This window comes from Vibrio cidicii (genome assembly GCF_009665415.1).
GTDB lineage: Bacteria > Pseudomonadota > Gammaproteobacteria > Enterobacterales > Vibrionaceae > Vibrio > Vibrio cidicii.
Genome location: NZ_CP035921.1, coordinates 977,577 through 1,092,919 on the forward strand (window position 1 = coordinate 977,577; position 115,343 = coordinate 1,092,919).

General features: G+C 49.2%; 94 protein-coding genes, 2 tRNA genes and 1 pseudogene (1 of these 97 only partly in view). 40 read left to right on the plus strand and 57 right to left on the minus strand.

Annotated elements, in window-relative coordinates; genetic code table 11:
* Window positions 1–111: 111 nt before the first annotated feature.
* From truB to rlmE, 12 genes are all read right to left on the minus strand, one after another.
* Window positions 112–1,056: a tRNA pseudouridine(55) synthase TruB gene (gene truB / locus EWA64_RS05440; RefSeq protein ID WP_061895007.1), complete on the minus strand. Its 945-nt coding sequence runs from the start codon at window positions 1,054–1,056 to the stop codon at window positions 112–114.
* A complete protein-coding gene (gene rbfA, locus EWA64_RS05445; protein ID WP_061895008.1) occupies window positions 1,056–1,451 on the minus strand; it encodes a 30S ribosome-binding factor RbfA in 396 nt (131 codons plus the stop codon). Before rbfA ends, truB begins: the two co-directional genes overlap by 1 nt.
* Window positions 1,452–1,551: 100 nt before the next feature.
* Window positions 1,552–4,269 carry a translation initiation factor IF-2 gene (infB, locus tag EWA64_RS05450; RefSeq protein ID WP_061895009.1) on the minus strand — a complete coding sequence of 906 codons (2,718 nt, stop codon included), beginning with the start codon at window positions 4,267–4,269 and terminating at the stop codon, window positions 1,552–1,554.
* A gap of 23 nt (window positions 4,270–4,292) precedes the next feature.
* Window positions 4,293–5,780 (minus strand): transcription termination factor NusA, encoded by a 1,488-nt coding sequence (gene nusA, locus EWA64_RS05455; protein ID WP_061895010.1) that lies wholly within the window; start codon window positions 5,778–5,780, stop codon window positions 4,293–4,295.
* A gap of 36 nt (window positions 5,781–5,816) precedes the next feature.
* Window positions 5,817–6,272: a ribosome maturation factor RimP gene (rimP, locus tag EWA64_RS05460; protein ID WP_061895011.1), complete on the minus strand. Its 456-nt coding sequence runs from the start codon at window positions 6,270–6,272 to the stop codon at window positions 5,817–5,819.
* A 213-nt stretch (window positions 6,273–6,485) separates the two neighbouring features.
* Window positions 6,486–6,562 (minus strand) — tRNA-Met (locus EWA64_RS05465).
* Between the two features lie 56 nt (window positions 6,563–6,618).
* Window positions 6,619–6,702 (minus strand) — tRNA-Leu (locus EWA64_RS05470).
* A 12-nt stretch (window positions 6,703–6,714) separates the two neighbouring features.
* Complete coding sequence (secG, locus tag EWA64_RS05475) at window positions 6,715–7,047, minus strand: preprotein translocase subunit SecG (RefSeq protein WP_061895239.1); 333 nt, start codon at window positions 7,045–7,047, stop codon at window positions 6,715–6,717.
* A 247-nt stretch (window positions 7,048–7,294) separates the two neighbouring features.
* Window positions 7,295–8,635 carry a phosphoglucosamine mutase gene (gene glmM / locus EWA64_RS05480; RefSeq protein WP_061895238.1) on the minus strand — a complete coding sequence of 447 codons (1,341 nt, stop codon included), beginning with the start codon at window positions 8,633–8,635 and terminating at the stop codon, window positions 7,295–7,297.
* 27 nt (window positions 8,636–8,662) lie between these two features.
* Window positions 8,663–9,493, minus strand: coding sequence for a dihydropteroate synthase (gene folP, locus EWA64_RS05485; protein WP_061895237.1), 831 nt, complete (start codon window positions 9,491–9,493; stop codon window positions 8,663–8,665).
* 55 nt (window positions 9,494–9,548) lie between these two features.
* Complete coding sequence (ftsH, locus tag EWA64_RS05490) at window positions 9,549–11,495, minus strand: ATP-dependent zinc metalloprotease FtsH (protein ID WP_061895236.1); 1,947 nt, start codon at window positions 11,493–11,495, stop codon at window positions 9,549–9,551.
* Window positions 11,496–11,603: 108 nt separating this feature from the next.
* Window positions 11,604–12,233 carry a 23S rRNA (uridine(2552)-2'-O)-methyltransferase RlmE gene (gene rlmE / locus EWA64_RS05495; protein WP_061895235.1) on the minus strand — a complete coding sequence of 210 codons (630 nt, stop codon included), beginning with the start codon at window positions 12,231–12,233 and terminating at the stop codon, window positions 11,604–11,606.
* A 138-nt stretch (window positions 12,234–12,371) separates the two neighbouring features.
* Here rlmE and yhbY point away from each other — a divergent pair, with 138 nt between their 5' ends.
* Window positions 12,372–12,668 carry a ribosome assembly RNA-binding protein YhbY gene (gene yhbY, locus EWA64_RS05500; RefSeq protein ID WP_039439596.1) on the plus strand — a complete coding sequence of 99 codons (297 nt, stop codon included), beginning with the start codon at window positions 12,372–12,374 and terminating at the stop codon, window positions 12,666–12,668.
* 78 nt (window positions 12,669–12,746) lie between these two features.
* Here yhbY and greA read toward each other — a convergent pair whose 3' ends face one another.
* Window positions 12,747–13,220: a transcription elongation factor GreA gene (gene greA / locus EWA64_RS05505; protein WP_061895234.1), complete on the minus strand. Its 474-nt coding sequence runs from the start codon at window positions 13,218–13,220 to the stop codon at window positions 12,747–12,749.
* Window positions 13,221–13,765: 545 nt separating this feature from the next.
* On the opposite strand from greA, the gene EWA64_RS05510 reads away from it, so the two are divergent.
* Window positions 13,766–14,773, plus strand: coding sequence for a porin (locus tag EWA64_RS05510; RefSeq protein ID WP_061895233.1), 1,008 nt, complete (start codon window positions 13,766–13,768; stop codon window positions 14,771–14,773).
* Window positions 14,774–14,874: 101 nt separating this feature from the next.
* The gene (dacB, locus tag EWA64_RS05515) at window positions 14,875–16,308 is read left to right on the plus strand and encodes a serine-type D-Ala-D-Ala carboxypeptidase (protein WP_061895232.1); all 1,434 of its coding nucleotides are present in this window, start codon (window positions 14,875–14,877) and stop codon (window positions 16,306–16,308) included.
* A gap of 68 nt (window positions 16,309–16,376) precedes the next feature.
* Here dacB and tyrS read toward each other — a convergent pair whose 3' ends face one another.
* Window positions 16,377–17,564 (minus strand): tyrosine--tRNA ligase, encoded by a 1,188-nt coding sequence (gene tyrS / locus EWA64_RS05520; RefSeq protein ID WP_061895231.1) that lies wholly within the window; start codon window positions 17,562–17,564, stop codon window positions 16,377–16,379.
* A 129-nt stretch (window positions 17,565–17,693) separates the two neighbouring features.
* Here tyrS and shyC point away from each other — a divergent pair, with 129 nt between their 5' ends.
* The gene (gene shyC / locus EWA64_RS05525) at window positions 17,694–18,986 is read left to right on the plus strand and encodes a peptidoglycan DD-endopeptidase ShyC (RefSeq protein ID WP_039465168.1); all 1,293 of its coding nucleotides are present in this window, start codon (window positions 17,694–17,696) and stop codon (window positions 18,984–18,986) included.
* 68 nt (window positions 18,987–19,054) lie between these two features.
* Here the strand turns inward: shyC and EWA64_RS05530 are convergent, their stop codons facing one another.
* The 3 genes from EWA64_RS05530 to erpA form a co-directional block, all read right to left on the minus strand.
* Window positions 19,055–22,204, minus strand: a complete 3,150-nt coding sequence (locus tag EWA64_RS05530; protein ID WP_061895230.1) for an efflux RND transporter permease subunit — start codon at window positions 22,202–22,204, stop codon at window positions 19,055–19,057.
* Between the two features lie 9 nt (window positions 22,205–22,213).
* Entirely contained in the window at window positions 22,214–23,308 is a 1,095-nt protein-coding gene (locus EWA64_RS05535; RefSeq protein ID WP_039465163.1) for an efflux RND transporter periplasmic adaptor subunit, read from the minus strand.
* A 117-nt stretch (window positions 23,309–23,425) separates the two neighbouring features.
* Complete coding sequence (gene erpA, locus EWA64_RS05540) at window positions 23,426–23,767, minus strand: iron-sulfur cluster insertion protein ErpA (protein ID WP_039430398.1); 342 nt, start codon at window positions 23,765–23,767, stop codon at window positions 23,426–23,428.
* A 281-nt stretch (window positions 23,768–24,048) separates the two neighbouring features.
* On the opposite strand from erpA, the gene hemL reads away from it, so the two are divergent.
* The 14 genes from hemL (at window position 24,049) to EWA64_RS05610 (ending at window position 46,644) form a co-directional block, all read left to right on the plus strand.
* A complete protein-coding gene (gene hemL, locus EWA64_RS05545; protein ID WP_061895229.1) occupies window positions 24,049–25,344 on the plus strand; it encodes a glutamate-1-semialdehyde 2,1-aminomutase in 1,296 nt (431 codons plus the stop codon).
* 242 nt (window positions 25,345–25,586) lie between these two features.
* Window positions 25,587–26,672 carry an AI-2E family transporter gene (locus tag EWA64_RS05550; RefSeq protein ID WP_061895244.1) on the plus strand — a complete coding sequence of 362 codons (1,086 nt, stop codon included), beginning with the start codon at window positions 25,587–25,589 and terminating at the stop codon, window positions 26,670–26,672.
* A gap of 71 nt (window positions 26,673–26,743) precedes the next feature.
* Window positions 26,744–27,766 (plus strand): 16S rRNA (guanine(1207)-N(2))-methyltransferase RsmC, encoded by a 1,023-nt coding sequence (gene rsmC / locus EWA64_RS05555; RefSeq protein WP_061895228.1) that lies wholly within the window; start codon window positions 26,744–26,746, stop codon window positions 27,764–27,766.
* A gap of 245 nt (window positions 27,767–28,011) precedes the next feature.
* Window positions 28,012–31,401 carry a response regulator gene (locus EWA64_RS05560; protein ID WP_061895227.1) on the plus strand — a complete coding sequence of 1,130 codons (3,390 nt, stop codon included), beginning with the start codon at window positions 28,012–28,014 and terminating at the stop codon, window positions 31,399–31,401.
* A gap of 771 nt (window positions 31,402–32,172) precedes the next feature.
* Window positions 32,173–33,846 carry an ABC transporter substrate-binding protein gene (locus tag EWA64_RS05565; protein ID WP_061895226.1) on the plus strand — a complete coding sequence of 558 codons (1,674 nt, stop codon included), beginning with the start codon at window positions 32,173–32,175 and terminating at the stop codon, window positions 33,844–33,846.
* 166 nt (window positions 33,847–34,012) lie between these two features.
* Entirely contained in the window at window positions 34,013–34,999 is a 987-nt protein-coding gene (locus EWA64_RS05570; RefSeq protein ID WP_061895225.1) for an ABC transporter permease, read from the plus strand.
* Between the two features lie 2 nt (window positions 35,000–35,001).
* On the plus strand, window positions 35,002–36,027 hold the full coding sequence (locus EWA64_RS05575) for an ABC transporter permease (protein ID WP_039435873.1): 1,026 nt from the start codon (window positions 35,002–35,004) through the stop codon (window positions 36,025–36,027).
* 2 nt (window positions 36,028–36,029) lie between these two features.
* Window positions 36,030–37,013: an ABC transporter ATP-binding protein gene (locus EWA64_RS05580; RefSeq protein ID WP_039430405.1), complete on the plus strand. Its 984-nt coding sequence runs from the start codon at window positions 36,030–36,032 to the stop codon at window positions 37,011–37,013.
* A 39-nt stretch (window positions 37,014–37,052) separates the two neighbouring features.
* The gene (locus tag EWA64_RS05585) at window positions 37,053–38,048 is read left to right on the plus strand and encodes an ABC transporter ATP-binding protein (RefSeq protein WP_039430406.1); all 996 of its coding nucleotides are present in this window, start codon (window positions 37,053–37,055) and stop codon (window positions 38,046–38,048) included.
* Window positions 38,049–38,118: 70 nt separating this feature from the next.
* Window positions 38,119–39,840: a glycoside hydrolase family 9 protein gene (locus EWA64_RS05590; RefSeq protein WP_061895224.1), complete on the plus strand. Its 1,722-nt coding sequence runs from the start codon at window positions 38,119–38,121 to the stop codon at window positions 39,838–39,840.
* A gap of 4 nt (window positions 39,841–39,844) precedes the next feature.
* Entirely contained in the window at window positions 39,845–40,735 is an 891-nt protein-coding gene (locus EWA64_RS05595) for a glucosamine kinase nucleotide-binding domain-containing protein (protein ID WP_061895223.1), read from the plus strand.
* A 9-nt stretch (window positions 40,736–40,744) separates the two neighbouring features.
* Window positions 40,745–42,664 (plus strand): beta-N-acetylhexosaminidase, encoded by a 1,920-nt coding sequence (locus EWA64_RS05600; protein ID WP_061895222.1) that lies wholly within the window; start codon window positions 40,745–40,747, stop codon window positions 42,662–42,664.
* Between the two features lie 89 nt (window positions 42,665–42,753).
* On the plus strand, window positions 42,754–45,159 hold the full coding sequence (locus EWA64_RS05605; protein WP_061895221.1) for a glycoside hydrolase family 94 protein: 2,406 nt from the start codon (window positions 42,754–42,756) through the stop codon (window positions 45,157–45,159).
* A 69-nt stretch (window positions 45,160–45,228) separates the two neighbouring features.
* Window positions 45,229–46,644 (plus strand): phosphoglucomutase/phosphomannomutase family protein, encoded by a 1,416-nt coding sequence (locus EWA64_RS05610; protein ID WP_061895243.1) that lies wholly within the window; start codon window positions 45,229–45,231, stop codon window positions 46,642–46,644.
* A gap of 62 nt (window positions 46,645–46,706) precedes the next feature.
* Here the strand turns inward: EWA64_RS05610 and EWA64_RS05615 are convergent, their stop codons facing one another.
* The 18 genes from EWA64_RS05615 to EWA64_RS05700 form a co-directional block, all read right to left on the minus strand.
* Entirely contained in the window at window positions 46,707–47,735 is a 1,029-nt protein-coding gene (locus tag EWA64_RS05615; RefSeq protein ID WP_039439565.1) for an ABC transporter ATP-binding protein, read from the minus strand.
* A complete protein-coding gene (locus tag EWA64_RS05620) occupies window positions 47,735–49,360 on the minus strand; it encodes an ABC transporter permease (RefSeq protein WP_061895220.1) in 1,626 nt (541 codons plus the stop codon). Before EWA64_RS05620 ends, EWA64_RS05615 begins: the two co-directional genes overlap by 1 nt.
* A 100-nt stretch (window positions 49,361–49,460) precedes the next feature.
* On the minus strand, window positions 49,461–50,474 hold the full coding sequence (locus EWA64_RS05625; protein WP_045571170.1) for a Fe(3+) ABC transporter substrate-binding protein: 1,014 nt from the start codon (window positions 50,472–50,474) through the stop codon (window positions 49,461–49,463).
* Between the two features lie 154 nt (window positions 50,475–50,628).
* On the minus strand, window positions 50,629–51,858 hold the full coding sequence (locus tag EWA64_RS05630) for an ammonium transporter (protein WP_039465152.1): 1,230 nt from the start codon (window positions 51,856–51,858) through the stop codon (window positions 50,629–50,631).
* 26 nt (window positions 51,859–51,884) lie between these two features.
* On the minus strand, window positions 51,885–52,223 hold the full coding sequence (gene glnK, locus EWA64_RS05635; RefSeq protein WP_039430416.1) for a P-II family nitrogen regulator: 339 nt from the start codon (window positions 52,221–52,223) through the stop codon (window positions 51,885–51,887).
* Between the two features lie 329 nt (window positions 52,224–52,552).
* Window positions 52,553–54,817 carry a TonB-dependent receptor domain-containing protein gene (locus EWA64_RS05640; RefSeq protein ID WP_061895219.1) on the minus strand — a complete coding sequence of 755 codons (2,265 nt, stop codon included), beginning with the start codon at window positions 54,815–54,817 and terminating at the stop codon, window positions 52,553–52,555.
* 129 nt (window positions 54,818–54,946) lie between these two features.
* A complete protein-coding gene (locus tag EWA64_RS05645; protein WP_061895218.1) occupies window positions 54,947–56,320 on the minus strand; it encodes a HAMP domain-containing sensor histidine kinase in 1,374 nt (457 codons plus the stop codon).
* The gene (locus EWA64_RS05650; protein ID WP_061895217.1) at window positions 56,313–56,993 is read right to left on the minus strand and encodes a response regulator transcription factor; all 681 of its coding nucleotides are present in this window, start codon (window positions 56,991–56,993) and stop codon (window positions 56,313–56,315) included. The genes EWA64_RS05645 and EWA64_RS05650 overlap by 8 nt, the downstream gene beginning before the upstream one ends.
* Window positions 56,994–57,083: 90 nt before the next feature.
* Window positions 57,084–57,998, minus strand: a complete 915-nt coding sequence (locus tag EWA64_RS05655) for a metal ABC transporter solute-binding protein, Zn/Mn family (RefSeq protein WP_065860339.1) — start codon at window positions 57,996–57,998, stop codon at window positions 57,084–57,086.
* A 4-nt stretch (window positions 57,999–58,002) separates the two neighbouring features.
* On the minus strand, window positions 58,003–58,881 hold the full coding sequence (locus EWA64_RS05660; protein ID WP_061895216.1) for a metal ABC transporter permease: 879 nt from the start codon (window positions 58,879–58,881) through the stop codon (window positions 58,003–58,005).
* Window positions 58,878–59,642, minus strand: a complete 765-nt coding sequence (locus EWA64_RS05665) for a metal ABC transporter ATP-binding protein (protein ID WP_061895215.1) — start codon at window positions 59,640–59,642, stop codon at window positions 58,878–58,880. The genes EWA64_RS05660 and EWA64_RS05665 overlap by 4 nt, the downstream gene beginning before the upstream one ends.
* The gene (locus tag EWA64_RS05670) at window positions 59,639–60,565 is read right to left on the minus strand and encodes a metal ABC transporter solute-binding protein, Zn/Mn family (protein ID WP_061895214.1); all 927 of its coding nucleotides are present in this window, start codon (window positions 60,563–60,565) and stop codon (window positions 59,639–59,641) included. Before EWA64_RS05670 ends, EWA64_RS05665 begins: the two co-directional genes overlap by 4 nt.
* Before the next feature lie 14 nt (window positions 60,566–60,579).
* On the minus strand, window positions 60,580–61,167 hold the full coding sequence (locus EWA64_RS05675; RefSeq protein ID WP_061895213.1) for a DUF6162 family protein: 588 nt from the start codon (window positions 61,165–61,167) through the stop codon (window positions 60,580–60,582).
* On the minus strand, window positions 61,151–61,441 hold the full coding sequence (locus EWA64_RS05680) for a hypothetical protein (protein ID WP_425315139.1): 291 nt from the start codon (window positions 61,439–61,441) through the stop codon (window positions 61,151–61,153). The genes EWA64_RS05675 and EWA64_RS05680 overlap by 17 nt, the downstream gene beginning before the upstream one ends.
* Window positions 61,442–61,446: 5 nt before the next feature.
* Window positions 61,447–62,268 (minus strand): DUF4198 domain-containing protein, encoded by an 822-nt coding sequence (locus tag EWA64_RS05685; protein ID WP_061895211.1) that lies wholly within the window; start codon window positions 62,266–62,268, stop codon window positions 61,447–61,449.
* A gap of 48 nt (window positions 62,269–62,316) precedes the next feature.
* Complete coding sequence (locus tag EWA64_RS05690; RefSeq protein WP_061895210.1) at window positions 62,317–62,826, minus strand: DUF2271 domain-containing protein; 510 nt, start codon at window positions 62,824–62,826, stop codon at window positions 62,317–62,319.
* A gap of 28 nt (window positions 62,827–62,854) precedes the next feature.
* Window positions 62,855–63,481: a PepSY-associated TM helix domain-containing protein gene (locus tag EWA64_RS05695; protein ID WP_061895209.1), complete on the minus strand. Its 627-nt coding sequence runs from the start codon at window positions 63,479–63,481 to the stop codon at window positions 62,855–62,857.
* A 201-nt stretch (window positions 63,482–63,682) separates the two neighbouring features.
* Entirely contained in the window at window positions 63,683–64,048 is a 366-nt protein-coding gene (locus tag EWA64_RS05700; RefSeq protein WP_061895208.1) for a YacL family protein, read from the minus strand.
* 70 nt (window positions 64,049–64,118) lie between these two features.
* Between EWA64_RS05700 and EWA64_RS05705 the strand changes: the two genes are divergently transcribed.
* From EWA64_RS05705 to EWA64_RS05715, 3 genes are all read left to right on the plus strand, one after another.
* On the plus strand, window positions 64,119–65,315 hold the full coding sequence (locus tag EWA64_RS05705) for a sugar diacid recognition domain-containing protein (protein WP_061895241.1): 1,197 nt from the start codon (window positions 64,119–64,121) through the stop codon (window positions 65,313–65,315).
* 87 nt (window positions 65,316–65,402) lie between these two features.
* Entirely contained in the window at window positions 65,403–66,668 is a 1,266-nt protein-coding gene (locus tag EWA64_RS05710; RefSeq protein ID WP_061895207.1) for a GntP family permease, read from the plus strand.
* A 14-nt stretch (window positions 66,669–66,682) separates the two neighbouring features.
* Entirely contained in the window at window positions 66,683–67,819 is a 1,137-nt protein-coding gene (locus tag EWA64_RS05715) for a glycerate kinase (RefSeq protein ID WP_061895206.1), read from the plus strand.
* A 61-nt stretch (window positions 67,820–67,880) separates the two neighbouring features.
* Here the strand turns inward: EWA64_RS05715 and acnB are convergent, their stop codons facing one another.
* The 4 genes and pseudogenes from acnB to hrpB all read right to left on the minus strand — a co-directional run bounded on the left by acnB (window position 67,881) and on the right by hrpB (window position 77,953).
* Window positions 67,881–70,478 (minus strand): bifunctional aconitate hydratase 2/2-methylisocitrate dehydratase, encoded by a 2,598-nt coding sequence (acnB, locus tag EWA64_RS05720; protein WP_061895205.1) that lies wholly within the window; start codon window positions 70,476–70,478, stop codon window positions 67,881–67,883.
* Window positions 70,479–70,746: 268 nt separating this feature from the next.
* A pseudogene (locus EWA64_RS05725) lies at window positions 70,747–72,992 on the minus strand (patatin-like phospholipase family protein).
* 138 nt (window positions 72,993–73,130) lie between these two features.
* Complete coding sequence (gene mrcB, locus EWA64_RS05730; RefSeq protein ID WP_061895204.1) at window positions 73,131–75,494, minus strand: penicillin-binding protein 1B; 2,364 nt, start codon at window positions 75,492–75,494, stop codon at window positions 73,131–73,133.
* Window positions 75,491–77,953 carry an ATP-dependent helicase HrpB gene (hrpB, locus tag EWA64_RS05735; RefSeq protein ID WP_061895203.1) on the minus strand — a complete coding sequence of 821 codons (2,463 nt, stop codon included), beginning with the start codon at window positions 77,951–77,953 and terminating at the stop codon, window positions 75,491–75,493. The genes mrcB and hrpB overlap by 4 nt, the downstream gene beginning before the upstream one ends.
* A 66-nt stretch (window positions 77,954–78,019) precedes the next feature.
* Here hrpB and sfsA point away from each other — a divergent pair, with 66 nt between their 5' ends.
* From sfsA to panC, 7 genes are all read left to right on the plus strand, one after another.
* Window positions 78,020–78,736 (plus strand): DNA/RNA nuclease SfsA, encoded by a 717-nt coding sequence (gene sfsA, locus EWA64_RS05740; protein ID WP_061895202.1) that lies wholly within the window; start codon window positions 78,020–78,022, stop codon window positions 78,734–78,736.
* 131 nt (window positions 78,737–78,867) lie between these two features.
* Complete coding sequence (dksA, locus tag EWA64_RS05745) at window positions 78,868–79,314, plus strand: RNA polymerase-binding protein DksA (protein WP_039430431.1); 447 nt, start codon at window positions 78,868–78,870, stop codon at window positions 79,312–79,314.
* Between the two features lie 62 nt (window positions 79,315–79,376).
* Window positions 79,377–80,258 carry a tRNA glutamyl-Q(34) synthetase GluQRS gene (gluQRS, locus tag EWA64_RS05750; RefSeq protein ID WP_061895201.1) on the plus strand — a complete coding sequence of 294 codons (882 nt, stop codon included), beginning with the start codon at window positions 79,377–79,379 and terminating at the stop codon, window positions 80,256–80,258.
* Between the two features lie 79 nt (window positions 80,259–80,337).
* A complete protein-coding gene (gene pcnB, locus EWA64_RS05755; RefSeq protein ID WP_061895200.1) occupies window positions 80,338–81,705 on the plus strand; it encodes a polynucleotide adenylyltransferase PcnB in 1,368 nt (455 codons plus the stop codon).
* Window positions 81,702–82,187 (plus strand): 2-amino-4-hydroxy-6-hydroxymethyldihydropteridine diphosphokinase, encoded by a 486-nt coding sequence (gene folK, locus EWA64_RS05760; RefSeq protein WP_061895199.1) that lies wholly within the window; start codon window positions 81,702–81,704, stop codon window positions 82,185–82,187. Before pcnB ends, folK begins: the two co-directional genes overlap by 4 nt.
* 23 nt (window positions 82,188–82,210) lie before the next feature.
* Window positions 82,211–83,005, plus strand: a complete 795-nt coding sequence (panB, locus tag EWA64_RS05765; protein ID WP_039439529.1) for a 3-methyl-2-oxobutanoate hydroxymethyltransferase — start codon at window positions 82,211–82,213, stop codon at window positions 83,003–83,005.
* Window positions 83,006–83,017: 12 nt separating this feature from the next.
* Window positions 83,018–83,929 carry a pantoate--beta-alanine ligase gene (gene panC, locus EWA64_RS05770; protein WP_061895198.1) on the plus strand — a complete coding sequence of 304 codons (912 nt, stop codon included), beginning with the start codon at window positions 83,018–83,020 and terminating at the stop codon, window positions 83,927–83,929.
* Window positions 83,930–84,061: 132 nt separating this feature from the next.
* Here the strand turns inward: panC and EWA64_RS05775 are convergent, their stop codons facing one another.
* The 3 genes from EWA64_RS05775 to EWA64_RS05785 form a co-directional block, all read right to left on the minus strand.
* Window positions 84,062–84,832, minus strand: a complete 771-nt coding sequence (locus EWA64_RS05775; protein WP_061895197.1) for an ABC transporter permease — start codon at window positions 84,830–84,832, stop codon at window positions 84,062–84,064.
* Between the two features lie 2 nt (window positions 84,833–84,834).
* Complete coding sequence (locus tag EWA64_RS05780) at window positions 84,835–85,758, minus strand: ABC transporter ATP-binding protein (RefSeq protein ID WP_061895196.1); 924 nt, start codon at window positions 85,756–85,758, stop codon at window positions 84,835–84,837.
* Between the two features lie 151 nt (window positions 85,759–85,909).
* Complete coding sequence (locus tag EWA64_RS05785) at window positions 85,910–87,568, minus strand: SulP family inorganic anion transporter (RefSeq protein ID WP_061895195.1); 1,659 nt, start codon at window positions 87,566–87,568, stop codon at window positions 85,910–85,912.
* A gap of 235 nt (window positions 87,569–87,803) precedes the next feature.
* On the opposite strand from EWA64_RS05785, the gene can reads away from it, so the two are divergent.
* On the plus strand, window positions 87,804–88,472 hold the full coding sequence (can, locus tag EWA64_RS05790; RefSeq protein WP_039439526.1) for a carbonate dehydratase: 669 nt from the start codon (window positions 87,804–87,806) through the stop codon (window positions 88,470–88,472).
* Window positions 88,473–88,588: 116 nt separating this feature from the next.
* Here the strand turns inward: can and hpt are convergent, their stop codons facing one another.
* Window positions 88,589–89,119 (minus strand): hypoxanthine phosphoribosyltransferase, encoded by a 531-nt coding sequence (gene hpt / locus EWA64_RS05795; RefSeq protein WP_039430440.1) that lies wholly within the window; start codon window positions 89,117–89,119, stop codon window positions 88,589–88,591.
* A 391-nt stretch (window positions 89,120–89,510) separates the two neighbouring features.
* Between hpt and EWA64_RS05800 the strand changes: the two genes are divergently transcribed.
* Window positions 89,511–90,125, plus strand: coding sequence for a LuxR/HapR/OpaR family quorum-sensing transcriptional regulator (locus EWA64_RS05800; protein ID WP_039430441.1), 615 nt, complete (start codon window positions 89,511–89,513; stop codon window positions 90,123–90,125).
* 194 nt (window positions 90,126–90,319) lie between these two features.
* Here the strand turns inward: EWA64_RS05800 and lpdA are convergent, their stop codons facing one another.
* The 5 genes from lpdA to ampD all read right to left on the minus strand — a co-directional run bounded on the left by lpdA (window position 90,320) and on the right by ampD (window position 98,388).
* A complete protein-coding gene (gene lpdA, locus EWA64_RS05805) occupies window positions 90,320–91,747 on the minus strand; it encodes a dihydrolipoyl dehydrogenase (protein WP_061895194.1) in 1,428 nt (475 codons plus the stop codon).
* Between the two features lie 255 nt (window positions 91,748–92,002).
* Complete coding sequence (gene aceF / locus EWA64_RS05810; RefSeq protein WP_061895193.1) at window positions 92,003–93,910, minus strand: pyruvate dehydrogenase complex dihydrolipoyllysine-residue acetyltransferase; 1,908 nt, start codon at window positions 93,908–93,910, stop codon at window positions 92,003–92,005.
* 17 nt (window positions 93,911–93,927) lie between these two features.
* Window positions 93,928–96,588 (minus strand): pyruvate dehydrogenase (acetyl-transferring), homodimeric type, encoded by a 2,661-nt coding sequence (aceE, locus tag EWA64_RS05815; protein ID WP_061895192.1) that lies wholly within the window; start codon window positions 96,586–96,588, stop codon window positions 93,928–93,930.
* Between the two features lie 50 nt (window positions 96,589–96,638).
* Window positions 96,639–97,409, minus strand: a complete 771-nt coding sequence (pdhR, locus tag EWA64_RS05820; RefSeq protein WP_039430445.1) for a pyruvate dehydrogenase complex transcriptional repressor PdhR — start codon at window positions 97,407–97,409, stop codon at window positions 96,639–96,641.
* Window positions 97,410–97,818: 409 nt separating this feature from the next.
* Complete coding sequence (gene ampD / locus EWA64_RS05825) at window positions 97,819–98,388, minus strand: 1,6-anhydro-N-acetylmuramyl-L-alanine amidase AmpD (protein WP_061895191.1); 570 nt, start codon at window positions 98,386–98,388, stop codon at window positions 97,819–97,821.
* 92 nt (window positions 98,389–98,480) lie between these two features.
* Here ampD and nadC point away from each other — a divergent pair, with 92 nt between their 5' ends.
* The 8 genes from nadC to yacG all read left to right on the plus strand — a co-directional run bounded on the left by nadC (window position 98,481) and on the right by yacG (window position 105,656).
* Window positions 98,481–99,368 carry a carboxylating nicotinate-nucleotide diphosphorylase gene (nadC, locus tag EWA64_RS05830; RefSeq protein WP_061895190.1) on the plus strand — a complete coding sequence of 296 codons (888 nt, stop codon included), beginning with the start codon at window positions 98,481–98,483 and terminating at the stop codon, window positions 99,366–99,368.
* 215 nt (window positions 99,369–99,583) lie between these two features.
* Window positions 99,584–100,048: a pilin gene (locus EWA64_RS05835; RefSeq protein WP_061895189.1), complete on the plus strand. Its 465-nt coding sequence runs from the start codon at window positions 99,584–99,586 to the stop codon at window positions 100,046–100,048.
* A complete protein-coding gene (gene pilB, locus EWA64_RS05840) occupies window positions 100,049–101,737 on the plus strand; it encodes a type IV-A pilus assembly ATPase PilB (RefSeq protein WP_061895188.1) in 1,689 nt (562 codons plus the stop codon).
* Window positions 101,738–101,758: 21 nt separating this feature from the next.
* On the plus strand, window positions 101,759–102,985 hold the full coding sequence (locus EWA64_RS05845; protein ID WP_061895187.1) for a type II secretion system F family protein: 1,227 nt from the start codon (window positions 101,759–101,761) through the stop codon (window positions 102,983–102,985).
* 139 nt (window positions 102,986–103,124) lie between these two features.
* A complete protein-coding gene (locus tag EWA64_RS05850; protein WP_061895186.1) occupies window positions 103,125–103,994 on the plus strand; it encodes a prepilin peptidase in 870 nt (289 codons plus the stop codon).
* A gap of 1 nt (window position 103,995) precedes the next feature.
* Window positions 103,996–104,604, plus strand: a complete 609-nt coding sequence (coaE, locus tag EWA64_RS05855; RefSeq protein ID WP_061895185.1) for a dephospho-CoA kinase — start codon at window positions 103,996–103,998, stop codon at window positions 104,602–104,604.
* Window positions 104,605–104,636: 32 nt separating this feature from the next.
* Window positions 104,637–105,377, plus strand: a complete 741-nt coding sequence (gene zapD, locus EWA64_RS05860) for a cell division protein ZapD (RefSeq protein ID WP_039430452.1) — start codon at window positions 104,637–104,639, stop codon at window positions 105,375–105,377.
* Window positions 105,378–105,461: 84 nt separating this feature from the next.
* Entirely contained in the window at window positions 105,462–105,656 is a 195-nt protein-coding gene (gene yacG, locus EWA64_RS05865) for a DNA gyrase inhibitor YacG (RefSeq protein WP_061895184.1), read from the plus strand.
* 434 nt (window positions 105,657–106,090) lie between these two features.
* Here yacG and rplS read toward each other — a convergent pair whose 3' ends face one another.
* The 5 genes from rplS to ffh all read right to left on the minus strand — a co-directional run bounded on the left by rplS (window position 106,091) and on the right by ffh (window position 109,711).
* Window positions 106,091–106,444 carry a 50S ribosomal protein L19 gene (rplS, locus tag EWA64_RS05870; protein ID WP_039430454.1) on the minus strand — a complete coding sequence of 118 codons (354 nt, stop codon included), beginning with the start codon at window positions 106,442–106,444 and terminating at the stop codon, window positions 106,091–106,093.
* Between the two features lie 42 nt (window positions 106,445–106,486).
* Complete coding sequence (gene trmD, locus EWA64_RS05875; protein ID WP_061893453.1) at window positions 106,487–107,236, minus strand: tRNA (guanosine(37)-N1)-methyltransferase TrmD; 750 nt, start codon at window positions 107,234–107,236, stop codon at window positions 106,487–106,489.
* Between the two features lie 27 nt (window positions 107,237–107,263).
* Window positions 107,264–107,812, minus strand: a complete 549-nt coding sequence (gene rimM / locus EWA64_RS05880) for a ribosome maturation factor RimM (RefSeq protein WP_061893452.1) — start codon at window positions 107,810–107,812, stop codon at window positions 107,264–107,266.
* A gap of 14 nt (window positions 107,813–107,826) precedes the next feature.
* On the minus strand, window positions 107,827–108,075 hold the full coding sequence (gene rpsP, locus EWA64_RS05885) for a 30S ribosomal protein S16 (protein WP_011079541.1): 249 nt from the start codon (window positions 108,073–108,075) through the stop codon (window positions 107,827–107,829).
* Window positions 108,076–108,331: 256 nt separating this feature from the next.
* Window positions 108,332–109,711: a signal recognition particle protein gene (ffh, locus tag EWA64_RS05890; protein WP_061893451.1), complete on the minus strand. Its 1,380-nt coding sequence runs from the start codon at window positions 109,709–109,711 to the stop codon at window positions 108,332–108,334.
* A 212-nt stretch (window positions 109,712–109,923) separates the two neighbouring features.
* On the opposite strand from ffh, the gene EWA64_RS05895 reads away from it, so the two are divergent.
* Both EWA64_RS05895 and EWA64_RS05900 read left to right on the plus strand, forming a co-directional pair.
* The gene (locus tag EWA64_RS05895; protein WP_061893450.1) at window positions 109,924–110,718 is read left to right on the plus strand and encodes a cytochrome C assembly family protein; all 795 of its coding nucleotides are present in this window, start codon (window positions 109,924–109,926) and stop codon (window positions 110,716–110,718) included.
* Between the two features lie 109 nt (window positions 110,719–110,827).
* Complete coding sequence (locus EWA64_RS05900; RefSeq protein WP_061893449.1) at window positions 110,828–112,102, plus strand: HlyC/CorC family transporter; 1,275 nt, start codon at window positions 110,828–110,830, stop codon at window positions 112,100–112,102.
* A 90-nt stretch (window positions 112,103–112,192) separates the two neighbouring features.
* Here EWA64_RS05900 and luxS read toward each other — a convergent pair whose 3' ends face one another.
* The 4 genes from luxS to EWA64_RS05920 all read right to left on the minus strand — a co-directional run.
* A complete protein-coding gene (gene luxS, locus EWA64_RS05905; protein ID WP_039430460.1) occupies window positions 112,193–112,711 on the minus strand; it encodes an S-ribosylhomocysteine lyase in 519 nt (172 codons plus the stop codon).
* A gap of 63 nt (window positions 112,712–112,774) precedes the next feature.
* Window positions 112,775–113,419 (minus strand): transglycosylase SLT domain-containing protein, encoded by a 645-nt coding sequence (locus tag EWA64_RS05910; protein WP_369435825.1) that lies wholly within the window; start codon window positions 113,417–113,419, stop codon window positions 112,775–112,777.
* Entirely contained in the window at window positions 113,394–114,959 is a 1,566-nt protein-coding gene (gene gshA, locus EWA64_RS05915; RefSeq protein ID WP_369435817.1) for a glutamate--cysteine ligase, read from the minus strand. The genes EWA64_RS05910 and gshA overlap by 26 nt, the downstream gene beginning before the upstream one ends.
* Before the next feature lie 152 nt (window positions 114,960–115,111).
* Window positions 115,112–115,343: the end of a M16 family metallopeptidase gene (locus tag EWA64_RS05920; RefSeq protein WP_061893447.1), read on the minus strand. 2,627 nt of this gene lie beyond the right edge of the window; 232 of the gene's 2,859 nt are visible here — the last part of the coding sequence; its start codon lies beyond the right edge, outside the window — the gene reads right to left on this strand; the stop codon is at window positions 115,112–115,114.

Here is a 115,343-nt window from a genome sequence, read left to right on the forward strand (position 1 = left end):
CAATCTCTGATTCAGCCGACACGGTAAGCGCGAATTATAGGGAACATTCACTTGCCACGCAATCAAAAAATGCTGGCACCTTGGCCAGCATTGTCGCTATCAGTCCATGCATTACTCTTCGTGACGAAAGACCACTAAACGTTTGGGTGCGATCTTGCCGTCATCGTTCATTTCTCCGACACCGATAAACAACCTTTCCTCACCCATGGTCAAACGCACCGTCCCTTCCGTTGGCGCACCAAACACTTGCACGGCTTGACCATGCTGCACCATATCCGCTAATTCAGGGATAAGATTTACTTCCGGCAAATCTTCAACGGCGGTGTCCATCGGTAGCAACAGGGGATCAAGCAACTCGCGCGGTGCGATTTCTTCGCGCTGGGCTTGCTCAAGTAACTCGTTGAGTTGCTCTAACGTGACCATTTTCTCGTACGGGTAGTTAGCGACCGCTGTGCGACGCAGCATCGTCACGTGAGCACCACAACCCAACATTTCACCAAGATCGTCGACAATGGTACGAATATACGTGCCTTTTGAACAGTGCACTTCCATCTCTACTTCATCGCCAGAAAAACGATGCAGCACGATCTCGTACACCGTGATTTTGCGCGACTCTCGTGGAACTTCGATGCCTTTGCGTGCGTACTCATACAAAGGCTTACCTTGGTACTTCAGCGCCGAAAACATCGAAGGAACTTGATCCGATTCGCCACGAAATTGCGCAATACACGCTTCGAGCTTAGCAAGACTGACGTCAACTGGACGTGTTTCGACCACTTCACCATCGGAATCGGAGGTGTTGGTACGCTCACCAAGTTTGGCGATCACGCGATAACGCTTATCTGAATCGAGTAAAAATTGAGAGAACTTGGTGGCTTCACCGAGACAAATCGGCAACATGCCCGTTGCGAGAGGATCAAGAGCACCAGTATGCCCCGCCTTTTCAGCAAAGTAGATTCGTTTGACTTTTTGCAGCGCATCGTTTGAAGAAATACCTGTCGGTTTATCCAACAAAATGACGCCATCAATCGGACGGCCTTTGCGACGACGAGCCATTACTCTTCTTCCTCGCGACCAGAATCTTTTTGCTTGATCTTGTCTTTATTGACCACTTCAGTCACTAAATTCGACATACGCATACCTTCAACCAAGGTATTGTCGTAGTAGAAACGCACTTCTGGAGTCAAACGCAGGCGAATTCGCTTACCGAGCATCATTCGAATGTGTACTTCATGTTCGCGCAACGCAGCCAAACAAGACTCAGGCGTCTGCTCGCCGATGCACAGGAAGGTAACAAAAACTTTGGCGTAAGCGAGATCACGGGAAACCTCGACATCGGAGATGGTAACCATGCCCAAACGAGAGTCACGAACTTCGCGTTGAAGGATCATCGCAAGCTCTTTTTGCAGCTGCTGGGAAACACGCTGCGTACGGCTAAATTCTTTTGACATATCTTTTCTCTTATATAGAAAGAATGGGGGGATGGATAACCCCAGCCCCCCATGGCGTATTCAACAACCTATCATTGCCAGGGGCAACAACGTTAGTCAATTAGTCGATGGTACGCTTGATCTCGATCGTTTCGAATACTTCGATCTGGTCGCCTACGCGAACATCGTTGTAGTTCTTAACGCCGATACCACACTCGTAGCCATTCTTAACTTCAGCAACGTCATCTTTAAAGCGACGTAGAGATTCAAGCTCACCTTCGTAAATAACTACGTTATCACGTAGTACGCGAATCGGTGCGTTACGCTTGATCAGCCCCTCTGTCACCATACAGCCTGCGATTGCGCCCAGTTTCGGTGATTTGAAGACATCACGAACTTCAGCCAGACCAATGATCTCTTGCTTGAATTCTGGAGCAAGCATACCGCTCATTGCTTGTTTCACTTCGTCAATCAACTGATAGATGATTGAGTAGTAACGTAGATCAACACTTGCTGCTTCGATCGCGCGACGTGCAGAGGCATCGGCACGAACGTTAAAGCCAAGGATGATTGCGTTAGACGCTTCAGCCAAGACTGCATCAGTTTCTGTGATACCGCCAACACCAGAGCCAACAATGTTCACTTTCACTTCTTCGGTTGAAAGTTTCATCAGCGAGTCTGCGATTGCTTCAACAGAGCCTTGTACGTCTGCTTTCAGTACAATGTTCAACTCAGCAACATCACCCGCAGCCATGTTAGAGAACATGTTCTCAAGTTTAGACTTCTGCTGACGAGCCAGTTTCACTTCGCGGAACTTACCTGCACGGTAGTTTGCAACTTCACGCGCTTTACGCTCATCACGAACAACAGTGGCTTCATCACCCGCAGCAGGAACACCAGAAAGACCCAGAATTTCTACAGGAATAGATGGACCAGCTTCGTTAACTTCGTTACCGATTTCGTCACGCATCGCACGTACACGGCCATACTCTTGACCACATAGAACGATATCGCCTTTACGTAGCGTACCAGACTGAACAAGTACAGTTGCAACCGGACCGCGACCTTTATCAAGACGAGACTCAACAACCACACCAGAAGCCATACCTTCTTTCACTGCGGTCAGTTCAAGAACTTCGGCTTGCAGAAGGATTGTCTCAAGTAGCTGATCAATGTTAGTACCTTGTTTCGCAGAGATGTGAACAAACATGTTCTCACCGCCCCACTCTTCAGGCATAACGTCGTATTGAGATAGCTCGTTCTTAACGTTGTCTGGGTTGGCTTCTTCTTTATCGATCTTGTTCACTGCAACAATGAGAGGTACACCTGCCGCTTTCGCGTGCTGGATTGCTTCCACTGTCTGAGGCATCACACCATCATCTGCTGCAACAACAAGTACAACGATATCCGTCGCTTGAGCACCACGAGCACGCATAGCAGTAAACGCTGCGTGTCCAGGAGTATCTAGGAAGGTGATCATGCCGTTTGGCGTTTCTACGTGGTAGGCACCAATGTGCTGCGTAATACCACCCGCTTCACCAGAAGCAACGTGTGTACGACGAATATAGTCCAGCGTTGATGTTTTACCGTGGTCAACGTGACCCATAATGGTTACAACTGGTGCACGAGGTACGGATTCAAACTTATCATCACGATCCGACAGAACAGCCTCTTCGAGTTCGTTCTCTTTACGCAGAACCACTTTGTGGCCCATCTCTTCAGCAACCAGTTGCGCCGTTTCTTGGTCGATCACTTGGTTGATCGTCGCCATTGCGCCCATCTTCATCATAACCTTGATGACTTCAGTCGCTTTTACCGACATCTTGTTCGCCAGCTCAGAAACAATGATAGTCTCGCCGACAATCACGTCAGATTTCGCCACAACCGCAGTTTTATCGAAACCATGTTGCATTGATTTTGGCTTAGACAATTTGCCTTTACGTCCGCCTTTCCCGCCGCGCTGAACACGTGGACCACCACGCTCATCATCTTCACTTGCTTTGGTTGATGACTTAGTTTTTTTCTTCTTGCGACGAGCGGCTTCTTCTTGACGATCTGCTTCATCTTCGGCTTCACGTGCGTATTGTGAAGTCGTTACATGGTAATCTGTATCTTCCATATCACCCTTTTTCTCTTCTGCAGCAGACCAACGCTCTTTGTTCTTTTCAGCCAATTCGCGAGCTTCCTCAAGCTTACGCTGACTTTCCTCTTCAGCCTTACGCTTAGCTTCTTCTTCCTGACGACGTTTTAGCTCTTCGGCCTCTTTTCGCGCTGCTTCTTGCTTAATTTTTTCTTCTGCATCACGTTTTGCTTTTTCTTCAGCAGCACGTTCCGCTTTCTCTTGTGCATCACGGTCAACCGATTTTTCGGCATCACGTTTTGCTTCGTCTGCGGCACGCTTTGCTTCTTCAGCTTCACGTTTTGCCGCTTCTTCCGCTTCACGCTTCGCTGCTTCCTCGGCGGCACGTTTTGCTGCTTCTTCAGCTTCACGTTGCGCCGCTTCTTCAGCTTCGCGTTTTGCTTCGTCTTCGATTGTACTGCGTTTTACGTAGGTACGTTTCTTGCGCACTTCAACCTGAACATTCTTACTCTTACCGCCACCAGCGCTTACACTAAGCGTGCTGCGAGTTTTACGCTGTAAGGTCAAACGAGTTGGAGCCGTGTCACCAGAGGTATCGCCGTGCTCTTTTTTCAGATGAGAGAGAAGCTTCTGCTTCTCTTCATCCGTCACATTATCTGTGCTCGCTTTTTTCATTCCAGCATCAGCAAGTTGCTCTAATAAGCGGTCAACTGGCGTACCAATTTCTTCACTCAGTGCTTTAACTGTAAGTTGTGTCATGCCGCTTTCTCCCCTTGCTGAAATTATGCTTCTTCTCCGAACCAACAGATGTTACGAGCAGCCATGATGAGTTCTCCTGCACGCGCTTCTGTTAGACCTTCGATACCTTCTAAGTCATCAATACCCTGATCAGCCAAATCTTCCAGTGTCGCAACACCTTTCGCCGCCAGTTTGAATGCCATTTCGCGCTCAAGCCCTTCAAGACCAAGCAGATCTTCTGCTGGCTCTAGGCCTTCAAACGCTTCTTCCTGTGCCAAAGCGATCGTGGTCAGAGCATCTTTTGCACGACCACGCAGCTCCTCAATCAGATCTTCATCAAGACCTTCAATATCAAGCAATTCGTTGACAGGAACGTAAGCAATCTCTTCCAGAGTAGAGAAGCCTTCTTCAACCAACAGTTGAGCGAAATCTTCTTCGATATCTAGATATTTCATGAAGTTATTAATAGACGCCTGAGACTCTTCAGCATGTTTCTTCTGTAGATCTTCAACCGTCATAACGTTCAGTTCCCAACCCGTTAGCTGAGAAGCCAAACGAACGTTCTGACCATTTCGACCGATCGCTTGCGCTAGGTTACCCGCTTCGACTGCGATATCCATTGAGTGTGCGTCTTCATCAACAATAATTGATGCTACATCCGCAGGCGCCATCGCGTTAATCACGAATTGCGCTGGGTTGTCATCCCAAAGTACGATGTCAATGCGTTCGCCACCAAGCTCGCCGGACACCGCTTGAACACGAGCACCACGCATACCAACACAAGCTCCGACAGGGTCAATGCGCTTGTCGTTCGTTTTAACGGCGATCTTAGCACGAGAACCTGGGTCACGTGCAGCGCCTTTTAGTTCAATGATGTCTTCGGCAATTTCCGGTACTTCAACACGGAATAGCTCTGCCAGCATTTCTGGCTTAGAACGGGTAATGAACAGTTGGAAGCCACGAGCTTCTGGCGCTACTTTGTACAGCAAACCGCGAACACGGTCGCCTGGGCGGAAATTTTCACGTGGTAGCTGATCATCACGAAGAATAACTGCTTCAGCGTTATTGCCTAGATCCAACACTACCGTTTCGCGGTTTACTTTCTTCACCACACCAGTGATCAAATCACCTTCATTGTCGATGAACTGCTCGACGATCTGGGCACGCTCAGCTTCACGTACTTTTTGCACGATCACTTGCTTTGCTGTTTGCGTAGTAATACGGTCAAACGTCACTGATTCAATCTTATCTTCGATGTAATCACCGATTTCGACCGAATCATCATCAAAGCTCGCTGCTTCAAACGAGATCTCTTTGGTTGGGTTTTCGACATTCTCTACCACTAACCAGCGACGGAAAGTTTCGAATTCACCCGTTTTACGATCGATAGCAACACGAACATCAATTTCAATTTCGTATTTTTTCTTAGTCGATGTCGCCAGAGCAATTTCTAGCGCTTCAAAGATACGCTCACGAGGTACCGCTTTTTCGTTGGATACCGCTTCTGCTACCGCTAAAATTTCTTTACTCATTTAATTAGCCTCTAAGCTGAAAACTTTTTTAGGGAACTAAAATTTAGGGATCAGGTTAGCTTTTGAAATGTTGCTTAGAGCAAATTCTTCCTGCTGTCCATCAACGAGAACCATGATAGTTTCGCCATCCACACCTTGGATAACACCTTTCCATTTACGGCGGTTACTTGCAGCCATTTTTAAAACGATGCTGACCTCGTGGCCAATATAGTGCTCATAATGTGCTGGCTTAAAGAGTGGCCTATCTAAACCAGGTGAAGATACTTCCAAGTTGTAGGCCACAGTGATCGGGTCTTCAACATCCAGAACAGCACTGACTTGACGACTCACTTCAGCACAATCTTCAACCGTAATACCGTTTTCATGATCAATGTAAATACGTAATGTTGAATGCTCACCCGCTCGGATAAACTCTAATCCAACTAATTCATAGCCTGATGCACCAACGGGTACTTCAAGCATTTCAGTAAGTTGTCTCTCTAAACCAGTCATTTAAACCACTCCAGAAACAAAAAAAGGGCTCAGAGCCCAATACTAAAACCAAGCAACTATCTGATTTCCTTGAAAAAGGAAGATTCAGATAACAAAAAACCCCGATTAAGTCGGGGTTTTTTGTTGCTGGACCCTGAAATGTCAAACGTCCAATAACGCTTAACTGTAGTGTGGTTAGCACTACGACAAACTTGTAAAGCATCTCAAGGAGATTGGTTGCGGGGGCCGGATTTGAACCGACGACCTTCGGGTTATGAGCCCGACGAGCTACCAAGCTGCTCCACCCCGCGTCCGACTTGCTGTGCATTATACGCGCAACAGTAGTATTTACAAGTTTGTAAATCAATGGTGCCGAGAGAGGGACTCGAACCCTCACACCATAGGCGCTAGCACCTCATGCTAGTGTGTCTACCAATTTCACCATCTCGGCAATCAAATCTAATTAGTGAGGAATTTCATCTGACTGAACAGGCTTTTCACTCACATTGTCCTGAACTTGCTCTATGATTTGGCCCTGTGTTGGATCAACCCACTGAGACTCAACTTTGTGCGTTGACATACGGCCAAGCAACAAGCTCACAACAAAAAATACGGTCGCTAAAATAGCAGTCGTTCTGGTTAGGAAGTTTCCTGAGCCGCTTGCACCAAACACGGTGTTTGAAGCACCAGCACCGAATGAAGCTCCCATATCTGCGCCTTTACCTTGCTGAATCAACACAAGGCCAATCACACCAAGCGCTGCCAACAGGTAAATCACAAGTAGAACTGTAAACATTTTTCCACCTATGTTCCGATTTACTGAGCTAGCGTCGTTTTTCGCCCTAGAAACAGAGCATTAAAACAAAACCAGCGTCCTCCTAACTGAAGGCCGAGCAATACTATCGAAAGCATGCTGTGCTGACAAGTAAAAATTAAGAAATAATCCTCACCCACGCGCCAAGCGGTCAAAAAAGGGACAAATCGAATATTTTATTACTCAAAGAGCCATCTATTGATGGCTCTAACATAAAGCTCACCAGCAACTAGCAGCTCGCTTTGACTGCTTCAGCGATTTTAAGAGCACTCTGATTAACCAGCTCTGCATCTTCACCTTCCACCATTACGCGCAGCAGCGGTTCAGTTCCAGATTTACGCAACAGTACTCTGCCTTTGCTGCCAAGTACATTTTCCACTTCCGTCACCGCCTGCTTAACGGCATCGGCCTCAAGTGGATTGCTGCTGCCAGAAAAACGTACGTTTTCCAGCACTTGAGGGTAAAGAGTCATCCCTTGTGACAGGTCGTGTAAGGTCATTGAACTACCGACAACCGAAGCCAACACTTGTAAAGCCGCCACAATCGCATCTCCTGTGGTGACTTTATCAAGTAAAATGACATGGCCTGAGTTTTCTGCTCCAATTTTCCAGCCTTTTTCCAAAAGCTTTTCCATCACATAGCGGTCACCCACGGCAGCGCGGACAAAAGGAATTCCTAACTGTTTCAGTCCATTTTCCATACCAAGGTTGGTCATTAATGTCCCAACCACTCCGCCTTTTAGCTCACCACGGCGCAATGCATCACGGGCAATGATGTAAGCAATCTGATCACCATCGATCTTATTGCCAAGATGATCGACCATAATAATCCGATCACCGTCGCCGTCAAACGCCAAACCTAGGTCGGCATTTTCTTCTACTACACGCTTTTGTAATGCTCGCACATCAGTTGCGCCCACTTCGTGGTTGATGTTAATTCCGTTCGGTTCAACACCCATTGCTATGACGTCGGCGCCGAGTTCAGAAAAAACACTCGGAGCAATGTGGTACGTGGCGCCATTGGCACAATCAACCACAATTTTCAACCCTGAAAGATTCAAAGCTGAAGGGAAAGTGCCTTTGCAAAACTCAATGTATCGACCTGCTGCATCATTTAAACGCGTCGCTTTACCGAGAGCTGCAGATTCAACACATTCAATCTCTTTGTCTAACTCGGCTTCAATTGCCAATTCAACGTCATCAGGCAGTTTGGTTCCTTCGGAAGAGAAGAACTTAATGCCATTATCGTAATACGGGTTGTGTGATGCCGAAATCACGATCCCCGCCTCTGCGCGAAAAGTTTGCGTTAAATACGCCACCGCAGGGGTTGGCATCGGCCCAGTGAAAGTGGCTTTTAAACCTGCCGCCGCCAAGCCCGCCTCTAGGGCTGACTCCAGCATATAACCAGAAATGCGCGTATCTTTGCCAATAATCACTTTTTTTGTGCCCTGTTTGGCAAGAACACGCCCCGCCGCCCAGCCAAGTTTTAGTACAAAGTCCGGTGTAATTGGGTACTGCCCAACTTTTCCACGTACACCATCAGTACCAAAGTAACGTCTTTTTTCTGACATAGTTTTCCCTTTATTTTTCTTCTCGGCTCAGTGGTTGTTTTTCATCATTTGAATGACTTTCATCGCTTCAACCGTCTCTTCAACGTCATGAACGCGAATGATCTGAGCCCCTTTCAAAGCAGCAATGGTGGCACATGTTACACTAGCGACCATGCAATCGGCAGGCTTTTTATCCAACAATTTAAAGATCATCGATTTGCGCGACATCCCAGCCAGCAGTGGCAAACCAAACTGGTGGAAGGATTCGAGATGCGCAAGAAGGTGGTAGTTGTGTTCGAGCGTTTTTCCGAAACCAAAGCCAGGATCCAAAATCAACAACTCTTTTGCTATGCCGGCTTGCTCACACACTTTCACTCTTTCTCGGAGGAACTCACCGACTTCTCGCAATACATCTTGATAGTTAGGGCGATGTTGCATACTTCGAGGCTGACCTTGCATGTGCATCAAGCAAATAGGCACTTGTGCTTTAGCGGCAATCTCTAAGGCACCTGGCTCTTGCAACGCGCGAATATCATTAATCAGATCAGCGCCTGCCTCAATAGCTTGGCGCATTACTTCAGCTTTACTGGTATCAACCGATATCCAAACATCAGAACTTGCGCGGATCGCTTTAACGACAGGAATCACTCGATTGATCTCTTCTTCTAATGACACTTCCGGCGCTCCGGGGCGAGTCGATTCACCACCAATATCAATGATGGTTGCCCCCGCTTGGATCAACTTCTCTGCTTGGCGAAGCGCGGCACCCAAATGCGTAAACTGCCCACCATCAGAAAAAGAGTCTGGCGTGACGTTGAGAATTCCCATTATTTGTGGGGTAGAAAGGTCTAATTGTTTTTTATGAGAACGTAAAATCATAGCAATAAATACAAAAACCCCGAGTTTCCTCGGGGCTTTCCTTGATAGTTAAGCGTTATTCTGCATCTTTTTTATCTGCAGCATCAACCGTTGATTCATCAACTTGCTCAGGTTCTTCGACTTTTGCTTCCGCATTCGCTTCTGGTGCAGCAGGTTTCTCAGGCTGTGAATTGACGTGATCCGCCCAGCCTGCCGGCTCTCGAATCACTTCTTTACGCGCCATAAGATCATCAATCTGACCAGCATCGATCGTTTCATACTTCATCAATGCATCTTTCATTGCGTGCATGATGTCCATATTATCGATAAGAATCTGTCTCGCACGCTCGTAGTTACGGTCAATCAACTGACGCACTTCGTCATCGATGAGTTTTGCGGTGTCATCAGACATATGTTTGGTCTGTGTCACACTGCGTCCCAAAAAGACTTCACCCTCATCTTCGGCGTATAGCATCGGCCCTAGCTTTTCAGAGAAGCCCCACTGTGTGACCATTTTGCGAGCGATATCTGTCGCGCGTTCAATGTCATTTGAAGCACCAGTGGAGACCTTATCTACACCATAAATCAGCTCCTCAGCTAAACGACCGCCATACAAGCTTGAGATCATTGACTCAAGGTGTTGACGAGACATGCTGACACGATCTTGCTCTGGCAAATACATGGTCACCCCCAAAGCACGACCACGTGGAATGATCGAAACTTTGTAGACTGGGTCATGTTCAGGCACCAAACGACCAACAATTGCATGGCCCGCTTCGTGGTACGCCGTCGATTCCTTGGTTTCTTCCGACATCACCATAGAACGGCGCTCTGCACCCATCATGATCTTGTCTTTTGCCAGCTCAAACTCAACCATAGAGACATTACGTTTGTTACCTCTGGCCGCAAACAGAGCCGCTTCGTTGACCAAGTTGGCCAAATCGGCGCCTGAGAACCCAGGAGTACCCCGTGCAATCAATGAAGGCTCTACATCACCCGCAAGCGGAACTTTACGCATGTGTACTTTGAGAATTTGCTCACGACCACGAACATCTGGTAAGCCAACCACAACCTGACGATCGAAACGACCAGGACGCAACAAGGCAGGGTCGAGTACATCAGGACGGTTAGTTGCAGCAATGACGATAATACCTTCATTACCTTCAAAACCATCCATCTCCACCAACATTTGGTTCAATGTTTGTTCGCGTTCATCGTGACCACCACCGACACCAGCACCACGTTGGCGACCAACCGCATCGATTTCGTCAATAAAGATGATACATGGCGACGCTTTTTTCGCTTGCTCAAACATATCGCGAACACGAGAAGCACCGACACCGACAAACATCTCAACGAAATCAGAACCAGAGATAGTAAAGAACGGTACTTTCGCTTCACCAGCAATCGCTTTAGCTAACAACGTCTTACCCGTACCTGGAGGACCGACCATCAAAACGCCCGTCGGAATCTTACCACCGAGCTTTTGGAAACGGCTCGGATCGCGCAGATAATCGACAAGCTCTTTGACATCTTCTTTGGCTTCGTCACAGCCCGCCACATCTCCAAACGTCGTTTTGATTTGCTCTTCGCTCATCATGCGTGCTTTGCTCTTGCCGAATGACATAGCGCCTTTACCGCCGCCACCTTGCATCTGACGCATGAAGAAAATCCACACACCAATCAGAAGGATCATTGGGAACCAAGAGATAAAGATGGTGCCAAGTAGACTCTGTTCTTCTGGAGGCGTACCTTGCACTTTCACATTTTGGTTAATCAGGTCATCAAGCAGCTTTTGATCGTACACAGGCATATACGTGACGAACTTCGCACCTCCGCCTCGGCGAACAAAACTAATTTCACCATTATTAAAGGTTGCTTCCTGAATCTGGCCTTGGCCAACTTCCTGTACAAATGTGGTGTAATCAACTGCTCTGCCGTTACTTTCACCAGGGCCAAAGCTCTGAAATACCGACATTAAAACCACAGCGATAACCAGCCACAGAATTAGATTTTTTGCCATGTCACTCAAGGTGTCAGCCTCTCGATAACTAATTGTAATTAAAGGTAGGGTACTACAGTTTGTAAGCTGTATCTATAGTGTTAACTTTGCCCTGCTAGAGCTAAATAGTTAACCTTTGTAACCAGTGGCTACAACAAAGACTTCGCGTGAACGCGCTCGCGATGACTCTGGTTTTCTGATTTTAACGACTTTAAATATGTCGCGGACGTTTTTAACGTATTCATCAAAACCTTCGCCCTGGAAAACCTTGACCACAAAGCTACCATTAGGCGCCAGAACTTGTCGACACATATCTAGAGCCAATTCAACTAAGTACATAGCCCGTGGTTGATCGACCGAGTTGTTGCCTGCAATATTTGGAGCCATGTCTGACATGACCACATCCACCATTGAAGGTTGGATCCGCTCCAAAAGCGCTTCTAGTACAGCATCATCGCGAAAATCACCTTGCAAGAAGCTAACACCCGCAATCGGATCCATAGGCAACAAATCACAAGCAATTACTTGTCCTTGTTCACCGATAATCTTAGCTGCATACTGAGACCATCCACCAGGCGCCGCTCCTAGATCCACCACGGTCATGCCTGGCTTCAACAATTTATCTTTCGTTTGAATCTCTTCAATTTTGAAATAAGCACGAGAACGATAGCCTTTCTTTCTGGCCTCATTGGCATACTTATCATCAAAATGCTCTTTTAACCAACGACCAGAACTGGCCGAATGTTTCTGTTTACTCATTCTAATCTCAACGAAGCTGTTTGCAGACCTATTACTCTGATAGGCAGACTCTATCGCTCAATAAATTATAGTCTTCAGCAATAGATGGCGCTAAAATAGGTTTTTTCAACCCTTAGTTTAAATAAAAATGGCGGCGGAATGAACCTAAGCACCAAACAAAAGCAGCACCTAAAAGGCCTAGCTCACAGTTTAAAACCTGTTGTGCTAATGGGCGCAAATGGACTTACAGAAGCCGTGCTTGCCGAAATCGAAATCGCACTTAACTTCCATGAACTGATCAAAGTGAAAATTGCTTCTGAAGATCGGGAAACTAAGCTGCTGATTGTCGATGCGATTGTTCGAGAGACTGGCGCAGAAAAAGTTCAAGTAATTGGTAAAACCTTAGTACTTTTCCGTCAATCGGAACAACGTAAAATCGAACTTCCACGTAAGTAATGACGATATTTACGTAGGCAACGAACAAAAGAAAGGTCGCGCAGTGCGACCTTTTTCGTCATTTTAGTTATCAAACGGTTAAATGTATTCTACCCGGTCAATTTCAAAATCTTTCGTACCGCCAGGCGTGGTGATTACCACTTCATCACCTTCCATTTTACCGATCAGACCACGTGCAATTGGCGAACTGACAGAAATACGCCCCGCCTTGATGTCAGCTTCATCTTCACCAACAATTTGATAAGTTTTCTCTTCGTCGGTATCGCAATCGATCAATGTCACGGTCGAACCGAAAATAACCTTACCTGTGTTTTCCATTTTGCTCACATCAATCACCTGAGCCACGGACAACTTGTACTCAATATCACGAATTTGCGCTTCGCATATCCCCTGCTCTTCACGAGCAGCATGATACTCGGCGTTCTCTTTCAGATCGCCCAACTCACGGGCTTCAGCAATGGCCTCGGAAATCTGCGGACGCAACTTGAGCAATCTTTCTAATTCTTGGCGCAGCAACTGTTCGCCGCGAGCTGTCATTGGAACTTTTTCCATTTTCTACCTCTATGCCAAAGTGTTCTTTGGACAAAAAAAATCTACCCACTCATTGGAGTAGGTAGTTACGGAACATTGATACAGTTAGTGTAAACAAACTTTAGCACCAAATCATCTTAATTTCCTCTTTCACTTTTTCTCGCTCAAACAAGCGTGCGTCACTTGGCCAAATCGTACTGAACTAAAGTAACAGAGCGTATGCTTAACGATTAAGTTGCAGAAAAACAACAAAAAAAAGATAAAGACAATGTAATCACCCTCAAACCAAAACAAACAAACAAAACAATAAAATCAAAAGCTTAAAGCTAAAAAATAAAAATCGAACAGCGTGCATTACTAGAATTTATATCATTTTACTAACCAAGTTGAGAGGTTTGGCAGTACAACATGGCAGTCAAACGACGTTGCTCGCTCTTATATTCGTTACTCCTCAAATGTTTATCGGTAGCCGCAACGAAGAATCAACCAAAACCAAGCTATCTGTCACGAGAGCGTTAAGCCTCACTCATAGCGATATGGACTGCAAAAACTAGGACTATAAAACGATGAAAAAGACATTAATTGCTCTTTCGGTATCTGCTGCTGCAGTGGCAACGGGTGTAAATGCAACTGAAATTTACAGCCAAGACGGCGCTTCTTTAGATGTAGGTGGCCGTGCAGAGGCGCGTCTTTCAGTAAAAGATGGTAATGCGCAGGATGACTCACGTGTTCGTCTAAACCTTTTGGGTAAAGTAGACATCCAAGACGGTCTATACGGTGTCGGTTTTTACGAGGGCGAATTCGCTACTAATGACAATGGTGAAAACAAAACCAACAATAACTTAGACAACCGTTACGCTTATGCTGGTATCGGCGGTACGTTTGGCGAGATCACCTACGGTAAAAACGATGGTGCGCTTGGCATCATTACTGACTTTACCGACATCATGTCTTACCACGGTAACTCTGCAGCGAAGAAAATTGCGGTTGCCGATCGAGTAGACAATATGGTTGCCTATGCTGGACAGTTTGACGCACTAACGGTGAAAGCAAGTTACCGTTTTGCTGACCGTTATGAGGAAGCTTCAGGTTCAGACAGCAAGTATGTCAACAATGGTCAAGACGGCTACTCACTTTCTGCCATCTACGCTATTGGTAATACTGGCTTGGCACTTGGTGGTGGCTACGCTGATCAAAAAGATCAAAATGAATATATGCTAGCGGCGTCTTACACTATGGGCGATCTGTACTTTGCTGGCGTTTACACCGATGGTGAGTTAGCGAAAACCGGTGGTGATTACACTGGTTACGAATTAGCAGCACGTTATACGATGGGTCAAACTGTCTTCACGACCACTTATAACAACGCAGAAACTAACAAGAACACTTCTGCAGATAACGTAGCACTGGATGCCACTTACTACTTCAAACCGAACTTCCGTGGTTATGTTTCTTACAACTTTAACCTAATTGATGCGGGCGACAAATATGGTGTAGTTAATAGCACCGGAGATAGAGCGACCAAAGCACAAGCAGAAGACGAACTGGCTATCGGTCTACGTTACGACTTCTAATACGCCTCATTCGGCCTACGACTCTCAACGCCTGCTGAACTAGCAGGCGTTTTTTATCCCCGCTATACTGTTGGCACTTTGGTATTCCACAGGCAACACGCATGCGCTTTTTTCTTCAAACCTTGTGTCTTCTCGGCTGCAGCTTTTTTTCTCACGTTGCCGCGGTACAAGCGGACAATTATGCTCCTTTGGCTTATCTACCGGAAGGCAGTAGAAGCAGCTTGTGGGTTGAGAACCTACAAAATCAAACCAGCCTGAGTAGCTTGCCAAGCAATCCACAACTTTTTCCACCAGCGAGTACCTTAAAATTAGCCACTGCGCTGGCAGCCAAACTGGAGTTAGGAGACGATTTTGTTTTTACTACCCAACTTCTGCGCGATAAACAGGACATCATTTTGCGATTTTCTGGCGATCCCACTCTCACGACAGAACAGCTCAAAACCCTTTTTGCTGAGGCAAAAGCACAGGGGATAACGCAGATTTCAGGCGATATTTGGCTGGATAACAGTGTGTTTACAGGCTACGAACGCGCCGTGGGTTGGCCGTGGGATATTTTGGGCGTTTGCTACAGTGCACCATCAAGTGCGATCACATTGGATGAAAACTGTGTCCAAGCTTCGATTTATACCCAAGATGATGGAAACACACGCGTTTACGTACCAGAGCACTTTCCTATTTATGTAAAAACCGACGTCAAAACGGTATCAAAAACCGTGAAAGAAGCGAGCCACTGTGACTTAGAACTTCTTACCTCTAGCAATAATCAGTATCAGCTCCAAGGATGTCTAGTCGAACGCGATAAACCGTTACCGCTTAAGTTTGCTGTGCAGGACTCAACACAATACGCAACACGAATTGTCTATACCCTGCTAAGACAGCTCGATATCAAATTCACTGGGCAGATTCGTATTGGTGTACCAAACTCGACCTCAGCTACGCTGATCGCTACGCATCAATCCGCGCCATTGCCGACTTTACTCGATTCAATGCTCAAGCATTCTGACAACTTGATCGCCGATAACCTGACCAAAGCCTTGGGCGCACACTTCTATCTTCAGCCTGGAAGTTTTAACAATGGCACCGAAGCAATCAAACAAGTCTTATTCGCTAAGGCGGGAATCGATCTCTCCAGAGCACAGCTCGCTGATGGTTCGGGATTATCACGCAATAACCGCATGAGCCCACAAGATATGATGGCGATATTAAAATATCTCTGGCAACACGACGCCCAGCTGCGGATTCTCTCCATGCTACCGAAATCCGGTGTCTCTGGCACATTGAAGTACCGCCAAAGCATGCGCCAAGAACCTGTGAAAGGGCAAATTCTCGCCAAGAGTGGTTCGCTGTATGGCAGCTATAACATGGCCGGATTTGTACTCGATCAAAACGGCCAACCGAGCTCCGCTTTTGTGCAGTTTATCACTGACTACTACCCGTCAGAGGAGAGCACGCCCGTGGCGCCGATTACCCAATTTGAAAACGCCTTCTATCGCGATTTGCTGCAGTTTAGTCAAGTCACTACTCAGCGCCCCTAACGGTTAGGAGTTGCAGCAAAAAAAAGCGCCTCGCAAGGCGCTTTTCTGCTTTAAGACGATCGCCGAGTTTAGGCGATGGTCACACGGGCAAACTTACGTTTGCCGACTTGGAACACATAAGTGCCAGCAAGCGGTTCAAGTTTGGCATCTTCGATCTTTTCGCCATCCAGCTTCGCGGCGCCTTGTTTAACCATACGCATCGCTTCCGAGGTCGATGCGCAAAGCTCGGCGTCTTTCAACAGATTCGCAATCGCGGTACCTGCGGCAAACGTAAACTCTGGCATTTCATCAGGCACTTGGTTTTTAGCAAAACGGTTGACAAACTCTTGCTCAGCCGCGTCTGCATCGGCTTCACTATGGAAACGAGCAATGATCTCTTTCGCCAGCAACACTTTAATATCGCGTGGGTTTTTACCCGCTTGAACGTCTGCTTTGAACTGTTCAATCTCTTCCAAAGGACGGAAAGAGAGCAGTTCGTAGTAACTCCACATCAAAGTGTCTGATATCGACATGATCTTGCCGAACATCTCACTCGGCGCTTCGCTGATACCGATGTAGTTGCCTGACGATTTCGACATTTTCTTCTCGCCATCAAGGCCAACAAGCAGTGGCATCATCAGTACCACTTGCGGCTTCTGGCCGTGAGATTTTTGCAGTTCGCGACCCATCAATAAGTTAAATTTCTGGTCAGTACCGCCAAGCTCAACATCGGTTTCCATCGCAACCGAGTCCCAGCCTTGCAACAGTGGATACATGAACTCGTGAATGGCGATCGGCTGACCACCCGCGTAACGCTTTTTAAAATCGTCACGCTCCAGCATACGTGCCACGGTTTGATTGGCCGCAAGACGAATCATCCCTTCCGCACCCAGCTCAGAAAGCCATTCAGAGTTAAACTGAATTTTGGTTTTGGCTGGATCAAGGATTTTGAACACCTGCTCTTTATATGTTTCAGCGTTACGCAGTACATCTTCACGGCTGAGCGGTGGACGCGTGCTGTTCTTACCCGTTGGGTCACCGACCATAGCGGTAAAATCACCAATCAGGAATGTCACTTCATGACCTAATTCTTGGAACAAGCGAAGCTTATTGAATATCACCGTGTGGCCAAGGTGGATGTCAGGTGCGGTCGGATCCGCCCCTAATTTGATACGTAGAGGACGGCCTTCTTTTAATTTTGCGATTAGCTCTTCTTCTGGAATCAGCTCTTCAACACCGCGTTTAATCTCGGCTAGTGCAGCTTCAATGCTCGCCATGCTTGTTCACTCCCACAAATTTGGCAAAATATAATAGCTGGACATCTTACTTGAATAGCACTGCATTTTGAAACAAGTTAGACTAATCCAAGGCTATTTTTCTCTCTTAGATATCATTAAAAACCAGACATGCTTTCGATCTTTACTCGTCTCCCACTGCTGCACAAAATGTTCATCGGCTTTTTTAGTGCAATCATATTCAGCGCTGCCTTTTTGCTCCCCGATGTAAACGACTTGCGCCCCAAGGAAAATCATTTGCAAGTCGGCTTGCATTATCCGATTGAACTCAATGCGCAAAGTTTTTCTCTCACTACGCCACTTAGTGCCGAATCGGCCATCAGTCGTTGGGAACAGCACCGAGTGAAAGAAGGCGAAAGCGCCGCCTTACTCTTTAGCCGGATTGGCTTGTCGGCCAGTTTGCTTCATCAGTTGATCAGCACCAACAATGATATTCAAGAGCAGTTAACCAAGCTACGTCCTGGCGATCTATTGCAATTTGGCTTTGATGAGCAAAACAATCTGCTGCAACTCAAAAGACAATTAAACGCGTTCGAAACCTTTGCCATACAGAGAGAAGGCGAGCAATTTATTTCTCAATTAGACCGCAAAGAGGTCAACTATCAATACGCCTACGCCGAAGCCACGATTACTTCCAATTTCTGGAACGCAGCAATCAGCGCGAATTTAACCCCTAACCAAATCATGGAGCTGGCGGGCATTTTTGGTTGGGATATTGATTTCGCGTTAGATATTCGTGAAAAAGACAGTTTTCGCGTTCTGTATCAGGAACAAGTCGTTGAAGGAGAAGTGATTGGTCGCGGACGGATCATCGCGGCGATTTTCCACAACCAAGGCGAAACATTCACTGCGATTTATGATGATAGAACCGACAATTACTACGATGAGAATGGCCGTGCGATGAAAAAAGCCTTCCTTCGGGCACCGATCGATTTTCGCCGTGTCAGTTCCAATTTCAATCCACGTCGCCTTCACCCGGTGACTGGCCAAGTTAAAGCACACCGTGGCACGGATTACGTTGCGCCAGTGGGCACTCCTATTTGGGCGGCGGGCGATGGCGTGGTATTGCAATCTGGCTACAACCAGTTCAACGGTAATTACGTGTTTATCAAACACAGCAATACTTACATCACCAAATATCTGCATATGAAAAAACGTCTGGTCAAAACGGGCCAACGGGTAAAGCAAGGGCAGACGGTTGGCACGCTTGGTGGGACAGGGCGCGTTACGGGTCCGCACTTACACTACGAATTTTTGGTCAATGGGGTGCATAAAAACCCCAGAACGGTAAGTTTGCCTCAGGCGCAATCACTGAGCGGAAGTGCAAAACAGACCTTTATCGCCAACTCCACACTGAGTCTGGAAAAATTGGAGCGCTACAGCAAACTGCTAGCAATGCAATAACCTTCGGGCAAACGAAAAGAGGCAATTCAAATTGCCTCTTTTTATTTCACCCAATACCTCTCACAGCGCTATTTTACCGCAGTATCTGCCGCTTCTTCATCCGCAATCAGCTGCTCATATTCATCAGGCACAATGGGTGAAGCTTTCTCGCGGCCCAACATCAACAAACAGGGCGTAAGCACTAACGTTAGAACGGTCGCGAAAGCCAACCCACCCGCAACTGCGGTTGCTAATTGCGACCACCACTGAGTACTCGGTGCACCGAACTCGATTTTCTGATTGATCAAATCGATGTTCATCTCAAGCACCATGGGCAGCAGTCCTAAAATGGTCGTAATGGTGGTTAACATCACCGGGCGTAAACGCTGAACTCCGGTTCTGAGAATCGCTTCTTCCCTCTCCAATCCACGTTTTCTCAGTTGGTTGTAAGTATCAATCAACACAATATTGTTGTTCACCACAATACCAGCCAAGGCAATTACCCCAATTCCAGACATAATAATGCCAAAGGGCTTTTGGAAAATCAGTAGCCCAGCAAACACGCCAACGGTTGAAAACAACACCGCACTTAAGATCAGAAACGCTTGATAGAAACTGTTGAACTGAGTAATAAGAATCAAAGCCATCACAGCCAGCGCCACCATAAACGCCGTTTGCAAGAAGGCAGACGAGTTTTCCTGCTCTTCATTCTGCCCACGAATTTTAAACTCTACTCCAGAAGGAAGGCCGAGCTCACTGAGCGCTTGTTCTATTTTCGGCAGTTCCAACGCCAAATTGTAGCCTTCAGCCATATCAGCCATCACGTTAATCACACGATGCCCGTCGATACGCTTGATGGTATCTTGCTTATGATTCGGTTTAATCTCCGCAAAATTGGTGATGGGTACTAATCCCGCTGCCGTTTTCACCCTTAATTGCTCAAAACGACCAATATCGCGTTTGTCTTCTGGATAACGCACCAGAATATCGACTTCTTCATCCGCATCATCTGGCAAATAATCGCCTATTTTCAAGCCATTGGTGACAAACTGTACGGTATTGCCAACTAAGGTGGCATCAGCAGCAAAGCGAGAAGCGTCATCACGGCGAATATCGATCTGCCAGTCAATTCCATCTTTACTCGACGAGTCACTGAGATTGGTCAAAGCGGGATTGTTATCCGCCCAATGACGCACAAGCTTCGCCGCTTCGTCTAAGTAATCGGGCACACGCGAAGACATTTCGATCACGAGATCATGTTCCACTGGCGGCCCTGCATCCGGGAACTTGTACTCAATTTCCACCCCAGCAAATTTCGATGTCGTTTGCTTTAGCTCTTCGATGATGGTTTTCACTTTGCGACGGTATTGCCAATCGACCGGCGTTATCTGAATCTGCCCTATCTCATCATCGCCCCCCGTTCGAGTGTAGACACTTTCAAACTCATCGTGGCCAAGCATGACTTGCTCGATATCACGCATCACGGCATCTTTCTCATAGATAGAAAGATCGCCATACGAGCGAACCTTGACGGTAAAGAAAGGCGGATCAACCTCAGGGAAGAATTCCGCGCCGAGACCAGCTTTGCTGTAGGTAAAACCGACACCAACCGCCAGCAAGATCGCACTCAACAGAATTTTCAGCGGATGGCGAATCGCAATGGCGAGGGTTTGATAGTAAAGCTTGGTGATCCCAGTTGCTTTATCAAACTCGCCATTGTGCAGTGCCACCATTCGACGTTGATTTTCAGCGGAAACATTTTGCGGTTTACCAATCAAACCACCGAGTACGGGCACAAACAGCAGCGCCATAATCAGAGAAGCAGCTAACGTTGCTATCAAGGTCAACGGCAAATACTTCATGAACTCGCCGGTAATATCTGGCCAGAAAAGCAAAGGAGCAAAAGCGGCGAGCGTGGTCGCGGTAGAAGCGGTAATCGGCCACGCCATACGTTTGGCAGCATCAAGATAGGCTCTGCGCCTGTCCACGCCTTCTTGCATACGTCGATCGGCAAACTCCGTTACTACAATCGCACCGTCAACCAACATGCCAACCGCCATGATAAGAGCAAACAGCACCACAATATTGACGGTTAAGCCAAACACGGCCAACACCAGTAAACCAGTTAAAAATGAGCCCGGAATCGATACGCCAACCAAAAACGCGGTGCGAACACCTAAAATGGCGATGATGACAATCACCACTAGAATAATGGCCGACAAAATGTTGTTCTGCAGATCGTTGAGCATCAACTCAACATCTTTTGACTGATCCCAAGTGTATTTAACCAACAAGTTCGCTGGCCAATCGTCCCTTTTTTGCGCCTCTTCGATAACCAGTTTCACCAACTCAACCGTTTCGATGATGTTCTCACCTGCGCGCTTTTTGACATCCAACACCACGGCAGATTTACCATCGAGGCGGGCAAAGCTCTCCGGATCACGAAAAGAGCGGCGTACCGTTGCGACATCAGCAAAGGTGATCACTTGCTTGCCGTCCACTTTGATCGGCAACTCTAAAACATCTTTAAGTGAGTCGAAAACCGAAGGCACTTTCACCGAGAAACGGCCGTAGCCAGTATCGACGAAACCTGCCGCAACGACTCGGTTATTCAAAGCGATCAAATTATAGATATCACCCTGATCAAGGCCATAGCTCTCCATCAATAGCGGATCGACGACGATTTCCACGATATCTTCTCGGTCACCGGCAATATCCACTTCCAGCACCTGACGGAAGCTTTCTAGTTTGTCACGAAGCTGACGGGCAACCTGAACAATCGCGCGATCCGGCACCGTGCCATATAGCACCACCGACAAAGCAGGCTCTTCCGAGGCGAGCGTCACTTCGTTTACCGTTGGCTCATCACTCTCCGTCGGCAATTTCGGCTTAGCTAAATCGACCGCTTCACGCACATCCGCCATGGCTTTGGCCAAATCACTGCCAACGGTAAACTCCAACACCACAGAAGCATGTCCCTCTGAAGCGGTGGACGTCATCTCTTTAACGCCCTCAATCGAGCGCAGCTCCTGCTCAATCGGCCGAACCAACAACCGCTCAGCATCGGCAGGCGAAATACCTTGGTGACTCACCGAAACATAAATAATCGGAATGGTGATATCCGGGCTCGACTCTTTGGGAATCGTCATGTAGGTGCCCACACCAGCAATCAAAATCAAGATCAGCAAGCTGATCATAGTGCGCGAGCGCGATAAGGCCGCATCTATGACAGAAAACATACCGCCCCCTTAGTTGACCGCGACACTGGCTTGGCGCGTCGCACGGACTTTATCACCATCGCGCACAAAACCTTGACCAAGGACGATAATGTCAACTTTGTCTCCCAACCCAGAGAGCCAAACGCCATCTTGCTCCGCTTTGACCAGTTGAATAGGCACAAAACGCACCACGTTGTCTTGCAAAGTCTTCACGCCTAGATTGCCATTGTTATCCAGTGCCAGCATGGCCGGCGTTACTTTGATGGCTAAGGTTTCATCTAAGGTAAGATGTACTTCAGCGCTCACCCCCGCAGGGATTCGCTGCATGCGATTATCCACTTCGACTTCAATCGGGAAAGTATTAGTGGCGGGAGAAGAGACCTGCCCTACATAGCGAATCTTACCGTCCAAGACCAGACCGTTGAGGAGACGGACTTTCGCCGTTTGCGAGTTAGCCAGCGATTGCACATGGCGCTCACTGACATCGGCCTCTATCAGCAACTTATCCAAGTCAATCACCGTCGCAACTGGGTCGCCGATACCAACAAAGTCGCCGAGTTCGACAAAACGACTATCCACAATGCCATCAAAAGGGGCTTTTACTTCGGTGTTGCGCAGTTCAGTTTCCACCGTCACCAGATTCGCTTTCGCTTCCACTAGGGCCGCTTCGGCCGTGGCAAAGGCCACTTCACCTTGTAGGCCACGGTTATTGAGCGATTGCGCCGCTTTGAACTCTTTCTGCCGAACGTCCAGCATGGCTTTGGCACGCTGCAACTGGGAGTCAAGATCGCGTTTATCTATCACAGCGATCACTTGGCCTTTACGTACCGCTTGGCCCTTCTCGACGTCTAAACGCACAATTTTTCCAGCGATTTCAGCACCTAATTTGGCTTGCCGATTGGGCGCTGTACGGCCATAGAGATCAATGCTCTTGGCGGTATTTTGTGCGTTAAAGGTTTGAAAAACGACACTCGCGAGTGGAATCGCTTGTTCTTTGCTAAGGGGCGCGGGCTCTTCGGCTTGCAGAGAACCAACACTAAGCCACGTGGTTAATGCGAGAATAATAAGTAGAGAAACTAGCCATGGACGCTGCAAAAAAAAGCGGCCTTGTTGTTTGATAGACATAAAAAGTCCTTTTTATTTGCTCCCCGGATTCTGGAGCATGTTTTACGCAATATCCTAGCGGCGTAAAACAAAGGCAGTTGCGCAATACAACTACCTTTGAAGAAAAGTCTAACCGGATTACACGCTAAACGAGGCGCCGCAACCACAGGTGGTTTTGGCATTGGGGTTATCAATGAAGAAACGCGATCCTTCTAACCCTTCCGTGTAATCGACCACACCGCCAATCAAATACTGCAAACTCATAGGGTCAACCACCAGAGTGACGCCACTATTTTCAATGGTCATGTCACCGTCGTTGACGTTTTCATCGAAAGTAAAACCATACTGGAAACCGCTACAGCCACCGCCAGTAATATAGACACGCAATTTCAGCGCAGGATTCTCTTCCTCAGCAATCAACATTCTTACCCGTGCCGCTGCTGCATCCGAAAAGGATATTGGTACATTCATATCGCTCACGACGACCTCTCTCACTCGTGTAATGCCGTCGGTATGATTATTCCAAATAATTCACGCGACGGACGTATCTTTTTTGATATGAGAGCGATTATCTAATACCTGACCAAGACGTTCAAGTATTCACCATCTTATAGTTCGCTCTTAAGCGCTACATTCTAGCCTGAATATTTTCCGTAAACTCGTGAAAGGAGTCATAAAGCTCAGCAAAATATTTCTAACTATCTCTCAGAGAGGTACAATGCCCGCCACTTGGTCCCGAGCAATCAGAAGAGGATAAACCCATGACCAAATCATCCGAGCTGTATCAGAAAGCCCAACAGACCATCCCCGGCGGCGTGAATTCCCCGGTGCGCGCTTTTAATGGCGTTGGCGGTTCACCAATTTTTGTTGAAAGAGCCGATGGTGCGCTGATCTTTGATGCGGACGGTAAAGCTTATATCGACTACGTGGGTTCATGGGGGCCTATGATTCTCGGCCACAACCACGCGGTGATTCGTGAAGCGGTGATTGATGCAGCGCAGCGCGGTTTGAGCTTTGGTGCGCCGACCGAGATGGAAATCAAAATGGCAGAACTGGTTTCACAGCTCGTGCCATCGATGGAACAGTTGCGTATGGTAAGCTCTGGTACTGAAGCGACCATGAGCGCGATTCGTTTGGCACGTGGATTTACTGGTCGCGACAAAATTGTCAAATTTGAAGGCTGCTACCACGGCCACGCAGACAGCTTGCTGGTCAAAGCCGGTTCAGGCGCATTAACCCTTGGTCAACCAAGCTCGCCTGGAGTCCCTGCTGATTTTGCCAAACATACGCTGACCGCTCGCTTCAACGATTTGGATTCAGTGCGTGAACTGTTTGCAGCCAACCCGGGCGAAATCGCCTGTATCATCGTCGAACCTGTCGCTGGGAACATGAACTGCATTCCACCCGTGGAAGGTTTCCATCAAGGGCTGCGTGAAATCTGCGACCAAGAAGGCGCGCTGTTGATTTTTGATGAAGTGATGACGGGGTTCCGTGTGGCACTGGGCGGCGCGCAAGCGTATTACGACATCAAACCCGATCTCACTACGCTGGGTAAAATCATTGGTGGTGGGATGCCGGTTGGAGCGTTTGGTGGACGTAAAGATGTGATGCAATTTATCGCACCAACAGGTCCGGTTTACCAAGCTGGCACGCTATCGGGCAACCCGGTTGCGATGGCAGCGGGTTACGCTTGTCTGAATTTACTAAAAGAAGAAGGCAACGAAAAACGTTTAGCGGCGAAAACCAAACAATTAGCCGACGGTTTCAAATCGTTAGCCGACAAACACGGCATCCCGCTAGTGGTCAACCAAGTCGGCGGCATGTTCGGTTTCTTCTTTACCGAACAAGAGCACATCACGTGCTATGAAGATGTGGCCAAATGCGATGTTGAAAGATTCAAACGCTTCTTCCATCTGATGATTGAGCACGGTGTCTATTTGGCGCCTTCTGCTTTTGAAGCGAGCTTTACTTCTTTAGCGCACGGTTCAAAAGAGATCGATGCGACGCTCGAAGCGGCAGATCGCTGTTTTGCCATCTTGGCGCAAGAACAGCAATAATATCCTTCGCCTACTAAGTTCAATGGGCCAGCGCAACGTGGCCCATTTTTATTGCCAGTTGAAAAGCACCAGTAGTGCCAGCACCACTACGACGAGGGAAAACCAAGGAATGGATCTTTTCCGTTGCTGTTTTTCACAGCCTTTATCTTTATTGCAACAGCCCATCATCCACTCTCCGCATTGATAACGTCATGATTTGGCGTCATTATAACCACAATATCAATCTATCGTGGATGGCAACTGTGTCAGAAAAAGTCAAAATTACTTCCAGTCATCGGGTTTTGATCGTCGCGCTACTGGCCGCTGGCATTGCCTGTTATTTGCTAGTCGAGCCCTACATCAACTCGATCATTATGGCGTTTATCATTTCTCTGCTGATGTTTCCTGTTCACCAATGGTTCGAACTTAAGATGCCACAGAAGAAAAATCTGGCCTCATTACTCTCTTGCGTTGTGCTGACCTTCATTATCGTGGTGCCGCTGCTGTTTGTATTCGCTGCTATCGTACAACAAGGATCTCTGTTTTCTCAGAACACTTACAAATGGGTAACGCACGGTGGCATTCAAACCGTGTTTGCTCATCCTTGGGTGACTAAAGGACTGCAACTGCTCAACGAATATTTGCCTTTTGACAATATTGACGCCAAGTCGATTGCCGAAAAAGTGGGGCAACTGGCCAGTGCACTCGGATCCAATTTAGTCGCCATTAGCGCCAAAATTTTGGGGGATGCTACTAACTTTTTGCTGGATTTTTTCCTCATGCTATTTGTGCTGTTCTTCTTGTTACGCGACCACGATAAGATCATCGCTGCCATCCGACACATTTTGCCTCTATCGCGCAGTCAAGAAGACAAACTGCTGGATGAAATTGAGCAAGTCTCGAAGTCAGCCGTGATGGGCTCTTTTCTCACCGCGATAGCGCAAGGGGTTGCAGGCGGTATCGGTATGTGGCTTGCAGGCTTCCCAGCCCTTTTCTGGGGTACCATGATGGGCTTCGCCTCTTTCATTCCAGTGGTAGGTACGGCGCTGATCTGGATTCCGGCCACACTCTATCTGCTGCTCACAGGAGAGACGGGGTGGGCCATCTTCTTAGCGATTTGGAGCATTGCGGTGGTTGGTTCGATTGATAATCTGCTCAGACCGTTCTTGATGCAAGGCAGCGCGGGAATGAATACCCTGATGATCTTCTTTTCTCTCTTGGGCGGTATTCAACTGTTTGGCCTCATCGGCCTTATTTATGGACCGCTCATTTTTGCCATCACTATGGTGCTGTTCAATATTTACGAGGAAGAGTTTAAGAACTTTCTCGACCAACAAGACAACAGCTAACCTCAGACACACTTCAAGTCATGGGCAGATTGTGCGAAAATCTGCCCAATTTCTATCTATAGCGTACCCACATGTCTGCATACACCGCCCCAAGCCAAATCGCCCAACGTCAACTCGATTATTTCAAAGGTAAACACGTTCTGGTCGCTGGAGAGCTCGAAGACACTTTCCCTATCGAACTGACGCAGCATTGCCAATCAGTGACTGTGTTTACTTCCAATTACGCTTACTTTCGTCAAATTCAGCAAGCGGATCAGGTTAAGAGTTACTTTGGCTCTGAGTTTGACCAAGCGACGCAAGCGGACCTGTTGCTGCTCTACTGGCCTAAGGCCAAAGCAGAAGCGAACTACCTACTTTCGATGCTGATGGCCAAATTAGGCCAAGGTTGCGAGATAGTGGTGGTGGGTGAGAACCGCTCTGGGATAAAAAGTATAGAGAAAATGTTTAGCGACTACGGGCCAATCAACAAGTACGACTCCGCTCGTCGCTGTTCATTTTATTGGGGACAATGCGAACAGACTCCAGTTCCCTTTACTCAACAAGATTGGTTTGCCAGCTATCAACTGACGCTCAACGGTCACACAATCACGGTAAAAAGCCTACCAGGCGTATTTAGCCACGGCGAGTTTGATCTAGGCAGTAAACTGCTACTCGAAACCTTGCCGGCATTAAGCGGTAAAGTGCTGGATTTTGGCTGTGGCGCGGGAGTCCTTGGTGCATTCATGGCCAAAGCCAACCCTGAGATTAGCCTCGAAATGTGCGATATCAATGCTTATGCTTTGGCATCAAGCCAAGCCACCTTGCAAGCCAATGGCTTGCAAGGTCGTGTGTTTGCTTCCGATATCTACTCTGATACCGCCAGTGATTACCGTTTCATCATCTCTAACCCACCATTTCACAGCGGTCTCGAAACAAATTATAACGCAGCCGAAAACTTATTGGGCAAGGCCCCCAAATACCTTAATGCCAACGGTGAACTGCTCATCGTCGCCAACAGCTTCCTGCGCTACCCTCCGATTATAGAGCAATCATTCGGTAATTGTGCGACGCTAAATAAGACCAACAAGTTCGCCATTTATCACGCACACAAGTAAGCAAATTGGTCACAATATCTGCAACTCAAGCATGACATTGTGACCGAGTCAGCCCGTCGGGGCGATTTTTTGCGTTTCCATCCACGCTTTACAGACAACTTACTTGTCAAAGTAAAAAAACTCGTTAATTTCGTTAAATTCAAAATGGTTTATTTGCTGCATAAAAGCTGCTGATTAACCATTTATCCGTTTTCATGACTCGCCAAGCTTGAGTCATTGTCTTTCAAGAGCCTGAACGAAATTGTATGTTTAAGTTTTACCGGAAACAGAAATTCAAACGTCTGCAAAGTACCCTAATGACGGCCTTTTTGGTGTTGAGTCTGACACCATTAACCATCATTGCGATTTTCTTTTTGCAATCTCATAGCAAGGATCTGCAAGAGCAAAGCACTTCCCACCTCCTCTCAGTGCGCGATACTAAGCAACAGCAGGTAATGGATTATTTTCAGGCACAAGAAACTGAAGTGATGGGTTTTGTCCGTTCAGAGTTGGCTTATGCCAGTGGTGGGCGTTTTTATGGCCTAGTCAATGCCTTTAAAAGTCTAGGTCTGGATATCGAGCAAGCGCGAGAAAACGCCCAGCAACGCTATATTCAGGGCTCGGGCGATCAGATCAAAACGTCAATCTTGCCTGAATCCAGCAGCTATGTCGGGAGTGAACGTTACCGACTGCTGCACAAGCGCTATCACTGGGCCTACTTAGAGCTGCTCAAACGCTCCGATTTTGACGACATCCTGCTCATCGATTTGGACGGCAACGTCACCTACTCCATCTATAAATACGATAATTTTGGTACCAACCTGAAAACGGGGCCCTACAAAGACACTTTACTTGGAAAGAGCTTTCGCCAGCTTGCCAAAGACGTTACGGAAAAGCGCAAGGACAACGAAGATTACACCCCAGTGCTCATTTCCGATTTTGCCGAGGAAGACGGCAAGCAGGTCGCTTGGTTAGGTGCACCCATCATTCAACAAGGCTACTTGCACAGTTATGCGATGTTCCGTTTACCGAACAATGGCTTAACTAAACTGGTTGCCGATGTAAATAAAGATGCAGTGATCCATACTTTGCTCGTAGGCAGTGACCATTTACCTCGTACCATGAGCACCAAACAGGACGATATTAGCCGAAGTGCGGACGTGATCAACAAAGCGCTGGCAGGATTGACCTCAGTTGGAACCTACATAAATGGCTTGGGTGAAGCAACCATTGCCGCATATACACCGATTTCGATGAAAGATCAAACTTGGGCGCTCGTAGTTCAATTGCCTGAAAGCGAAGCCTTTGCGCGCATCCAGCAATTGGAGAAACTGTTTGTCATCGCCATGCTGATTGCCATCATTTTGGTGTTTATCTGCTCACATTATTTGTCCAATTTCATTACCTCTCCACTGCTTAAACTAACGTGGGCAGCCGAGCGAGTCTCCGCTGGCGATCTTGACGAAAACATGATCAATACGGATCGCAAGGATGAAATAGGCCGCTTGGCGGTCAGTTTTGAACGTATGCAGCGCTCTATTCGCGACAAAATTCAGTTAATCAAAACACAAAACCGAGAGTTGGAAAAAAGTCTGCTGTTGATACAAAAACAAAATGATGAACTGCAATTAGCCGACAAACTCAAAGATGAGTTCCTCGCGACCACCTCACACGAGTTGCGCACGCCATTGCATGGCATGATTGGCATTGCCGAAACCTTAGTCTCCGGTGCCAATGGTCCGATTCCTAGCAACCAAAAATATCAGCTCGATATCATCATTAAAAGTGGCCAAAGGCTTGCAAACCTCGTTGACGACCTACTTGATTATCACAAAATGCGCTACGGCAGCTTGGACATTCATAAGTCGGCGGTCAGTTTGGCCAGTGCCACCCGCTTAGTGCTTGAGCTTTCTAGCCATCTGCTTGGTAATAAAACATTAAGGATTATCAACCAAGTTCCGAACGATCTCGCCCCTGTTTCCGCCGATCCACAGCGCTTAGAGCAGGTGTTGTACAACTTGATTGGCAATGCGATTAAGTACACCAGTGAAGGTAAAATCGTCATCTCCGCCAACGTGGTCGACGACAAAGTAAGAATCCAAGTCGTGGACACAGGACAAGGCATTCCGGCAGAACAGTTGGAGCACATTTTTGAACCATTGATTCAAGCGGGTCAGGATGCTGGCCGTTATCGGCAAGGGGCTGGCCTTGGCCTCTCAATTAGCCGTCAGTTAATTGAACTCATGGGCGGCTCTCTGTATGTCAGCAGCCAGCCAATGGTGGGCACAACCTTTAGCTTTACCCTGCCTTTGGCCAGTGATGACGAGATCAATACCACAGCGAAAATGGCGCAATACCATCACTTTCAAGCACCTGACAGCAATGAATTACTTTCTCTTGATCAATCATCCCTTCCAGAAAATCCGCAGGGTGCATTGTTAGTGGTCGCTGACGATGAGCCTGTGAATCTACGTGTACTGGAAAGTTTCCTGCGTATTGAAGGCTATCGTGTCAGAACTGCTTCCGATGGCCCGGAAACACTCGCGCTGATCAAGCAAGAGAAGCCCGCGCTATTGCTACTCGATATCATGATGCCGGGCATGAGCGGTTATCAGGTTTGCCACCAACTGCGTCAAGAGTTCGATCTGGCTGAACTGCCCGTTATCATGCTGACCGCACTCAATCAAAGCGAAGATCGTGTGCGCGGCTTTGAGGCAGGTGCCAACGACTACTTGTCAAAACCGTTCAATAAACAAGAGCTTGCTGCGCGAATCAAAGCGCATCTGATGGCGAGTAAAGCCGAGGAGCGACGCTTAGAAAACAGCCGCTTAGAAGCCGAGTTAAAACAGAGAGCGATGGTCGAGGCGAGTTTACTTGAGACGCAAGGACGGCTACTGGAGCAGCTGGAATCCGCTCCTGAAGCCATCATCTGTATCCGTGAAGACAAACGCATTCGTTTTGCCAACGAAGCGGCTTGCAAGCTGTTTAAACGCAATTTGGAACAGATCAGACGTTCAAACGCAGAAGAGCTAATCGCACCCAAGTACCTAACCGTCAAACAACCCCACTATTGCGGCCACATTGATATTTACGTCGAAGACGTAAGACAACACATTGAAACCGACATCCTCAAGTTGCCTGAAGGATCAGGTTTAGATGCGATGTATATCTTCAACGTCGGTGGCGGCGCAACCGCGTCTCGCATTCACAACTTAGAAACCGCCGTTGAGGTGCTCTCAAGCTATGCCTTTGATGGCGATAAGGAAAAACTTCAGAGCTTGAAAGAGCTCGGTGGCGAGTTTACTCGGTTGGCTGACAAAGCCTTGGGGAGCAGCCAAAACAAACAAGAGATAATGCGTGAGATCTTGGTTGATGTAATGACTCATGCACTCGACTACTGGGAATCGGTTACAGGTGAGAATAAGTTTGCTTTTGCTGAGAAAAGCGGTTTGTGGCGTGTCTATCTCGACCGAAGTACGCTGCAAACCCGCACCCTCGACAAATACATGCGCATTGAGACGCTACCAAGAACGCCTCGCTGGCGCACTGTACTCAGTTCGATTGAGTTTATTCTCGCACATTGTAAAGAGCAAAGCCCAGAGCGTAGCCATATAGAGATGCAGCGCGATAAGCTGCAACGTCTACTCACCAGCTAGTGACAAAGACAGCGCCCAAAAAGCCCAAAATGCATTTTGGGCTTTTTTTATATCGATTGAGATTAAGCGCAATCGCCCTGTAATTTGCCTTTTGTTATCACCACACAATCAACGTCAATCATCTAGCAGCTTCTCATCAGCTAAACCACCCCGCTCACTTGGTACTACGCTGACCTAAGGTGCGTTTTTACTATCATCCAAACGGGTTAAATTCTCTCGAAAGCTGGCAGCAAAACGCTTAATTTACGTAAAGAATTAATAGCATCGTCATCGCTGAGTCGCCGCAATTATCAACGTAAAAACACCTTTCCCACTGGCTTATCATGGACTTTTAAAACAGTTTGCGAGTTCAATCACAACAGAACGGCAGATTAAATTTTGTCTGGTTAATTAACTCATTTTCCAGATGTGAGCAAGATCTACAATATTAACAATAAACTTAAACAGCAATAAAAACGGAGCTATCAAGGTTTGTAACCACTAACACTTAATCATCACTCCCCCTGAGGATGCGACGCATATCAATGAGCAGAATTTCAGCAAAAATAACTCAACCCAGATAAAAATGACGTTTATAACGGAGTTGCTCTTCATTTTAACGTTTTTAACGGGAAACGAGTTTGATTATTTACTTGGTAAGGTGTTTTCTTACTCCTGCCTAAGGCCTACAGGCCACTTTGATCAAACCGTCAGAGGTAGGTCTTAGAGAGTGTTTATCAATTGATGACATTCCAAACAATGTGAAATGAAAGCGAATAGTAAGGAACAGCTATGCTTGCCAATATAAAAAAAACGGCTCTAGCGACTGCAGTTATCGCCGCAGCAGCGACCAGCATTTCCGCACCAGCGGCAGCTCGTAGTGAGCTAACTATCGTACCTGACTTCTACCCTACCATGGTACGTAACTTTAACCCGTATCTAGCGACTAACCTTCGCACGACAACGGATTTTATCTATGAACCACTTGTTATCTTTAATGAAATGCATGGCAATACCCCTGTGATGCGTCTCGCTGAAGATTTCCGCATGTCTGACGACCTGATGAGCGTGACTTTTGACATCCGTAAAGGTGTAAAATGGTCTGATGGTCAGAAGTTTACTGCAGATGACGTCGTGTTCTCGTACGGCCTACTGAAAGCAAAACCTGAGCTTGACCAACGCGGCATCAACAAATGGGTGACCAGTGTTGAGAAACTGAACGAATACCAAGTTCGTTTCCGCCTAAGCGAAGCAAACTCAAACGTCCCTTACGAAATTTCATTGGTTCCTATTGTTGCTGAGCACGTGTGGAAAGACGTAAAAGATCCAACCACGTTCACCAACGAGAACCCTGTTGGTACTGGTCCATTTACTGAAATCGACACCTTCACCCCACAGCTTTACATTCAGTGCCGTAACCCAAATTACTGGGACAACTCGCACCTGAATGTTGACTGTCTGCGTGTACCTCAAATCGCCAACAACGACCAATTGCTAGGTAAGATTGTTAACTCTGAACTAGATTGGACTTCTTCGTTCATTCCAGACATTGACCGTACTTACGCAGCAGCGAGCCCTAACCACCAGTACTGGTATCCACCATCAGGTACTCAAGCGTTTGTGGTGAACTTCAAAAGCCCAGATCCAGTGAAAAAAGAAGCACTGACCAATGTTGATTTCCGTCGTGCATTCTCGATGGCACTTGACCGTCAAACTATCATTGACATCGCGTTCTACGGCGGCGGTACAGTGAATGACTTCGCATCTGGCCTTGGCTACGCTTTCGAAGCTTGGTCTGATGAAAAAGTGCACAACAAGTACAAAGGCTACAACACCTACAACGTAGAAGGCGCGAAGAAGTTACTGGCGAAAGCAGGCTTTAAAGATGTCAATGGCGACGGCTTCGTCGACACGCCATCAGGCAAATCTTTCGAACTGCTAATCCAATCGCCAAATGGCTGGACTGACTTCAACAACACCGTACAACTTGCGGTTGAACAGCTCGCTGAAGTCGGCATCAAAGCGAAAGCTCGTACCCCTGAGTTCGCGGTATACAACCAAGCAATGCTAGAAGGCACTTACGACGTTGCATACACCAACTACTTCCACGGTGCGGATCCACACCTATACTGGAACAGCGCGTATAACTCAGCACTACAGAAAGGTGAAGGCATGCCTCGCTTCGCGATGCACTTCTACAAAAATGACAAACTGGACAACCTACTCGACAGCTTCTACAAAACGGCTGACAAGAAAGAGCAAATCGCTATCGCTCATGGTATCCAGCAAATCATCGCAGCAGATCAGGTTACCATTCCTGTAATGTCTGGTGCTTACATGTACCAATACAACACCAAGCGCTTTACTGGCTGGTGGAACGAAGAAAATCCTAAGGGCCGTCCAAACATTTGGGCTGGCATCCCTGAGCGTCTACTGCACGTACTGGACCTAAAACCAGTTAACTAAGTAGAAGTTCATCTCCCGCGGCGCACATCCCGTGCGCCGCTATAAATCCCTTTCAAAGCGAGTTTGTTTATGGCGCCAGTCGTCAGGGGATTTTTCGCTCTGAATTCGGTCATGAGCGACCTGAAACCAGAAACAGGGAAAACGCTGGGTGAGTAAGGTGTAAGTTATGGGTTATTTTTTAAGACGTTTGTCATTTTATTTAGTCGCTCTCTTAGTTGCGGCAACATTAAACTTTATTATTCCGAGGGCGATGCCGGGCGATCCGGTCACCATGATGTTTGCGAATGCAACCACACAGGTTACCCCAGAGCGCATCGAAGCGATGAAAAAGCTGCTCGGTTTCGTCGACGGTCCTTTGTATGTCCAGTATTTGACCTACCTCAAGAGTATTGTGAGCTGGGAGCTGGGCACGTCAATCAAGTTCTATCCACTCAGTGTCAATGAACTACTAGGCAGCGCTTTCGGCTGGTCACTGTTCTTAGCGGGTAGTGCGGTCATTCTCTCTTTCTCGATTGGTTCTATCTTAGGGATCTTCGCTGCTTGGCGTCGTGGAAGTAAATACGATGCGTTCATTACGCCGGGGATGCTGATTATCCAAGCGGTTCCGCAAGTCGTTATTGCCATGCTCGCTCTGTTTACGTTTGCTATCGGCCTAGGCTGGTTCCCAACTGGTTATGCCTACACTCCAGGTACGATTCCAGATTGGACAAGCTGGGCGTATTACAAAGATGTGGCTTATCACGCAATCCTACCTCTACTGTGTGCCTCTATTGTGCAAATTGGTGGTTTCTTGGTGAACATGCGTAACAACATGATCAACCTGCTAGCGGAAGACTACATCACCATGGCTAAAGGCAAAGGCTTGAGCGAAAACCGCGTGGTGTTCAACTATGCAGCACGTAACGCGCTACTGCCCAGTGTCACGGCGCTTTCCATGTCACTCGGTATGGCCATCGGTGGTCAGCTTATAGTTGAAATCATCTTTAACTACCCGGGACTAGGTAAGGTTCTGCTTGATGCAATCAACGCGCGTGACTACCAAGTTCTACAAGGTCAATTACTTATCATGACGCTGTTTATGCTGTCGTTTAACCTGATTGCCGACATGCTGTATGTCGTGCTCGATCCTCGCCTACGCAAGGGAGGTAAATAATCATGAACAATCTATTTAAGCTTATTCTAGGTAACTCAGTTGCACGTATTGGTCTGGTGATTGTTAGCCTGTTTATTTTCATGGCAGTGGGCGCACCACTTATCACCAAACATGCGCCAGATAAGAGAACGGGTAACCCACACGAATACCCAAGTTTTGTCGTGACCTCCGCGAAAGCCAATCCTGATGGTTGGATTGCCAAAAACCTCGCCGATGATCGCCGTACGCTGCAACTGTCTAAAAAGGCTGATCATGTGCTAGGTACATCGCGTATGGGCCGTGATATCTGGTCTCAACTGGCTTACGGTGCTCGCGTGTCACTCGCCGTTGGCTTTGGCGCAGGTATTACCGTCTGTTTCTTAGCGACTGTTATCGGCATTTCGGCGGGTTACTTTGGTGGACGTATCGACGATATTCTCACCGCGGCGATGAACATCATGTTGGTGATACCGCAATATCCGCTGCTGTTTGTTTTGGCCGCCTTTATTGGCGAAGCTGGACCGGTAACCATCGCGATTATTATCGGCTGTACCTCCTGGGCGTGGGGCGCGCGGGTCGTTCGCTCACAAACACTTGCGCTGCGTGAAAAAGAGTTTGTCAAAGCCGCTGAAGTGCTGGGTGAGTCCTCATGGCGCATCATCTTCGTTGAGATTCTGCCCAACCTGATTCCTATTGTCGGCGCAAGCTTTATCGGTTCAGTGATGTACGCCATTACCATGGAATCGATCATATCCTTCCTTGGCCTTGGCGATCCCAACACCATCAGTTGGGGCATCATGCTGTACAACGTACAAACCTCTTCTTCGATGCTCATCGGCGCTTGGTGGGAACTACTGGCTCCATGTATCGCACTGACCTTGCTGGTCACTGGTTTGGCGCTGCTTAACTTTGCGGTCGATGAAATTGCCAACCCACAACTTCGCTCTCATAAAGGTATGAAACGCTGGAAAAAACTGGCAGAGCAAGACAAGAAAGAACGTGCTCCAGCGATTGAACCACAAAATGTACTTTGCAGCGGGGATAAATAACTATGACGACGCCACTTATTTCAATCCGCAATCTATGCGTTGACTACATCACCGATGCGGGCGATGTCCGTGCCTGTAACAATGTCAGCTTCGACATCGCACCCGGTGAAGTGTTTGGTCTTGCTGGAGAATCTGGCTGTGGTAAATCAACCGTCGCTTTCTCTTTGATGCGCCTACACAAGCCGCCCGCGTTTATTACTGGCGGAGAAGTAATTTTCAACGGTGAAGACATTCTCCAATACAGTGACGATCGCATGCAGGCGTTTCGCTGGAGCCAAATGTCGATGGTGTTCCAAAGTGCAATGAACGCGCTTAACCCTGTATTGACCATGGAAGATCAGTTCTGCGATGTGATCATGCGTCACACCAACATGACGCGTGAACAAGCTAAACGCCGCGCCGAAGGGCTGCTGGAGATCGTTGACATTCACGCCAGCCGTCTCAGCGATTATCCGCACCAGTTCTCTGGCGGTATGCGCCAGCGCCTAGTGATTGCCATTGCTCTCGCGCTCAATCCGAAAATGATCATCATGGATGAACCAACCACCGCCCTCGATGTGGTGGTACAGCGCGAAATCTTGCAAAAGATCTATGCGCTGAAAGAAGAGTTTGGTTTTTCAATCCTCTTCATCACCCATGACTTGTCGTTGATGGTCGAGTTTTCCGATCGCATCGGCATCATGTACTCCGGTGAGCTGATTGAGGTTGCGCCAGCGAAACAAATTCTGGAATCCCCTTTCCACCCTTATACCAAAGGGTTGGGTAGTTCATTCCCACCGTTGACAGGACCAAAAACCAAACTGACCGGCATACCTGGTAACCCGTTGAACCTGCTGGATGTTCCACAAGGTTGCCGTTTCCAAGCCCGTTGCAGTCGTGTTCACGACACTTGTACCAAGGTCGCCACCAGCTTACGACAAATCGAGCCAGGCCGTTTTTCCAACTGCCACCTGTATGGCGAGCCGATTGCTCAGCACAAGCTGTAAAGACCACGAGACAAGCTGTTAAGGATACTGGAGACAATTATGAGCAAAGAATATGGTGAGCTGCTGATTGAAGGCAAAAACGTCGTCAAAGACTTCCCGCTCAATAGCAACTCAATCAAACAATCTAAGATGCGTGCCCTCAATGACGTGTCATTCAAAATGTACAAAGCTCGCGGGTTATCGGTCGTGGGTGAGTCAGGCTCTGGTAAATCAACCACCGCCAAAATGATCGCCAAAATGTACGCGCCAAGCAACGGTGTGATTGAGTATAAAGGCCGAGACATTCAAGAGATCACCTCACGAAAAGATCTGATGGCTTACCGCGAAGGCATTCAGATGGTGTGGCAAGATCCGTTTGGTTCGCTTAACCCAACACACAATATCTTCCACCACATCGCCAGACCATTGCTGATCCATAAAAAGATCGCCCCGGGCAACCCAAAAGAGCTGGAAGAGCGTGTTTACGATCTTCTGGAACAGGTCGGCCTTATTCCACCAAAAGAGACCGCAGCGAAGTTCCCCCATCAGCTTTCTGGAGGCCAACGTCAGCGCGTCAACTTAGCGCGCAATATTGCCGTCGGCGCGGAGGTGGTATTGGCGGATGAACCGACTTCCATGCTGGATGTCTCCATCCGTGCTGGCGTGCTCAACTTGATGGAAGAGATGAAGTTTGAGAAACAGATGTCACTGCTCTACATCACGCACGACATCGCAACCGCACGCTACATTGCCGAAGATCTGGCCGTGATGTACGTCGGTCACATGGTGGAATGGGGAGATACGGAAGAGATCATTCATGATCCTCAACACCCTTACACACAACTCTTGGTATCTGCGGTACCCGATCCAAGCAAATCGATTCACGACAAATTAAAAGGTAATAAAGGGGAAATTCCACTCTGGACACCCGCTTCCGTTGGTTGCCCTTTTGCGGGACGCTGTGAACACGCGACCAGCCGATGCCGCGAGCAGTTACCTGAAGTCACGCAGCTATCGGAAAACCACTTTGTTCGTTGTTACTTATTTGAAAATTAAGCCCAATAGAGCCAGGACTCGTCCTGGCTCGGCTCTAGCAATAACTAGAAATTCTTGTCGGAGATTTGCAATGCTGCTACTCACTAACCATATAGGCTACGAACGAAACGGCCCCAAGAAAGCCGTGCTTCAGACGCGTCAAGCACGTCTGTCGTCTGACACTGCCTTGCTGGTCTGTGCCAATGAGCATCAAACGATCACTACCCTTTTAATACAAAAAGCTGGTCGCGTCGCCAACTGGCATCAAGGGTATTTTTACACCATTGATTTTAGTGATTTTAACCACGTTGGTGAGTTCTATCTTCGCTTTGACAACCTATGTTCAGCCACCTTTACCATCGGCGACACTTTACTGTTCAAGCGAACCTTTTCCGACGTATTACACTACTTTAAATCACAACGCTGTGGCGGAGTTTTTGACCAACAAGATAAAGCAGTTCCTTTGCTGCACAGCGAGCAAACTGTAGATGTGCACGGCGGCTGGTACGACGCCTCGGGCGATGTGAGTAAATATCTCAGTCATCTCTCTTATGCCAATTATCTCAACCCTCAGCAAATCCCCATGGTGGTGTGGAACATGCTCAAAGGTTTTGAGTTGATGAGCGAAAACTCGGATTTCCCTGCATTTAGTCAAGTACGGCTAAAAGAGGAAGCGCTGCATGGCGCTGATTTTTTGGTCAGAATGCAAAACCCTAAAGGATTCTTTTACACCACGGTCTTCGACAAGTGGAGTAAAGACGTCAAACAACGGGAAATTTGCGCTTACGCCACGCAACTGGGGCACAAGTCTGACGACTACCAAGCGGGATTTCGCCAAGGTGGCGGCATCGCAATAGCAGCGCTGGCAGCGGCTGCAAGATTGGATGTACACGGCGAGTATGATCAGCAGAAATACCTCAACGCAGCAGAAAATGGCTACTGGCATCTGAAAGAAAGCAATCGCCATTATCTCAATGACGGTGAAGAGAACATCATTGACGAATACTGCGCTCTGCTGGCATGTGTCGAGCTATATCGTTCAACGCAAGAGCCTCGATATCTACAAGAAAGTCGCGCGTGGGCAGCCCGCCTTGCGGTGCGTCAACACAGCGATGAGCAGTTCGCCCATTTCTGGTCAGCCAATCAAGATGGTTCTCGCCCTTATTTCCACGCGGCCGAAGCGGGGCTGCCCGTCATTGCCCTATGTGAATATTTGTCCATCGAGAGCGATGAGCAATATAGCGAACCGCTGCGTCAAGTGGTGCACAACGCGTGCGAGTTTGAAGTGACTATCACCAACAGAGTGCTCAACCCTTTTGGTTACCCACGCCAGTACGTTAAAGGAGTCAATCAAACCAAACGTGACGCCTTTTTTGTCGCCCAACAAAACGAATCTGGCTATTGGTGGCAGGGTGAAAATGCCCGTCTAGGCTCGCTTGCGGTGCTGGGATTTTTGGCACAAAAATACCTCCGCGATGAGTCGCTCAAGCAAGCACTTTTACTCTTGGCGCAAGATGCCTTGAACTGGATTTTAGGTCTAAACCCGTACGATATGTGCATGCTTGATGGCCACGGCCACAACAATCCGGATTACCTTCCACATCTAGGTTTTTTCAACGCCAAAGGCGGGGTGTGCAATGGAATAACCGCAGGATTTGACGACGAAGAAGATATCGCCTTCAACCCAGACGGGCAAAAAGACGACATGTTGCAGAACTGGCGTTGGGGAGAGCAATGGATCCCTCACGGCGCTTGGTATCTGCTTGCCATGATGTGCCAAGCACATCACCACACTCAGTGCGAGCAGGAGTGAGCCAATGAAAGCATTTTACGTAGGGATTGATGGCGGGGGCACCTCGTGCCGCGCTCGGATCCGCGATGCGCAAGGTACGCTAATTGGCGAGGGCAAAAGTGGCAGTGCCAATATCATGCTCGGCGCGGAACTCGCCATGACATCCATCATCTCAGCAATTCGCCAAGCCGCGAAACAAGGTGGCCTAACCGAGCAAGATTTTGCCAGTATGCATTTGGGCTTAGCGCTGGCGGGGGCTGAGCACAAAAACTCTTGGCACGCTTTTATGCAGCAGCCACATCCTTTTGCCAGTGTCACTTTAAATACGGACGCGTACGGCGCTTGCCTTGGGGCGCATAACGGTAAGAACGGCGCGATCATGATCGCAGGCACAGGATCGTGCGGCATCTATCTGCAAGAGGGTGTGCAGCATGTGGTGGGAGGACGCGAGTTTCCTATCTCCGATCAAGGTGGTGGTGCTGTTATGGGCTTGAGACTTATCCAACAAGTGCTACTCGCCGAAGACGGCATTCGCGAGAAAACCCCACTTTGCCTGCACGTGATGACGCATTTTAACCAAGATGTCGACGCTATTGTTGAATGGTCCAAAAAGGCACTGCCGCGAGACTATGGCTGCTTTTCTCCCGCGATTTTCCAGCACGCGGCACAGGCCGACTCGCTGGCGATTGAACTGTTAAAACAGACGGCGCAGGACATTGAGATGTTTCTCATCGCTTTACATAAACGCGGCGCAACGCGCATCTGCTTAATGGGCAGTATCGCAGAACGTATTTTGCAATGGTTATCACCACCCGTTCAGCAATGGATCGTCGAGCCACAACACGACGCTATAGAAGGGGCGTTGATGTTTGCCGGTCAAGACAAACACAACCTCTATGCTATGACCCAACAATAGGAATTGTTCATGGAATATCGTATTGACCTGGTTGTCCTTTCAGAGCAGAAACAGAATTGTCGTTTTGGACTCACTTTGCATAATCTCAGTGACCAAGACCTGCCCGCGTGGTCGCTCACTTTTGCTTTCAATCGCTTCATTCAGCCTGGTAGCGTCTCACATGGCACTCTGACGCAAATTGGCAGCTATTGCCAACTACAACCGGAAGCACAAGTATTAGCAGCAAATCACCACTTTTACTGTGAATTTAGCGTGCTAACTAATCCGTTTCGCTACTATTCCGATGGTTTACATCAAGCTTTTATTGAATTTCAACAAAACGGTGTACGGGTTCGCCAGCCAGTAGATGTCCCGCCCATTGTACTGGCTTCCCCTTATCGTGAACGCGAGGTGCTGCCACATACTTTAGCCAGTAAGCATGCCCTGCTACCTAAACCCAATGCAATGACACTCGATGAAGGGAGCTTTACCCTTACCGCGGAGAGCGGCGTAGCTTGCCAATGCGATGCAGCACAAAGCGCAGCCCAATGGTTTATTGACGAGCTGCAACGAATTCACCACATCACTCTCAGCGCCGATGATCATGGCAAGCTGGTATATAAAAAGAATCCGACCTTGGATGAGGGGGTTTACCACCTCACTATCAGTGAGTCGCACATCTCAATCGAATCAGGATCGCAGGCAGGCTTTGTCCACGCCAGCGCCACCTTGTTGCAATGGATCGGTTACCCTGAAGAGCGTCAGCCGATTGAACTGGTGTGCTGCACGATTGCCGATCAACCGCGCTTTGATTATCGTGGCATGATGCTCGATTGCTCACGCCATTTTCACAGTGTCGAGCAAGTCAAACGTCTGATCAACTTACTGGCGCACTACAAATTCAACACCTTCCATTGGCATTTGACCGACGATGAAGGCTGGCGAATTGAGATCAAAGCCTTCCCTGAGCTAACCGAAATTGGCGCTTGGCGCGGTGTCGATGAAGCCATAGAGCCACAATACACTCACATTTCGCAGCGCTACGGTGGCTTTTATAGCCAAGAAGAGATCAAAGAGGTAGTCGCGTTTGCACAGCAACGAGGCATCAATGTCATTCCTGAAATTGATGTGCCGGGGCACTGCCGCGCGGCGATCAAATCACTGCCACACCTACTGGTTGAAGAGCAAGACACCACCGTCTATCGCAGTATTCAGAACTACTCTGATAACGTGTTGAACCCTGCATTAGAAGGCACTTACCAGTTCCTTGATCGCGTCTTAGAAGAAGTCGCGGCACTGTTTCCTTCTCCTTACGTCCATATCGGCGCCGATGAAGTGCCACATGGCGTTTGGTCAAACAGCCCGAGCTGCCAAGCGTTGATGGCAGAATGGGGCTACCAAGATTACAAAGAGCTTCAGGGCCACTTGCTACGCTATGCGGAACAAAAACTGCGCTCACTTGGCAAACGCATGCTTGGCTGGGAAGAGGCACAACACGGCGACAAAGTCAGCAAAGACACCGTCATCTACTCTTGGCTGAGTGAAGATGCGGCGGTCAACTGCGCTCGCCAAGGATTTGATGTGGTGCTGCAGCCTGCACAAACCACTTATCTCGATATGACACAAGATTACGCACCGGAAGAGCCGGGGGTAGATTGGGCCAATCCACTGCCACTTGAAAAAGCCTATACCTACGAGCCGCTTGCCAATATACCGGCTGACGACCCAATTCATAAACGAATTTGGGGAATCCAAACGGCTCTTTGGTGCGAAATCATTAATAACCCACAACGTATGGACTACATGATCTTCCCGCGCTTAACCGCGCTGGCCGAAGCGTGTTGGACGGAAAAACAGCAACGCGACTGGCCCGACTACTTAGCAAGACTCAAAGGCCACTTGCCACTGCTCGACAAACAAGGCGTGCAATATCGTCAGCCTTGGAAATAGACAATCCGCCGGGGGCAAAAGCGCCTGGCTGTTTTACTTGCTTTAGTTTTTGACTGCCTATGCGGCAGTTTGTTGAAAAGGAAATGACAATGAAATACGGCTATTTCGATAACGACAATCGTGAATACGTCATCACCCGTCCAGATGTACCAGCACCTTGGACGAACTATCTGGGCACAGAAAAGTTCTGTACCGTCATCTCACACAACGCGGGCGGCTACTCTTTCTATCACTCGCCCGAGTACAACCGCGTGACCAAATTCCGCCCTAACTTTACCCAAGATCGCCCGGGACATTACGTCTATCTGCGTGACGATGCCACTGGCGACTACTGGTCTATTTCCTGGCAACCCGTGGCAAAAAGCCTTGAACAAGCGAGCTACGAAGTTCGTCATGGCCTCTCCTACTCAAAATTTAAGTGTGAGTACAACGGCATCGTGGCGAAAAAAACACTCTTCGTACCAAAAGGCGAAGATGCCGAAGTTTGGGATGTTGAGATCGAAAACACCTCAAACGAAGTGCGCACCATCAGTGCATTCAACTATGTTGAGTTCTCTTTCAGCCACATCAAATCAGATAACCAAAACCACCAGATGTCGCTCTACTCTGCGGGCACCGAATTCAAAGATGGCGTGATTGAGTACGACCTATACTACAACACCGACGACTTCCTTGGTTTCTACTACCTGACAGCCACGTTTGATGCCGACAGCTACGATGGCCAGCGCGATACGTTCCTCGGTATGTACCGCGACGAAGCCAACCCAATTGCGGTGGCGCAAGGTCAGTGCTCGAACAGCGCGCAAACTTGTTACAACCATTGTGGCGCACTGCACAAGCAATTTGTGTTGCAACCGGGCGAGAAAGTACGCTTTGCGGTGATCTTAGGTGTCGGTAAAGGTAACGGCGCGAAATTGCGCGAAAAATACCAAGATCTGAACCAAGTGGATCAAGCGTTTGCCGGTATCAAAGCACACTGGGACGAGCGCTGTGACAAGTTCCAGGTGAAATCACCAAACGCTGGTTTAGATACCATGATCAACGCATGGACACTCTACCAAGCAGAAACCTGTGTGGTATGGTCGCGCTTTGCCTCGTTCATTGAAGTCGGTGGCCGTACTGGTTTGGGTTATCGTGATACCGCCCAAGATGCGATCTCCGTTCCGCACACCAACCCAGCGATGACGCGTAAGCGTCTGGTTGATCTGCTGCGCGGCCAAGTGAAAGCGGGTTACGGTTTACACCTCTTCGATCCTGATTGGTTTGATCCAGAAAAAGCCGATGTTAAACCATCGAAATCACCGACCGTTGTCCCAACCCCATCTGACGATGACAAGATCCACGGCATCAAAGACACCTGTTCAGACGACCACCTGTGGATCGTGCCAACCATTTTGAACTATGTGAAAGAGACAGGCGATATCGGCTTTATTGACGAAGTGATCCCTTACGCCGACGGCGGCAACGCAACCGTGTATGAACACATGATGGCCGCGTTGGACTTCTCCGCAGAGTACGTTGGTCAAACCGGTATCTGTAAAGGGCTACGTGCCGACTGGAACGACTGTCTAAACCTCGGCGGCGGTGAGTCTTCTATGGTCTCGTTCCTACACTTCTGGGCACTGGAAGCGTTCTTGGAACTGTCTCGTTTCCGCAGCGATGACGCCGCAACCGATAAGTACCAAGCGATGGCAAACGGCGTTCGTCAAGCGTGTGAAACCCATCTCTGGGATGAAAAAGGCGAATGGTACATCCGCGGCCTGACCAAAGATGGCGACAAGATCGGCACCTTCGACCAAGTGGAAGGCAAAGTGCACCTTGAGTCCAACTCACTGGCGGTGCTATCTGGCGCAGTCAGCCACGAACGCGGCATCAAGGCGATGGATGCGGTCTACGAGTACCTGTTCTCCAAATATGGCCTACACCTAAACGCACCATCGTTTGCCACCCCGAATGATGACATCGGTTTCGTCACTCGCGTTTACCAAGGCGTGAAAGAAAACGGCGCGATCTTCTCGCATCCAAACCCATGGGCATGGGTAGCGGAAGCGAAGCTTGGCCGCGGTGATCGCGCAATGGAGCTTTACGACTCACTCAACCCATACAACCAAAACGACATTATTGAAAACCGTATTGCAGAACCGTACTCCTATGTGCAGTTCATCATGGGCCGTGACCACCAAGACCATGGCCGAGCAAACCACCCATGGTTAACGGGGACTTCAGGTTGGGCCTACTACGCCACCACCAACTTTATCCTCGGCGTACGTACTGGTTTTGATTCACTTGAAATCGACCCATGTATTCCAACCTCGTGGCCAGGTTTTGAAGTGACTCGCCAATGGCGCGGCGCAACTTACCAAATCAAGGTAGAAAACCCGCAAGGCGTGTCAAAAGGAGTGAAATCGATCACTTTAAACGGCCAAGCGCTCGAAGGTGCGGTTCCTGCGCAAGCGCAAGGTACGCTAAATGAGGTTGTGGTCGTGTTGGGATAACCCCATCACGTATCGCTAGCAAAAATTTTGGAAGTGGCCGCGTTGCCACTTCCGATTGGAGATCAAATTATGATCAAATTTGGCACGGGTGGCTGGCGCGCTTTTATTGGCGAAGAGTTCACCAAAGACAACGTTCGCTTGGTCGCACAAGCGGTCGCGAACATCATTCATGACGAAGCAGTGGCGCATCGCGGCTTTGTGATCGGCTACGACCGCCGTTTCTTGTCAGACAAAGCGGGCGCTTGGTTTGCAGAAGTGCTGGCGGCCAACGGCATTGTGGTCAGTTTTATCAATAAATTTGTCCCAACGCCGATTGTGATGTTTAAAGCCAAGCAGATGGATTGTGCTTACTCGGCTTGCATTACTGCATCGCACAACCCCGCGGACTACAACGGCATCAAGGTATTTATTGAAGGCGGACGTGATGCTGACGAAGTGATCACGCAGAAGATCGAAGCGCAAATCGCCCATCTGACTTTAGATCAAGTGCAAAGCGTCGATTTCGAACAAGCGGTGCAAGACAAACAGATCAAGATCATCAATCCGATGAACGAGTTTGTCGATTCGATCATCGATTTTATCGACATTGAAGCGATTAAACGTGCCAATCTGCGCGTATTGATTGACCCTATGTTTGGTGTGGCGAAGAACGCATTGCAAACCGTGTTGATTAATGGCCGCTGTGATGTCGACGTGATCAACGATGGGAAAAACCCGGACTTCGGCGGGTTAATGCCTTCACCGAGTGCCGCGACGCTCTATCGTCTCAAACACTTAGTGGCCGCAGAAGGCTACGACATTGGCATCGGCACTGACGGCGATGCCGACCGCTTGGGCATCATCGATGAGAAAGGCAACTTCATTCACCCCAACGAAGTGTTGATGCTGCTTTACTACTACCTGCTTGAATATAAAGGTTGGAAAGGCTCGGTGGTGCGCAATATCGCCACGACGCATATTCTCGACAAGATAGCCGCCGATCATGGCGAAGTGTGCTTTGAAGTTCCTGTTGGCTTTAAACACATCAGCTCACAAATGGAAGCGGACGACTCTTTGATTGGTGGTGAAAGCTCTGGCGGCTTGACCATTCGCGGTCACATCAAAGGCAAAGATGGCGTATTCGCTTCTAGCCTGTTGGTAGAAATGCTCTCCGTAACTGGCAAAAAACTCTCTGAGTTACTCGATGAGATCTACAGCAAATACGGCTACGCCTACATGGCCGAAGGCGATTGCAAATTTAAAGCCGCGCAGAAAGAGGCGTTGTACAACAAAATTTATGTTGAGAAGCTGCTGCCTGAGTTTGATTTTGCCATCGACAAAGTGAGTTATCACGACGGGGCCAAAGTTTACTTCAAAAATGGCGGCTGGGTGATTGCACGCTTCTCCGGCACAGAGCCACTGCTGAGAATTTTTGCCGAGATGCAAGACAAAGACACTGCAGAGCTTGTTCTTCAACAGTTTAAAGAATTTTTGGCTTTAAACTGATCCTGCCAAGAGGATTCACCTGAAGAACGATTGCCCGACACTAAGTCGGGCTTTTTTTGCTCTTAAAATGCCAAGATTCCTTGAGTATCCACTTTGACACTTACGCTCTGTCCGACACTCAGCGCTTGCGAGGAGCTAGCTAACAGTTGGCTACCATTGCTTTCAATCACATAGCGACAGTGATCGCCCATAAACTGCTGTTCTAAAATGTGAATACTGCTCTTTTCGGCGGCACTGATTTGAATGTGCTGCGGGCGCAGCAACAGTTCGCAGCGAGCGTTGAGTTCTATTGGCTGCTGCGCTTGGGCTTCTACCACACCAAGCTGCGTTTCGAACTCGCTCTCAGACAAACGCGTTGCAGGCAGATAGCTGCCACCGCCAAGAAAATCCGCCACAAACTTGCTTGATGGTTGATAGTAAAGCTCCGACGCCGTGCCATATTGCTCAATTACGCCGTGGTTCATCACCGCCATTTTATCGGCAAAGGCAAACGCCTCTTCACGAGAATGGGTAACAAAAATCGCCGTCACCCCCTGCGCTTTGAACAATTTGCGAATTTCACCTATCAACTCATGACGCACTTGAGTATCGATATTGGAAAACGGTTCATCCAACAACAGTAAATCTGGCTTGTAAGCCAATGAGCGCGCAATGGCGACTCGCTGCTGCTGACCACCTGAAAGCTGATGCGGGTAGCGCTGGGCAAAGGCGCTCAGATGCACCAAATCCAACATTTCGGCCACTCGATGCTGTTTCTCTTGTTGGCTGAGCCCTTTCAGACCAAACCCAACGTTGTCGGCCACCGTCAAATGCGGGAAGAGCGCGTAGTCTTGAAAGATCATGCCAATGTTGCGCTGCTCAGGTGGCAGCCAATGCTGGCCATTGTCGATCGTTACACCATTGAGGCACATCTCGCCCGCGCTGAGCGGCAGCAGGCCAGCAATGGCCTTGAGCAAAGTAGTTTTGCCACAACCACTCGCACCAAGCAAACAGACGATTTGTCCCGGTTCAACGTGCAAAGAGAGCGATTCTAAAATCGTCTGTTGATCATATTGGCAGGTCAAATTTCGGATAGATAACGCACAGCTCATTAGTGACTCTGCTCCAGTGAACGGTTAACAATAACAAGAGGGATCAAGCCGACCAGCACCAACAGTACCGCAGGCATGGCTGCGATCTCCAGGCGCTCGTCGGAGGCGTAACTATAAACATAGGTCGCAAGGGTTTCGAAGTTAAAGGGTCGCAAAAGCAAAGCCGCATTGAGCTCTTTCATCGACTCAATAAACACCAATAAGCCAGCGATGAGCATGCCACGTTTGATCAAAGGGAAATGCACCCGCCACAGCATGCGATTGGCATTACAGCCCATGGTTCTAGCCGCCATGTCGAGCGAAGGGGCAACCTTGTTGAGATGACTTTCAATACTGCCAATCGCCACCGCGGCAAAACGCACCACCATAGCAAAAATCATGGCAAACATAGAACCGGAAAAAATCAGCCCCGGCCTTCCCCATGCAAACTGCTTGGCCAGGTCGTTGACCAAATGATCGAGCGACAACACCGGCACCATCACACCAATGGCCAAAACCGTTCCCGGCACGGCATAGCCGAGCGACGACATACGCATCCACACTAAGCTCGAGCGCTGGCTGTGAAGTCGGTTATTGAAGTTCACCACCAACGCGACCAACACCGCGACAACCGCCGCAGATAAAGAGACTTGCAAGCTGTTAAGTGCAAAACGGCGAAACTCTTCGGTCCAGCTTTGCGCAAAATAGGTCAGCGAGTAGTCGAGCAGTTGCAACAACGGAAACAGAAACGCTACCGCCACCAGCCCCCAGCACCAACACAGCGCCGCCCATTTTTTCCAGCCATGCAGTTGATAACGGAAATCGTCATGACTATTAAATTGTGCTTGAAACAGCTTTTGTCGACGACGACTATAGCGTTCTGCACTGAGCAGTAAGATGACGATCACCAGCATCAACGCAGAGATTTTCGCCGCTGCGTTGAGATTGGAGTAGCCGAGCCAAGTATCGTAAACCGCCGTAGTTAGGGTATTGACCGCAAAATAACTCACCGTACCAAAATCACCGATGGTTTCCATCGCGACCAGTGACAATGCCACCGCGATGGAAGGGCGCGCCAACGGCATCGAAATACGCCAAAAACTCTCCCACGGGCTGCATTTAAGCAGGCGCGCGCTTTGCAGCAAAGAGACATTTTGCTCCATAAAAGCGGCGCGACACAGCAAATAGACATAAGGATAGAGCACCAGTGACAGGACAAAAACCGCCCCCGGAACAGTGCGAATATCGGGAAACCAATATTCCCCCGCGCCCCAGCCCGTAATGTCACGCAGCAGAATCTGTACTGGACCTGCGTAGTCAAACCAATCGGTAAAAATGTAGCCGATGATGTAACCGGGCATCGCCAATGGTAGCACCAACGCCCACTGCAGCCACTTTTCGCTGGGCAGTTTGCACATCGCCATGAGCCAAGCACTCGGAATGCCAAGCAGCAACGAGAGCAGCATCACGCCCAAGGTCAAAGTAATGGTGTTAACAATGTAGGACGGCATCACGGTTGCCAGCAAGTGAGCAAACAGCTCGTCGCTTGGGCCAACCGCCGTGTAGAAGATCGCTAAGATCGGCAAAACCAGCAGTACGGCTAATGCCCCACTGCTGGTTTTCCAGGTGTATTTTTGTTCTTTCATCGCCTAATTACTGCAAGGCTGTATGAAATACAGTTGCGCTCGCAAATACATCTCATATCACTTTAATTTACAAGGGGTACAGTTATACCCCTTGTTTCATTTAAAGGTCAAATTTCACTTCGTCGAGAAGCTTAATTGCCGCTGCATGGTGAGATGCAATGTCATCTAAAGAAAGCGTATCTGCTTTAAAGTCACCCCAAGAGGCCACCAACTCAGAGCGTTTCACACCTTCTTTAACTGGGTACTCAAAGTTCACCTCGGCATACATTTGCTGCGCCACGTCGTCGGTCAAGAACTCCATCAACTTCTGCGCATTGGCTTTGTTTGGCGCGTATTTAGCCATCGCCATGCCAGAGATGTTAACGTGTGTGCCTTGGGTTTTCTGGTTCGGGAAGTTGATATATACCGAGTCCGCCCACGCTTTTTGCTCAGGATCGTTGATCATTGCGCCAAGGTAGTAGCTGTTGCCAAGAGAAACATCACAAAGGCCTTCTTTAATCGCTTTCACTTGACCGCGATCGTTGCCTTGCGGTTTACGCGCTAGGTTCGCTTTCACGCCTTCCAGCCATTTTTTGGTTTCCGCTTCACCGTGATGAGCAATCATTGCTGAGACCAGAGAAACGTTGTAAGGATGTTTGCCGCTGCGAGTACAAATTTTGCCTTTGAATTCTGGTTTCGCCAGATCTTCGTAGTCAAAGTCTTCACCTAGCAGACCAACGCGATCGCGTGATGAGTAAACGCTGCGCGTGCGGGTAGTCAAAGCGAACCACTCATTTTGCTTATCTTGGTACTGAGCTGGGACATTTTTTTCAATAATGTCACTGTTTACAGGCTGAACTAGCCCTTTGTCGGTCAGCTCAGCCAGACGGCTGATGTCCACAGTAAGAATCACGTCTGCCGGGCTGTACTCGCCCTCTTGCGCTAGCTTCTCTGCAATGCCGGTTTTCGCAAACATCACGTTCACTTTAATGCCCGTCTCTTTGGTGAACTCTTTAAACATAGGTTCAACCAGGAAAGGTTGGCGGTAAGAGTAGACGTTCACTTCTTCCGCAGCCATGGCTGTCGGTGCCAGTGTCGCGCACGCCAGCGCAGACAGAGTAAGCAGTTTTTTCATCAAGAGAGTCCTTTGAGCTAGATTTGAACTAGAATGATAACGTTTATCAGTTGCGTCATTATAAGCATGTCGATTTTTAAAACAACGCTCAAATGACAAAAAACCCGCCAACAACGGCGGGTTTTTGATAGCTTTATTTGTAAGGATTTGTGTCTTACTTGACGGTCACGAACTCTGGGTAAGCGCCAACACCACAATCGTGCATGTCCATGCCTTCCATCTCTTCTTCTTCGCTAACACGGATACCCATGGTCGCTTTCAAGATGCCCCACACCACTAAGCTTGCACCAAATACCCAAGCAAAGATAACCGCAGCGCCGAGAAGCTGAGCTGAGAAAGTCGCGTCGGCATTGCTTAGCGGAACCACCATCAGACCGAAGAAGCCACACACGCCGTGAACAGAGATAGCGCCCACTGGATCGTCAATTTTCACTTTGTCCAGACCAATGATGCTGAACACCACTAGCGCACCTGCTACCGCACCGATCGCCACCGAGTAAACTGGTGATGGAGAAAGAGGATCTGCGGTAATCGCCACTAGACCAGCCAACGCGCCGTTGAGAATCATGGTCAGGTCTGCTTTACCCCAAGTGGTTTTACACACGAGCAGTGCTGCAATTGAACCTGCCGCTGCTGCCGCATTGGTGTTCAGGAAGATTTGACCTACCGCTGTCGCGTTTTCAAAATCCGACAGCATTAATTGTGAGCCGCCATTGAAACCGAACCAACCGAACCACAAGATGAAGGTACCTAAGGTGGCTAGTGGCATGTTAGAACCCGGAATTGGGTAGATTTCACCGTTTTTGCCGTATTTGCCTTTACGCGCACCGAGCAATAACACACCCGCTAGAGCCGCAGACGCCCCCGCCATATGCACGATACCAGAGCCCGCAAAGTCACTAAAGCCAGCCGCAGACAGGAAGCCGCCGCCCCAAGTCCAGTAACCTTCCATTGGGTAGATGAACGCGGTCAAAATGGCCGAAAACACAAGGAAAGACCACAGTTTCATACGCTCAGCGACAGCACCTGATACCACAGACATGGCAGTGGCAACGAAGACCACTTGGAAGAAGAAATCCGACTCAAGCGAGTGATCCGCCCCTTCGGCTTGACTGCCAATCAGCGCACCAAGTGAAGGTAGCCAACCGCCTTCGCTGTTGTCGACGTACATGATGTTGTAACCAACCACCAAGTAGGTCGTACAGGCGATAGCGTACAAACAGAAGTTTTTGGTTAAAATTTCAGTGGTGTTTTTTGAACGCACCAGACCCGCTTCCAACATGGCGAAACCAGCCGCCATCCACATCACAAGCGCGCCGGAAATGAGGAAGAAAAAGGTATCGAGCGCGTAGCGTAACTCAGTTACGGTTGTTGTTAATTCCATAGTAAGTTCTCCAGTCCTTTGAATCGTTACAGTGCTTCAATATCAGTCTCGCCAGTACGAATACGTACCGCGTGACTTAAGTCGTACACAAAAATTTTGCCGTCACCAATTTTTCCGGTATGCGCCGCTTTGGTGATCGCTTCAATCACTCGGTCCACATTGTCTGCTTGAGTGGCAATCTCAAGTTTTACCTTCGGTAGAAAATCAACCTGATACTCGGCACCACGATACAGCTCGGTATGTCCTTTCTGACGGCCGAATCCTTTCACTTCTGAAACCGTCATCCCTTCAATGCCGACATCCGCCAGCGCTTCACGAACATCATCCAGTTTAAATGGTTTAATAATGGCGTTGATTAGTTTCATTGCATCCTCTCTGAAAACATCATCCTGTTACATACCAAGTAATCCAAGGTACGTGCCAACTTTTTATCTTATTGTTTTTAAATTATTTATTAGAAAATTCGCACTAAAAACAAAATCTGCAGCACCAACTTGGTGCATCACGTTCACAAAAATAAAGCATCTACCCAATTTCGGCCTAATTCAGTGCAACCGTTCAACAATAAGCTTATTTACCCTCAAGACTTATGACATTATTGTGAAGATAAGAAAAATCCCCAGATTTTCATCTGGGGATTTTTTATGTTTCTAGCATAACCGGACTGTGAATCCGTTAATCTACCATTAGCCGCTTAAAAGCGCATGTTGGCCGATATCCAGAAGTTACGCGACGCGTGTTTCACGTTGTAGTGATCTTCTTTAGTCATGGTGTAGCTACCATCACCGTTGTCTTGCCAGTTAGTCACGTCGTAGGTGGTAAAGTCTTTGTCAAATAAGTTGTTCACACGAGCGGAGAGAGTCAAATCATCCGACAGCATCCAACTGCCACCTAAGTGGAAGATCTCGAAATCTTTGTAGTACTGATCCTTACCGCTGTCATCTTGACCACGGTAGCGGTCTGAGTTGGCTTCCATGGTCAGATAGAGCGAAACGTAGTTAGTCGCGTACCAGTTCAAGGTCGTATTGAGCATGTGCTTCACGGGATTACTGGTCAGCGGCTCACCTTTATTGGCTCCACTGGTGATCTCAGAATCGGTGTAAGTGTAGTTTGCTCTTAGTGACAAATCGTATGGCAGCATCAGTTGTCCAGCCAACTCGACCCCTTGCACTCTTGCATCACCGACGTTGTCTTTGTAAGTCAAGACATAGCGGCTATTTAACGCATTCCAACCTGCGGCATCCGCATTGTCACACGCGCGATTGTTTGGATTGGCGATACAGTTGTATTTGCTTTCGATCTTGTTTTTAAAATCGTTATGGAAGAAGGTCGCGTTAAAGGTATGGCCTTTTTCATGGGTGTAGTACACCGCCACTTCGCTGTTAATCGATTCTTCCGGTTTCAGGTTTTCATTGCCAACCCACGGGCTAGTGCCTTGGCCGCCAAAGCCAGTAATGCCGGAGTAAAGATCGGTGGTTTTCGGCGTTTTATACCCCGTTGACACACCACCTTTTACTGTCCAGTTCGGGTTTAAGCTGTACACACCGTACAAACGCGGTGAAACATGGCTACCGAATGTATCGTGATCGTCGTAGCGTACACCTGCGGTCAGCGTCAATGGCTCAATGATGCGCCAGCTGTCTTCGACAAACAGCGAATATTGAGTTTGCTCTTGCATCGCTCCCGCTTGATAACCCGATCCTTGCATGCCAAACACGCCATCTTCCATCTCGGAATCAATCAGTTGTCCGCCTACAACCACAAAGTGATCGCCCAAAGGCAGCTCGAGTTTGGCATCCAACGTGGTGCTTTCGTTACGCAGTTCGCGCTTAGGACGAGACATCAATTCAGATTCGATCCAGGCCATCACTTCGGCTTGGCTCAAATTGGCTTTTTTATCCGCCAACTCTTGACGCTGCTGTAACGAGAGCGGCAGTGAACGGCCTAAGTTTTCTGTTTTGACATGTGACAGCGAGACTTCACTGCGGCCAAACTCCCACTTGCCTTTGTGCGTCAAAGACCATTGGTCACGCAGAGTGCGCTGCGTAGGTGCATAGCCTACACGGGCATTTTTATAGATGGTGTCAGCACTGTCGGTGGTGCCGAATTGAGATTCGCTGTTGTCATACTTCTGACGCGAAGCGTCATAGTCGAGCAACAATTCCTGATCCTCGTTGATGTACCAAGCTAAGCCAAAGCCAGCGGCCCAATTCTGGTTGTCGGAGGTTTTACCGCCGCCCCCAAAGGTGGTCGAAGGCTGATGCATATTGCCATCTGGCCCAAGCTCAGCAGCATAAGATGGTGTGGATTCGGCTTTATCGTAGTAGCTGCCGCGAACAGAGAGCGCCAATTTGTCTTCGATAAGCGCACCAGAGGCGTAAAAATCGGTGGTGTTAACATCGCCCAGCTCTGAGTTCTCTTGGAAGGTACGACTGGTTGAGATAGAGCCGTGCCACTCTTTGCTCGCCCGTTTGGTGATGATGTTGACCACACCGCCCATCGCATCTGCACCGTACAGAGTGGACATTGGGCCGCGCACCACTTCGATACGCTCAATCATATCCAGTGGCGGAATGTGTGCCGATTGGAAACCGACAAAGTTGTTCGGATAAAGATCGCCATTGTTGTTTTGACGTTTGCCATCAATCAGCACCAAAGTATAGTCGGCGCCCATACCCCGAATACTGATGGTGCTCTGGCCGCTTTTGTCTTGGCTTTCACCAACGTCAACCCCTTCGATATTGCGCAGCGCATCAAGCAAATTGGTGTACGGGCGGGCACGGAGATCATCTTCGGTAATGACAGTCACACTGGCAGGCGCATCAACCAGTTTTTGTTCGAATCCAGAAGCGGTCACCACCATCACTTCATCGGCTTTGCTTTCTGCTTGGGCACAAGTAGAAATCGCGCAGAGCGATGCAACGGCCATCGCCAAGTTTGTCTTACGTGTTAACAACATGGTTTTTATTCCTTTCCTAGTCAGTCTCCCTTGGCCTGCTTCAATCAATGGCGGCCTTGGTTTTGCTGGGAAGGGAATTTATATGATAATAATTATCAATTGTATTCGATTTACAATCTTTACATTACTTTACGGAACTTTTGCTGCTTGCTGCCAACAAGTAAATTGCAGGCGAACTTGTAAGCCATTCTCACTATGCGCACTTAGGCTGCCCGCCATTTTTTTCACCGCTTGCGCGACAATCGAGAGGCCAAGCCCATAGCCACTCGCTGAGCTTGGCGACTGCTTGGCTTGATAAAATGGCGTAAACAACTTGGCTAGCTCTTGTTCGCCCACGCCCGGGCCATCGTCGGCGACTTCTATCACCAACACCTCTTGTTCAACGGAGGTGGACAGATAAATCGTACACGCCTCGCCTGCGTATTTAACGCAATTGGTGAGAAGATTGTTGAGCGCACTACCCAGCAGCACAGGATCCGCTTCAATCCAAGCCGCTTGCTGACACAAGGCTAATTGAATCCGTTGCCCGGGTAAAAGATGAGGCTCAAACAGAGCCGCTTGCTCAGTGAGATACGCATTGACGTCCAAAGGCTTGAGCGATACAGAAAATTGGCTGCTCTCTAATTGGCTCAACTCAAGAATTTTTTCAATCATCGAGTTCATCAATTGTGCTTCCTGCTCGACTCGATTGAGCCAGAGTGTGCGCTGCTCAGGCTCGTTGGCACGCTGACAAAGGTGCGTGGCCAACAACTGGCGGGTGAGCGGCGTTTTGAGTTCATGCGACAAAGTACGCACCAACTGGCGCTGCTCCTCCACTAAGATTTGGATGCGCTCGGCCATGCGATCGAAATCCAGTGCTAGTTCACGAAATTCGCTCACGCTGTGACCAAGGGTATGCGCGACGCGGGTGTCGGTTTTTTCTTGCGCCAATGCGCGTGTTGCCGACTGCAATTGGGTGAGCGGATTTTGCAGATAGCGCGTCAGCACCCAAGAGATAAAGGCGAGAATACACACGCCGACAATCGCATTCGCTGCCCACAAATAGTAGCTCGCCTTGGCGGCGGGGTGCTGCTGCCAAGGCAATTGAATCATCAGTTGGTGTTCTTGATCGAGGCGAATGCCAATCATAGGGCGAGAAACACGCGCGCCCATCGGCTGGTCTAAACGGCGATAAAAGTGCATTTTTTTCAACACATGCGGATGCACCTCTCGGCCACTGACCGGATGAAACTGTTGATCCACCACATACAATACGTAGCGCTGCTTGGCTTCCCATTGCGCCAGTTGCGCCCACTCTTTACGTGCAACCCACAGCCCCGCTTGGTGGGCCAAGTCGACAAACTCTTGATGCTGCTGCTTGGAAAGATTGAGCAAACGCTGATAGAGCAGCATTTCCACGCAGCTAAACGCACTCACCACCAACACCACTCCGAGTGCGAGCGCGACAAACAGCCGCACGGCCAACTTTTGTGGCAAGGCGAGCCATCGACGCAGCTTAGCCATGTTTAAGTTCAAATTGATAGCCAATGCCACGTACGGTACGAATGGTATTTTTCGACCAGCCTGCTTGCGTCAGCTTGCGGCGGATATTGCTGATATGCATATCGAGATTGCGATCAAACGGGCACAACTCGCGTTTCAACACTTGGTGTTGCAGCTCCGCTTTGGCGATCGCTTGCTGATGATTGCTGGCCAAATAAACCAGCAACTCCTGCTCGGTCTGGGTGAAGGGCAAACGCCCTAGGGTGGTCAGAACATCGCTCACGCCTTCGCTGCCGCTTAAGGTGTTGACATGAGTATGGCGCTGTTTTTCCAAAGCGACCCGGCGCAGGGTCGCTTTAATCAAGCTCAAGAGCTTGGCAATACTAAAAGGTTTGGCAAGGTAGTGATCGGCTCCCGAATCATAGCCTTCAATCTTATCGGCCTCTTCAGCAAAGGCACTGATCATGATGATCGGCGTGGAGAAACGCTGGCAAATACGGCGCGCCGCTTGCAGCCCATTGAGGTTAGGCATCATCACATCCAGCAGCACAAGATCAAAAGGCTCACGGGCGAGCCAGTTAAGCGCCTGCTCGCCATCGTGGGCACAGCTAACCTGATAGCCTTCTTGCTGCAATACAGTATCAATAAGCTCGCACATGACGGGATCGTCATCGGCAATCAAAATCGTGGGCATAGTTCAAATAGACAAAATGATAATAGTTATCATTTTATCAACAACCCGACCCGATGCAATAGCGGAAAACCATTAATCTTATCGATGAGTTTATCTTGTTACCTCTTGCTCTGGGGTTTTAATCCGCCAGCGTTCAATCATGACGCCACTTTTACTCGAACCAAGACGCGAGACAGCATCCACCTGCAAATAGTGCGAAAACTCAGGCAAAAGCTCGCGTAATTTTTGGCTAACTGGTCGAGTTGTCACGATCCAGAGATTGGGGTTAAGCGCAAGCCAAGCTCTGATTTGCGCCACATCTTGCGCGTCCCATTCCAGCTCCGATTTTGTCTGCACGCCTTGCACATGCAAACTGTAACCGGCCGCAAAATCGATCAAGGCTTCGTCGAGCAGCAGCACACTTTCGATATCTTGCGCCATTAATTGCTGCTGATTGGTCAAAATCAGTTGCTGAATTGCCTGCGCTACTTCGTGCTGATTGTGGCGGATCTGCATTTGCCACTTGGGGAAAACACGTTGCAGGTCGTCACTGAGGATGCCGAGCATGGTGACTAAGTTGGCTGGATTGAGCCACACATAAGGAGAGACTTGCTGCTTATATTGCACCAAGGCCACCGATTGCGCCCTTGGTAACAGCGACTGGGCAGAATCAATCTGGATCACGCCAATGTTGTGCTGACGCACCTGCGGGAAGATCGGGTCTTGCGGCCACACAGAGCGAATCGTCACCACCGCTTTGGCTTCTTTCGCGGCCTGAGCCACTTTATCTTGCTCAGCCTCGAACCACGCTTGATGGCGCGACATGCTAAAACGCGGTGACGGCAGGTAACGCACCTCTACCTCAGTTTGTTTGAGTAAATCACTCGCCAACCAATAGTTGACCGGCAGTGACGTAAGCACAGTTTCTTTAGCGAATACAGGCACAGACAAGCCCGCCAAAGCACAACCAAACAACAAAATTGGCGAGAGAAAACGCGTCATACGCGCTGGCAATAATCGTTTCATCGTATTATCCATTGGGCCTCATCACGCGCCACAGAGTAGCGAGCACAAAGAAGCAGGAGGAGAGTAAAATAATCGCAGCGCCCGAAGGCAGCGGCCATTGATAAAGCACAGGCAACAGCGTTCCACCCAAGCAGGCCAAGGTCGCTAACAGTGCCGAAAGCAGCACAAAGTGGCGGTTATCTCGTGCAATCAGACGCGCCGTAGCGCCGGGAATGAGCAGCAGCGCACCAACCAGTACAGCGCCAATCACTTTCACCGCCACAATCGTCACTAAGGTGATCATCAGCACAAACAAATAGTCATAGAAGGCGACACTGTGGCCGCGCACTTTGGCCACATCAGGACTGAGGCAACAAAGCAAAATGCGGTTGTAGGTAAAAAACAGCACCAGCAACACCGCAAAGCAGACCAACGCCAGCAGTGCGATGTCTTGCTCGGTCACGGTCAGAATCGAGCCAAACAGCACATTTTCCAGCAAGTGGATGTTGATCTTACGCGCCACGTACATCAGCAGCGCCGCTCCGAGCGCCAACGCGCACGACAAAAACACCCCAACCAAGGTGTCGTACGGGACTTGAGTGCGGCTGCGCACATAATGCAGCATCAAAGCAAAAATCAGACAGAAGCTGAACAAGCCGATCACCGGCGATTGCGGATCTTCCCCGAGCAGAATGCCGATGGCGATGCCAGTGATTGCTGCGTGCCCGACCGCTTCTGAAAAAAACGCCAAGCGTTTGGCAATCACCAAAGTGCCCAAACCGCCCAGCAACGGGCCTAAAATCACAGCAGCCATCAGTGCGTTGAGCATAAAAGCGTACTGAAAACTCTCGGCCAACCAACCCTGCTGCACCGCTTCCATCAGCCAAGTTTGCAGACTGCTCATGCCGCTTTTCCTCTTTCGAACAAGCGCTGTTGCGAGTGGTGTTGAAACAAGCGCTCCAACTTATCGACACTCAACACCTGCTGCACACTGCCAGAATCAACCATGGCGCGATTGACCACGTGCACCTGACCTGGCGTGTGTTGCAAAATGCGTTTGACAGCGGAAATATCGTGATGCACCGCCAGTAACGTTACCCCCTGCGCAACCAGTTGGGCCATCAACTGCTCTAAATATTGCACCCCTTGCTCGTCCATACCGGTGGCGGGTTCATCTAAGATCAACAGCTCAGGCTCGTGCCACAAGGCTTGGGCAAACATCACCCGCTGTAGCTCGCCGCCAGAGAGCTGACCAAGGCGCAAATGGGCACGTTGCTCCATCCCTACCCGAGCTAGGGTTTGATAGGCCAAAGCTTGATGACTGGCGTAACTCGGCAGCCATTTTTGCAAAAACAGCGGCGCGCGGCTGATGTTCAACAACATAAAATCGAGCACACTGATCGGCAGGCTGGATTCAAACAGCGCTTTTTGTGGCACATAACCAATACGCTGCTTAGCTTCTGACGGCCAATGCAAGGTGATCTTGCCATCAAACGGGGTTAACCCCATGATCGAGCGCAGCAACGAGGTTTTCCCCCCGCCGTTTGGCCCCATAATCAGATGGCACTGCCCAGCGCGAAAACGATGATTCATCTCGCTCAGCACAGGCTGCTGGCCATAGCGCAGCGCCACGCCACACAGTTCAATCTCTGGCCCGTGTTTCATGCCGACTCTCCGGCGGCCAAGCGACTGGCGTAGCGAATCGCTTCGACTAATGTCGCGGTGTTTTCGGCCATCTCCCGTTGCACCTTGTCGCGTTCAAAAGCGCCGTGAGTCATATGGGAAAAACGATACAGCTTCACCCCAGTCTCGCGTTCAATGGTTTCGACAAAGCGATTAGGCATTTCCAACTCGTAGAAAAGCACGTTAATGCCAGAGCGACGGATCTTCTCGATCGTCTCTTGCAGTTGGCTGGCGCTGGGCTCGACACCGTGAGCAGGCTCGATCACCGCACTCACTTCAATCCCAAACTCTTGCAGGAAATAGTTGTAGGCGTTGTGCGTGGTGGCCACTTTCAGCGCCTGCACATTGGCATCGCTCAGTTGCTGCATCGCCTGAAACTTCATTTGTCTCATCTGCTTGGCAAACTGGCGCGCGTTGGCAAGATAAAACGCGCCGTTGGCGGAGTCTAACTTCGCCAGCTCTTGCGCAATGGTGTAGACCTTTTGAATCGAGGTTGCAATGCCAACGAAAGTGTGGGGGTTTTTCGCCCCGCTGCCGACGCTCGCCCCCATTGCCGCAAGCAGTGGCACATTTTGATTGGCATAGATGACCGCCAAGTCGTTACGCTGCGCCGCATCAAGCACTTTGATCGCATAGTCGTCATGACCAATGCCATTAACGACAATCACGTCCATTTGCTGCAAACGTAGCAGATCCGCGGGCTGCGGTTGATAGTTGTGCGCGTTAAAGCCTTCGTCCACCAGCGGCAGAACCTGCGCTTTATCTCCAACTATGGTCGAGACATAGCTGTAGTAAGGGTGCAAGGTAATACCGATGGTCAGCTTATCGCTTGCCGTGGCAGTGCCGATTAACAGCAGGCCGAGACAAAACGTCATCGCTCGGCGCATTAGTGGAAGGTATCGCATCGAGTCATTTCTCCTCAGTGAACATGCGGTTGCGGTGACCAGCGTTTCCAGCCGGTCAAGATCCATTGCTGAGGTGCGTGAGTGGCAAAATCAGCGCGATTAGGGGCACTGTCGTCAGGCAGAAACCAGATTTGCACTTGCTGATCTTCGTCATACCAGAGCAGCACATGCCCGGTGCCCTGCGCACAAGTCGATTGCCCAAGATAGCCCTGAGTCAACCGCTGCCATTGGTGTGCACCAAGAAACTGCCAACTGGCATCGGTGGCAAAAGGCGCGATCCCTTGCTCGGCAAGCCATGCGACATCGGGCAGTTGCCCGTGGCTTTGCCAGTAGTCGCGCAGCTCATAATCGGCCAGTGACAGCTCTGTCACTACGCTTTTCTGCTTCTCGTTCAAGGCTTCACTAGGCAACTGCCAAGTGGGCGCATCGAGTGAAAGTGCCGGCTCTGCCGGGTAAAAAATGCGCAGGGACAACCACGCGCAGACTAAGATCAGCGATATCGCAGCAACAACCCAGCGCGTCTCTTGGTCGCCGCGGTTTGCGCGCACTGGCACGCTGATGGTCTTGCTTTGTGGCTTTTCTATCTCAAAGCTCAACGCCATCCACCTCAACCGCGGACTCATGCCCTGGATCAAAGACGATGTAATAATCGCCGCTTGGTAGGGTGAAAATCACGTTTGATTTCTCGTCCGTCTTTTGGCTCTCAAGCAGCACATCGTCGTAGCTAAACAGGCGAATGGTTTCATTGCTGGCGGCGCTGCCATCGCTGTAGCCCGCTTGGCAGTGAACTTCATTGCCTTGCTTGCTGCACTCCATCAAAGGAAAGTGCGCCAATGCACTGGCACTGAACATCGCCATAGCGAATGTGAAACCCACGCGCATCACTTCAACACCACTTCAAAGGTCAGATGAATGCTAGAGCGCGCTTCATCGGCCATCGCATCATTGCTCAGTGGGCTGGTGTGTCCAGCGATCAGCAGATAGCGACCCGCTTTGCTTGGGGTAAAACGCACTTTCCCGTCTTGATCGCTACGCAAGATCACCGCCTCTTGCTGGTTACGGTATAAAGTGCCGTCTTGGCGAATTTCCGCTTCCACACCCGCTTGTGGTTGACCATTAAAGAAGAACTGCATCTCGATTGGCTCGCCTTCAATCATGTCTGCCGGGTGAGTTACTGGCACCAGTTCCAGATAGCGATTTTCCAAGGCGAACACTTGTGTTGAGGGCTGATTGACCGTCACATACGCTTCGGTGCGATTAAACATCAGGGTACTTTTGACATTTTGTGCCCCTTCAGGCAACTGCGCGGCGCGGTCAGCTTTACTGGCGCGAATGCGGCGCGCGGTTTCACGTTTGCCGATGGTGTAACTGGTGAAGTACATCGGTTCGCCCGTCAGCACCAGCTTGTGTGTACCGGCTTCGCTAAAGAAAAAATCAAAGCTGGATTTGCGCTTAAATTTGGCGCTAAAGGCAAAACGCTCGCGCTTGCCAGAAGGCGTGAGCACATAGCCGGAATCCACACTCAGCGGCTTATCAAACACAAACGTGCCATGCGAAGCCGTCGCATCGGTGGTGATCCAGTCGCCCTCTTGTGAAGAGATGCTGAACTCGCTCGGCAGCAGCCAGCGAGGATGAGCCGAAGCTGCGCCAGAGGTCAGCGCAGCAAGTAGTAGTAAACTGGTCGAAAATTTACGGTTAAACATAATCCTTTCCTATTGATGAATGGTTACCCACGGGGCACTCGCTGCGGGTTAAGGCTGGTAAGAGAGGCGCACTTGGCCCGTTTCATGCGTCGCATCAAGTTGATAGTTGACTGGCGCTTGGCTTAGGTTCATCGGCTGGCGGATCACATCTCGCCCGCCATGTTCGCGCACCACTTCGGCAAAGAAATGATACTGGCCGTGCGCAAGCTCGTTGCCTTGCTGATCTTTGCCATCCCATTGCAGGCGGTATTGCCCGGCAGGTCGAGTGGCCGAGGTGATGGCATCCACCAACTCACGATCGTAACGGCCCACTTTTCGCCACCACTGACGCAAGTCTTTCAGCCAGGTATCGTCTTTTTGCCACAGCGCAACGGTGCGTACTGGCTGGCCTTGGTCGTCCTCAATCCACACCGCGACATACGGTCTGGCGTACATACCCCCCTCGATTTTTGGCAAGCTAAACTCAATCTCTAGCGTGCCAAGGGACTTGGCCTGTAGCGGCGAACAAAACGCCGCCAGCAAAAGCAAGGCGCAGCTTTGCTTGATTAATCCTTTCATACTTTTCCTATTGCATTATTTGCGTGCGTTATGGCACCAGCCAAACGTAAACCGCCACCGTTAATACCAACCCAGCCGAGCACCAGCGCAGTGCATAGCTCAAGGTGCTTTTTTTCGGCAGCAGCAACGCCACGCCAGAGAAGATAAACACCAACATCAGCAGCGCCGATGCATCGATCAGCCACTTCCAAGCTTCACCGCTGTGACGACCTTTGTGCAGATCGTTCAAACGTGCGACCCAGCCATAATCGGTAATATCAAGCTCTGCCTGCGCGCTGACCAAATCGATAAACAGCGCCGCGCTGTAACCGGGTGCATTAAAGCTGGCACTCACCTCGCCCTGTTTAAGCGTGTCACCTTCGTATCGGCTATAGATATCCAGATCCGACATCGCGCCCGGTATAAACGCCTGCTCGGTCAGAAATTGCGCTAGGGTGCGTTTATCAACGGCCACTTGGCCATTTTGAAACAGCAGTTCTTGAGGAATGCTCAACTGCACAGAAGAATATTGAGGTTGACTAGACACGAACAGATCTGGGCGATTCAAGGTGATGCCCGTCAGCGCAAAAAATAGCATTAAGCCAAGCAAGGCCATGGAAACGTAGATGTGCAGGCGGCGAGCCCACAGCTGAAAGGCGCGGTGTTTATAAAACATAATCGGCGAGCAACAAACATAATTGGCTCAAAGCTATATGATAATCACTATCACTTGTATTTAATTTACATTATTTACGTTTGCCGCACTGCTCGCTGTGAAGGATAACAATAGGCGCTAAGAACAGCTGGGAGGAAAAACACCGGACAAGAGGGGAAAAGGCGCTCTACCTCAGATACAAAAGATAGAGCACCGAAAAGATTAGCGTTGAATAAACGCCAGCCATTGCAGCATCAGTTGTTCAAAATCTTCTAAGCCGCAACAGGCGATACTTTCGCTCTCATACAACTCAAACTCGCTCTCTTGGTCGTCGTATGCCATCAGCAAGACGTTGTCTTGAATGGTCACTTCATCACCACAAATGAGCAGACTGATCTCGGGGCCCGTTCTGCTCCACTCTTTCGCGCTGTTGGCTCGGGCCTGCGCAAGCAAAGCCAGTACCTCTCGAACTTTAGCCTGATCTTTACCTATCTCCTCTTGCACCCAGCGGCCGAGGATTTCATGACCCATTGAACAATGGCAGTAGTAGCTGCCGTCCAGCGTGTTTTTCTTAAATTCGTAATCCATGTTTTTCTCTGTTGATAACGAGATCAGGTACTATTATCGACAAATTGCCACTTGGACTCCACTCTCAAGCATGAAACTGAACGAAACTATTGCACGGCAAATTGTCGAACGCACCATGAAGATCATCCCCTATTCGGTCAATGTAATGGACGATCAAGGGAGAATTATTGGTTCGGGGGATGCATCGCGACTGCAACAAAAACATGAAGGTGCCGTGCTCGCAATTACGGAGTGTCGAGTGGTTGAGATCGACCAAGCCACCGCCAGCCATCTTAAAGGGGTTAAACCTGGGATCAACTTACCGATCCTTTTTCTAGAACAAGTGATTGGCGTCATTGGCGTATCCGGAGCACCAGACGAAGTGAAGCATTATGGTGAACTGGTTAAGATGACCGCAGAGCTCATCGTTGAGCAAGCAGCCCTCATGTCTCAAGTGCAATGGAATAAGCGACACAGGGAAGAGTTGGTTCTGCAGCTTATCTCTGGCGCGACGCTGAATGACAACCAGTTGAACTCCATCGCTGAGCGACTTGGCTTAAATTTGAGTGAGCCGAGAATAGCGGCTGTGGTCAAGGTTTTTCCTGATAAACAAACCTCACTCTCGTTGGAGCATTTACAACAGATCGTTCACCTACTTGAGTATCCTGAGCGTGACAACCTGGTTGGTATCTTATCTGTCTCTAATAACGAAGTGGTGGTGTTAAAACCGATAAGCCTCACCGACAACGGTTGGTCCAAAGAGGTGGAAACCAAGCGCATCAACCAGTTGCTAAAGCGGGTAAGTAAAGAAGGGAACTTCTCAATCAAAATTGCGCTCGGAGACTACTTTGAGGGATTGGCAGGATTAGCCCAATCTTTTGAAACCGCCAAACTCACCATGCAATTGATGGCTGAGCAATCTGGCACGGTTTTCTTCTACCAAGATCATAAGCTACCTGTGTTGATGAGCGATCTCCTTTCACAACCTTGGAAAGCCGAACAATTGCAGGCTCCATTACTGAAACTGCAAAAAAAAGACAGCAAAGGCGTGCTACTCAAAACCCTCACCGTATATTTTGCTCAGAACTGTGATGCATGTCGAACTTGCCAAGCGCTTCATATCCATCGTAATACCCTCCGCTATCGAATTGAAAAGATTGAAGATATAACATCATTAAATTTCAATAATTTAAACAACATCTTCCAACTCTACATCGCGCTAGAGCTGTTCTCCTCAAAACAGAAAAATTGTGCAAGTGCACAAAAAACAAAGCCGTCAGCTGGGTGAAATTTGTTGTAACGACTAAAGACCCGATCAGATTCCATCTCTATATTCGAGCAAAAAATACTCTTATCAATAATATGGAAATGGAACATGATTGAAGTCTCTACCCTCGGAGCCTTAGCTGCCTTAGTGGTGGCCATTGCGCTGATACTGAAAAAAGTCCCACCCGCGTACGGCATGATCATTGGCGCTCTTATCGGCGGTGTGATTGGTGGTGTTTCACTGACCGACACCGTTTCTCTAATGATCGGCGGCGCACAAGGTATTGTGACCGCGGTTTTACGTATTCTTGCCGCCGGTGTTTTGGCTGGCGTTTTGATTGAATCTGGCGCAGCAACCTCGATCGCAGAGACGATCGTCAAAAAAGTGGGGGAAACACGCGCGCTTCTCGCACTGGCATTGGCGACCATGATTCTGACTGCCGTTGGCGTTTTTGTGGATGTCGCCGTGATTACGGTTTCTCCGATTGCGTTGGCGATTGCTCGCCGTGCCGATATCTCTAAAACCGCGATTTTGCTTGCCATGGTCGGTGGCGGTAAAGCCGGTAACGTCATGTCGCCAAATCCCAATGCAATCGCAGCCGCTGATGCCTTTAATGTGCCATTAAGCTCTGTGATGGCGGCGGGTGTGATTCCGGGCCTTTGTGGTTTGCTACTGGCGTATTTCATTGCCAAGCGTCTGGTCAATAAGGGTTCTAAAGTCGCAGCCAGCGAAGTCATCGCGGTGGATCACAGCAAACTGCCAAAATTTGGCGCTGCCATTGTCGCGCCACTGGTGGCAATTGCACTCTTGGCGTTACGCCCAATTGCCGGCATCAACGTTGATCCGCTCATCGCCTTGCCTTTAGGCGGTTTGCTCGGTGCCGTGGTGATGGGTCGATTCGCCGATACCAACCACTTTGCAGTCACTGGCCTTTCGCGCATGGCGCCAGTTGCCGTCATGCTGCTGGGTACAGGTACTCTCGCAGGTATTATCGCGAACTCAGGACTTAAAAATGGCTTGATCGATATTCTCACGGCTTCGGGTTTACCGTCCTATCTCCTTGCGCCGATTTCCGGTGCAATGATGTCACTTGCAACCGCATCGACCACAGCGGGAACCGCGGTTGCATCTAACGTATTTAGTCACACCATTCTTGAACTGGGAGTACCAGCATTAGCTGGCGCGGCCATGATTCATTCTGGTGCCACTGTTCTTGACCATATGCCACATGGTAGCTTCTTCCACGCAACGGGCGGCGCTGTTCATATGGACATTCGTGAGCGTTTGAAACTGATTCCTTATGAGTCTGCGGTTGGCTTAATGATCGCTTTTGTCTCTGTCATGATGTTCGGCGTGTTTGGTCTGTTTGTATAAGCATTGAGGTAAACATGAAAATTATAATTGCTCCAGATTCCTATAAAGAAAGCCTTACTGCCATGGATGTGGCAATTGCGATTGAAAAAGGATTTAAGCAAATCTTACCCGATGCACAATACATCAAACTGCCCATGGCAGATGGCGGTGAAGGGACAGTGCAATCCCTGGTTGACGCCACGGGCGGGGCTATCATCGAGCACACCGTCACAGGCCCACTTGGCCAACCTGTTTGTGGCTTTTTCGGTTTATTGGGCGAAGGCAAGACCGCCGTGATCGAGATGGCGGCCGCTTCTGGCTTACACCTTGTGACACCAGAGCAGCGCAACCCACTCATCACCACCACGTTTGGTACGGGCGAGTTGATCAAAGCCGCCCTCGACCACGGTGTAGAACACATTATTGTTGGCATCGGCGGCAGCGCGACCAACGATGGTGGCATCGGTATGGCGCAGGCTCTCGGCATCAAACTACTTGATGCACAAGGAAACGCGCTTGGCTATGGTGGCGGTGAGCTTGCTAAATTGGCGACGATTGACTGCTCTCAACTCGATCCTCGTTTGACTCAAGTTCGCCTCGAAGTCGCGTGTGACGTTGATAACCCACTATGTGGAACAAAAGGCGCTTCCGCTGTCTTTGGCCCGCAGAAAGGGGCAACGCCAGAGATGGTGACCATCTTAGACGAAAACTTAGCGCACTATGCCGCGATCATTAAACAGCAACTTGGCGCGGATGTTCGTGATATGGCCGGCGCGGGCGCTGCGGGCGGCATGGGTGCGGCGCTGCTAGGCTTGCTCAATGCCGAGCTTCGTCCTGGTATTGAGATTGTCATGGACGCGGTTCACTTAGATGAGATCGTTGCGGATGCGGATCTGGTGATCACGGGTGAAGGTCGAATCGACAGCCAAACTATCCATGGCAAAACCCCGATTGGTGTCGCACGCACCGCGAAAAAGCACGGCTTGCCAGTGATTGGCATCGCGGGTTGTCTGTCGGCCGATTGCGGAGTGGTGCATGAACATGGGCTCGATGCCGTTTTCGCCGTGGTCAATCGCTCCGTTGATCTGCCGACCGCGCTGGCAGAAGCCGCAGAGAACGTAGAGCTAACAGCAAGAAACGTTGCCGCTGCTTTTTGTATGACTCGTAATTAAACTTGGTTTAACGTAAAAAAACCGCTGAAACTTCAGCGGTTTTTTATTATCGAAGATTTTACTAAGCCGGCTGTTGGAAAATCACCGTGTCGGCTTTTTGGGTGTACTGCCCCATCAGGTGGAAGTTGAGGTAACGGTAGGTATCCGCCGCCGTTGCATCCAACTGTTTCGCGTACTCCATGTACTCTTCTACCGTTGGGATTCGGCCTAGAATCGCACCAACTGCCGCCAACTCTGCTGAGGATAGATAGACGTTCGCACCTGTACCTAAACGGTTCGGGAAGTTACGTGTCGACGTTGACATCACCGTGGCTTTGTCTGCAACGCGCGCTTGGTTACCCATACACAGCGAACATCCCGGAGTTTCAATACGAACCCCAGCACGGCCATAAATACCGTAGTAACCTTCTTCTGTCAGTTGGTCACGGTCCATCTTGGTTGGTGGTGCAATCCACAGACGCGTATCAAGCTGGCCTTTGAACTTCTCAAGCAGTTTACCGGCTGCGCGGAAGTGACCAATGTTGGTCATACACGAACCGATGAACACTTCATCGATTTGCGTGCCCTGTACCTCAGAAAGCAGACGCGCATCATCTGGATCGTTCGGCGCACAAAGAATCGGCTCTTTGATTTCCGCTAGATCAATTTCAATCACGTGTGCGTATTCTGCGTCACTGTCTGCCGACATCAATTCTGGGTTGGCTAGCCATTCTTGCATCGCAACAATACGACGCTCGATGGTACGGCGGTCGCCGTAACCTTCTGAAATCATCCACTTCAGCATCACGATGTTCGAGTTGAGGTACTCTTCGATCGATGCTTGAGACAGTTTCACAGTACAACCTGCCGCAGAGCGCTCAGCGGATGCATCAGACAGTTCAAACGCTTGTTCCACCGTGAGGTGTTCTACCCCTTCGATTTCGAGAATACGACCAGAGAATTCGTTGATCTTACCGGCTTTTTCAACCGTTAATAGACCTTGCTTGATGCCGTAGTAAGGAATGGCATGGACAAGATCACGCAGCGTAATACCTGGCTGCATTTCGCCTTTAAAGCGCACCAAAATAGACTCTGGCATGTCCAGAGGCATGACGCCCGTTGCCGCAGCAAACGCAACAAGACCAGAGCCCGCAGGGAATGAAATACCCAATGGGAAACGAGTATGCGAGTCACCACCAGTACCGACAGTATCTGGCAGCAGCATACGGTTTAGCCAAGAGTGGATAACACCATCGCCCGGACGTAGCGACACACCGCCACGGTTCATGATGAAATCAGGCAGAGTATGATGGGTGTTCACATCGACAGGTTTTGGATACGCAGAGGTGTGACAGAAAGACTGCATCACAAGATCAGCGGAGAAGCCAAGACAAGCCAAGTCTTTTAGTTCATCACGCGTCATTGGGCCAGTGGTGTCTTGCGAACCCACAGTGGTCATTTTAGGTTCACAGTAGGTCCCTGGGCGAATACCCGTTACGCCACATGCTTTACCGACCATCTTCTGTGCCAGTGAATAGCCTTTACCTGAATCGGCAACATCTGCGGGTTTGCGGAATACATCAGACGGCGCTAAACCCAGTGACTGACGCGCTTTCTCGGTCAAGCCGCGGCCGATGATCAGAGGAATACGGCCACCAGCACGAACCTCATCAATCAGTACGTCGGTTTTGAGCGTGAACTGAGCCAGTACTTCACCGGTTGCGTGGTTGGTTACTTTACCTTGATATGGGTAGACATCAATCACATCGCCCATGTTGAGCTTAGAGACGTCCACTTCGATAGGTAGCGCGCCTGCATCTTCCATGGTGTTGAAGAAGATAGGGGCGATTTTACCACCCAATACATAACCACCCGCACGTTTGTTTGGTACGTAAGGAATGTCATCACCCATAAACCAAAGCACTGAGTTGGTTGCTGATTTACGAGATGAACCTGTACCCACAACATCACCAACATAAACAAGTTGGTGACCTTGTTCTTTTAGCGCTTCAATCTGTTTGATCGGGCCAATGCTGCCAGGCTGATCTGGCACAATGCCTTCACGCTCATTTTTTAGCATCGCTAAAGCGTGAACAGGAATATCAGGGCGAGACCAAGCATCTGGTGCTGGAGATAGGTCATCGGTGTTGGTTTCACCTGTGACTTTAAAGACGGTAAGGGTCACTTTCTCTGCCAATTGTGGCTTAGATAGGAACCACTCTGCATCGGCCCAAGATTGCAGCACTTGCTGTGCGTATTGGTTACCCGCTTTAGCTTTTTCTTCAACGTCGTAGAACACGTCAAACATCAGCAGTGTATGAGACAGCGCTTCAACCGCGATTGGGGCCAGCGCCTCGTCATCAAGCAGCGCCACTAGCGGTTCGATGTTGTAGCCGCCTTGCATGGTGCCAAGCAGTTTAGCCGCATGCGCACGGCCGACAAGCGGAGAGCTTGCTTCACCACGAATCACCGCAGCAAGGAAACCCGCTTTAACATACGCGGCTTCGTCAACACCTGGTGGGATACGATTTTCCAGTAGGTCGAGAAGAAACTCTTCTTCGCCTTGTGGGGGATTTTTTAGAAGTTCAACAAGTCCGGCAACTTGTTCTGCATCTAGAGGTTTAGGAACAACCCCTTCTGCGGCACGCTCTTCGACGTGTTTACGGTAGGCTTCAAGCACGACTTTTTCCTCTCATTGCGGTTCCTCCTTTATTAATACTATTTGTCCAAAGTAAAGGAGTGAACATCCATGGAAACTTGGCTCCCTATTGCCCATGTTTTCATTCAATTCTGATTGAGAAACAGCGCCGCAGAGGCCAAACTGTGGGCAGTAGAATAGCAAATTTAACGAGAAATTAAAATCTCCTCACTTTGACCAACATAGCAAGTTAAGACTAAAGTCCCATAATTTTTAACTATTTATTTGCCCTGTTTTCGCAGATAACCGATTAACGATACGACGTACCAATGATGAAATAAACGGCATCCTGCTGTTCTTCTGTCCTTGCATAGGCAAGCACAATTGGACCTATCGGCGAATCGATGCCTGCAAAAATCGATGCGGCACTGTACAGTGGCGCCTGATGGAGTTTGAAGGTGGTGTCCGACCAAACCCCACCATATTCCAGTGACGCCCCGAGATAGACAGGCGCTTCAAATACCCCGAAGTCATTGTCAAACCAGCGATAACGATAAATCAAGCTGGTAAAAAACTTGTTCTGACCAATCAAGCTATTGCGCGGAATACCCGACAGATTCAAAAAGCCGCCGATACTTTTCGGATCCAGCGGAGTGTAGTTATTTTTGCTTTCGACAATCTCATATTCAGCGTTTGCGACCAAAGTATGACGCTGATAGCTTTGCGCCACCTTGCCCAGCAGCGATAGTTCATACACGGTATCGCTGGATGATTCTCCGGTGAACTCCGATTCAAACATCTCTGGGCTTTTGTCATGAGAGACCAGATATTCAAGATCTAAGTACCACCCCGAGGTAGGCAACGAGTAATCATCCAGAGTATCTAAACGATACTGAGCAAACGCACCTAAGCGTTGAAAGTTCGCATTTCCTGCCGAATCTAAGGTGGTGACTTGAATATCCCCTTTGTTAAATCGACTACCAATCTTAAACTCTTGCCACAACTCAGGTTGAAAGCCGATGGCTAACTCAGCGGTAAATTGGCTGTAAGTAAAGGGAAGAAAATCGTAAGCCGCACCTAAGCTCGGGTCATCAAACTCCGTGACTGGAATATTTCGCTTGTCACTGGTATACGCCAATTTGGCGGTGGAAAAAATGTCTTGGCTAGCACGAATTGGCGTGTAGAGTTCGGCCTCCGCCAGTTTATCCGTTCCCATTTCTAAGCTGATGGTCAACTCTGCACCTTGCGAATTGAGATTGGTAAAGTTGGTTGAAAGCCCTACCCCATATTGACTCTCAGTGGTGAAATCATCTTCGAGGAAAAAACGGAAGTTGACGTAGTTTGGTCCCCAAGACTTCTCTTTAACGTCCACCACCAATTGGTTGACGCCTTCGGTTTCTTGATAATGATAAGAGACCAGTTCAAAGCGGTCTAAGGCGTAGAGGTTTTCCACCGCCGATTCCACTTGTTTGGTTTTCAGCACCTCTCCCGTTTTCAGATCAAGGCGATTACTGAGTAATCGGTCGCTGTAATGGCTGTTGTTGATCAACACAATATCATCGATTGGCATCTGATCACCGTAAACCAACTTACGCCGCGCCCGCTGCTTTTGCTCCACATAACCTTGATAGTCAGCGCTGGAGAGCGCCAAGGCATTAAGTGCCTCCTTTAAACTGTAAGTAGCATCGTAACCCGCATGATACGCTTCAGGCATTTTATCGAATTCGGTGGTTTCCATTTTGCCGACGTCCGGGCGCAGATAGACATCCTGTTCTGTGAGACTGGCAGCTTGACGCTGGGTACTGCGCCGCACTAAGTAGTTAGAAAGCTGATCGGCAACCACCAAAAAATTAGTGAAATCTTCTCGGCTTTTGTAGTCGGTACTGATGTCTACCGCAATGACAATGTCCGCCCCCATCGCACGGGCAACATCAACGGGCATATTATTGATCACGCCGCCATCCACCAGCATATGATCATCCAGCTCATAAGGAGGTAAAGCACCGGGTACCGACATGCTCGCCATCATGGCATCGACCAATTGCCCTTTGTCGATCACCACCTCTTTAAGCTCAACAATATCGGTCGCTACCGAGCGATACGGGATAGCTAGATCATCAAAGGAGTTGAATTCTTTGAGATTTCCGGTGGTTTCGCGCAGGATACGCAGCATATTTTGCCCTTGAACAAAACCGCGTGGTGTGCGCACTTCACCAAAACGTAAGCCAAGGTCGGTTCGCAGTTGGTAGCGGTCTTCGGATTCTTTGTCTCGCACACGGCGTTGACTGCGCTCTACCCGATCGCGATAGCCAGTACTCCAATCGATGGTGTAGATAAAACTTTCAATTTCATCCGCACTCATCCCCGTGGCATAAAGACCGCCAACATAGGCTCCCATGCTGGTACCGGTGAGATAGTCGACTGGGATGTGCATCTCTTCAAGCGCTTTGAGTACACCAATGTGCGCCGCCCCTTTTGCTCCCCCCCGGCTAAAACCACCGCAATTTTAGGCCGCTTGACCTCTTCTGTGGGCGATTCGCTGTCGGCCACAGCCAAAGATGAGAGAGCAAAACTAAGAGGAAAGAGCAACCAAACAGCAAACGTCTCACGTGCGGATTTCCATTTATTCACTGTTTGCTGCTCCTTTTTTTAAGCGATAACATCCGTTTTACAACGAATTGACAGCGCGAACAATCACCAGTTCAGTAATTTATTCAACCAATTGCCTGATTGTTCACATTGACGCTTCAGCGCCTCATTTTTATCCCATACGGGTAAAGTAAAGGTTTTTTCCGCGCAATCGGCCACCAGAGCCCCTGCGGGCTGCTGCTTGTATCCCATGGTGGTTATCTGCCTTGGCCAAGGCAGCGACAGTTTTTCAGGAATGCGCTGTTTCAGATATTCCGCATACACACGCAGCGCGCCGCTGGAACCGGTCAGTTTGGTTGGTTTATTGTCATCACGCCCCAACCAAATGGTGGTAACTTCACGCCCGTCGACACCGACAAACCAACTGTCGCGGCTATCGTTACTGGTGCCCGTTTTCCCCGCCAGTGCTGCCCAAGCAAACTGATTTTGCAGATAGCGGCCAGTTCCCTGAGCGACCCCTTGTTTCATCGCATAGGTGGTCAACCACGCCGCCTGTTCGTCGACCGCAAGAGATGACTTCGGCAATGATTGATACAAAACGTTACCATCGAGATCGACCACGGAGCGCAATGCGGTCAGCGGCGCTTTTCGGCCAGAGTTGGTCAAGGTTTGGTACATCTGCGACACTTCAATCGGCGTGAGGGAAAAGGCGCCCAAGAACATCGAAGGCACTGGGCGAATTTCATCACGCTTAACGCCCAGTTTCTCTAGTGTTTGTGAGACGTTTTCAATCCCCAGTTGCATACCAAGGCGCACGGTCGGCACATTGAGCGACTTCGCCAGCGCTAAATAGAGCGGCACATCGCCACGAAACTGACGATCAAAATTGCGCGGCTCCCACACTGAGCCTTTACTGCCTTGCAAACTGAGCGGCGTATCTTGCAGTGTGGTCGCCAAGTTATACTTCTCTGGTTGAGACAGTGCGGTGAGATAAACCGCTGGCTTAACTAAAGAACCAATTGGGCGACTGGCGTTGATCGCTCGGTTAAAACCATCGTAGCCAGTACGTTTGCCACCAACCATGGCACGAATTTCACCGCTATGCCGATCGACCGCCACCGCCGCCGCTTCAAGCGCGTCTCCCGACACTTTTTCCAACTCGGGCATTTTCACCCCAATGGCGCGTTCAAGTTTCTCTTGTGACACGGGATCAAGCGAAGTAAATACACGCAAACCGCTCTCACCACGAAAAGCGTCACCCACTTTCTGTTTCAACTCCATCGACAACTGCTGAAAATACGCGGGCTGCCGGCTGGCGATGCGGGGCGTTGGCTGAATATCCAGCGGGCGACTGGCCGCTTGTTCGTAGGCCTGGGCACTAAGCAGCCCTTGCTGCATCATCAGACGCAAAACCAAATCGCGACGCTCCTGCGTTCGCTCGGGAAAGCGCACTGGGTTGTAGTAAGAAGGCCCTTTGACCATACCGACTAGCATGGCTAATTGGTCTATACGCAGCTCTTGGATTGGTTGGCCAAAATAGTAACGCGACGCCAACGCAAAACCGTGGATCGCTTGGTTGCCACTTTGTCCTAAGTACACTTCATTGAGATAGGCTTCTAAGATGCGATCCTTGCTGTAACGATAGTCGAGAATTAACGCGATATACGCTTCACGCAGTTTGCGCCACAAGGTGCGATCTTGGGTCAAAAACAGGTTTTTCGCTAACTGCTGAGTCAAGGTACTGCCGCCTTGCACGGTTCTGCCTGCTTTAAGATTGACCAGCATCGCGCGCGCAATCGCCAGCGGTGAAACACCATCGTGCTGATAAAAGTGACGATCTTCGGTCACAAGTAAGGCATCGACGATGATTTCCGGAAATTGTTCGCGGCGCAGAAAGAGCCTTTGCTCTTCGCTGTCTTTTTCCAACATTCCTAGCATCTTCGGCTCTAAACGCAGATACCCGAGATCCCCTGTCGATTCGAGCGATTGAATACGATTGAGCGTACCTGAGTCAAAATGCAGCATCACGTGGCGATCCGGCTCTGGGCCATCGGCAAATTCGAACGGACGGCGAATCAATTCAATTTTACTGCTTGAGGCGGCGTACTCTCCCGGGAACTTGGGTTGGCTCACTTTGCGGTAGTTGAGTACGTCCAGTTCGTTTTGTAACTCCTGACGGGAGAACGCATCGCCGGGCGAAAGCGTTAAGATACGCGCATACACCACGGTTGGGAGATCAAACAACTGCCCTTCAAAACGCTGTTTAACCACGCTATCAAGATAAATGCCGATAAACACCAGCAACGCCATCAGCGCCACAGTGCATTTCCAACTAAACGACCACAGCATACGTAGCCAATGGCGTTTCGCTTTTTGCTTAGCGGCTGGGCGGCGAGGTGAAGCACTGCGCTTACTTTTTTGCGGCGTTTTTTTCTTCGCGTTGTCAGTGCCTTTTACTGTTTTACTCATGAGTTTAACTGTCTTTTGGTTTTCGTCGTGGCGATATGGCTGGCTGGGTCATCCGGCCATACATGTTTGGGATAGCGCCCTTTCATCTCTTTTTGCACTTCTTTGTAGGCACCAGCCCAAAAGCCAGCTAAATCTTGCGTCACCTGCAAAGGACGCCGCGCTGGAGAGAGCAGTTCAAGGGTTAATTTTATCCGCCCTTGCGCTATGGTTGGCGAAGTGCTCTCACCAAACAGCTCCTGCATGCGCACCGAGAGCACTGGGAAAGCGCCCTCTTGATAGCGGATCGCCTGACGCGTGCCAGTGGGTAACACATATTCCTGCGGCAGCCAAACATCCAACTGTTGATTAAGTGGCCAGCCCAAGCGCGCATTGAGCGCCTCACAGAGCCCAATTTTACTCAGATCTTTCACTGACGTGAGATGATTCATGTAAGGTGCTAGCCAGCTTGGTAAATCATTCAACAGACTAGTATCATCCATGGCCGGCCAAGTGTGCTCCGGTAGCCATTCAATGGCGCAGCGAATGCGTTGCAACAAGGCTTGGGCTTTGGGCGTCCAGTCTAAACTATCCAGCCCTTTGCGGCGTACATAGCTGAGTAAAGCCTGTGTCATTTTTTCTTTGCCCGGCTGGGGCAGTGGCTCACGCGCCACAATCAGCTCGCCGATGCGCGTCTGCTTTTCCGCCACTAAGCGCCCTTTGTTTTCATCCCAATCGACCTGTTCAGAGACTTGCAACAGCGCTGGATGATACTGTTCAAGCAACGCTAAACAGAGTGGCGCCGCCAGTTGGATCTGGCTGGCATTGCCACCACTGCGCAGCAGCTCAGCCGCAACCAGATAGTCGTTGTCACCCAAAGGATCATCTTCTCGCAGCTCACCACCATGGCCATTGGCCAGTACATAGCGCCCATTTTGCTTGTTCCTTCGCTGCGCGACTCGATCTGGATAGGCAAAACTCATCGCCACCGCTAGCAAAGGTTCTTCGACGTCACTCAGCGCAAATGTGGCGGATAACTGACTAGCGAGAGTCGCAGCACGTTTGCTCAACTGACCTTTTTTCGTATGTTTCCCACTTTGCCAACGATGCAAACTGTGCCCAAGATGAGTGCCGTTTTTCTCCGGCTCCTCCAAAAGCGCAGCGGCAGCAATCGCGCTTTGCAACAGAGCGTGGCTTTGCTTTGCACAGGCAATCAGCATGGCGGCTAAACGCGGCGCTAATCCGAGTTTTTGTGCCAAAGCGCCTTGCGCGGTCAGTTGATGGCCTTTCACCAATCCGAGCTGAGTTAACAAGCTTTTCGCTTGTGCTATCGACGCTGCGGGCGGAATGTCCAGCAGCTTGAGTGCCGTCGGTTCACTGACACCCCACTGCGCCAGCTCCATCATTAAAGCAGAGAGATCCGACTGCATAATTTCCGCCACTGGGACAGCGGGCATTTGCTGAAACTGGCTTGACGAATAAAGACGCACGCAGATGCCCTCTTCGATTCGTCCAGCGCGGCCTGCACGTTGAATGGCCGAGGATTGCGCAATGCGCACTTGCTCAAGACGCGTCAGCCCGGTTTTGACATCAAATCGGGCCACACGCTCAAGGCCACTATCGACCACTAAGCGGATCCCTTCAATCGTGAGTGAGGTTTCGGCAATATTGGTCGCCAGTACCACCTTACGCTCACCGGGCTTGGGCGCTTGTATCGCCTTTTGCTGCTCATCAAATGACATCTGACCATACAAAGGGCAGATTTGCACCTGCTCACTCTGGTGGGCAAGGCGCTCTGCCACTTGCTGAATGGCACTCACTCCGGGCAAAAAAGCCAGTACAGAGCCAGATTGCTGGGCGAGTAGCTGCTCGATGGTTTTGCTCATCGCTAGCGGTAAATAATCATTGGCACCTAGCGGCTGATAGCGAATCTCAACCTCAAAGGCGCGCCCTTGCGATTGGATGAAGGGGGCATCAGGCAGTAAATTTTGCAGCGCATCATGATCGAGCGTGGCTGACATCACCACCAGTTTGAGATCATCACGCAACGCCTCCTGCACTTCCAAAGCGAGCGCCAATGCCGTATCGGCGTGAATGCTGCGCTCATGAAACTCGTCAAAGATCAGCATATCCACGCCCGAGAGTTCAGGGTCGGATTGAATCATCCGCGTCATCACCCCTTCGGTGACGATCTCCAGTTGCGTGGCCGCGCTGACTTTGCTTTCACCACGAACCCGATAGCCCACTCGCTGCCCGACCGCTTCACCCAGTTGCTTGGCCAGATAGCTGGCAATATTGCGCGCCGCCAATCGGCGAGGCTCAAGCATAATGATCTTGCCCGTCACGGCCCGATTTAGCAGCAGTTGCAGCGGAAAATAGGTCGATTTACCCGCACCGGGGGCTGCTTTGAGGATGAGCTGACTGTGTTGAGCAACCGCCGCGAGCAGTTCTGGCATCACGGCTTGGATGGGCAATTGTGACAATGGAGGATCCTTATGCTTAAATGGCGGCCACATTGTACATAAAAACCAGCCTGTCTAAATACGCAAATGCAATTCCAACCCAAGTTACAAGCCGCTACTTTACAAAAGCGCTACAAACGTTTTCTCGCTGATGTGACCTATCAAGACGGCAGCATCGGCACCATTCACTGTGCCAATACGGGCGCGATGACAGGTTGTGCGACCGCTGGCGATACCATTTGGTACTCAACCTCAGACAATCCAAAACGCAAATACCCGCACAGTTGGGAGTTGACTGAAACCGTCCACGGCGAGCGGATTTGCGTCAATACCGCCAGAGCGAACCAACTGGCCGTCGAAGCGATTGAAAACGGCTGGATCACTGAGCTGCAAAACTATGACCGACTGCAAACCGAAGTGAAGTACGGCAGTGAAAACAGTCGAATTGATATCCTGCTCAGCGCACACGACAAAGCAACGTGTTATATAGAGGTCAAAAGCGTCACGCTGCTCGAACCGAGCGAGCCAGGGCAAGGCTATTTCCCTGACGCAGTGACAACTCGTGGGCAAAAACATCTGCGGGAACTCACAGAAATGGCACAAAATGGAAACCGAGCCATACTTTTGTTTGCTGTTTTACATTCAGGTATTGAAAAAGTTTCGGCGGCGCTCCATATAGACGCCAAATATTCCCAATTACTCAAACAAGCACAAAAAGCCGGAGTTGAAATCCTCTGTTATAAAGCAGAGATCAGCAATACAGAAATCAGACTCAATTCTGCTATCGAGTTTCTCGACAGATAGAAAAATGATGTGGTGTTCACATTGACATCAAGTTTACGATTGATAGTTTGCCAGCACCGCCTCTTTCTGCTATAGATACCCGCCTTAAATTAGCTGCTTAGCAGTTGATAGGTGTAAGTAGGAGATGCTGTATGCCAGAATCAAAGAAAAAAGCGCTAGGCATCCTAGCCATTGCCGGTGTGGAGCCGTATCAGGAAAAGCCTGGTGAAGAGTACATGTCACCAGACCAAGTGGTTCACTTTAGAAAGATTTTAGAAGCTTGGCGTAACCAGCTCAGGGAAGAAGTTGATCGTACTGTGCACCATATGCAGGACGAGGCGGCGAATTTCCCCGATCCAGTTGACCGCGCTTCACAAGAAGAAGAGTTCAGCTTGGAGCTTCGCAACCGTGACCGCGAACGTCGCTTGATCAAGAAGATCGAGAAGACACTCGACAAGATCAACGAAGAAGACTTTGGCTTCTGTGAGTCTTGTGGTGTGGAAATCGGCATTCGTCGTCTTGAAGCTCGCCCAACTGCCGATTTGTGTATCGACTGCAAAACCCTTGCGGAGATCAAAGAGAAGCAGATGCAGGGCTAAGTCACCTGATATCCGATCGTAAAGGGAGCTGTCGCTCCCTTTTTGTTTTGAGATCAAGAACTATGAGTTACATCGGTCGTTTCGCTCCCTCTCCTTCCGGTCCGCTCCATTTTGGCTCGCTGATCGCCGCTCTTGGTAGCTATTTCCAAGCCAAATCACAGCATGGTAAATGGCTGGTACGCATTGAAGATCTCGACCCACCCCGAGAAATGCCGGGGGCGGCAGAGCTTATTTTAAAAACACTGCAAACCTACCATCTTTACTGGGATGGTGAGGTGGTGTATCAAAGTCAGCGCCATGCGCTCTATCAAGCACAAATTGACCACTGGCTCGCTTCTGGTCAAGCATACTACTGCCAGTGCACGCGCAAACAGATCAAAGAAAATGGCGGCTACTATCCGGGCACGTGTCGCAGTGCGGGCCATAGCCAAGGGGCGATTCGTTTGAAAATGACGCACCCTGTAAGCACTTTTGTCGATTTAAAACACGGCGAAATCTCCATTCCCGCTGCGCTGGTCGATGAAGATTTTATTATCAAACGCCGAGATGGCTTGTTTGCTTACAATCTTGCTGTTGTACTGGACGACATTGACCAAGGCGTGACGGAAGTGGTGCGCGGCGCGGATCTCATCGAGCCAACCGGCAGACAGATCAGCTTGTACCAAATGCTTGGCCAGTCGCCGGTGCGCTATCTGCACTTACCGCTGGCCATCGATCACAGTGGCAATAAGCTCTCCAAACAAAATCACGCCACGGGCATCGATTTGCAACACCCGGCAGCGCTGATTCTGGAGGCGATGGCATTCCTCGGCTTCAAGTGGGATGAACAACTAGAATACGCCAGCATTGACGAAATTCTTCGCTGGGGAGTAGAAAACTGGCAACTGACACAACTACCCGACAGATTGAAAATCACAGCACGATTCTCAAACGGTACTGTGTGAGCTATTATAAGCGCCAAAATCAAGCCAAATTGGCGTAAAACCTAACCAATGCAAAGGGGTTAACGGCCTCTTTTGCCAAATGCACATGAATAAAAACGAAAATACACCTTGCAGTCCCAGCTCTTGCCCGGAACTCGCTCTAAATGTGATTACTCGTCAAGAGCACAATATTTCACGCAAGCAGATCAGCGACAATGCGTTGAAAGTGCTATACCGACTTCATGGCGCCGGCTTTGACGCTTATTTAGTGGGTGGAGGCGTGCGAGATCTGCTACTCGGCCAAACACCGAAAGATTTCGATATTGCGACCAACGCAACGCCAGAGCAGCTTAAACATCTGTTTCGCAACTGCCGTTTAATTGGCCGTCGCTTTCGTCTGGCGCACATTATGTTTGGTCGCGACATCATCGAAGTGGCGACTTTTCGTGGTCACCACCAAGACGCCGATTCGCCAGTCTCGCAGCAATCCAAACAAGGCATGCTGCTACGCGATAACGTGTATGGCACGATTGATGAAGATGCCGAACGCCGCGACTTCACCATTAACGCCATGTATTACAACATTGCCGATTATTCGATTCATGACTATGCAGGCGGCGTAGAAGATCTTGAAGACCGCTTAATCCGTCTGATTGGCGATCCGCAAACCCGTTATCGGGAAGATCCGGTGCGCATGCTGCGCGCAATTCGCTTTGCGGCCAAACTCGATTTTGACATCGAAGAAGACACCGCCGCGCCAATTGAAGAGCTGGCGCCTTTGCTACGCGACATTCCGGCGGCGCGCCTGTATGAAGAGTCTCTCAAGTTGCTGCAAGCAGGATACGGTTTGGAAACCTACCACCTACTGCGCGAGTACAATCTATTCCAGCAACTTTTCCCAGCCATTGCCGCCCATTTCACCGAAGATTACTCTTCGCCGACTGAGCAGATGCTGGATTTGGTGTTAGACTCCACCGACATGCGTATCGACGAAGGCAAGCGCATCAACCCAGCCTACATGTTCGCCGCCATGCTGTGGTATCCGATGTTGGCACTCGCTGACAAACTGATGGAAGCGCACAACTTGTGCCACTACGACGCGGTCATGGAAGCCAGTAACCTGATTTTGGATGAGCAAGTGCGCTCTATCGCTATTCCGCGCCGCCATACTGCCACCATTCGTGAGATTTGGCAGTTGCAACTGCGCATGCCAAGGCGCAACGGTAAACGCGCTTTCCGCTTGATGGAGCTTAACAAGTTCCGTGCGGGCTTTGATTTCCTCGAAATGCGTGGTGAGATCGAAGGCGGGGAAACCGAAAAACTGGCCAAATGGTGGGCCACATTCCAGAACGCCGGGCGCGAAATGCGCGTCGCGATGGCTTCCGACCTTGATGGCAAATCCGGGTCTAAACCAAGCCGCAAGCGCAAATCCTCTTTCCGTAAGAAAAAGGACAAACCGCAGCCATGACCCGTGCATATATCGCGATCGGCAGTAATCTTGCCGATCCCGTTGCCCAAGCCAATCGTGCTATTGCGGCCTTGAAAAGCTTACCAAACAGTAAGCTGGTCGCGGTATCTCAGCTTTACAGCAGCACACCGATGGGGCCACAAAATCAGCCCGACTACATTAACGCTGTGGCTGAAATCCAAACCGAATTAACGCCTTTGCAACTGCTTGATTGCACTCAAACGATTGAACTGGAACAAGGGCGTGTCCGTAAAGAAGAACGCTGGGGACCAAGAACCCTAGATCTCGACCTCCTTCTTTACGGCAATGAGGTGATCGACTCCGAGCGGTTAACCATTCCTCATTATGGAATGAAAGAGCGTGAGTTCGTTCTTTACCCACTCGCCGAAATCGCACCAAATTTAACCCTCCCTGACGGGACCAGGCTCGCTGATCTTCTCACTCAGGTGGAGAGAAACGGCCTCGGTATTTGGCAATCATAGCCAACTCCTAGTAAGGAAAAATCATGAAAAAAATTACCATTAATGACCTGATGAAGTGGAAACAGGAAGGTCGTAAGTTCCCAACATCCACCGCCTACGACGCGAGTTTTGCTCAGTTGTTCGAAAGCCAAGAGATGCCGGTTTTGCTTGTCGGCGACTCACTTGGCATGGTGTTGCAAGGGCACGCCGATACTCTGCCTGTCACTGTTGACGATATCGCTTATCACACTCGTTGTGTTCGCGCTGGTAGCCCTAACTGCCTGCTCATGGCCGACATGCCTTTTATGAGCTATGCCACACCCGAACAAGCGTGTGACAACGCCGCCAAACTGATGCGCGCAGGCGCAAATATGGTAAAAATTGAGGGCGGAGACTGGCTGGTGGACACGGTCAAAATGCTGACCGAACGTGCCATTCCAGTGTGTGCTCACCTTGGCCTGACACCACAATCCGTCAATATTTTTGGTGGTTATAAAGTGCAAGGCCGCGAACAAGATAAAGCCGATCGCATGGTGAAAGATGCCCTTGCACTACAAGAAGCGGGCGCGCAAATCGTCCTGCTTGAGTGTGTTCCGGCGTCGCTGGCGGCACGAATTACTCAAGTACTGGATGTTCCAGTGATTGGTATTGGTGCCGGAAATGTGACCGACGGTCAGATCTTGGTTATGCATGATATGTTTGGTATTTCAGCCAATTACATGCCAAAATTCTCGAAAAATTTCCTAGCGGAAACCGGTGATATGCGTAAAGCGGTCGCCTTGTACATGGAACAGGTACAGGCAGGCACGTTCCCAGATGACGCACACACCATTGCATAGAGGATAGAGTAGATGCAAACCTTTGCCGACATTGCCGCCCTGCGCGATCAGCTTCGCACCTTTAAGCGCGAAGGGCGCAAAATTGCTTTTGTTCCCACCATGGGCAATCTGCATGAAGGTCACCTGACCTTAGTGCGTAAGGCTCGCGAGCATGCCGATATTGTGGTAGTGAGTATTTTTGTCAACCCGATGCAGTTTGAGCGTGCGGATGACCTCAACAACTACCCAAGAACGCTCGATGAAGACTTGAGCAAACTCAACTCGCAAGGGGTCGATCTGGTCTTTACCCCAACCGCCGAGATGATGTATCCAGAAGGTCTCGATAAACAGACCGCAGTCGAAGTTCCTGGACTTTCTAGCATGCTGGAAGGTGCCTCTCGTCCGGGGCATTTCCGTGGTGTTGCCACCATAGTGACCAAACTGTTTAATATCGTGCAGCCTGATGTTGCTTGCTTTGGTGAGAAAGATTTCCAACAACTGGCGATCATTCGCAAAATGACCAACGATCTGGCGTTAGATATTGAGATCATCGGCGTGCCGACAGTGCGTGAAATGGATGGTCTGGCGATGAGCTCGCGCAACGGTCTGCTGACGATCGATGAGCGCCAACGTGCACCAGTGCTGGCACGTACCATGCGTTGGATCAGTAGCGCGATCCGCGGTGGACGTGACGATTATGCGTCGATCATCGAAGATGCCAACGACCAACTGCGCGCGGCCGATTTGCAACCGGATGAGATCTTTATTCGTGATGCGCGCACGCTGCAAGCGATCAACGCCGACACCACGCAAGCCGTTATCTTGATGTCCGCTTTCCTTGGTAAAGCACGCTTGATTGACAACCAAGTGGTTGAGCTCAATAAAGAGAGCAAAGAAGAAGCGGAGCCTACCGCCGCCACTTCAAGCAACGATGCCAATAGCTAAACGGGCGATGGTTTACTTGCCTATCGTTGAAAGGCAAAAATGAAAAAGGGTTGTCGATGTGACAACCCTTTTTATTGCTTGTTTTCTTTCTCTTTTATGACTTATTTCATTACTTCGAAATGCACGTCAGCGTTATGAACGCAGACCAATGCCTCGCGTCACTAGGTAATGAGCAACACCATATAGCAGTAAAACGAAACCGACAAGTACAGTAAACGAAGTGGCGATGCCCACATCCGACACCCCTAAAAAGCCATAACGGAAAGCGTTGACCATGTAGACGATTGGGTTGATTTGCGATACCCCTTGCCAAAACTCCGGCAATAGCTGAATGGAATAAAAGACGCCACCGAGATAGGTTAGCGGTGTCAAAACAAAGGTCGGGATAATCGAAATATCGTCAAAGGTACGGGCAAAAACCGCGTTGATCAGCCCGCCAAGAGCAAATACCACCGAAGTTAAAAACACCGTGGCAAAAATGACTCCCCAATGCTGAACTTGGAGATCGACAAACAGCAGCGAAACTGCGGTGACCATCGTTCCCACCAGCAAGCCTCGCGCTACGCCCCCCATCACAAAACCTAAGATGATCACATAATTGGGCACAGGAGCGACCAACAACTCTTCAATGTTGCGTTGAAACTTGGCACTAAAAAACGAAGAGGCGACATTGGAGTAGGAGTTAGTGATCACCGACATCATGATAAGTCCGGGGACAATATAGTCCATGTAGCTAAAACCGTTCATCTGGCCGATACGAGAGCCGATCAGGCTGCCAAAAATAATGAAATACAAACTCATGGTGATCGCCGGCGGAACCAAAGTCTGCACCCAAATACGGGTAAAGCGGTTGATCTCTTTAGTCAGCAAGCTACAAAACGCAGTCCAATACAAACGATACATGCTTATTTCTCCTTAGCCTGCTCACGCACAATACTCACGAACAACTCTTCGAGGCGATTGGCTTTGTTGCGCATCGACATCACCATGATCCCCTGCGCGCTGAGCTGGGCGAAGACCTGATTGAGCGGCTGCGTTTTTTCAATCTCAATTTCTAATGAATCGTTGTCACAGCGAGAGGACACCACGCCAGTCAGTTCAGGCGTCGCCGAACCCGGGGCCAGATCCAAAATAAAGGTTTCCACATCCAGCTTCGCCAACAAGGATTTCATGCTAGTGTTTTCAATCAGCTCACCTTTGTTGATAATGCCGATATTGCGACACAGCATCTCCGCTTCTTCCAGATAGTGGGTGGTGAGAATGATGGTAATGCCTTGCTGTTGGTTAATCTCTTGCAAAAACTCCCACATAGAGCGGCGCAATTCGATGTCCACCCCAGCGGTTGGTTCATCTAAAATCAACAGCTTGGGTTCATGCATCAATGCGCGAGCGATCATCAGTCGTCGCTTCATCCCGCCAGAAAGATTACGCGCACGTTCTTTACGTTTTTCCCACAGATCGAGTTTAGATAGGTACTTTTTCGCCCTTTCTTTCGCCAGTTCGCGTGATACACCATAATAGCCAGCTTGCTGCATCACGATCTGTTCCACCGTCTCAAACTGGTTAAAGTTAAATTCTTGCGGAACCAGCCCTAAGTTCTGTTTGGCTAACTCTAAATCGCGGTCAATGTCGTAACCAAAGACCTTCACCTTCCCAGACGTTTTATTTACCAAAGAGGAGATAACACCAATCGTGGTCGATTTTCCCGCCCCATTCGGGCCTAACAACGCATAAAAGTCGCCTTTTTTCACATTCAGGCTGATCCCTTTGAGCGCCTCAAAGCCGCCCGCGTAGGTTTTACGCAGTTGTTCTATTTCGAGTGCGTACATAAATCCACATTGCTCTTTTCATCAATAATGCCTATCACATGACGCTCACTTGCTGCTTTTTCAACCCTGCATTAGAAATTAATCATAAACAAAAGCGCGGCTCACAGGCCGCGCTCTATCATACCGTGAATTGAAGCCAAAACGGCCAAAGTTAATTCAATTGAATCGGCGTTTTCTCAACGGTTTTTACCGCTGCATTCAAGGCTTCGTAGCGGAATTTGAAGGTATTCTCTGCGGGAACTAAATCCAGCACGTGGAACCTTTCTAATTGCTCGCGAGTACGCTCGTTTGGACAGAGTAAATAGACCTCACAGTGTGCCTCCAGCGCATCTTTGATCGCGTTTTCCAGCGCTAATCCGACCGTCACATCAATCATAGGCACATCGGTCAAATCCAAAATCATCACTTCATACTCATTGATACTGGTATGTTGGCGGGAAATCGCTTTTGATACGCTGAAAATCATCGGCCCTGAAAGGTAGAAAAACAGTACCTTACTATTGGCTTTGTCCAACAGCGCACGTTCACTGTCAGTCAGAGGCACATCATCGTCATCGGCGTCACTGATCGCTTTCACTTGTTTGGCTTGCTCGCGGCTTAAGCGCTCAATCACTAGGATATTGGAGATAAACACCCCCAACCCGACCGCCGCTATCAAATCGACAAACACAGTCAGGAGCATCACGCCATACATGATCGCCATCCCCTGCACACTGACTTTGTGCGCGCGCTGGATAAAACTCCAATCGAGAATGCCAAAGCCGACATAGACCGCAATCCCAGCGAGCACCGCCATCGGAATCGGAGCGGTCAGGCCGCTCGCTACCAATACCACCAGCGCTAAAATCAGCGCTCTTGCCACACCAGAGAGCGGTGAGCGAGCCCCTACCTGAATGTTCGTCACCGTGCCCATGGTCGCGCCAGCGCCGGGCAGCGCGCCGAACAGCCCAGAGATCATGTTGGCCAAGCCTTGGCCACGCAATTCTTTGTCTGAGTCATGCTCTTTACGCGTCAGCGAATCACCAATGACCGCGGTGAGTAAGGTATCAATGCAACCCAAAGTTCCGAGTACCAGCGCATCAATCACCATAGTGGTAAAGAGTTCCGCGTCCAGTACAGGCACCACCAGCGATGGCAAACCCGTGGGAATCTCGCCAATGCGGCGAATCTCTTCGCTATCAAACAGCATCACAGAGAGCAGCGTCACCGCCACCAGCGCCACCAACTGTGCAGGCACATACTTACGATATTGTTTGGGAAAGAAAAACAGAATGCCTAAAGTCAGCAAGCCAAGAAACAGCTCGCCAAACTTCATATTAGCCAGTGTCGTGGGCAAGGCCGACAGCGTACCCATCACACCACCAGATGGCGCAGCATGGCCGAGTAGTGGCGACAGTTGCAGAATAATCAAGATGACACCAATTCCCGACATAAAGCCGGAGATCACGCTATATGGCATCAGAGTGATGTATTTTCCCAGCTTGAGCGTCCCGATGAGTATTTGAAACGCGCCTGCCATCATGACCACAGTAAAAGTCATGGCTATGCCAGACTCCGGATACTTGGCCACCATACTGGTCAGCACTGCAGTCATGATCACCGTCATCGGGCCGGTCGGCTCAGAAATAAGCGTGGTCGAGCCACCGAACAGCGCAGCGAACAGGCCGACCAAAATGGCGCCCCACAGACCCGCTTCCGCTCCCGCACCAGAAGCCACCCCAAACGCCAGCGCCAGCGGCAGTGAGATAATTGCCGTGGTGACCCCACCAAACAGGTCTCCTTTGACGTTCATATCTGAAAAGCGTGACATCTTCCCCTTCTTCCTCCAAATAAGCAGATAAATCGCAGCAAATTGCTTAAATCATCCATCGGTACGATACGAGTCAGCGTGTTTTGCTTTCTCAACGATGTTTTAACGACGTTAGATGAAAAGTCTATAACGTTTGCTACTAAAACTCGTCAGATGAGTGCACTTGTCATCAATTAGTAAGAGAACGAAATTGTAACATTGTGTATAGTTGGTTGAATCGATTGAGGGAAGTAAGATGCCAGAGTTAAAACAACTATTTGAAAACAATGCAAAGTGGTCAGATTCAATCAAGGCTGATCGGCCTGAATACTTTGCCAAGCTCGCACAAGGACAAAATCCAGACTTTCTCTGGATCGGCTGTGCGGATAGCCGAGTTCCCGCAGAGCGATTAACCGGCCTTTACTCTGGCGAACTATTCGTTCACCGCAACGTAGCAAACTTAGTAGTGCATACCGACCTCAACTGTTTATCGGTGGTGCAGTATGCGGTGGATGTGCTTCAGGTTAAGCACATCATTGTTTGCGGCCACTACGACTGCGGCGGGGTGAAAGCGAGTATCAAAAATCCGAAACTCGGATTGATTAACAACTGGCTATTGCACATCCGCGATCTCTACTTAAAGCACCGCAGCTACTTAGACTTCATGCCTGAAGATCAACGAGCGGATAAATTGGCAGAGCTTAACGTCGCAGAGCAGATCTACAACTTAGGTAACTCGACTATCTTGCAAAATGCATGGGAGCGAGGCCAAGAGATTGAGCTTCATGGCCTAGTGTACGGTATTGAGGATGGCCGTTTGGAATACCTTGGGGTGCGCTGTCACTCTAGCGACTGCGTAGAAACAACCTACGCAAGCTCACTAGAAAAGATCCTCAACCCAGAGCACAAACTGCTGTGTCGTTAAGACGCAATTGCGTATACCCACCGATTCAAATCAAAGAAACGAAAAAACGCCCGTGTTCAGGGCGTTTTTTATTGAAGATCACTTGCAAAGCTCTGCTCAAGCTTCTTTGCTGCCGCTTACTCCTGAGGAACCACTTTGCCGATAAACGGTAGGTGGCGATACTTCTGTGCGTAGTCGATACCGACACCAACGACGAACTCATCGGGAATTTCAAAACCAATCCAAGTCACATCGACAGGCACTTCACGACGAGTCGGTTTGTCGAGCAGCGTACAAATATGGATGGATTTAGGTTCACGTAGCGATAAGATCTCTTTGATTTTGCTCAGCGTGTTACCCGTATCGATGATGTCTTCGACGATCAACACGTCTTTACCTTTAATGTCATCATCTAAGTCTTTAAGAATACGGACATCACGTGAGCTCTCCATGGTATTGCCATAGCTTGATGCCGTCATAAAATCGACTTGGTGTGTCAGGTTGATTGCGCGCGCGAGATCGGCCATAAATACAAAAGAGCCGCGCAGTAAGCCAACCAGGACCAAATCTTCACTACCTTGATAATGCGCCGTGATCTGCTTGCCTAATTCACGAATACGTTCCTGAACAGTCTGCTCAGAAATCATTACTTCTACTGTATGCTTCATACTGTGCTCAATCTTTTTTGTTGGGAATGGCGACGTTTTTCAGCCTTAAGCGGCTAAGCGCAAATCTCGCGCAAACGTTCACTTGAATCTGGCGCGTAGTGTAACACTCCCACCCTCAATCTTTAAGCCCTGCGAGGCAGATCTTTTTATCTGCTTGTTACTACTCAACAAAATAAGACGTAGAGAGACATTGGTACCAAATCGGTAAAGTTTTCGCTAAAAATGTTATCAACATTGACATTACTGTCTATTTCTTGGGCATAATTTGTTGACCCGAAGCATATGCACCATTACACTCATGATGCTTAGAGCAATTATTAAAAAAATCAATAGGGACTAACGTTCCGAATAACTTTTTATACATACCAACTCATTGGCAAGGAATCTAATTATGGACTCAATAGCAAAGAGACCTCGAACTCGTTTATCTCCACTGAAACGTAAACAACAACTGATGGAAATCGCACTGGAAGTGTTTGCTCGTCGTGGCATCGGCCGCGGTGGTCACGCAGACATCGCCGAGATTGCGCAGGTTTCTGTCGCCACCGTATTTAACTATTTCCCGACCCGTGAAGATCTGGTTGATGAAGTGCTCAATCATGTCGTGCGTCAGTTTTCAAACTTCCTGTCCGATAACATTGACCTCGACATTCACGCGCAAGATAACCTCAAAAACATCACTAACGCGATGATTGAACTGGTGACTCAAGACTGTCATTGGCTCAAAGTGTGGTTTGAATGGAGCGCATCAACGCGTGATGAAGTATGGCCACTATTTGTCACCACCAACCGCACTAACCAACTGCTGGTACAGAACATGTTTGTTCGCGCCATCGAGCGTGGCGAAGTGTGTGATAAACACAGCCCGGAAGATCTGGCGAATATGTTCCTTGGCATCTGTTACTCGCTGTTTGTGCAAGCTAACCGCGCCAAGAGCGAAGCGGAACTGACCAAACTAGTCAACAGCTACCTACAAATGCTTTGCATCTATAAGGGTGAGAGCTAAGCAGTGCCTAGGTGCTAGGTGCTAGGTGCTAGGTGCTAGGTGCTAGGTGCTAGGTGCTAGGAATAGTTTAAGGTTGATACTCGGGTATCAACCTTTTTTATTTCCGCAGGAAATTGCTCTGTTTAGCAATCAATGAAAGCCATAAAAAAACCGCTGAACAATCAGCGGTTTTTAATCATTTGGCGCTCAGAAAATTATTTTTTCTTTTTCGCTTTGGCATTTGGCAGGTCAGTGATCGTGCCTTCAAACACTTCAGCAGCCAGACCCACAGACTCGTGCAGAGTTGGGTGAGCGTGGATGGTCAGAGCGATGTCTTCTGCATCACAGCCCATCTCGATAGCAAGGCCGATTTCGCCCAGTAGTTCGCCACCGTTAGTACCCACGATAGCACCACCGATAACGCGGTGAGTCTCTTTATCAAAGATCAGCTTAGTCATACCATCAGCACAGTCAGACGCGATTGCACGGCCTGATGCAGCCCAAGGGAAGGTGGCAACTTCGTAGTTAATGCCTTCTGCTTTCGCTTCTTTCTCAGTCTTGCCAACCCATGCCACTTCTGGCTCGGTGTAGGCAATTGAAGGAATCACTTTAGGATCGAAGTAGTGCTTCTTACCAGAAATCACTTCTGCCGCTACGTGGCCTTCATGTACACCTTTGTGCGCCAACATTGGTTGGCCAACGATATCACCGATGGCGAAAATGTGCGGAACGTTAGTGCGCATTTGCTTGTCAACGTTGATAAAACCACGCTCATCCACTTCCAAGCCTGCTTTTTCAGCATCCAGCAGTTTACCGTTTGGTACTCGGCCGATAGCGACTAGAACCGCGTCGTAACGCTCAGCTTCCGCTGGGGCTTTTTTGCCTTCCATGGAAACGTAGATACCGTCTTCTTTCGCTTCAACGGCCGTTACTTTGGTTTCCAACATCAGGTTAAACTTATCTTTGATGCGCTTGGTATAGACTTTAACCATATCTTTATCCGCAGCAGGGATAAGTTGGTCAAACATCTCAACCACATCAATTTTAGAGCCTAGTGAATGGTAAACCGTCGCCATTTCCAGACCAATGATACCACCGCCCATGATCAGCAGTTTTCCAGGAACTTCTTTCAGTTCCAGAGCGTCTGTTGAATCCCAAATACGTGGGTCTTCATGAGGAATGAATGGCAGTTTGATTGGGCGAGAACCCGCAGCAACGATGGCGTTGTCGAAGTTCACAACAGTTTTGCCATCTTCGCCTTCCACTTCAATCGTGTTCGGGCCAGTGAACTTACCAAAACCGTTAACCACGTTCACTTTACGCATCTTAGCCATACCGCCAAGACCGCCAGTCAGTTGGTTAATTACTTTTTCTTTCCACAGACGGATCTTGTCGATGTCTGTTTGCGGTTCGCCAAATACGATACCGTGCTCAGCCAGCGCTTTAGCTTCTTCGATAACTTTAGCTACGTGCAGTAGTGCTTTCGATGGGATACAACCCACGTTCAGACACACACCACCAAGAGTGTTGTAACGTTCGATAAGAACAGTGTCCAGACCTAAGTCTGCACAGCGGAATGCAGCGGAGTAACCAGCAGGACCGGCACCAAGCACTACTACTTGGGCTTTAATTTCTTTGCTCATTTTGACCTCTTGTAGTCATTATCCCTAACAGGCTGAGTGAGTTTTGATTTTTTGTTTAACAGTGGTTTGTTTTAAACATTTTTTCAGACCGCCAACAGTTTACAGAGATGTTAATGGTGTGAAAAGTAAATCAATTTAGCCTGTGAGCCAGACGACAATTCAGTGCATAAAAAGCCAATGGATCATGGCGATTCACCAAACTGTCAGACAATTCTATTAACAGAGGCGGCATAAGGCCGCCTCTGGAGTTTTCTATTACAGAACCAAACGGCGAATGTCAGACAGACATTCGTTTAGGTAAGTAATGAAACGCGCACCTTCAGCGCCATCGATCACACGGTGGTCGTAGGACAGAGACAGAGGAAGTTGCAGACGTGGAGCAAACTCTTTGCCGTTCCACACAGGCTTAATCTCAGACTTAGACACGCCAAGGATACCCACTTCTGGTGCATTCACGATTGGTGTGAATGCCGTACCGCCGATACCACCCAGACTTGAGATGGTGAAACAGCCGCCTTGCATGTCTGCCGCCGTCAGTTTACCTGCACGTGCTTTCTTCGATACAACGGCCAGCTCTTCAGACAGCTCGTAGATACCTTTCTTGTTCACATCTTTAAAGACAGGAACAACCAGACCGTTTGGCGTATCGACTGCGATACCTACGTTCACGTATTTCTTCAGAATCAAGCTTTCGCCATCTTCAGAAAGAGAAGAGTTGAACGCAGGGAACGCTTCCAGAGCTTTCGCCGCAGCTTTCATGATGAACACCAGTGGCGTGATCTTCATGCCTGAATCTTTCTTCGCTTCGATCGCGTTCTGCTCTTTGCGGAATGCTTCTAGCTCAGTGATGTCTGCGTTATCCCACTGTGTAACGTGCGGGATCATCACCCAGTTACGGTGCAGGTTCGCGCCAGAGATCTTCTTAATGCGAGACAGTGGCTGAATTTCAGTTTCACCGAACTTGCTGAAGTCCACTTTCGGCCATGGTAGTAGACCAAGCGCTGCGCCATCGCCTTTACCAGAAGCCGCTGCAACTGCACCAGACTCAAGACGCTTAAGTGCATCTTTCACGTAAGCTTGAACGTCTTCTTTCAGAATGCGGCTCTTACGGCCTGAACCTTTCACTTTAGACAGGTTAACGCCGAATTCACGCGCTAGGCGACGAACCACTGGAGACGCGTGTGCGTACTCGTTGTTTTCTTGGAAGTCACCCGTTGCCGCTGCAGGCGCTGCCGCCGCTGGAGCTTCAACTTTCGGTGCCGCAGCTGCTGGAGCTGCTGCCTGAGCTGGTGCTGAGACTGCTGCCGGCGCTGCGCCGGCCACCGGAGTGCCGGCCACTTCAAACACCATGATCAGTGAGCCAGTTGACACTTTATCGCCAGCTGCAACTTTGATTTCTTTAACCGTACCAGCAAATGGAGCAGGTACTTCCATAGAAGCTTTGTCACCTTCAACAGTAATCAGAGATTGCTCTTCAGTTACTGTATCGCCAACCGCTACCATGATTTCGGTCACTTCAACTTCGTCGCCACCGATATCTGGAACGTTAACTTCTTTCAGTGCTGCAACGGCTGGAGCCGCCGCTGGCGCTGCTGCAACTGGTGCAGGAGCTGCTGCGCCTGAACCTGCCACTTCGAAGATCATCACTAGTGAGCCAGTTGATACTTTATCGCCAGTTGCAACTTTGATTTCTTTTAAAGTACCAGCGAATGGCGCTGGTACTTCCATTGACGCTTTATCACCTTCTACTGTGAGTAGAGATTGCTCTTCAGCGATTGAATCGCCAACAGCAACCATGATTTCAGTCACTTCAACTTCGTCGCCACCGATGTCCGGTACACAAACTTCTTTTAGTTCACTTGCTGCCGCAGTTACAGGTGCCGCTACCGGAGCTGCTTCGGCCGCAGGAGCTGGTGCAGCCGCTGCTGCACCCTCCGCTTCAAAGACCATGATCAGTGAGCCGGTCGTTACTTTGTCGCCAGCCACTACTTTGATTTCTTTAACAATACCTGCCTGAGACGCTGGAACTTCCATAGAAGCTTTGTCGCCTTCAACAGTAATCAGAGATTGTTCTTCTTCAACCTTGTCGCCTACGCTTACAAGAATCTCAGTAACTTCAACCTCGTCTGCACCGATATCTGGTACGTAAATTTCGATAGCCATGCTTTTCCTACCTTCAATTAAGCGTATAGCGGGTTTGTTTTTTCAGTGTCGATGTTGAATTTCTTGATAGCTTCCGCCACCACAGATTTCTCAACTTCACCACGTTTCGCTAGTTCGTTTAGAGCTGCAACAACCACGTAGCCTGCGTTCACTTCGAAGTGACGACGTAGGTTCTCACGGCTGTCTGAGCGACCGAAACCGTCAGTACCCAGTACTTTGTAAGACTGTGCAGGAATGAACGCGCGAACTTGGTCAGCGTAGTTCTTCATGTAGTCGGTTGCAGCGATTGCTGGTTCAGTACCCATGACTGAAGCGATGTAAGGTACTTTCGCTTCTGCTTCTGGGTGAAGCATGTTGTAACGCTCACACGCCTGACCGTCACGAGCCAGTTCGTTGAATGAGGTTACTGAGTAAACATCAGAGGCGATGCCGTATTCTTCGCTCAGGATAACAGCCGCTTTACGTACTTCGTTCATGATAGTACCTGAGCTCATCAGCTGAACTTTACCTTTAGAACCAGACAGAGTTTCCAGTTTGTAGATACCTTTACGGATTCCTTCTTCAGAACCTTCTGGCATTGCTGGATGCGCGTAGTTTTCGTTCATCAGCGTTAGGTAGTAGAACACGTTCTCTTGATCGCCGTACATGCGACGGATACCGTCTTGCATGATAACCGCAACTTCGTAAGCAAAAGTCGGATCGTAAGAGATACAGTTTGGTACTGTGCCCGCCAGAATGTGCGAGTGACCATCTTCGTGCTGCAGACCTTCACCGTTCAGAGTGGTACGACCCGCCGTTGCACCCAGTAGGAAACCACGCGCTTGTTGGTCGCCTGCCATCCATGCCATGTCGCCAACACGTTGGAAACCGAACATAGAGTAGTAGATGTAGAACGGGATCATCGGCAGGTTGTTGGTGCTGTAAGACGTTGCCGCCGCAACCCAAGATGACATGGCACCCAGCTCGTTGATACCTTCTTGCAGTACCTGACCAGACGTTGCTTCTTTGTAGTAAGAAACGATATCGCGATCTTGAGGGGTATAGTTCTGACCGTGTGGGTTGTAAATACCGATTTGACGGAACAGACCTTCCATACCGAAAGTACGCGCTTCATCAGCGATGATAGGAACGATGTTCTTACCAATGTTTTTGTCTTTCAACAGGATGTTCAGTGCACGCACGTAAGCCATAGTTGAAGAGATTTCACGTTTCTGTTCTTCCAGAAGCGGTTTGAACTCTTCCAGTTCTGGAATAACCAGTTCCTGAGTGAAGTTAGGCAGACGCTGTGGCGTGTAACCGTGCAGCGCTTTACGACGAGCGTGCAGGTATTCGTATTCTTTCGAGCCTTCTTCCAGTTTCAGGTAAGGCAGTTTGTTCACTTCTTCGTCAGAGATCAGATCTTGCAGGCCAAGACGGTTACGCATCGCTAGTACGTGCGTCATATCCATCTTCTTCACTTGGTGTGCAATGTTCTTACCTTCTGCCGCTTCACCCATGCCGTAACCTTTAACGGTTTTCGCTAGGATAACCGTTGGACGACCATTGGTCTCTTGTGCGTTCTTGAACGCCGCGTACAGTTTAGAAGACTCGTGACCGCCGCGTTTCAGCGCGAAGATCTCATCGTCAGTCATGTCAGCAACCAGTGCCGCTGTCTCTGGGTATTTACCGAAGAAATGCTCACGAACGTACGCACCATCTTTCGCTTTGAACGTTTGGTAGTCGCCGTCGATGGTTTCGTTCATCAGTTGCAGCAGTTTACCTGTGGTGTCTTTCGCCAGCAGTTTATCCCAGCCGTTACCCCAGATAACTTTCACCACGTTCCAGCCAGCACCTTTGAACAGACCTTCCAGTTCTTGGATGATCTTGCCGTTACCCATTACTGGGCCGTCCAGACGCTGCAGGTTACAGTTGATAAGGAAACACAAGTTGTCCAGTTTTTCACGTGCAGCGAAAGAGATCGCGCCGCGTGATTCTGGCTCATCCATCTCACCGTCACCTAGGAACGCATAAACGCGCTGCTCTGAGGTGTCTTTCATACCACGGCCTTCCAGATACTTGAGGAAGCGGGCTTGGTAGATGGCAGAAATTGGACCCAGACCCATAGATACGGTTGGGAATTGCCAGAATTCAGGCATCAATTTCGGGTGTGGGTAGGAAGGAATGCCTTTGCCATCCACTTCTTGACGGAAGTTGTCTAGCTGCTCTTCAGTCAGGCGGCCTTCAACGAATGCACGCGCGTAAATCCCAGGAGAGATGTGGCCTTGGTAGTAAACCAAATCGCCACCATCTTTTTCGTTAGGAGCACGGAAGAAGTGGTTGAAACATGTCTCATAGAACGCCGCTGACGACTGGAATGACGCCATATGGCCTCCCAGATCCAAATCTTTCTTCGATGCACGAAGAACGATCATAATCGCGTTCCAGCGAATGATTGAACGAATACGGCGTTCGATCGTAGTGTCACCTGGGTAAGCTGGTTCTTGGGCTGCAGGAATCGTGTTGATGTAGTTGGTTGTGATGCCGGTTGGCATATCAACACCGTCTAGACGTGCTTTTTCCAAAACTTCTTCAAGTAGGAACTGCGCACGCTCTACGCCTTCTTCACGTACAACTGACTCAAGCGCGGCTAACCACTCCTGAGTTTCCAGTGCATCTACGTCATGCTTCATGTCAGACATGGCGATCTATCCTTCTGTTGGTTGGATCTAGTTTGAATCGCAATGAACCACTATTGCGGCTCATTACCTTGTTGAATTCGACGCAGAGATCGCTCACGGCGAGTCTGTTCACGAGTCAAATCCAACAACGTTTCTTCGATATAAGCTAAGTGAGAATGGGACATTTCACGCGCCTTTTCTGGCTGACCTGAAACAATCGCATCCACGATATTAGCCCGGTGCTTACTTACTTTCTCAACCGCTTCTGGGCGGCGATGTAATAATTTAAAATTCTGTCGAATATTTTGCTCAAGCAAAGGCGCAAGGCTACGTACGATGTGCAGCAGTACGACATTGTGTGCCGCTTCAGTAATTGCGATGAGAAACGCCATCACTTGTTCAGCTTCCGCATCGGCGTCTTTCTTTTCCTGAACCTCAGCGATTCGGGAAACGCAGGTTTGAATACGGGCAAAATCTTCTTCGGTACCACGCAACGCCGCAAAATAAGCGCAAATACCTTCCAGCGCATGACGCGCTTCCAGTAAGTCCAGTTGAGTCTCTGAGTGGCTAGACAATAAATTTAGCAGAGGATCGGAAAAACTCTGCCAAATGCGGTCGCTGACAAACGTTCCGCCCCCTTGACGACGGGTCAGTAGACGTTTGGCTTCCAGGCGCTGAATGGCTTCTCTGATGGAAGGGCGCGAAACCTCAAACTGTTTGGCAAGCTCCCTTTCTGGTGGGAGTTGCTGGCCAGGTGAGAGCGTTCCTTCCACTATCAGCCGCTCCAATTCCTGTTCAATCACATCGGAGAGCTTTGGCTGACGAATCCTTTGATAAGCCATAATTTATTGTTCTTCTACTCTTGAATTCACTAGCAATTCGCTTTGCTGGCAATTGGTAATACCAATTTTAAGTTGGTGCAGAAATTAACATAATTTAAACGCCACTGTCCAGCCAAAAGTTGACCTAAATCATAGAACAGCTCACGCCTCAACACTTTGATAACATCCGAAGATTAAAACAGCAATATAATTGGTCTGACCAATTACAAAGTAGAAACAGATGGGAGAATAACGTGCTGGTCAGTTTGGTCACAAAATGGCAAATACGCGAACCTAAGCGCGGCTCATTTTGTCAAAGCGGGCGCTGGGTTACGCTTTTTCCATCCACTAGCTAGCATAAAAAAGGTAAGCGACTTAGCTTACCTTTTTATGACATAAGACTCTTATCCAGTGCGGACTCACCGCCGCTTTACACATCGCCATCGCCATCGCCTTGCAGCATGGCGCGGTAACGACGCCAATCAAAACTGAGACCGGGATCGGTTTTGCGCAGCGGTGCAATGTATTGATGCCCGGTGATCCGCGAAGGCGTAATGTGCGGATAGTGTTCGATGATAGTTTGGCTTAATTGGGCAAGCGCAGCGTATTGCTCTGGGGTGTAAGCGACAAAATCTGTCCCTTCCAACTCAATGCCGATGGAATAATCGTTACACCGCGAAACGCCAGCAAAACTGGAAGCACCAGCGTGCCAAGCTCTATCGTCAAAAGAGACAAACTGCACAATATCGCCATCGCGTTTTATCAAGCAATGGGCCGATACCCGCATTTTCGCTATCACCTGAAAAAAGGGATGCAAGTCGGGCGACAAATTCCCCTGAAAAAAATCTTCAATGTAGGGGCCACCAAACTCGCCTGGCGGCAAACTGATGTTGTGGATCACCAGCAGTGAGACCGGCTCCCCTGCCGGACGGGCATCATAAAAAGGCGACGGCCGATGGGTAACGCCTTGCAGCCATCCATGCGTGATCACAGCTTGCATATCCACCTCTCTGCTTTACAAATTAACTGCTGAAATTCTTACCAGCCGAGAGTATCATTCCTTGCCAACGACCTTTCAAGATAAGATTTGCGATGAACAACAGACATAACAGCCAACAACGCCTTGACTATTTGCAGCAGCAGCTTCCTGTGGAAATTACCCGCTCAGTGACCGACACCTTAAAAGAAGATCTCGGTGGCAGTTTGGATGCGGCCAACGACATCACCGCCTCTCTTATCCCAGCCGATGCGATCAATAGCGCCACCATCATTACTCGCGAACACGGTGTTTTTTGTGGTCAAGCATGGGCGGATGAAGTGTTCAAGCAACTTGGCGGACGTGTGACGATCGAATGGCATGTCAAAGATGGCGATCGTGTCGAGCCGAACCAAACCCTATGCACGCTCACAGGCCCTGCTCGTGACCTGTTGACCGGCGAGCGCAATGCGATGAACTTTATCCAAACCCTTTCAGGCTGTGCGACCGTGACCGCCCAGTACGCGGCAAAAATTGCTCATACACAGTGTCGACTGCTTGATACGCGCAAAACCATTCCGGGCCTGCGCAGCGCGCTCAAATACGCGGTGGCGTGTGGCGGCGGTTTTAATCATCGTATCGGCGTTTTTGACGCCTATCTGATCAAAGAAAACCACATCATTGCTTGCGGCGGCATTACTCAAGCAATCTCTAAAGCCAAAGAGCTTAACCCCGGCAAACCGGTGGAAGTCGAAACCGAAAATCTCGATGAACTGCGCCAAGCGATTGAAGCGGGCGCCGACATCATCATGCTCGACAACTTCACCATAGAGATGATGCAAGAAGCGGTGGCCATTAACGCTGGCCGAGCAGCGCTGGAAAACTCTGGCAACGTCACTTTAGACACCATTTGCGAGTATGCCGAAACGGGCGTGGACTACATCTCCGTCGGCGCGCTGACCAAACATATTAAGGCGATGGATTTATCCATGCGTTTCAAATAGTTAACAAAGATGTTATTTATAAGGGGCCAACGGCCCCTTTTTCGTTTTAAAACCTTACCCCACTCGCAAAACCTTGCGAATCGTATGTAATTGGCGATGAAAGAGTTTTAGCTCACTCGCGATGTCATCGCGTCGATATTCCAACAATTCAACACCTTGCATAATCTGCTCAACATGCTCACGCAGCATGATTCAACCGAATTCAAGGAAACGACATGAAAAAACATAACCGAGTAACAAAGCAGCAGGGCTTTACCCTGATTGAATTAATGATAGTGGTTGCAATTATTGGTATTTTGGCAGCGTTTGCTGTACCAGCGTATCAAAATTATACAATGCGCGCTCATGCAAGCGAGATGCTTAGTGCATCTTCAGCAATGAAAACAGCTGTAGGTATATGTTTAATTAGTGGCAACGCAAACTGTTCTTCAGGAAATGGTGGTGTTCCTGCTAAACAAGATCTTGGTGCGTTTTCAATAGAATCTATAGCTGGGGCTAGCGGTGCTTCACCAACAGTACAAGCAAGTGTTGATACTGGCGCGACTAAAGGAAAACTAGTGGCAGGGGACAAAATAAAACTCACACCGACCTTGAATACAGCTGGTGTAACATGGGCAATAACATGTGAGAAAGCAGCTGCACAACAAAGTTCCATTGATGACTGGTGCCCTGTTAAATAGATGCTTACCAGTCTTACTACTGTTCTGCGCCAAGCGACTCTACTTAGCCCAACGCAAGAGCAAGCCTGTTTGGAACACCTCAACGCTTCCGGTGCCAGTGCACCGGAAGTGTTGTTGCAACTGGGCTTTTTCCAAGCCGAAGAACTGACTGAACATCTCAGCGTGCTATTTGATTTGCCGCCCGTCGAGCTTAGCCACTATGGCTACCAAAGCGTGTGCAACCAACTGGGGTTGCGCGAGCTGATTACCCGCCACCAAGCCCTGCCGCTACAAAAAAATCGCTCAGCGCTGATTCTCGCCAGTGCCGACCCAACCAATTTACAGGCCGAAGATGACTTTCGCTTTGCCACAGGGCTGCAAGTGGAAATGGTGTTGGCCGATGTTAAGCAGTTGCAAGGGGCAATACGTCGCCTATATGGCCGCACCCTTTCTCAAGATAACCGCTCAGGACTGAAAGAGATCCACCAAGATGAGCTGGCCAACTTAGTTGATGTGGCAGCCGATGAAGTCGACAATATTGAAGATCTCAGCCAAGACAGCTCCCCCGTCAGCCGTTTTATCAACCAGATCTTACTCGATGCGGTGCGTAAAGGCGCATCCGATATTCACTTTGAACCCTATGAAGCGATGTATCGCGTGCGTTTGCGCTGCGATGGTATTTTGGTCGAAGTGCAGCAGCCACCGAGCCATTTGAGCCGTCGACTCTCGGCACGGCTTAAGATTCTCGCTAAGCTGGATATTGCCGAGCGGCGTCTACCGCAAGATGGCCGCATCAAACTCAAGCTGAACCAAAGCACCGCGATTGATATGCGCGTTTCTACCCTACCGACGCTGTTTGGAGAGAAAATCGTGTTGCGCCTGCTCGACAGTTCCAGCAGCAACTTGGACATTGATAAACTCGGCTACAGCGAAACGCAAAAGCAGCTCTATCTCAACGCGCTGCGCAAACCGCAAGGGATGATCTTGATGACGGGCCCAACCGGCAGCGGCAAAACCGTTTCACTCTATACCGGTTTAAACCTACTCAATCGCCCTGAGGTCAACATCTCTACCGCCGAAGATCCGGTAGAGATTAACTTGCCCGGCATTAACCAAGTGCAAGTGCAGCCAAAAATCGGCTTTGGCTTTGCGCAGGCACTGCGATCATTTTTACGTCAAGACCCCGATATTGTCATGGTCGGTGAAATTCGCGATTTGGAAACCGCCGAAATAGCCATTAAAGCCGCGCAAACGGGGCATTTGGTGCTATCCACCCTACATACCAACTCGGCCGCAGAGACCATAGTACGCCTATCGAACATGGGCATTGCCAGCTTCAACCTCGCTTCTTCATTGAGCTTAATTATCGCTCAGCGCCTAGCCCGCCGTTTGTGTCGCCATTGCAAGCAGCCACAACACCTTTCACCAGCATTACAAGAGCTAGGGTTAAGCCAGCAGGATGGGTTGTATCGTGCCAATCCTCAAGGGTGTAACGAATGCAATCAAGGGTATTCAGGGCGCGTCGGCATCTACGAAGTGATGCCCTTTGACGATGCCATGGCCGAGGCGCTAATTAAAGGAGCCTCAGTACAAAGCTTGGAAATGCTCGCCAGAAAAAATGGCATGCTGACGCTTCGAGAATCTGGGCTAGAAAAGGTCAAGCAAGGTATCACCAGCATTGAAGAGCTGCAACGCGTGCTCTACCTGTAAACCCGCTATAAAGGAGAGATCATGAAGGTAAACGCGCCTGTGCAGATTAAAAATTACCGTTGGAAGGGCATCAATAGCTCAGGCAAAAAAGTGTCGGGTGATGTGTTAGCCATTAGTGAAATCGAAGTGCGTGACAAGCTGCATGCGCAGCACATCAAGATCCGCAAGATAAAAAAATCCAGCGTCTCAATACTGACCCGCATGAGCCACCGAGTCAAAAGCCGCGACATCACTCTCTTTACCCGCCAAATCTCGACCATGCTCGCCACGGGTGTTCCTATCCTACAAGCGCTAAAACTGGTCGCCGATAACCACCGCAAAGCGGAGATGAAGTCCATTTTAACCAACGTGAGTAAAGCGATTGAAGCAGGCACACCAATGTCCAAAGCCTTACGAACCGCCAGCCATCACTTTGATGGGCTGTACACGGATTTGGTCGCGACGGGCGAGCAGTCAGGCAACCTTGCGCTGGTATTCGAACGCTTGGCGCTCTATCGAGAAAAAAGTGAAGAGCTGCGTTCCAAAGTGATCAAAGCATTGATTTATCCTTGCATGGTGGTGCTCGTCGCCTTGGGCGTCTCTTATCTGATGCTAACGCAAGTGATTCCCGAGTTTCGCAAAATGTTTGTCGGCTTTGGTGCCGAGCTGCCTTGGTTTACGCAGAAAGTGCTCGATTTATCGGACTTTGTCCAAGCTTACGGTAGCGGTTTTTTTATCGCCCTTATCAGCACCATTTACCTGATGCGCAGCATCAGTCGCAAGTCCGATCAGGTTAAACTGAAGTTTGCCCGCCTCAGCTTGAGGCTCCCGGTACTCGGTGGCGTATTTTCCAAAGCGGCGATTGCCAAGTTCAGCCGTACATTAGCCACCAGTTTTAGCTCGGGCATCCCGATTCTAACCAGCTTACAAACCACCAGCAAAACGTCAGGCAATCTGCACTATCAATACGCGATTGAAAGTGTTTATCGCGACACCGCCGCAGGAATGCCGATGTACATTGCGATGCGCAACAGCAACGCGTTTCCTGAACTGGTGCTGCAAATGGTGATGATCGGCGAAGAGTCGGGGCGTCTTGACGATATGCTCAATAAAATCGCGACCATCTATGAGTTCGAGGTGGACAACACCGTAGACAACCTCGGTAAGATCCTCGAGCCGCTGATCATCGTTTTTCTCGGCGTGGTCGTCGGCGGTTTGGTCGCGGCCATGTACCTACCAATATTTAACTTAATGAGTGTTATGGGCTAATATGCCTTTCTGACCAAGTGCTTGACACTGTGTGTCGTGCTGCTTTGGCAGTGTTGCACCCATCGTCGCCTTTTATTGGTCAATATTTCAATCATTGATTGTTGCCAGCAGCAAAGTGGCGACACGAGACCCAATTTTTATGGATGCATTGCACTACTATCCTTGGCTGTATGTTGGCCTAGCGGCGTTATTTGGCTTGATTGTCGGTAGCTTTCTCAACGTGGTTATTTATCGCTTGCCGAAAATGATGGAACTGGAATGGCAACGAGAATGTGCCGAGGCCTTTCCTCAATACGCCATCCCCACGCCGAAGGAAACTCTCACTCTGAGCACGCCGCGTTCCACTTGCCCAACGTGCCATACGCCGATTCGTATCCGCGATAACATTCCGCTGCTAAGTTGGTTTTTGCTCAAAGGGCGCTGTCATCAGTGTCAAAGCAAGATCAGTGGCCGCTACCCTGCGGTTGAGCTGCTCAGCGCAACCCTATGCGCCTTGGTGGCGTGGAAATTTGGCTACAGCCTTTACTCGCTGGCACTGCTGTTTTTCACCTTTACCTTGATCGCTGCGACCTTTATCGATCTCGATACCATGCTATTGCCAGATCAACTGACCCTGCCTTTAACTTGGTCCGGTATTGCCCTTGCGCTGCTGGAAATCAGCCCTGTCTCTTTGCAAAACTCGGTGATCGGCGCCATGGCAGGCTACCTCTGCCTTTGGTCTGTCTATCACCTTTTCCGTCTGATGACAGGCAAAGAAGGCATGGGGTATGGTGATTTTAAGTTATTGGCAGCGCTCGGTGCTTGGCTAGGCTGGCAATCACTTCTGATGATCATTTTGCTCTCTTCGGTGGTTGGGCTAATCTTTGGCCTGATCCAACTTCGCTTACAAAAACAGGGCATCGAAAAAGCGTTTCCTTTTGGCCCCTATCTCGCCATCGCTGGCTGGGTCGCATTAATGTGGGGCGAGTCGTTAATGAGTTGGTATTTCAGCGTAATGATGGGGGCGTAACATGGCGTTTGTCGTCGGTTTAACAGGTGGTATCGCCAGTGGCAAAACTACCGTGGCCAACCTTTTTCATCACCATTTTTCGATTGATATGGTTGATGCCGATGTGGTCGCTCGTCAGGTTGTCGAGCCTGATACCCCGGGGCTTGGCGCAATTGTTGACCATTTCGGCGCAGAAATACTTTTGCCCGATGGCCGTTTAAATCGCGCCAAATTACGCGAACGGATTTTCTCTCACCCTGCAGAGAAGCAGTGGTTAAATCAGTTGCTTCATCCATTGATTCGGCAAAAGATGATTGACGACTTGCGCTGCGTGCAATCGGCTTACGCTCTGTTGGTGGTTCCCTTACTGGTGGAAAACCAACTGCAAAGCTTGTGCGATCGTGTGTTAGTCGTGGATGTTGATGAGCAAACGCAAATTGAACGCACAATGCGACGTGATGGTGTGGAGGAAACCCAGGTCAAGGCGATCCTCCAGTCACAAGCCAGCCGCCATGAACGTCTCGCCATCGCGAATGATGTGATTAAAAATAACGCAACAGACCAAGATCTTTTGCTGCAAGTCACAAATTTACATCAAAAGTACCTAGCCATGAGCCAGCAAAATCGGTGAAAATAAGTGAGAAACGTTTACAGGCCAGTTAGATGACCACGCACAAATTCGAACATCCATTAAATGAAAAAACGCGTATTTACCTGAGAGTGGAGTCACTCTTAAGGCAGGCTCACGTGGCTTCCTGTTTTGCGGAAAATCATCAGTATCAGCTTTTTTTCCGTTCGATCTTCGACTTATTGGAGATTTTCGAACAAATTCAACTCAAAAGCGAATTGGCTAAAGATATTGAAAAGCAGCGCTTGCTGTACCGCAGTTGGTTGGATGTCGACGGAGTGGATCAAGTCACCCTGCGTTCTCTGCTCGATGAAGCCGATCGCACTCACAGCGCTTTGATGCATGCCGAACGTTTTGGCCAATCACTCAAAGAAGATCGTTTTCTCAGCTCGATTCGTCAACGCTTTAGCCTACCCGGCGGCTCTTGCTGCTTTGATTTGCCCGCCTTACATTATTGGCTGCATTTGCCACTGGAGCGTAAAAAGCACGACGCGCAAAAGTGGCTCAATAGCCTACAACCGCTCTCAGATGCACTGCATTTATGGCTGAAACTGACTCGGGAAACTGGCTATTTCAGAAGCCAGATCGCACGCAATGGTTTTTTCCAAAGTGATGCTGAAGAAGCGAACATCCTTCGCCTGCATATCCCGATGGAGTTTGGTGTTTATCCGATGATTTCCGGACATAAAAACCGCTTTGCCATCAAGTTCATTAGCTTTGAAACTGGTCAAGCCTGTAGTCAAGACGTGAGTTTTGATTTGGCGGTTTGCAGTTAAGGCTCACGCTTTTCATTATTTTCATTTTGCTTTGCGTTACTATTTTGTTGTTCGCAAATCCATTCGTTTTACGGTTCTATCGCTATGAAAAAAATCACTATTGTTAAATGCCCTCAATGTGCCACGGACGTGGAATGGGGCGAGCAAAGCCCACATCGCCCGTTTTGCAGTAAAAAATGCCAAATGATCGATTTTGGTGAATGGGCCGACGAAGAGAAGTCTATCCCGGGCGCGCCGGATATGTCTGACAGTGATGGTTGGTCGGAAGAACAGTACTAAGCGAGGTGGCTAGGTGCTAAGTGCTAGGTGCTAGGTGCTAGGTGCTAGGTGCTAGGTGCTAGGTGCTAGGTGCTAGGTGCTAGGTGCTAGGTGCTAGGTGCTAGGTGCTAGGTGCTAGGTGCTAGGTGCTAGGTGCTAGGTGCTAGGTGCTAGGTGCTAGGTGCTAGGTGCTAGGTGCTAGGTGCTAGGTGCTAGGTGCTAGGTGCTAGGTGCTAGGTGCTAGGTGCTAGGTGCTAGGTGCTAGGTGCTAGGTGCTAGGTGCTAGGAATTGAAAAGGGTTGATGGTAACGCGTCAACCTTTTTTTATTTGGTCGTTTTTACCATTTTACTCTAGGCCGCAAGCCGAGCCATTTCGCCAACAGTGCGGATTTAGTGATACAAAAAAGCGGAGCCTGCTGGCTCCGCTTTTTACTATGAGAACGCGAGTTCTAGCATTACTTCTTAGTAAGCTTCTCTTTGATACGAGCAGCTTTACCAGATAGGTCGCGTAGGTAGTACAGTTTGGCACGACGTACTGCACCGCGGCGTTTCACTTCAATGCTAGCAACTACTGGAGAGTGAGTTTGGAACGTACGCTCAACACCTTCACCGTTAGAAATCTTACGTACAGTGAATGCAGAGTGTAGACCACGGTTACGGATTGCGATTACAACGCCTTCGAAAGCCTGTAGACGCTCACGGTCACCTTCTTTTACCTTAACTTGAACAACAACAGTGTCACCTGGTGCAAATTTAGGTAGGTCTTGCTTCATTTGCTCTTGCTCAAGAGCTTTGATGATGTTACTCATTTTTAAAATTTCCTAGAATAAACTGATACTAAATTAAATAGGTTACTTACGCTTAGGGTGAGTTTCTTCAATAAACTCGGCAAGTAATTGTTCCTGTTCGTCAGTCAGAGCTAGGTTTTCCAGGAGCTCTGGTCTTCTTTGCCAGGTACGGCCTAACGACTGTTTCAGTCGCCAGCGACGAATTTCCTTGTGGTTGCCTGACATCAGCACCGCAGGTACTTGTTTGTCATCCAACACTTCAGGACGCGTATAGTGAGGGCAATCTAACAAGCCATTGGCGAAAGAATCTTCTTCCGCTGACGCAAAATCCCCAAGTACGCCCGGAATAAACCGAGACACTGCGTCAATTAACGTCATGGCTGGCAGCTCACCACCCGTCATCACAAAATCACCAATTGACCATTCTTCATCAACTTCTGCTTGGATGACACGCTCATCTATCCCCTCGTAGCGACCACAAATCAGTAACATGTTCTGATTGGTTGCCAGTTCTTCTACGCCTCTTTGGTCGAGCTTGCGACCTTGAGGAGAGAGATAAATGACTTTCGTCTTACCCGGTGAGGCTTGTTTGGCTGCGTGAATGGCATCGCGCAAAGGCTGAACCATCATCAACATACCGGGGCCGCCACCGTAAGGTCTATCATCAACAGTGCGATGTTTGTCGTGAGTGAAATCGCGAGGATTCCATGTCTCAATCGACAGTAGACCTTTCTTAACCGCTTGACCTGTTACTCCAAAATCGGTAACAGAACGGAACATTTCAGGAAATAGGCTAATAATGCCAACCCACATGTGTATCTCGCTCTGAGGTTTTGGAGCTTAGAATCCAGGATCCCAGTCAACTTCGATCCGTTGAGCTTGGCGATCAACGTTAATGATCACTTGCTCTTCAAGGAACGGAATTAATCGTTCCTTCTGCCCAAAAGCATCTTTTAGATTTGCTTTGACCACCAGAACATCGTTGGAGCCCGTTTCCAGCATGTCAGTCACGACACCCAGATCGTAACCTTGTGTGGTTACTACGTTCATCCCAAACAATTCTCGCCAGTAGAACTCATCTTCTGACAATTCTGGCAATACAGCAGGGTCAATGGAGATTTCAAGGTTGGTCAGCAAATGCGCATCTTCACGCACATCAATACCGTCAAGCTTTACCACCATACCTTTGTTATGGCGTTTCCAGCTTTCGACCTTGAACTCGACCCACACACCTTTTTGGTTAATATACCAAGGGCTGTAATCAAATATACTTTCGGCATTGTCTGTGTAGGAAAAAACTTTGAGCCAACCACGAATGCCGTAAGTAGAACCAAATTTACCAACTACAATTCGTTCTTTACTCATTGTTTCTTTACCTTTCATCGACATAACTAGTGTCTAAATTAAGCCGCTTTTTGAGCGTCTTTAACTAGCTTAGCAACGCGGTCAGACAGAGATGCGCCTTGACCAACCCAGTGGTTAACGCGATCTAGGTCGATACGTAGACCTTCTTCTTGACCTTGTGCAGTTGGGTTAAAGAAACCCACTTTCTCGATGAAACGGCCAGTTGCAACATTGCGGCTGTCCGCTACTACGATTTGATAGAATGGACGCTTTTTCGCGCCGTGACGTGCCAAACGAATGGTTACCATGTCGTCCTCTTTGCTTTCTCAAAAATAAAATTAACCCCAGAAACCATCTATCACTAAACAGTTTGGGGTCTCGTGCCAAAATAAAGCTCCGGAATTTTACTCTTATTGCGAATCAATGCAAGGGGAATAGCCATTTTTTCGCCAACATAAGTTGCAATTCAAGTTTGTGATGAAGATAACAGCTTGAAAGATGAAGAGGGAGAGCTCGAGCAGAGTTTTGGGTTCTAGCGCTTTGGTCGCTAGAACCCAGTGTGGTTTAGCGACCGAATGGGTTGAAACCACCGCCGCCCATGCCACCCATCATGCCCTGCATATTGCGCATCATGCCTTTGATGCCGCCTTTTTGCATTTTCTTCATCATCTTCTGCATTTGGGTAAATTGCTTAAGAAGACGATTGACATCTTGTACCTGAGTACCAGAACCCGCCGCAATGCGCTTCTTACGCGAGCCTTTGATCAGATCAGGGTTTTGACGCTCTTTCATTGTCATCGAGTTGATGATGGCTTCCATCTGCTTGAACATCTTGTCATCAACTTTGTCTTTGATGTCTGAAGGCAGTTGCGACATCCCCGGCAATTTGTCGAGCATGCCCATCATGCCACCCATGTTCTGCATTTGGCCAAGCTGCTCGCGGAAATCTTCCAGATCAAAGCCCTTCTTCTCTTTGAATTTCTGAGCGAGCTTTTGTGCTTTTTCATGGTCGACATTACGCTGCAGATCTTCAATCAACGACAGTACGTCGCCCATCCCCAGAATGCGTGACGCCACACGATCTGGATGGAAAGGCTCTAGCGCGTCGGTTTTTTCACCCACACCCAAGAACTTAATTGGCTTGCCAGTAATATGGCGCACAGAGAGCGCCGCACCGCCGCGAGCATCACCATCTACTTTAGTCAGGATCACGCCAGTTAATGGCAGCGCATCTCCAAAGGCTTTCGCGGTATTGGCCGCGTCTTGACCCGTCATGGCATCAACCACAAACAAGGTTTCGACCGGTTTGATGGCCGAGTGAAGTTGCTGAATTTCCGCCATCATGGCTTCATCAATCGCTAAACGGCCAGCGGTATCGACGATCAAGACATCAAAAAATTTCTTCTTCGCGTGATCAATGGCGGCATTAGCGATATCAAGCGGTTTTTGATCCGGTGATGATGGGAAAAAATCGACACCAATGTCGCTTGCCAAGGTTTCGAGCTGTTTGATCGCCGCTGGGCGGTAAACGTCGGCAGAGACGACCAAAACTTTCTTTTTATCGCGCTCTTTTAATAGCTTAGATAATTTACCGACCGAGGTGGTTTTACCCGCACCTTGCAAACCGGCCATCAAAATCACGGCAGGAGGCTGAGCAGCAAGATTAAGCGCTTCGTTCGATTCGCCCATCACCGCTTCAAGCTCACCTTGCACGATCTTGATAAACTCTTGCCCCGGCGTGAGTGATTTCGACACTTCCACTCCGACCGCTTTTTCTTTCACGCGTGCAACAAACTCACGCACCACTGGCAAAGCGACATCAGCTTCCAGTAGAGCCATACGCACTTCACGTAGGGTATCTTTGATATTGTCTTCTGTCAGACGACCTTTACCGCTGATATTTTTCAGCGTTTTGGATAATCGATCCGTTAAATTCTCAAACATGCTTATCTCTTCGCTTAATCCGGCGATAAATTGTCGTGAGTATACCTTAGCCGATCGTCTAGAGATACCCGCGAAACCGCTCTAATCCACACTATTGGGGGTAAGTTATTAATTTCAATATCTCAACTCTCACCATTGTTGATGATTGAACGTAGCCCCGAACCAAGTTGCAAGGTATACTTGCCCCATTCTTTTTGCCAACTTTCGGATATATGGACAGCATAATTGCCATCGGTGCGACAATTCTTTACGGATTAGCGATTGCGACCATAGTACCCGGGCTTTACCACCAAACGGGGATTAAAGCCAAAACGGTACTGGTGAGCGCGGTTTTAGCGCTCTGTTTTCACGCTTGGCTGTTAAGCGATCTGATTTTCGATGGTTACGGACAAAATCTCAGCATCTTGAACGTCGCGTCTCTGATCAGTTTCCTCATTTCACTGGTGATGAGTGCGGCGATGCTCAAAAACCGCTTGTGGTTCCTGCTGCCCGTGGTCTACAGTTTTGCGGCCATCAATCTTTCTGCCGCGACGTTTTTGCCCAGCACGTTTATTAAGCACTTGGAAAATGATCCCAAGTTGCTGATCCATATCTCTCTGGCTCTATTTTCCTACGCAACACTAACCATCGGCGCCTTGTATGCGTTACAGCTAGCTTGGCTCGATCATAAATTGAAAACCAAGAAAGCTTTGGCGATCAATCCCAATTTGCCGCCCTTAATGTTGGTAGAGCGTCATTTATTCAAAATTATTCTGATCGGCAATCTTCTCCTCACACTGACGCTCATCACCGGATTTGTGTTTGTGCAAGATATGTTTGCCCAGGGGAAAGCGCACAAAGCTGTGCTCTCCTTTATTGCTTGGATTGTCTACTCGATTTTATTGTGGGGGCACTACCAACGAGGCTGGCGCGGGAAAAAAGTCACTTGGTTTGCGGTGGCGGGAGCAAGCTTGCTCACTCTGGCGTATTTTGGCAGCCGCTTTGTGAAAGAGATTATTCTGCGATAGGAACGTGAAGTTACGTTTGACAAGCAAAACAAAATCTTTTTGCAACGTTGACACTAGAAACGGGTTCAGTCATTAATTAATCAAGCCAACCAAAAGGAAATATTGAGTTTTGGACGACATATCTACGGGTATCTTATTTGCGCTACTCGCGTGTCTTATCGTCATTTCGGGATACTTTTCCGGTTCAGAAACAGGGATGATGTCACTGAACCGCTATCGGTTAAAGCACCTTGCCAATACCGGACATAAAGGAGCAAAACGAGTAGAAAAGCTCCTAAGCCGCCCTGACCGCCTCATCGGTCTGATCCTGATTGGTAACAACCTAGTCAATATTCTTGCTTCGGCTATCGCTACTATTCTTGGCATGCGTTTGTACGGCGATCTTGGGGTCGCTATCGCCACCGGGGTATTAACCTTGGTGGTGCTGGTTTTTGCTGAAGTGACGCCAAAAACCGTTGCTGCGCTCTACCCTGAACGAGTCTCTTATGCCAGTAGCATACTCTTGCTACTGTTGATGAAAATCCTCTCACCACTGGTGCTGTTGGTGAATTTTATTACCAACGGTTTTATTCGTTTACTCGGTTTAAAAGCACAACACGGTGAAGATCATCTTAGCTCCGAAGAGCTGCGCACGGTGGTGAATGAAGCTGGTAACCTCATCCCTCGTCGTCACCAAGACATGCTGGTCTCTATCTTGGATCTTGAACATGTCACGGTGAACGACATCATGGTACCGCGCAACGAGATCACAGGTATTGATATCAATGACGATTGGAAGTCGATCGTCCGCCAACTGACGCATTCTCCTCACGGACGCATAGTGCTGTACCGCGATAAAATTGATGAAGCGGTCGGTATGCTACGCCTGCGTGAAGCCTATCGCTTGATGCTAGAAAAGAACGAGTTCAATAAGGAGACGTTGCTGCGCGCCGCTGACGAGGTCTATTTCATTCCCGAAAGCACACCACTGAACGTACAGTTACTCAAATTTCAGCGTAACAAACAGCGTATTGGCCTAATTGTTGACGAGTATGGCGACATCATCGGACTAGTGACTTTAGAAGATATTCTCGAAGAGATTGTTGGCGAGTTCACAACCTCGATTGCGCCTAGCCTTTCTGACGAAATCACCCCGCAAAACGATGGGAGTTTTCTCATTGAAGGGGCAACCAATATTCGTGATATCAACAAAGGGCTGAAGTGGAAATTGCCTACCGATGGCCCGCGTACACTCAACGGCTTGATCCTTGAGCATTTGGAAGAGATCCCCGAAAGTCACCTCAGCGTGCGGGTTGCCGGGCATCCGATGGAAATCGTCGCACTGGAAGAAAACCGGATTAAGCTGGTGAAAGTATTCCCTAAACGCAAACGAAAAAGCAGTTAAGTTTTGTTTTTCGCAACACCAAAGTATAAGGCCCAGAGTGATACTCTGGGCCTTATACTTTGTCTATTAACTCAAATAACTCAAAGCGAACTAGTCGACTTTCAACTCTTTGAGCATCTCTGCTGGCAATGCTAAGTCGTCGTTTTTATTGACTGAGATACCCGCGGCGAGAATGTTGCTGGCGATCTGTTTTGCCTCTTCCAGCGAGTGCATCGCCGCCGTACCACATTGGTACTCGTTCAGCTCTGGGATCTTGTTCTGACTTTCCACTTTCAGCACATCTTCCATCGATGCTTGCCACGCAGCAGCAACGCTCTGCTCTGTCGGCGCACCAATCAGGCTCATGTAAAAACCAGTGCGACATCCCATTGGCGAAATGTCGATGATCTCTACACTCTCTCCATTAAGGTGCTTGCGCATAAAGCCTGCATACAAATGCTCTAAGGTGTGGATCCCTTTTTCCGACAAAATGTCTTGGTTTGGCACAGTAAAACGCAAATCAAACACGGTAATGGTGTCACCTTTTGGCGTTTGCATGGTTTTGGCAACACGCACGGCCGGTGCCTGCATTCTCGTGTGATCGACGGTAAAACTATCTAATAACGGCATTGCATCTCTCCTGATTGCATCGTCCCTACATTGCATGAAGGACGTGACTGGCTCACTTAAACTCTAAAATAGCCAGCTTCGGTTATCTTCCAACTCCTGGCGACACTGTTTCAGTTGCCAGCCATACTCTTTCGCTTGTTGCTCTACTTTGCGTGCAACCTGCAGCAGCGCGGGCTTCTTCTGATGCGTATTGCGCTTAAAACCGCCACGCCCTTCATGATAAGCCAAATATTGACGATACGGATCCCACAGTGAAATGCCTAGTTGCTTACGCGTTTCACTGGTGTACCAACCAATAAACATCAAAGAATCGTCGAAATTGGTGCGCGAACCACCGTGTCCTGTCGCCTGCTGAAAGTCTGCCCAAGCCGGATCTTGCGCTTGGGCATAACCATAAGCACTGCTCACATGTCCCCAAGGAATAAAGCCCAGTAGATAATCTTTCGCTGGCCGCGCATCGTGGCGAAAAGCACTTTCCTGTTTGACAAACGCCATCGCGACGTGAATAGGTGTGCCCCACTCTTTTTCCATCTCCAGCGCATCTTCATACCAGCCCGGCTTTTGCCGAAAGATATCACACAGATTGCTTTGCTGAGTCGGCGGTGTGGTCGCGCATCCTGTCATCAGCCCAAGCACAACGAATCCCAACACTCGCACTTGTGTGCTCCCGGTGCGGCTAAAACTATTTAAGGTAGGCAAAATAGGCATCGAGAAAAGCATCAAAATCCTGTTCATCGGCTTGTTCAGCCTCTTGCTGTTTGCGGCGCGATTCAAGCACCTCTTGTTCCATCTGCTGCTGAGTAAAATGACGATACTCGTGAGCCAAATTGCTTTCGCGATACGCATTGCCCAAGGCACATCCGGTGCTACCTAAACCGCCCTGCTGCTGAATCAGATCCAGTAGCTGGGCAGAGAGGGTACGTTCAGGATGCTCAATCCAAGTTTCCAATGATTGACATACCGCACTGTAAGCTTGGGTACCAAGAGCGCTGTCCATCACTTCCGCCACGAGGCGCAGCTCGGCAAACACGCGATGAGCCCAAGTTTGCAAGGTGAGTTTCTCCCCTTTGCAACCAATTTGCAGCTCCAAACCATACTGACGCCCAGAGGTCACCACTTTGTTCCAGTTCTCACGCCAGCACGCCAGCTCGCAGTTGTCCATCGGATCAGAGTCGGTCAGCGCCGCCCAAGTGAGGAAGAGATCCAAGAAGCGCACTTGTTCCTCAGTCACGCCCACCGGGCTAAATGGGTTAACATCCAACGAGCGTACTTCAATGTACTCGACTCCGCCACGCGCTAACGCCTCTGACGGTTTTTCTCCCGCACGCGTAACCCGTTTAGGACGAATCGGTGCGTACAACTCATTTTCAATTTGCAGCACATTGCTGTTCAATTGACGATATTCGCCATCGACTTTTACACCCAATTGCGCGAACTCAGCAGACGGAGTACGAATCGCTCTCCCCAGTCCATCGAGGTATTCTTCAATGCTGTTAAAGCCAATTTTCAAGCCACTTTGCGCACTGTTGGTATAGCCCAAATCACTTAAGCGCAGAGACGTGGCGTGCGGCAAGTAGAGCGTTTTACCGATGCACTCGAACGGTAATGTGGTTTTACGACCTTGCAAAAAAGATGAACACATGGCTGGTGAAGAACCAAAGAAATAGGGGATCAGCCAACCAAAACGGTAGTAGTTGCGGATCAGGGCAAAATAGGCCGCCGATTTGCTCTCTTGACGCTCTGCGTCCTCTTGCTCGCCATACAGCGCATCCCAGAAACTCTCCGGGAATGAGAAGTTAAAATGCACCCCAGAAATAATCTGCATCAAGCTGCCATAGCGACGTTTCAGACCTTCGCGATAAAGCGTCTTCATTTTGGCTGAATTGGAAGTCCCGTATTGTGCCAGCGCTATCTGATCTTCGTTCTCCACATAGCAAGGCATCGACATCGGCCACATCTTCTCATCAACAAGTTTCGTTTGGGTGAAGTGGTGAATATCGTGAAGCTGATTCATCAGCTCATCAATGTCATGCGACACTGGCGTGATGAACTCCAACAACGACTCGGCAAAGTCGGTGGTGATCCATTGGTTAGTGAAGGCAGAGCCGAGCCCTTGCGGGTGCGGCGTAGTGGCAATTCGCCCTTGCTGACTGTAACGCAGCGTTTCTCTTTCCACACCGCGGCCAAACTGTTTGAACACTTCAGGGTTTCGTGCAACTAACTCGAGTCGCTCAGCAAAATCAGTCAAAATGAGATTCACTTATGTCAGAAGCTTGCAGCAGCCAGTGTGCAAACTGAATTGTCGGAAATTGCATTGGTCTGGATACCCTTCTGCCAGCAAAAGGGTATCCAGACCAACATCATGTAGCGGGAGTCTCCCCCCGCTACTAAATGTGTACTCTATCGGATGATTTCAAGCTCTTCTATCTCTTTATTCAACTTTTCCAGTTGCGGCCGAAGCGTTTTCGCATCGCCCACCACTATCATTTGATATTGAGACGGATCAAACCATTTAGCAGATAACTCATTGAGCGTTTGCTTGCTCACTTGCTCCACCAAAGCATTACGCTGTTGCAGGTAGTCCTCATCCAAGCTGTAGGCCAAAATGTTGCCAATCAGCCCCGCTTTTTGC

Bases quoted from the DNA above. Each gene is read 5' to 3' on its own strand.
- EWA64_RS05575 (WP_039435873.1), top strand. From the start codon at position 35,002: ATGAACAATCTATTTAAGCTTATTCTAGGTAACTCAGTTGCACGTATT.
- EWA64_RS05835 (WP_061895189.1), top strand. From the start codon at position 99,584: ATGAAAAAACATAACCGAGTAACAAAGCAGCAGGGCTTTACCCTGATT.
- EWA64_RS05850 (WP_061895186.1), top strand. From the start codon at position 103,125: ATGGATGCATTGCACTACTATCCTTGGCTGTATGTTGGCCTAGCGGCG.
- EWA64_RS05660 (WP_061895216.1), bottom strand. From the start codon at position 58,881: ATGAGCAGTCTGCAAACTTGGCTGATGGAAGCGGTGCAGCAGGGTTGG.
- EWA64_RS05910 (WP_369435825.1), bottom strand. From the start codon at position 113,419: ATGCCTATTTTGCCTACCTTAAATAGTTTTAGCCGCACCGGGAGCACA.
- sfsA (WP_061895202.1), top strand. From the start codon at position 78,020: ATGCAATTCCAACCCAAGTTACAAGCCGCTACTTTACAAAAGCGCTAC.
- yhbY (WP_039439596.1), top strand. From the start codon at position 12,372: ATGAACCTAAGCACCAAACAAAAGCAGCACCTAAAAGGCCTAGCTCAC.
- folP (WP_061895237.1), bottom strand. From the start codon at position 9,493: ATGATTTTACGTTCTCATAAAAAACAATTAGACCTTTCTACCCCACAA.
- EWA64_RS05630 (WP_039465152.1), bottom strand. From the start codon at position 51,858: ATGGAATTAACAACAACCGTAACTGAGTTACGCTACGCGCTCGATACC.
- rimP (WP_061895011.1), bottom strand. From the start codon at position 6,272: ATGACTGGTTTAGAGAGACAACTTACTGAAATGCTTGAAGTACCCGTT.
- EWA64_RS05595 (WP_061895223.1), top strand. From the start codon at position 39,845: ATGAAAGCATTTTACGTAGGGATTGATGGCGGGGGCACCTCGTGCCGC.
- EWA64_RS05535 (WP_039465163.1), bottom strand. From the start codon at position 23,308: ATGTCTATCAAACAACAAGGCCGCTTTTTTTTGCAGCGTCCATGGCTA.
- EWA64_RS05620 (WP_061895220.1), bottom strand. From the start codon at position 49,360: ATGAAAGAACAAAAATACACCTGGAAAACCAGCAGTGGGGCATTAGCC.
- secG (WP_061895239.1), bottom strand. From the start codon at position 7,047: ATGTTTACAGTTCTACTTGTGATTTACCTGTTGGCAGCGCTTGGTGTG.
- truB (WP_061895007.1), bottom strand. From the start codon at position 1,056: ATGGCTCGTCGTCGCAAAGGCCGTCCGATTGATGGCGTCATTTTGTTG.
- EWA64_RS05645 (WP_061895218.1), bottom strand. From the start codon at position 56,320: ATGGCTAAGCTGCGTCGATGGCTCGCCTTGCCACAAAAGTTGGCCGTG.
- rpsP (WP_011079541.1), bottom strand. From the start codon at position 108,075: ATGGTAACCATTCGTTTGGCACGTCACGGCGCGAAAAAGCGTCCATTC.
- pcnB (WP_061895200.1), top strand. From the start codon at position 80,338: ATGCACATGAATAAAAACGAAAATACACCTTGCAGTCCCAGCTCTTGC.
- panB (WP_039439529.1), top strand. From the start codon at position 82,211: ATGAAAAAAATTACCATTAATGACCTGATGAAGTGGAAACAGGAAGGT.
- EWA64_RS05800 (WP_039430441.1), top strand. From the start codon at position 89,511: ATGGACTCAATAGCAAAGAGACCTCGAACTCGTTTATCTCCACTGAAA.
- EWA64_RS05570 (WP_061895225.1), top strand. From the start codon at position 34,013: ATGGGTTATTTTTTAAGACGTTTGTCATTTTATTTAGTCGCTCTCTTA.
- nusA (WP_061895010.1), bottom strand. From the start codon at position 5,780: ATGAGTAAAGAAATTTTAGCGGTAGCAGAAGCGGTATCCAACGAAAAA.
- zapD (WP_039430452.1), top strand. From the start codon at position 104,637: ATGACCACGCACAAATTCGAACATCCATTAAATGAAAAAACGCGTATT.
- shyC (WP_039465168.1), top strand. From the start codon at position 17,694: ATGCTTTCGATCTTTACTCGTCTCCCACTGCTGCACAAAATGTTCATC.
- EWA64_RS05610 (WP_061895243.1), top strand. From the start codon at position 45,229: ATGATCAAATTTGGCACGGGTGGCTGGCGCGCTTTTATTGGCGAAGAG.
- ampD (WP_061895191.1), bottom strand. From the start codon at position 98,388: ATGCAAGCTGTGATCACGCATGGATGGCTGCAAGGCGTTACCCATCGG.
- EWA64_RS05775 (WP_061895197.1), bottom strand. From the start codon at position 84,832: ATGTATCGTTTGTATTGGACTGCGTTTTGTAGCTTGCTGACTAAAGAG.
- ffh (WP_061893451.1), bottom strand. From the start codon at position 109,711: ATGTTTGAGAATTTAACGGATCGATTATCCAAAACGCTGAAAAATATC.
- EWA64_RS05665 (WP_061895215.1), bottom strand. From the start codon at position 59,642: ATGAAACACGGGCCAGAGATTGAACTGTGTGGCGTGGCGCTGCGCTAT.
- mrcB (WP_061895204.1), bottom strand. From the start codon at position 75,494: ATGAGTAAAACAGTAAAAGGCACTGACAACGCGAAGAAAAAAACGCCG.
- luxS (WP_039430460.1), bottom strand. From the start codon at position 112,711: ATGCCGTTATTAGATAGTTTTACCGTCGATCACACGAGAATGCAGGCA.
- aceF (WP_061895193.1), bottom strand. From the start codon at position 93,910: ATGGCTATCGAAATTTACGTACCAGATATCGGTGCAGACGAGGTTGAA.
- EWA64_RS05625 (WP_045571170.1), bottom strand. From the start codon at position 50,474: ATGAAAAAACTGCTTACTCTGTCTGCGCTGGCGTGCGCGACACTGGCA.
- EWA64_RS05705 (WP_061895241.1), top strand. From the start codon at position 64,119: ATGAAACTGAACGAAACTATTGCACGGCAAATTGTCGAACGCACCATG.
- ftsH (WP_061895236.1), bottom strand. From the start codon at position 11,495: ATGGCAAAAAATCTAATTCTGTGGCTGGTTATCGCTGTGGTTTTAATG.
- EWA64_RS05565 (WP_061895226.1), top strand. From the start codon at position 32,173: ATGCTTGCCAATATAAAAAAAACGGCTCTAGCGACTGCAGTTATCGCC.
- dacB (WP_061895232.1), top strand. From the start codon at position 14,875: ATGCGCTTTTTTCTTCAAACCTTGTGTCTTCTCGGCTGCAGCTTTTTT.
- EWA64_RS05585 (WP_039430406.1), top strand. From the start codon at position 37,053: ATGAGCAAAGAATATGGTGAGCTGCTGATTGAAGGCAAAAACGTCGTC.
- EWA64_RS05580 (WP_039430405.1), top strand. From the start codon at position 36,030: ATGACGACGCCACTTATTTCAATCCGCAATCTATGCGTTGACTACATC.
- rbfA (WP_061895008.1), bottom strand. From the start codon at position 1,451: ATGTCAAAAGAATTTAGCCGTACGCAGCGTGTTTCCCAGCAGCTGCAA.
- infB (WP_061895009.1), bottom strand. From the start codon at position 4,269: ATGACACAACTTACAGTTAAAGCACTGAGTGAAGAAATTGGTACGCCA.
- pilB (WP_061895188.1), top strand. From the start codon at position 100,049: ATGCTTACCAGTCTTACTACTGTTCTGCGCCAAGCGACTCTACTTAGC.
- EWA64_RS05650 (WP_061895217.1), bottom strand. From the start codon at position 56,993: ATGCCCACGATTTTGATTGCCGATGACGATCCCGTCATGTGCGAGCTT.
- glmM (WP_061895238.1), bottom strand. From the start codon at position 8,635: ATGTCAGAAAAAAGACGTTACTTTGGTACTGATGGTGTACGTGGAAAA.
- EWA64_RS05640 (WP_061895219.1), bottom strand. From the start codon at position 54,817: ATGTTGTTAACACGTAAGACAAACTTGGCGATGGCCGTTGCATCGCTC.
- EWA64_RS05780 (WP_061895196.1), bottom strand. From the start codon at position 85,758: ATGTACGCACTCGAAATAGAACAACTGCGTAAAACCTACGCGGGCGGC.
- EWA64_RS05700 (WP_061895208.1), bottom strand. From the start codon at position 64,048: ATGGATTACGAATTTAAGAAAAACACGCTGGACGGCAGCTACTACTGC.
- EWA64_RS05695 (WP_061895209.1), bottom strand. From the start codon at position 63,481: ATGTTTTATAAACACCGCGCCTTTCAGCTGTGGGCTCGCCGCCTGCAC.
- gluQRS (WP_061895201.1), top strand. From the start codon at position 79,377: ATGAGTTACATCGGTCGTTTCGCTCCCTCTCCTTCCGGTCCGCTCCAT.
- rsmC (WP_061895228.1), top strand. From the start codon at position 26,744: ATGTCTGCATACACCGCCCCAAGCCAAATCGCCCAACGTCAACTCGAT.
- greA (WP_061895234.1), bottom strand. From the start codon at position 13,220: ATGGAAAAAGTTCCAATGACAGCTCGCGGCGAACAGTTGCTGCGCCAA.
- EWA64_RS05895 (WP_061893450.1), top strand. From the start codon at position 109,924: ATGGACAGCATAATTGCCATCGGTGCGACAATTCTTTACGGATTAGCG.
- glnK (WP_039430416.1), bottom strand. From the start codon at position 52,223: ATGAAACTAATCAACGCCATTATTAAACCATTTAAACTGGATGATGTT.
- EWA64_RS05715 (WP_061895206.1), top strand. From the start codon at position 66,683: ATGAAAATTATAATTGCTCCAGATTCCTATAAAGAAAGCCTTACTGCC.
- rimM (WP_061893452.1), bottom strand. From the start codon at position 107,812: ATGTCGATGAAAGGTAAAGAAACAATGAGTAAAGAACGAATTGTAGTT.
- tyrS (WP_061895231.1), bottom strand. From the start codon at position 17,564: ATGGCGAGCATTGAAGCTGCACTAGCCGAGATTAAACGCGGTGTTGAA.
- EWA64_RS05710 (WP_061895207.1), top strand. From the start codon at position 65,403: ATGATTGAAGTCTCTACCCTCGGAGCCTTAGCTGCCTTAGTGGTGGCC.
- lpdA (WP_061895194.1), bottom strand. From the start codon at position 91,747: ATGAGCAAAGAAATTAAAGCCCAAGTAGTAGTGCTTGGTGCCGGTCCT.
- EWA64_RS05600 (WP_061895222.1), top strand. From the start codon at position 40,745: ATGGAATATCGTATTGACCTGGTTGTCCTTTCAGAGCAGAAACAGAAT.
- EWA64_RS05510 (WP_061895233.1), top strand. From the start codon at position 13,766: ATGAAAAAGACATTAATTGCTCTTTCGGTATCTGCTGCTGCAGTGGCA.
- EWA64_RS05670 (WP_061895214.1), bottom strand. From the start codon at position 60,565: ATGCGATACCTTCCACTAATGCGCCGAGCGATGACGTTTTGTCTCGGC.
- aceE (WP_061895192.1), bottom strand. From the start codon at position 96,588: ATGTCTGACATGAAGCATGACGTAGATGCACTGGAAACTCAGGAGTGG.
- rlmE (WP_061895235.1), bottom strand. From the start codon at position 12,233: ATGAGTAAACAGAAACATTCGGCCAGTTCTGGTCGTTGGTTAAAAGAG.
- EWA64_RS05845 (WP_061895187.1), top strand. From the start codon at position 101,759: ATGAAGGTAAACGCGCCTGTGCAGATTAAAAATTACCGTTGGAAGGGC.
- panC (WP_061895198.1), top strand. From the start codon at position 83,018: ATGCAAACCTTTGCCGACATTGCCGCCCTGCGCGATCAGCTTCGCACC.
- dksA (WP_039430431.1), top strand. From the start codon at position 78,868: ATGCCAGAATCAAAGAAAAAAGCGCTAGGCATCCTAGCCATTGCCGGT.
- EWA64_RS05530 (WP_061895230.1), bottom strand. From the start codon at position 22,204: ATGTTTTCTGTCATAGATGCGGCCTTATCGCGCTCGCGCACTATGATC.
- EWA64_RS05690 (WP_061895210.1), bottom strand. From the start codon at position 62,826: ATGAAAGGATTAATCAAGCAAAGCTGCGCCTTGCTTTTGCTGGCGGCG.
- can (WP_039439526.1), top strand. From the start codon at position 87,804: ATGCCAGAGTTAAAACAACTATTTGAAAACAATGCAAAGTGGTCAGAT.
- hemL (WP_061895229.1), top strand. From the start codon at position 24,049: ATGACCAAATCATCCGAGCTGTATCAGAAAGCCCAACAGACCATCCCC.
- pdhR (WP_039430445.1), bottom strand. From the start codon at position 97,409: ATGGCTTATCAAAGGATTCGTCAGCCAAAGCTCTCCGATGTGATTGAA.
- yacG (WP_061895184.1), top strand. From the start codon at position 105,462: ATGAAAAAAATCACTATTGTTAAATGCCCTCAATGTGCCACGGACGTG.
- EWA64_RS05605 (WP_061895221.1), top strand. From the start codon at position 42,754: ATGAAATACGGCTATTTCGATAACGACAATCGTGAATACGTCATCACC.
- hpt (WP_039430440.1), bottom strand. From the start codon at position 89,119: ATGAAGCATACAGTAGAAGTAATGATTTCTGAGCAGACTGTTCAGGAA.
- trmD (WP_061893453.1), bottom strand. From the start codon at position 107,236: ATGTGGGTTGGCATTATTAGCCTATTTCCTGAAATGTTCCGTTCTGTT.
- EWA64_RS05655 (WP_065860339.1), bottom strand. From the start codon at position 57,998: ATGAAACGATTATTGCCAGCGCGTATGACGCGTTTTCTCTCGCCAATT.
- EWA64_RS05615 (WP_039439565.1), bottom strand. From the start codon at position 47,735: ATGAGCTGTGCGTTATCTATCCGAAATTTGACCTGCCAATATGATCAA.
- coaE (WP_061895185.1), top strand. From the start codon at position 103,996: ATGGCGTTTGTCGTCGGTTTAACAGGTGGTATCGCCAGTGGCAAAACT.
- EWA64_RS05685 (WP_061895211.1), bottom strand. From the start codon at position 62,268: ATGTTTAACCGTAAATTTTCGACCAGTTTACTACTACTTGCTGCGCTG.
- EWA64_RS05675 (WP_061895213.1), bottom strand. From the start codon at position 61,167: ATGGCGTTGAGCTTTGAGATAGAAAAGCCACAAAGCAAGACCATCAGC.
- folK (WP_061895199.1), top strand. From the start codon at position 81,702: ATGACCCGTGCATATATCGCGATCGGCAGTAATCTTGCCGATCCCGTT.
- EWA64_RS05590 (WP_061895224.1), top strand. From the start codon at position 38,119: ATGCTGCTACTCACTAACCATATAGGCTACGAACGAAACGGCCCCAAG.
- EWA64_RS05560 (WP_061895227.1), top strand. From the start codon at position 28,012: ATGTTTAAGTTTTACCGGAAACAGAAATTCAAACGTCTGCAAAGTACC.
- EWA64_RS05785 (WP_061895195.1), bottom strand. From the start codon at position 87,568: ATGTCACGCTTTTCAGATATGAACGTCAAAGGAGACCTGTTTGGTGGG.
- rplS (WP_039430454.1), bottom strand. From the start codon at position 106,444: ATGAGTAACATCATCAAAGCTCTTGAGCAAGAGCAAATGAAGCAAGAC.
- nadC (WP_061895190.1), top strand. From the start codon at position 98,481: ATGAACAACAGACATAACAGCCAACAACGCCTTGACTATTTGCAGCAG.